Raw genomic sequence first — 115343 nt, forward strand, 5'->3', positions numbered from 1 at the left:
GGCAACAATCATCACGTCAGACTGACGTGGGGAGCCACGAGGAGCAAAACCGAAACGCTCTGCGTCATAACGCGGCATCGACATCTGCATCATTTCCACTGCACAACAGGCAAGACCAAACGTCATCCACATGAGTGAACCGGTACGTGCCCACTGAATCAGACTTTCACTGGAAGTAACCAGAAAACCCTTATCAGAAAGCTCGTTGTTCACATTCATGAAGAACGGATCATTTTCGCCCACCGGGCGGCCTGTGTTGGGATCAATGATCCCTTTTGGAGCTTCAGAGACAAAAGGCTTGGAGCCGTCAGAGATCAATCCCATTCCAGCGCTCCCTTCTTCCATTCATAGATGAACCCAATCGTGAGCACGCCCAGGAAGATCATCATGGAGACGAAGCCAAACCAGCCCAGTCCACCATAAGCAACAGCCCATGGGAAGAGGAAAGCAACTTCGAGATCAAAGATGATGAAGAGGATCGATACCAGATAAAACCGGATGTCGAATTTCATACGCGCGTCATCAAAGGCATTAAAGCCGCACTCGTAGGCGGAGAGCTTCTCAGAATCTGGATTCTTGAAAGCAACGATAAACGGGGCAATGAGAAGCGCGAGGCCAATAACGAGGGCAACACCGATAAAGACGACAATCGGGATGTACTCCCTGAGGAGGTCTTCCATTTGTATATCCGTCCCTGGACGTAACAGGTCATGCGACCAATAAAACTCTTGGTGCACTGCACACACGGCAGAAAGTAGGGCGTAAGATTTGGAAGGACACCCTAGGATCCGGTGTATCTAGTCGCACCGCAACGCACGATTAGCTTAGCCCCACCATCTGCGCAAGACCTTACAACGGAGTAAATCGGGTCGGAAAGAGTGCCTTACGCCGCGAGAAGATCACATTCTCGAGAGGCGGGCACTAAAAAGCCGCTAAAAACCTAGAGATATATATTATGAGTAAAATACTCATATTAAAATAGAAAAATGACGTTTTCTAACAATTGCTTGGGAAAACTACTCAAGACTTAAAATCGGACAATAAAATTGGTGCATTTTCCTGCGTAGTTCTGCGTAAATAGTCAAAATGTCTCAATTGAAGAGTCGCGGGACAATACCCATGGGCCTGCACTACTTGCTACACTTTAAGTCCCTGCCCGCAAAAACTTGTCCGCTAAATCCGCGATTTAAGACAGCTCCCCTACCCTAATTATAAGACAGCAAAGCTTTGGCAAAAGACATGGGCAGATAATGCAGTAAAGCTCAGAGAAGATGAGCCAGAATACACGAAAGCACGATGCGCTATTCAAAGCGAACATCGTGCTTTTCGTAGTAAATGAAAGTGGCGCGAGTGACGGGACTCGAACCCGCGACCTCCGGCGTGACAGGCCGGCACTCTAACCAACTGAGCTACACCCGCAACTCTCATTTATGTGTTTGTTATAGCAGCTACTTCTCAAAAAGAAGTGGCGCGAGTGACGGGACTCGAACCCGCGACCTCCGGCGTGACAGGCCGGCACTCTAACCAACTGAGCTACACCCGCTTGGGTCAGCAACGTTGTGTCGTTGTTGGTGGCGCTGATTTACGGCGGGGGCGGGTCCAAGTCAAGCGAAGTTGGATCGACTTTGCGAGTTTTTCCTGAATAACTTGTTTTCACTGTGAAAATTGGCCTCGAAATGCGTTCAGATGTGGAAAACAGGACTGCATATCACCCATTTTATCCCCTTCTGGACTCAAGGACTTTTTGGCTAGCCCTGAAAAATATCTTGTTCGCCATCAATGAAAATTTGAAAACCGCCTCAAAAAAGTCAAATCTCGTAATTCTACTTAGCTTGGGGCGGCTCCTGCGATAAACTCAGGAACAATCATCTCAATCAAAATACAAAAAAGTCGACAGTCCATTTCATTTCAAGGACCGGTTTTATGGGCACATTTTTCAAAGCGCTTGCTCTTGCAGCAACAGCAGCTGTCGCAATCCCCTCATCCACCCAGGCTGATACGGGGGACTTCATCATCGGGCTTGGTGTAAGAGCGATCGGAAACACGATCATTGATCACACCGCAGCTCAACAACCAACCCCGCATGTCGTCACCGCTCAATCGCAGCAGGCGCGCAGCATTCCCCGCATCCCAACTCAGCAAACAGTGGCTCTCAGTCGCATTCAGCTGAAAGACGTCCAGTATCGCCTCAATCTGCTTGGCTACAACGCCGGGTTTCCAGATGGTGTAGCTGGTAAACGCACCTTGCGCGCAATAGGTAGGTTTCAAAGCACCCTTGGTTATGTGGCAACCGGACGGCTCACACAGTCTCAACTGGAAGAGCTTTACACCCGCACGCAAAAGAAACGCTATCAGAAAACCCAGATCGATCAGGCGCAACCAACACCAACTCAACCGCCTCTGCCCCAATCCAATCCCGGCGGGTATTCGGAGGCGGAAAAAGCAACAGTCAGAATTCCAAAAGAAAACAAGCTTGCGCTGGATCCCAAAAACCCACCCAACATTTACGGTCTGATCACTGGCATGCGCAGTGACGAAACTGCGGGCTTTCTAAAGACAGAAGGCTATGAGGAGTGCGTAGAGACAACCGGACTGACCATCTGTAAGAAAGCCACCAAGAACCTTGATGAAACCGTCAGCGTCAGTAAGGTTGGAAACATCATCTACGGACTGAGCCGCACTGTGAGCTTCAAGACTGCCGCTCCAAGATCTGCAGTCCTAACCAAACTGGCAGAGGCCTACCCCAACCTCACCCGCTTCAAAAAGATGACAACGTCCAGCTCCAAAACCTGCCTGGAGCACCACACTGGCGATGGGGCTAGTTTATTAGCACCTGCAGAGGCCAATCCATCCGACCCTGAAACGCTTCTGACACTTACCGAAAACTGCCGCAACTTCTACGCCATTGAGCTAGAAGGCACCCGCAACCTCAAATCCATGCGCATCACCCTCTACGACGGCCACCCCATCCAACTTGCAGAAGAAGAGCAAACCGGTGTTTTCCAAACCAAATCCGAAGCCGCTGACGAGCTAAAGTTCTGATCAGCCTATGCCTTTGTATTGGCCTCAGATAATTTGGGGCCAATACAGCAGATGCCTCCAACCCCGTCAGGATTCACTCCCCACAAGTGAGAGATTATTCCTGCTACATACACAGTTAAAGTAGCCTCAAAAATTCATTTCTGCTCACCCGCAAATTTGTCCTTTTGGGAGCTCCAGAATGTTCAAAGCAAAAGCGCTCGCCCTGCTGGCTGCACTGTGTCTGTGCGCAACATCAGCCACTTCAGACTCACTGCATATACTCGAAGAATTCAAACCTCACGTCTCGTATGAAAAGACATCCTATACCTTTCCGTTTCTCGCCAATGAAATTGAGGCGGCAAGCTATGATGCTAACGGATCTCTTGGATATATCCTCGTCGCATCAGACTCAGCAGATAATCTCGTTATCTCTACATGGCAGTCCAATGTCACAACACCAGTAGATCTCGTCAATCGAGGCAAAGCGCGCAGTGTTTCCGTCGCAAAGATCGACGACACCCATTTCATCACGCCCGTCATTGATGGAGGCAACAAGCTCAGGGTCATTCTCTGGAAGATCACAGGAAACGGGGAAATCACATATCGTGGCTTTCGCTCCGGCCCGGAAGTTACAGAAGTAACCTCTGCAAGCTCTGGCTCAGCTGCCATGGTCGTCGCTCAACGAAAGAACGGCACCTTGTTTGCACAAGCCTTCAAAGTGAAGCAAGCAGAAGACATCCCGACTGAAAAAGCACTCGACCGTCGCGGTATATATAATTTTGCTGGCTCCGCCGACCAACTCACCATGAGTGACGGAACCGCAAATCTCCTCGCCTTCCGCGATGGTGATGGAAAACTGAGAGTTACCCGCCTTCGCAAACGCCAGAACGCATCTGTGATCGAACGCGGACCAACACTTGTAAGCATGGGCCAAATTCAGAAAGCCGCAATTACTGCTGCCGATGGCACTCCGAATGGCCGATGGATCACCCTATCAACAAGCAAAGGCCCCAGTGAGTTCAAAACAGGGCACAAATGTTTGGGCCAGACCATTCATAAAGAACCCCATGGGCGTGGCAAGCTAATCGAATGGGATATTGGAACCGACGGCACCCAGTACCTCCGTCGAAGGGCTGAGCGTGAGTTTCAGGGCAGCGGAGGCGTCGCAAAGGAAGTCGCCGTAGAAGTGATCGGCAATGGCAACTATCTGGTCAGCAGCCACCTGGGCTTTGACACCTTCTGCAAACGAAACCCGAAAAACCGTGGCAAGCAGCGAATGGAGGTCCACTTATGGGATCACGCTGGCACCACCTATGACAAAGACGTCTCAGGCCGCATCAACGGCAAATACTACGACGTCGCCATCGCTGAGTTTCGCCCCATTCAGAACTACAACGCAAACTTCGTCGTAGCCCTCATCGGCGAAAACCAACAAGTCAAACTGACCATCTGGGGTGTGAAGTAGCTCAATCCTGAACCATCAAGGCAAATCAAGAGCTACCAGACAAAGAAGGCAGCCTCCTCAGCGAAGCTGCTTTTTTTGTGCATCAACAAGTCTCCAGGGGTTTGCTTCAGTGCCTTTTCAGAGTGCCAACACCTTAAATCATTGCCTGAAACAAACCTTCTCGCATGAAGTACATTCATGGAAGACCTACAAGAAACATCAGATAGGCATCGAGCTTACCCGCATACCCAAAAATATCGGCATTTAAAAATCTCAACCTAGGAGTGAAATAATTAATTTATTTCAACTTACATTTTTTAGAGTTTGAGATAAATTTGCCGCAAGCGGATCTTTCCCGTCTTTCTTTTGATTTTATAAGTGTGCAAGGCAACAAAATGCGCAAAATGACTAAGCTTACTTCTGCTCTCTGCCTCTCTTTAGCAATCAGCACCACCGCCGCCCGTGCAGGCTCCGAGGATTTCATCTTCGGCCTCGGTGCAGGCATTATTGGTAGCGCTATTGTAAACGGTGCCAAAAAGAATGCGCCAGCTCAGACGCAGAAACGAACAACACGGAAAAGAAGTAGTTTTTCAGCAGAGACACAGGACATCCAGTTACGCCTGAACATGCTGGGCTTTGATGTGGGCACACCAGACGGCGTATCAGGCCGCCGCACACGCAACGCCATACGCCAATTCCAAATTTCCATCGGTGCTTATGCAAATGGTAAGCTCGATAACAGACAAATTGCCAAGCTCTATGAACTGACAACACCACAACAGCCAGCTGCACCAACACCTGTCGCAGCTTCCACACCAGCACCTGTTGCGGTCGTTGCCCCAGCGCCGGTGATAGCAGCACCAGTTGCAACAGCCGCGCCATCACAGCAAATCAACATCACTATACCCGTTACGCCCGGCACAAACACAGCCAACAACGCCCAGGTCGTGAATGTCACTCCGAACGTGTCATCAAAGAACGAAACACAAGTCGCAGTGACCTCCTCCAAACGCCTCGCTCTTGACCCAGCCAACCTTCCGTCAATTCACGGCCTGACCGTTGAACGCTTTGAGCATGACGTGCAAGGCCTGCTGGAAAAAGTCGGGTATCAGGGGTGCACAGTTGATGAAACGAAGACCGTGTGCTCACTTGAGAAAGACACTCTCTCTGAAACCGTAAGTGTGCTTACTCAGGATGAAAACATCTACGGCCTGCAACGTGAAGTCAGCTTCAAAAACCCGGCTCCCCGCGCTGCAATCATGGGCAAGCTGCTGGATGCCTATCCGGTGCTCACGCATTTTGAGAATATGACCGCCACACAGGATAAAACCTGTCGCATTACTTACGTCAACAACAGCGGCGAGCTCCTGAAGCAGGCTCTGGAGAAACCATCCAACGCAGAAGCGCTGCGCCAGCTGTCAGACAACTGTAATGACTACCACAGCCTGGAAGTCTTTGGAGAAGACACTGTGAGTGGCATACGCCTCGTGTTTTACAGCAGCAAGCCAATCAAGGATGCGATTGAAAACCGCAAGGGTGCGTTCCAGATTTCCTCAAAGCCAGCACAAGACCTGACCTTCTAATGCTCCATCTAAGCTGAGCACCAATACGACACAAGCCAAACAAAAAAGGCAGCTTCCTCAGGGAAGCAGCCTTTTATTTTGCATCAAAGCTTTAAGAAGCTCACCAGTCATGGCGAATGCGTACGATCAGGGCGGTCATGAAGCCAAAGAACGCTGGAAGACCAGCATGTTCCAAACCAAACCAGGAGCAGCCAACAAGCGTCTCCTTTTGTAGGCCTTTCAAAAGTTCCACAAACAGGAAACATCGGCCCTCTGCGCAACAGCATTAGAAACTCCTCAAGATCTGATTTCACAATTGCGTGTCAAATCAGCCCATCGGGGAGTTTCTTGCGTTTGGATTGCCCCTCCTCCTGCAGCACTCACTACGCATTCACTGCTCTGCCAATATTCGAGTCACTTGCGGCACACCCAACGCGGCCACGAACGCTTAAGACAAAAACTGAAAACCAAATCATGCAGCTGCAAAGCAAAGCATGCCTTACCAAGAACAATGAGGGATTCTGCGATGAAAACTGCCACAAAATTTCTACTGGCTACGACAACAAGCTTGTGTCTGCTGACCACGCAGTCAAGCGCCAGTGAGGAAGATTTTCTGCTAGGTCTTGGCCTCGGCGTTGCGGGCGCAATTGTGGCAGATGAAGCGATCAGCGATGACGTCTACGTGGAGGAAGTCTATATAGAAGAGGTCTATATAGACGAACCAGACCTCTATGTTGATGACAACGGAGATATCTATGTCGACGACTACGATGACTTCTATGAGGAGGATATCTACGTAGACGAAATCTATGTAGAGGACGTTTATATAGAAGTGCCGCACGTTGTAATCCCTCAGGTCACTCCCCGTCACCAACCCGCACAGACCCAAACACGCAAACCATCCCAAAACCAACGCAAGGTCGGTTCACCTCAAACTCGTGGTATTCAGGTTCGTTTGAATAGTCTTGGATATAACGCAGGGAAACCCGATGGCATTCCGGGCAAAAAAACACGCAATGCGATCTCCCGCTTCCAAACCTCCCTCAATCATCCCGCCACGGGAAAACTAACAAACGTAGAGATTGCTGCTCTGGTTGAAAAAACTTCGAACCTCAATTCGAAAAAACAGCCTCAGAAAACTGACCAGTCTGCGAAAGAAGCAAGAAAAAAAAATCCAGTGAAGACCGCTGGAAAAATGCCAAGCATTCACGGGATGACCACAGGCGCTCCTTTTGCCGGAACAGCAGAAAATCTGACAAAGAAAGGCTATTCCAACTGCCAGATTAAAACTGGCACTGTGAGCTGCACCCGCACAACAAAAAGTTTGAAAGATCAGATCACCGTCGGTTCAATTGACGGATCTGTCTATGCAATCCAGCGTTCCGTTCATTTTATTGAACCTGTTCCGCGGAAAGAAATTGAACATAGAATAGCCTCTGCTTATCCAAATCTCATCAATCAAAACAACATGATCCAGGCAAGCTCAGCCCACTGTCTCACAAACTACCAGCAAAGCCCTTCATCTCTGGCTCTGTCAACACTGAAGACACCACGGGAAGTGCAGCAACTTTTAGCCGCAGCGAAGTCATGCTCTTACCTCTATGCAATCGAGATTGACGATAAAGACCCGGCGAGTAGATTGGATATTGTGCTTTATTCAGCCAAACCAATCCAGTCCGCCCTCCATAAGAAGACAGATATCTTCGGTGCAACGACCGAGAAAACCAAAGACTTGACCTTCTGACAACATCCTTGAAGCCAAAACTGGCTTAGACACAAAAAAGGCTCTGATATTTTCATATCAGAGCCTTTTCGTAGTTCAGCTTAAAACTGCCGTTACCAACCGTGGCGAATACGCACGATCAGGGCGGTCATGAAGCCAAAGATCATGTGACCAACCAAAGACGCCCATGTCAGCTGAATGAAGCCGAGGAACGGTGGAAGACCAGCAAAGATGTGCGCCATGATGTAAAGCGCGAACACCCAAAGACCAACGCCATAGCAAAGACCAACAACCCACCATGGCAGCGGCGGAATGATCACACGTGCCAGCGGACGAGCAATATAGAGGTATCCGATAGGATAAAAGACGACGCCAACGACGGCGTGGATGACTTCAGCCCAGAAAAGGCTTCTGAAACCAAAGACCGACTGCACAAGTGCAGCTGGCTGTAGTGGACCACCAACCCAGAACGGCGTGATATAGCGCGCCCAGATCTCCCAGCTTACATCTGCAACGATGCCTGCCAGAAGGATGGTGACCAGAGTGTGCCACACAAGTGGCGGACAGATAGGGTGCTTATGACTTGAACCACTCATACGGCGCATGCCTCCACGTAGTTATACTTGATTGCCACGCGGAGTTAAAAACGATCTCAGTCATGCAAGCTGTTATCTACGGCACACTTAGCAGCGCAATAACGGCTCTTGAGCAGGTCCTACACGATTGTTTCCAACCGAACACCAGGATTTCACTCATTTAAGGGCAAAGCAGCTCTCAAAAAATTGACGAAACGAGAGCACGCTAAGCGAATAAGCTCCACAGGCTATTGCAGCAAGCTTAGCTATAAGATCCTGAGATCACCCTTTGGTTTTCGCTCAGATTAGCACCCTGCCCTACAGCCTTGAGAAACCAATTGCCGAAACGCCGCCTTAAGCTTAACAGCGCCGTCCTCGGTAATTTTCAGGAGAGTAAACAACAAAAAAGCCTCCGCGGATCTCCGGGAGACTTGAAATCCTCAAAGAGGAATGGTGGGCGATGAGAGACTCGAACTCCCGACATCTTCGGTGTAAACGAAGCGCTCTACCAACTGAGCTAATCGCCCCCGCAGGGTGGTACGCCGTGTGGCGTGGGGAGCTATTTAGCCGCCCTCCCTACCCTTGGCAAGGCCTGAGATTGAAAAAAACGACATTACCAGCAAAAAACTTGGAGCTGCCATCCATCCTGTGAATTACCTGATTAAACAAAGGCTTGTCGTCACAGTAAAAAACCGGCAACCCATCAGAAATGAGCGCATAAAAAAAGTCCCTGCCGCTCCAATGAACAACAGGGACTTTTAAACCCAAAACGAACAAGCCCAATTAGGCGTTGACCGCGTCCTTCAGGCCTTTACCAGCTTTAAATTTCGGCGTCTTGGAAGCCGGAATCTGAATGGTTTCGCCTGTGCGTGGATTACGGCCTTCAGTTGCCGCACGAGCGGAAACGGAAAAGTTGCCAAATCCGATGATCCGAACTTCATCGCCGCTCTTCAGGGTTTCAGTGATTGCTTCGAAAGATGCTTCTACTGCTTCGCCTGCCTGTGCTTTGGTCAAGCCAGTTTTTTCCGCAACGGCCCCGATCAGATCATTCTTGTTCATGACAGTCCCTTTCTAAAATAACGTGGGGAATGCTTTAGATTCGCGCTGCACTCCTGAATCGGACATTCGTGCGAAATTGCGTTCAAATCAAGCCGCGAACCGCAGAAAACGGCCATTTTCTGTGTAGTATCAACCAAAAAAAGCCCCGGAACTTGTCCGAGGCTTTTGTATCCACAAGCAGACGCTCTGGTTCAGTGTGCGACGACCCCTGAACCCTTGTCATCTTTGACCAGTGCTTCAGAGCTGGACTTTTCTTCCTCTTCGCTCCATTCGATGGCTTCAGGCATACGAACAAGAGCATGTTCAAGCACTTCGTCCATGCGAGCGACTGGAATAATTTCCAATTCATTCTTCACATTGTCAGGAATATCAGCCAGATCCTTCGCGTTATCCGCTGGGATCAGAACCTTCTTGATGCCACCACGAAGAGCAGCCAGAAGCTTCTCTTTCAGACCACCGATTGGCAGCACGCGGCCACGCAGTGTGATCTCACCTGTCATCGCCACATCACGACGAACCGGAATGCCGGTCATCACGGAGATAACAGTTGTCGCCATGGCGATACCAGCAGATGGACCATCCTTTGGAGTAGCTCCTTCTGGAACGTGAACATGCAGTTCACGCTTTTCGAAGAGCGGAGGTTCAATGCCGAAGTCCTCAGAACGGGAACGAACGTAAGAGGCAGCAGCAGAGATGGACTCTTTCATCACATCACGCAGGTTACCGGTTACGGTCATCTTGCCCTTACCTGGCATCATGACACCTTCAATGGTCAGCAACTCGCCGCCCACTTCAGTCCATGCCAGACCGGTGACAACACCAACCTGATCTTCGTCTTCAACCTGACCGAAGCGGAAGCGAGGCACGCCGAGGTATTCCTCAATCAGCTCTTCATCCACTTTGATGGTCTTCTTGTCGTTGACCAGAATGTCCTTCACAGCCTTACGGGCCAGAGTGCTCATCTCACGCTCAAGGTTACGCACACCAGCTTCACGGGTGTAAAGACGGATGGTCTTCTGCAAAGCGCCATCAGACACTTCGAACTCACCATCCTTCAGACCGTGGTTCTTCACAGCCTTTGGCAACAGGTGACGACGGCAGATCTCGATCTTCTCATCTTCAGTGTAACCAGCAATACGGATGACCTCCATACGGTCCATCAGTGGACCCGGAATGTTCAGCGTATTGGCTGTGGTCACAAACATGACGTCGGATAGGTCGTATTCCACTTCGAGGTAGTGATCCATGAAGCTACCGTTCTGCTCAGGGTCAAGAACCTCAAGCAGAGCAGAAGACGGATCGCCACGGAAATCCATGCCCATCTTGTCGATCTCATCGAGCAGGAACAGCGGGTTGGACTTCTTCGCTTTCTTCATGGACTGAATAACTTTACCCGGCATGGAGCCGATGTAAGTGCGGCGGTGACCGCGAATTTCAGCCTCATCACGCACGCCACCAAGAGACATGCGCACAAACTCACGTCCGGTTGCTTTCGCGATAGATTTACCAAGAGACGTTTTACCAACGCCTGGAGGGCCAACAAGACACAGGATAGGGCCGCGCAGCTTATTCGCGCGCTTCTGCACTGCAAGGTACTCCACAATGCGTTCCTTGACCTTCTCAAGGCCAAAGTGGTCGGTATCCAGAACCTTCTCGGCAAGCGTCAGGTCATGCTTAACCTTGGACTTCCTGCTCCACGGAATGCCGATCAGCCAGTCAAGGTAGTTGCGAACCACAGTCGCTTCCGCAGACATCGGGCTCATCTGCTTGAGCTTCTTCAGCTCAGCATTCGCCTTCTCGCGAGCTTCCTTGGACAGCTTCGTCTTCGCAACGCGCTCTTCCAGCTCAGCAAGTTCATCACGGCCATCTTCACCATCGCCGAGTTCTTTCTGAATGGCCTTCATCTGCTCATTCAAATAGTACTCGCGCTGGGTTTTCTCCATCTGGCGCTTCACGCGGGAGCGGATGCGCTTTTCCACCTGCAGAACGGAGATCTCGCTCTCCATCATGCCCAGCACCTTCTCAAGGCGGTCGGTGACAGCCACAGTGCCAAGCAGTTCCTGCTTGTCCTGGATCTTCACAGCAAGGTGGGATGCAATGGTATCAGCAAGCTTCGAGAAGTCGTCAATCTGATTAACAGCGCCGAGAACCTCAGGAGACACCTTTTTGTTCAGCTTCACGTAGTTCTCGAACTCGGAAATCACTGAACGGCCAAGAGCCTCGACCTCAACCTCGTCACCGCCAGCTTCATCAAGAATAACGGCTTCTGCTTCATAAAGGTCTTCGCGATCAGTGAACTTGCCGATTTCGGCACGTGCACCGCCTTCAACCAAAACCTTTACGGTGTTATCTGGCAGCTTCAGCAGCTGCAAAACTGTTGCAAGGGTACCGACTTTGTAAATCTGATCGGTATCTGGATCGTCATCCGCTTCGTTCATCTGGGTCGCAAGCAAAATCTGCTTGTCAGACTCCATCACCTCTTCCAGAGCACGGATCGATTTCTCGCGCCCTACAAACAGCGGCACGATCATATGAGGGAATACGACGATGTTGCGCAGTGGGAGAACAGGAAAAACAGAGTTTTCTGTCTCTTCTTCCGGGCGCATTTCATTGTCAGCCATCTCTATTCCTTTCAAATTGCAGCTTTCCAACGAAAGCTACGAAAAAGCGCAACATAAAAATCGACTAAGGCCCTTAGGGCACTCGTAGAATTTCGAGGGCCGAATTCACTCGCCCCAAAACGGGCACAAACAAATTCGCCAAGCTGCGAACTAGACCTATTAGGTGGAGACACCGCCTCCAAGTGTCAAGCACTCCGCTTCCAAGTCTTTCAGCGATCTGTTGATATTATAAGCTTTTTTCCTGTTATCAGGAGCGTATAACACCGTTTGATCGTCCTCACACTTAAGCTGGAACACCATCCTTCCCGGTCTTGGTTCGCGTTTACGCAGAACACTCATACGCATCATCATGCTAGACACATGAGACAAAAAATGGGCGGCACTTTTTTCAAGAAGTTACCGCCCAAATTAAACTCAATACCCGTGAGCGAAGCCTACTGGCTCATCAGTCCCCATCGCCTTACGCGCTGGTTGCTGAATTCTCCGCACGATCCTCGTAAATGTACAAAGGACGCGCATCGCCGTCGACCACCTCACCGGAAATCACAACTTCCTTCACACCCTTAAGGCCAGGAAGCTCGTACATGGTTTCCAGCAGAATTGCTTCCAGAATAGAACGCAGCCCGCGAGCACCGGTCTTACGTTCAATTGCACGTCGGGCAACTGCCTTCAGAGCGTCTTCATGGAAGATCAGCTCTACGTTTTCCATTTCGAACAAACGCTGGTACTGCGCAACAAGCGCATTCTTAGGTTCACTCAAGATGGACACCAGAGCGTCTTCATCCAGATCTTCAAGAGTTGCAATAACCGGCAAACGGCCAACAAACTCAGGAATAAGACCAAACTTCAGCAGATCTTCTGGCTCAAGCTCAGAGAACAACTCACCGGTCTTGCGATCTTCAGGTGCAAGCACAGAAGCAGCAAAGCCGATAGAGGTTTTGCGACCACGGTCAGAAATGATCTTGTCCAGACCAGCAAATGCACCACCGCAGATAAACAGAATGTTTGTTGTATCTACCTGCAGAAATTCCTGCTGCGGATGCTTACGACCACCTTGCGGCGGAACAGAGGCAACAGTCCCTTCCATGATCTTCAGCAGTGCCTGCTGAACACCTTCACCAGAAACGTCACGGGTGATGGATGGGTTTTCTGCCTTGCGGGTAATTTTGTCCACCTCATCGATGTAGACAATACCGCGCTGCGCACGCTCAACATTGTAGTCTGCGGACTGAAGTAGCTTCAGAATAATATTTTCAACGTCTTCACCAACGTAACCCGCTTCAGTCAGCGTGGTTGCGTCAGCCATCGTAAACGGAACATCCAGAATTCGGGCGAGCGTTTGTGCCAGATGGGTTTTACCACATCCGGTAGGACCAACCAGAAGGATGTTGGACTTAGCAAGTTCAACATCGTTGTTCTTGGAGGCGTGATTCAGGCGCTTGTAGTGGTTATGAACCGCTACAGACAGAACCTTTTTGGCTCGGCCCTGACCAATCACGTAATCATCAAGAACACCACGAATTTCCTGAGGTGTCGGAATCCCATCACGAGACTTCACAAGCGAGGATTTGTTTTCTTCGCGAATAATGTCCATGCAGAGTTCGACGCACTCATCGCAGATGAATACGGTCGGACCCGCAATCAGCTTACGGACCTCATGCTGGCTTTTTCCGCAAAACGAGCAGTAAAGCGTATTCTTGCTGTCGCTGCCGCTGGCTTTGCTCATGAGATATAACCCCGCATCGTTTCAAGGGACACAGCCCCTGTTAGAATTCTTAGTTCGACAGCGATACTTTCGCCGCGACGTTCTACTGACTTATCGCGTTTTGTGTTCCGCTTCCAGAGGGAAGCTTTGGAAATCACTAATAGCCATTCTCTTATGCGATATTTGGCTCGCAATAATCAACATTCCTTTAAGCCTCGCACGCAAAGTTCATTCCCTGTTAAAAAAACTTGCGCACGAGTTACTTTAAAAAACCGGCTTTAAGCTGGTTCGATAACGTTTAAGCTCTCGCGATTTTCGATAACGTTATCAATCAGACCGAACTCTTTCGCCGCATCTGCACTCATAAAGTTATCACGTTCAAGCGCTTCTTCAACAGCGTCAAGAGTCTGACCTGTATGAGAAACATAGATCTCATTGAGGCGACGCTTCAGCTTAAGAATTTCCTGTGCATGCAGCATAATGTCTGCCGCCTGCCCGCGGAAACCACCGGAAGGCTGGTGAACCATGACGCGGCTGTTTGGCAAAGAAAAGCGCATACCCTTTTCACCAGCAGCCAAAAGCAAGGAACCCATGCTTGCAGCCTGACCGATACAAAGAGTTGAAATCTTCGGACGGATAAACTGCATAGTGTCATAAATAGCAAGACCACTGGTCACAACACCACCCGGGGAATTGATATAAAGTGCAATTTCTTTGTTCGGGTTTTCCGCTTCCAGATAAAGCAACTGGGAACACACCAGTGTAGCCACAGTATCTTCCACAGGACCGGTCAGGAAGATAATGCGTTCCTTCAACAACCTTGAGAAGATATCATAGGCCCGCTCACCCCGGTTGGTTTGCTCTACAACCATTGGCACCAGGCTGTTCGTGAAATACTCAACAGGATCGGTCATGCGTCATCCATTTTAAATATGCAGAAAGCTTCGTAAAGCTCGGTAACTTATCCGGCATTCCGGTAAGCCTGCAAGAAACTTATGTCGAAAAAAGCGCCACGCCCACCCACGGGATGTCGCCCTTGTCTTAAAGGCACTTGCCAAAAGGTAAAGCCACAAGGTTTATGGAGTGTTTCCATAAGACCCGATACTCTTATCCCAATTATAAGGGAGCTTAAAGACCACATTGGGCCTATGCACTTAAGACGGCTTCAGATATTTCGGCTTTCCACCTCAAAATTCAAGATGTCAAAAAAGAAAAAGGGGGCACAAGGCCCCCTTTCCGAAATTCTTGGGTAATTCCAACAATTATGCTTCGTCTTCATCCTGAGCCATCAGCTCTTCTTTAGACACAACTTTGTCGGAAACTTTCGCGAGTTCCAGAATGTAGTCCACAACCTTCTCTTCGTAAATTGGGGCACGCAAGGAAGCGAGAGCCTGTTCGTTATTCTTGTAGAATTCGAACACCTGCTGTTCCTGACCTGGGAACTGACGAACGCGATCGAACAGAGCCTTCTGAACTTCTTCGTCGGTAACCTGAACTTTGTTCTGCTCACCAACTTCAGAAAGAACCAGACCAAGGCGTACGCGACGCTCAGAGATCTTACGGTATTCAGCTTTAGCGTCGTCTTCGGTTGTTTCTTCGTCTTCGAAGGTTTTACCGGACTGCTGCATGTCAGCTTCAACCTGCTTCCAGACACCATCAAATTCTGTTTCCAGAAGCTTCTCAGGCAGTTCGAAGGAGTACTCTTCGTCCAGCTTGTCCAGCAGAGCGCGCTTTACTTTCTGACGGGTAGCTGCACCGAACTGGCTTTCAATCTGGCCACGAACGATTTCTTTCAGCTTCTCAAGGGATTCAAGACCCAACTTGGTTGCCATTTCATCATCAATGGAAACTTCGCCAGCAGCTTCAATGCCTTTAACGTCGATGTCGAAGGTAACTGCGCGACCAGCAAGGTTTGCTGCGCCGTATTCTTCAGGGAAGGTCACGTCGATGACTTTTTTGTCACCGATTTTCATGCCAACGATCTGCTCTTCAAAGCCAGGAATGAACTGACCAGAACCCAGAACCAGCTGACCGTTCTCATCTTCACCACCTTCAAATGGCTCGCCGTCAAGCTTGCCGAGGTAATGCATGGTAACGCGGTCACCGTCTTCAGCAGCAGCACCTTCTTCGCGCGCTTCAAATGGACGGTTGCTTTCTGCGATCTGCTTAACCTGCTCGTCAACTTCGTCTTCGGAAATTTCAACGATTGGGCGTTCAAGTTCAATCGCAGAGAAATCTACGATGTCGAACTGTGGCAGAACTTCATAGGAGATGGTGTAAGCGAGATCTGCTTCACCAGCCAAAACTTTCTCAGCATCATCGTCAGAAAGATCGATTTCTGGCTGAAGAGCTGGCTTTTCTTTGCGCTCTTCAATGGTCTTAGCAGTGGTTTCGTTGATCAGGTTACCGATCAGCTCACCCATTGCCTGACGGCCATGAACTTTCTTGAGATGAGAAACTGGAACTTTACCCGGACGGAAGCCGTTAATGTTTACCTTTGACTTCATGTCATTAAGATATTCATCGAGGCGGGTCGCCAGATCCGTCGCCGGGATAACGACTTTGAGTTCGCGCTTTAGGCCCTCGGCCAGGGTTTCTGATACCTGCATGGTCTTTGCTTCGTCCTTGATTTAGGACGCGTACCGACAAACCAATATGGTTTGTCCCAGCACGGTAAACATAACACCAATTTCGAAGGGGGGAAAACGCTTCGGGAGAAAATCCCTCAGCTCTTATCCGCCTGACGAAAAGGTGAGCATAAACCGAACCTCGACAACGCCCTCAACTTTTCCGTTTCCGATAAGCTACGGTCGTTTATTTATGCACCGTATCACCGGGGATATGGTGCGGCTGGAGGGACTCGAACCCCCACGGTCTCCCGCTAGAACCTAAATCTAGTGCGTCTACCAATTTCGCCACAGCCGCGTTGGAGGGGTAGCTAAATGGGAACCTAAGAGAAGTCAACCACCTAATACGCTGTTTATGCCCAGTTCTCGGTTTTCCACGCCATTTCTACCTATGAAACTGTGCATTACGACAATCCGGGGCTTATTTCTCACGGAGGAGATCGCATCACATCCTTTTTCTTTTCTGGCTCGTGCATTGCCAGCCAGCAAGCCACTCCGCTCACTCACAAAGTGGCGTCAGAACCCGCTGCATAAAAGCCGCGCCTTTTTCGGTCAGATACAACTCCCGGCGGCGACCATCCGTTTTATCCGCCTCAACACGGGCATAGTTATGTCCGCCACGCACATCCTTGTGCCCTTCGCACCAGTAATAGATGTTGCGGGTCGCAGTTCCTGATTGGTAACCAATCTTCTTTTGAAGGCCATGAGGATGGATCGTCACCCCCTCCTCCTGATGAACGGCAATTTCAAGCAATGTCAAAACCGTCGAGACCTGCATTTTAGCATCATGGTCTTTAAACGGTGCCAGCGCCTCGATGATCTGGCGGAGTGCTGCAGAGTGCTGTGTCGTCTTGCTCATAAGAATATCCGTAATATCGTCCCGAAGGCGAAGACGATCACACGTTTTACGCGCAACCCTCCCCCTTCTCTCGTCTGCCTATCGCATTGCTTGTCTCACTAAATGATACGCATGACGTTTCGTAGATCAATTATCACAAATATTGATGATTCCCACCAGATATCTCAGCAGCTAAACCCATCCCTTGGGCGGGGAAGCTTTAAAAATCACCCAAAAATTGAACCAGCTCGGTGAGCACATCCGGAATATGCGAAACCAGATCTTCCGCAATAAGCCCGGCTCCGGCAATTTCAGCGGCCCGGCCATGCACCCAAACACCTTTCGCAGCGGCCTCATAGCCACCAAGTCCTTGCGCCAGATATCCGGCAATCACACCCGCCAGCACATCACCAGACCCAGCTGTTGCAAGCCAGGGTGTGCCACTGGCATTGATGGACACATGCCCCTCAGGGTCTGCAATCACCGTATCCGCCCCCTTCAGCACAACCACAGCACCAGCCTGTTTCGCGGCCTTCTTGGTGCGCTCCACTTTGCAATCTGTGGACGTGGGATCATACAAATCAGGAAACAAACGCCGGAACTCACCCTCATGAGGTGTGAGCACAACACGCCCAGCGCAGTCAGAATCCGCAATGTAGGCAAACAAGTGCTCCGGCTTTTCCTCAAAGGACGAAAGCGCATCCGCATCCAAAACCACACCGCGCGCTCCGGAAAGACACTCAGCAACCCGCTCCTGCGTCTCGCGGCCAATACCGGCTGCCGGTCCGATCACCACGGAGTTGAGCCGCTCATCTTCCAAAATACGTTCAAAGTCGGCAATACGCTCAGCCGGGCGGATCATGATACTCGTCAGATGCGCTGCATGGACCAGAGCCGCCTGCTCCCGCGCCACCACAGTCACAAGCCCGCTGCCCGCCCGCTGTGCGCCCAGCGCAGCAAGACGGCTCGCACCAGTGGCAAACTTGGGACCACTCACAACAACAGTGTGCCCCCTGTTATATTTATGCCCTGCCACAGCTGGCTGATCGGGAAGATCTCCCCAAATCTTGTCGCAGTTGTAAAAAGCGGTTGGCCCAATCTTCTCTAAGACAGCATCCTCCAGCCCGATCTGCTCAATAACGATCTCACCGCAATGTCCCCGGCCCGGATAAAGGTAGTGCCCCGGCTTGGCACGAAAGAACGTCACTGTCATATCTGCATGCACAGCCTCACCCAGCACAGCGCCGCTGCGGCCACTCACACCGGAGGGCAGATCAACTGCGACACATTGCGCCGGACTGTCATTGATGTGCTGCACCAGCGCCAGAACTTCATCATCTAAAGGTCGAGAGAGGCCCGCACCAAACAAGGCATCAACAACAACGTCGTCCTCACCCAGCTCTTCCAGCGCGGCCCGCATGTTATCCATTGAGGTTAAATCAAGATCCATCTCATCATAGGCAAGCTCCGCATCGCCTTCGAGAGTTTCCGGGTCACACACCAGCCCGACAGAAACATTAAAGCCCTCATTGTCCGCAAGCTGCGCAACAACAAAGCCGTCTCCGCCGTTGTTTCCCGGGCCGCAGAACACAAGAACCCGCGAATAGGGATGCAGAATCTGGCGCATCACCTCAAACACAGCCTTGCCCGCATTATGCATCAACTCAATACCGGGAAAGCCACCCTCGATGGTCAGGCGATCTGCCTTCTTCATCTGCAATGGTGTCAATAACTCATGCATAAAGCTCTCCATTTCCCTATTCGTCAGGCTCTGAGAAATTTATTACCCATTATCCCTAAGAAATTGGTTCATCATTACCCAGCTGCCGCGACGTTTTTTCGATCACGAAAAATCACAAAACATAAGCTAGTGCTAAAAGGCACAGATTTAAGAGGCACTTCCTGAGTAAATGTTGATACCAGCGCACCACTTTGGGAAAACTACGAAAACATGCACGAGAGACGAGCCCACTACGACCAGCTAATGACTGCTTTCGCACGACGTCTGGGTATGACCACCCAGCCTGATACTGGACTATTTCTTATTGAAGAAGCAAACGGAAGTCGTTGGTCGGTCGAACTCAATGAAAGCTCGGATCTCATTTATATAAGCACCAGCCTCCTTCTTGCAGAAGATAAAAACACACTGAAGGCGGCTTTGGAGCTCAATCAGGATGTGGACCTCCTTCGCGGAGCGTTCCTCGGACTGTCTCAATCTGGTGACTTGCAACTGAATGCTCAGGCCACACTCCGGTTCACAGATGACCTTGCACTGGAGAACACACTGGTCAACCTGATGCAAATTCGCGAGCAGGTATGCGCACGGCTTTCTGAAACGAAATCCACCCAAACCTCCAAAGCCGTAGAACCGGACTGGAGCACGACGTCTATTCGCCTGTAAAGGTCTCTCACCCATGCATTCCGTCAACTCTCCCAAGCATACTCCAGTTGATCAGAGCCAACTCCAGAACGACGTAAGTGCACAACAAAACTCTGCGCCAAAAAAATCAGAGAAGTTGGAAGCGCGCGGCGTGTCTGTTGAGACCCAAAAGGGCTCAACACCGCCAACAACAAGCAATACGAAGCCCCTCGACACCGCTTCAACTGAAACGCTCGCAAACCGGATAAAGCCACCGAGCCAAACCAGTTCAGAAAGTGTAACGCAGGAGGCGACCGCCCCTTTTGAAGCAGACCGCACCGCGCTTGAGCAAAACGCCAAGCGCCTTGGTGCTGGGGCCAATGGTGACGTTTATCTTGTCAATCAGGACGGCAAGTCCTTCGCGTTTAAAGTCGCAAGCACCGAAGCCGGTTGGCACGCCCTGCAGCAAGAAGCACAGGTCTACAGCAAACTTGCCCAGATCGGCCCTCACGATAATATCGTCAAAAGCATGGGCATCGTGGAAGTTCAGGGCGTACAGGGCCTCGCCCTTGAGCATGTGGAAGGCTACGAAGCAGGCAAGCTCTTTACCACTGCCGAAAAGCTTTACACAGACAACAAGCTCAGCCACTCCCAGTACTGGGGCACCGTGCAGTTCATTATGCGCGATGTTTTGAGCGGCGTGCACCATCTGGCACAGGCAGGCATCAGCCACAGCGACATAAAGGGTGGCAACCTCCTTTATGACAAGGAAAGTCAGGCGATTAAAATCGTCGACTTTGGCAGCGCTGCAAAAATCGGTATTGATCCTGTCACTATTGGCACTCCGGACCATTCAGCTCCGGAAGCTCTTTTGTCTCTTCCACACAAAGATGGAGACAAACCACGCGCCAATGAGAAGCAGGACACCTTCGCCGTTGGTCAGATGACCTACCGCGCAGGCGAACATGCCGAGAATTTATTTGGTGCACAAAATACTGGTGAACCAGCCGCACTTGGCTTTGCAATGCATTCCAAACTTCGAGATATCGAGCGCCGCGGTGAGACCATTGAGTATCAGGCGCTCAATCAGGCCGATGACCCAGCCGTTGCAGGCACACCGGGCCATTTCGGCAAGGGCGGCGAAACTGCTTATGTTGAGTTCATCAATATCTCAACCCTGCTGGACATCGATGTGCGTGGCACCGCAGAAGAGCTCCTGAAGACCAACTTCATCTCTGACCCTTTGTGTCAGCCAGACGAAGCCCGTCAGGTGATCTCAGGCCTCATGACCAAGATGGAAGAAGACCACAAGGCAGAACTCGCAGCTCTCATGCAACAAACCTGATCTGCTCCTTGCAATGATAACCATCAGAAAGCCGGCCTCGTGGTCGGCTTTTTTGCTGCACCCCTTCAGGGACATTTTAATCACATCTCTCCATTTCGATACACCTTAACAACATCGCCTCTGTTTACAGTGGAGTGAGCAAACGATCGCAAACAGCTCAAGACCTGTAACATGACAAAGTCGCCTCGCCCTCTTCAGAACCCGTCGAATGATCCATCAACTCAGGATGCCCAGATCAGCGCGTGGGCAGACAATGTCATCACCCTGCTGGGCCTGAGTGAAAGTTCGGCAGAGGACGGCCAGACAGAACCCGTTTTCGACCATCCACACATAGCCACCAGCAGCCGGTTCACCGTCAGCGACGTCGAAGAAATCAGCTCTTCAGAAGACGAGGAGAGCGATGACGAGTTGGAGCAATCACCTACCGCCACAGCCTCGCCCGCCAACAGGTTCACAGTCAGCAGCGTCAGCGAACCAAGATTCTCCGAGGATGAAGAGAGCGACACAGAGCCGGAACAACCTCAGCCCGCCGCAAGCCGGTTTGAAGTCAGCAATGTGGACGAGGACAGCCCCTCAGAAGATGAGTTGGAGCAATCACCAGCACCCACAGCTTCCCCCACCAACAGGTTCACAGTCAGCAGCGTCAACGAACCAAGCTTCTCAGGGGATGAAGAGAGCGACACAGAGCCGGAACAACCTCAGCCCGCAGCAAGCCGGTTTGAAGTCAGCAATGTGGACGAGGACAGCCCCTCAGAAGACGAGTTGGAGCAACCACCAGCACCCACAGCCTCGCCCGCCTACAGGTTCACAGTCAGCAGCGTCAGCGAACCAAGCTTCTCCGAGGATGAAGAGAGCACGGAAGCACCAACAACAATGGCTCTCCCCTCCGACAATCTCAAACGCGCCAAACGACTGGGCGCAGGATCTTTCGGGGAAGTGAGCTTGTACACGGACGAGAAAAGCGGAAAGTCCATTGCGTTCAAGACCGCACGGTCACAAAAAGGCAAAGACGCCCTGCAAAAAGAAGCCCAGATCTACGGGAAGCTGATGGCCGCAGGCCCGCACAAGAACGTTGTACAGTGCTACGGAATACACGAGATCGACGGTGAAACCGGCCTTGCTATGGAATACGTGGAAGGCTGTGAAGCAGGTGACCTTTTCGAAGGGGCCGAAGAACTCCTCCAAGAGAACAAGCTCAGCCACTCTCAATATTGGGGCGCCTTACAGTTCATGGCGAATGAAGCGATTGACGGTCTGAAGCATGTCAACGCGGCAGGCATCAGTCACAATGACATCAAAGGGGGCAACATCCTGTTCGACAAGAACAGCCAATCCCTCAAGATCGCTGATTTTGGCTTTGCAGGCACCATTGGAGAAGATCCACTGGACTTCGGCACCCCGGAATATTCCAGCCCGGAAGCCATCGCAGCCGCCTTCAAAGACGCAGAGGATCGTGACCGCCTGGACGATAAACAGGACGGCTATGCCGTTGGCCAGATGGTATATGGCGGAGGTGAAGGTGAAGCCAATCTTCTGGGCGCGCCGGATTGCGACAGCCCTTATGCATTCGCTCTCCATGTTGTGCGCAAATTGAGCAACTCAAAATCCCAAACCGGCGAAGAAAACAGCCCGGAGAAAGCCCTCACGCCAACAGATGATCCTGATCTGGCTGGAGAGCCTGGTTATTACAACGAGAGTTACGAGTCTGAGTACGCCCGCTTCGTCAACAATTCCATGCAGATAGATCCGAAGAAGAGAAGCAGTCTGGACGACATGCAGCAAAGCCAGTTTTTACAGGACCCGCTCCTGCAACCGGACGAAGCGAAAAAAGTCCTCGACTACATCATGCAGCAAACCAGCTCCAAATCTGCATAGGGTAAAAGCTAGCTTCATACGATCAGAGCTGGGCAACACGCCTAGCGATTGGACTTTGGCGGCTTCTTCTTCGCATTCCTGGCAGTCTCCCGCTCATCACTGGCAATCACCACATCCTGAGGCTGGGAAAGCTCAATCAGATTGCCGTCGGGGTCGCGAATGTAGACAGACAGGATCGGCGAACTGGCACCTGTGCGGAACACAGGCCCCTCCACAATCGTCACGGCGGCAGCACTCAACCGCGCAATGGCCGAATCCAAACTCTCAACCAAAAAGCAAAGATCTGCGGTCCCCGGCACCTGTTCCTGTGCGATCGGAGTATGATCCACATCGATGGGCTGAAGGTTGATCTTTTGCTGCCCAAAATGCAGGGCCCGCCGCCCGCCTCCGAATATGATCTCCTCCATACCCAGTACATCCTGATAAAAACGACTGGTACGTTCAACATCATGAACGGTAAGCACGACATGGTCGAGAGAAACCAACCTCATCACTCGCTCCTTCAAGCGCATGCCAAAAACTGACTGTCAGCTTCCATAGGAACACGCAAAATCTGCAACAGCTTTTTCACGACCAACCATAACCCTGCCTTGCATAAGGAACCAACTCCTAGTTTCAGGCGAGATGAACAAAAGGTACACTGCCTATTTTTTAACCATTATGCGCAGTGTTTGTGCACCAGATATATTTCAGATGCAGTTTCCCATTATTATTAAGGGAGCAAACTGCCCGCTTTCGCGGCTTTTTAAGAAAATTTCAAAACTGGCACGGTTTCTGCATTCATATTTCCGTAAGTTTTGAATCGCGAACTTTCTGCACACGCGCTGATCATTTTTAAGAGCATGCCAGATCAGCAGCGCACGCAGATACAAGACGAACTGAGAGTGTGAAGACCATGAAGAAAATTGAGGCGATCATTAAGCCGTTCAAACTGGATGAAGTGAAAGAAGCACTTCAGGAGGTTGGTCTTCAGGGGATCACCGTTACCGAAGCAAAAGGATTTGGCCGCCAGAAGGGTCATACAGAACTCTATCGTGGCGCCGAGTACGTGGTGGACTTTCTGCCAAAGGTTAAGGTGGAAATCGTTCTCAACGATGATCTTGTAGAAAAAGCTGTAGAAGCCATTCGCGACGCCGCACAGACCGGCCGCATTGGTGATGGCAAGATTTTTGTCTCCAGCATCGAAGAAGCAATCCGTATTCGTACGGGAGAGACGGGCGAAGACGCTGTTTAACCCAGAGTTTCACTAGGAAATCACGAGGACTGAATGAGTTAGGGGCGACGATCCCACACGCTTGGTCTTCCAGTTTACAACACTGCGCCACTGGCGATTTTAATAAGAGGAATAGGAAGTTATGACAACCTCCGCTGATGTCTTGAAAGAAATCCAGGAAAAAGACGTAAAGTTCGTAGATCTTCGTTTTTCTGATCCGCGCGGCAAGCTGCAGCACGTCACCATGGATATCTCCCAGGTGAACGAAGACATGTTCGCAGAGGGCGTCGCATTTGACGGTTCTTCTATCGGTGGTTGGAAAGCAATCAACGAATCCGACATGATGCTGATGCCAGATCCGGAAACAGCTCATATCGACCCATTCTTCGCGCAGTCCACCATGTCCATCTTCTGTGACGTTCTCGACCCACGCACAGGCGAAGGTTACAACCGTGACCCACGCATGACAGCCAAGCGCGCTGAAGCCTATGTGAAAGCATGTGGCGCTGGCGACACCGTATTCGTTGGTCCGGAAGCTGAATTCTTCATCTTCGACGACGTTCGCTTTGCAGCAGACCCGTACAACACCGGCTTCAAGCTGGATTGTTCCGAACTGCCATCCAACATGGACAGCGAATACGAGTCCGGTAACCTCGGTCACCGTCCACGCACAAAAGGCGGTTACTTCCCAGTACCACCAATTGACAGCGCGCAGGACATCCGCTCCGAAATGCTGACCGTCATGTCCGACATGGGCGTTAAAGTTGAAAAGCACCACCACGAAGTGGCAGCAGCTCAGCACGAACTCGGCATGCAGTTCCAGACCCTGACAACCTGTGCTGACCACATGCAGATCTACAAGTACGTGGTTCACCAAGTTGCACACGCTTATGGCAAGTCCGCAACCTTCATGCCTAAGCCAGTCTTCGGCGACAACGGCACCGGCATGCACTGCCACTTCTCCCTATGGGAAGACGGCAAGCCAACCTTTGCTGGCAGCCAGTATGCTGACCTTTCCGAGAATGCTCTGTACTTCATCGGCGGTATCCTGAAGCACGCGAAATCTCTGAACGCATTCACCAATGCGTCCACCAACTCCTACAAGCGTCTGGTACCGGGCTATGAGGCTCCAGTTCTTCTGGCATACTCTTCCCAGAACCGTTCCGCATCCTGCCGTATTCCATTCACATCTTCTCCAAAGGGCAAGCGCGTTGAAGTTCGCTTCCCGGATCCTTCCGCAAACCCATACCTGGCGTTCGCTGCACAGCTGATGGCTGGCCTTGATGGCATCAAGAACAAGATCCATCCTGGCGATGCAATGGATAAGAACCTGTATGATCTGCCAGCAGAAGAACTCTCCGAGATCCCAACTGTTGCAGCATCTCTGCGTGAAGCTCTGGAATGCCTCGATGCAGACCGTGAATACCTCAAAGCAGGCGGCGTATTCGATGACGACCAGATCGACGCATACATCGAACTGAAGATGGAAGAAGTCATGCGCACAGACATGACCCCTCACCCAGTTGAGTTCGACATGTACTACTCCGTCTAAGTTATGAAGGGACTGCTTTAACTCCAATGCACCTATGGCGTATCCATAAGACGAGCTTCGGCTCAAATCAGGATACGCCCTTCAAAAGCAGTCCTCTCATCTAGGCACAATAAAACCCCGGCTGGTCTCAGTCGGGGTTTTGCTTTTTCCATCACCCGGATCTCATCTGGCGATACAAACCTGCATCAGCAAAGCAGAGAGCTTACCAGCCGCCTTCTCTCATCTCCGCAGAGATCTCAAGACGCACCCGGTCACTGGTCAATGGCGCAAACTTGCCAACACCAAAGTCACTGCGCAAAATCGCTCCCTTACCCTCTACACCTATCCACTGCCCCTGATAGTAATCAAAGTAGCTTCCCAGCGGATGCGGGCCATTGTGTTTGAGCTGAAAGTCCAGTTCCACCGGATGCTTTTGGTCCCTGATGGTCAGATCCCCTACCAAGGTCACAGCTGTTGCTCCGGTTTGTTTGACGGATGTGGACACAAACGTGATCTCAGGAAATTTCTCCGCGTCAAAGAAGTCAGAGCCTTTCAGATGCTCATCCAGCGGCTCAACACCCGTATCCACGCTTGCCGGATCAATAGTCACACTGACTTTCGTTTCTTCAATCTTTGCCGGATCAAACTCCACTTCCCCGCCAACAACCTTCCACTCACCAGACTGCTCTGTCAGTCCCGCATGATTGTAGTAAAACCGAACCTCGGTATGGGTCGGATCAAATTTGTAGCTCGCGGCCTGCGCTGACGCTGTGAATGCAAGCGATGCCGCAACAACGGCGAATTTCGTGAAATGCCTCATGCTTTTCCTGCCTCATATCCCTGTTTGTCACATAAAAACTGCAGTTTCCTGCAAATACACACTCATTAACCTATTGATTTTTATTATGTTAATATATATGCATGTATATACATCTAAATGAATTAAAACCATTTTCAAGAGCGGAATGCGCAAATAACGAGGATGTGATGTCTGTCAGCAAAGAGTCAGTTTCTCTCTGGATCGCTCTCAACCGAGTGCAAAAGACCATCTACACCGATATCGAAGGCGCCTTCAAAGCAGAGCGTTTCCCCCCTCTCTCCTGGTATGACATCCTCTGGGAACTGGAGAACGCACCCGATGGCCTGAGGCAATTCGAGCTGGAGCAACGTGTCCTCTTTCAGCAGGCCAACCTCTCCCGTGTTATCCAGTCGCTTGCCAAGGCTCAGCTGGTCGAGAGCAAACCCGCCCTCAAGGACAAGCGCGGCAAGACCCTTTTCATCACCTCAAAGGGAAAAGATCTCCGCGCCCAGATGTGGCAAACCTATGAGCGCATGCTGGAAGAAAAACTCGATACAAAAATCAGCAAGGAAGGCGCGACCCAACTCGCAGCAGCCTTGAAGGCGCTAGTTTAGATTTTTTCATCGACCAGTGGGTCGCGACAGTAAACAATGGCTTTACGCGCAACACAGCGCCTCTACACAGCAACGCAAGAAAACACGAAAGAACGCAAACCAACGCACATTAGAGCGCAAAGAGGATATGTCATCACCACGTCACGAAACTGCGTTTAAGTGCAATGAGATTATCAGTATCTGACCGTGCTGATTAGACCCGCATACTCTTCAAAGGCGATCCTCTCGGATCGCCTTCTTTTTCGCGCTTTTTTGGAAAAATAGAGCGTCTTCACTAAGGCAGCACTAACTATTTTCTCCCCCATCCCTTGAAAGAAAACCCAAGCGTTCCTAAGTTAGGTACAGGTCAACAAAAGGAGAGCCAATGACTCCACCGGACCTGCATGTTGTACGGTTTTTATAAAGGCAATTCGGTACTTATGAAGACCCTCTGCAAGATGCTACAATATAGCAAGACTACAAAACGGCCTGAGCGACCGAGCGTCATCAGACGGTAAGCACGGATCGAACCCGGACGTACACGGGCGGAAATCATATCAAACGCCCCAGCATATAGCCTTGAAACGGTAAATCGCGGCGATCCGACTATAAAAGCAAAACCCCGTTTAGACCTTCGAGAAGGACGCGGGGTTTTCTTTTGGCCATTGCAAAGTATTTCGCACCCTCTAAAATATACCAATTACATTCATATTTTAGAGAAAACAATGACTGCAGCAGCCGACACAATTGAACTTCTCCCCACGCTCCCTTCCCTCAACATTCAGGAAACAAAAGCGTTTTACGCAGATAAGCTCGGCTTTTCCAACGTCGTTTACGAACAGGACGACTTTCTGATTCTGCGCAGGGACACTTTAGAAATCCACTTCTGGCTCACCACAGAAAAGCACCTGTGCAACAACAGCAGCGTTTATTTCCGTGGAGGGCCCATCGTCGATCTTCACGAAGAATATCGCAAACTCGGTCTTCCAGAGGACGGCAAGAGCGAACCTCGCTTCACGCAACTCACCAGACGCCCCTGGGATATGGAAGAGTTTTACATCCACGACCCTCACGGCAACCTATTGAAATTTGGCCGCATTCCGCTCTGAGCAGAACAGAGAGGAAACACACCTTCGTTGCCGAGAACTCACTCAACACACCTCAGCACCAAATTCGCCGCACAATCTCAAATCCCCAACACAGCTTTTAGGCCTTGCCAGAAAAAACGAGTGAATCCCGCTGAAAACTCAGGTATAGACCTTTCAACTTGGAAATACTCAGTAAATTGAACAGGCTTGACCAATGAGCTCATATAAATCCGAATTTATGCGGACAATGGAAGAACGCGGCTTCCTGCACCAACTCTCTAACGCCGAAGGTCTGGACGAACTTTGCGCGAAAGAGACCGTAACCGCATATATTGGCTTTGACTGTACAGCCTCCAGCCTGCACGTTGGCTCCCTTGTACAAATCATGATGCTGCATTGGTTCCAGAAGACCGGCCACCGTCCGATTACCCTCATGGGCAGCGGCACAACACGCGTTGGCGACCCGACTGGCAAAGACGAAAGTCGCAAAGTGCTGACCGATGAGGACATCGAAGGGAACAAAAACGGCATCAAACAAGTCTTTGAAAAGTTTTTGCAATTCGGTGACGGCCCATCTGATGCAATGATGATGGACAACGCCGACTGGCTGCTCAAACTCAATTACATGGACTTCCTGCGTGATGTTGGCCGCTATTTCTCCGTCAACCAGATGATCCAGCGCGACAGCGTGCGCCTGCGTCTGGAACGCGAGCAGCACCTGTCGTTCCTCGAGTTCAACTACATGCTCCTGCAGGGCTACGATTACCTCGAAATCCACCGCCGCACAGATTGCCGCCTGCAGATGGGTGGCTCTGATCAGTGGAGCAACATCCTCTCTGGCGTGGACCTTGGTCGCCGTCTTGCAGACAAAGAACTGTTCGCCCTCACCACCCCGCTGCTCACCACAGCATCCGGTGCCAAGATGGGCAAAACCGCAGCAGGCGCAGTATGGCTCAACGCAGACATACTCAGCCCCTACGATTACTGGCAGTTCTGGCGCAACACCGAAGATGCTGACGTTGAGAAGTTCCTGAAACTCTTCACTATTCTGCCAATGGACGAAATTAAGCGTCTGGCAGGTATGGAAGGTGCTGAGATCAACGAAGCTAAAAAGGTATTGGCAACCGAAGCAACCGCCCTGCTCCATGGCCGTATCGAGGCTGATAAAGCTGCTGAGACAGCTCGTAAAGCGTTTGAAGAAGGTGCGAATGCCGCTGGCCTGCCAACCATCGAGATCCCGTCAGCAGAGCTGAAAGAAGGCCTCGGCGTCCTCAACGCTTTCGTAACCGCTGGTCTATGTTCTTCCAACGGAGAAGTCCGCCGTAACATTAAAGGCGGCGCTGTACGCATCAACGATAAAGCAGAGCAGGATCACAACCGCTCTATCACTGACGCTGACCTGACCGATGATGGCGTGATCAAGCTTTCCCTTGGCAAGAAAAAACACGTTCTTGTAAAGCCAGTCTAACAGTCTGACTAAACACAATATCTTTGAAAAAGCCGGGTCTTGCTCCCGGCTTTTTCTTTGCCTGCAAAACACTGCAAGTTTATGCAATTGCAGCCAGTCAACTGCACCTTGAGCTAGCCCTGATAGCCTAAACTGCTGCCCTTGTATTCAGGAGCAGCCCCATGGCGATGCAGGATTGGAACGCACAGCAATACTTGAAGCACGCAGCCTATGTCGCAGACTTTGGGCAAGACGCACTTGAGTTGCTCGCTGTGCAGCCCGGAGAAAGCATTTTGGACCTGGGATGCGGCGAAGGCACGCTGGCCCAGGAAATCCAAAGCCGGGGGGCAATCGTAACTGGCGTTGACACAGCAGAAGACATGCTCCTGCAAGCGAATGAGAAAGGTATCAAGACCTGCCTCATACCTGCTGAAAACCTCAATTTTGACAAGGAGTTCAACGCAGTTTTCTCCAACGCAGCCCTACATTGGATGCAGGATTACAAGGGCGTCATCCGCGGTGTTGTGAAAGCTCTGAAGCCGGGAGGTCGGTTTGTTGGTGAAATGGGATGCGACCGGAACTGCCGCATCATCCGATCTGCAATGGAGAACGTGTTCGCCGAAAACCCTGCTTTCGGCCCCTACAAGAGCCCCTGGATTTTCCCACCACCCGAAACGTACATGCGCGCGTTGAAAGAAGCAGGCTTCTCAGTCACTTATCATACCGAAATCGAACGCAGGACACCGCTGGAGACAGGAATGAAGGGATGGCTGCAACTCTTTACCAGCAGCCTCACAGAGCAGCTGAGCGAGGCTAATAAGAAGCGATTTTACAAAGAGACAATCAAGCATCTCAAACCGCTACTTTATTCGAGAAGCAAAGGCTGGGAAGCAGACTACGTTTGCATGCGCTTTGCAGCCTACCTCCCTGTGACCTCTACTTAAATTCAAAGATACGGCGGAACACACCCGGCGCAATTGCAGAGACCGGGTTGACCTGGAACTTAGGCTTCTCAAAAGTACCATCCAGCTTATAGGTCACTCCAAACAGCCCTTCATCAGAAGAACCTCCACCCAGGATAAGTCCGATCACCGGCAGTTTCGCAAACAGGTTGTTCAAGGCATAGGCAGGAACAAACGTGCCAGCCATATCCAGCTGACGGCTCTTCAGATTGGCATTCCCGCTAAAGGTCCCACCAATGATAGCACCGCTCAACGTTCCCTTGGAAACATTCAGAATGTCTCCTCTGCGCGAAAACTGCATGCGCATCTTTTGGAAAGACGCCTCACCAGAATTCACTGCAGCAGAATACACTTCACTGTTCCGCGTTCCGCGGATTTCCTTCGGCTCGATCCCTTTCAGCGCTTTAATCGCAGGATCTTCGGTGATGGAAAAATCATTTACAGTCAGCTGACCAGCCCAGTTGGTATCAGTCGGCATCTGGATATCCAAACGCCCGTTACCACCGCGCATACGAGGGAACAGATCCATAAATCGCAGGAATTCACCGGCATTGTTCAGCTTGCCTTTTGCAAAGCGATGCTTCCCCTCACCGCCAACAGTGAAATTGAACTGACCACGGCTTGAAGTTGCGCCCGAAACAGCAAGATTAACAGCACTTACCCCACGAAAGAGCCCATCAATCCGCACATTCTGAGCCTGTACACCTCTAAAACCGATCAGGCGCCTGAATGTCAGGTCAACCGCAATCACATCTCTTTTGCGCTTTGCCGAAGCAGCTGCATTATCGGCCCCAAACGAATCCAACAGGGCACGGCCATCAAAACGGTCCGCATTCATGACAACCTGATACCCACCACCACGGCGTGGACGAATGGTCATCTTGGCTTTGTCAGTGGGGCGCAGATTGAACGCGGAGAAGTCTGCAAGCGCCAGCTTTCCATTGCCATCAATTTTCAGATTGCCACGAACTTCAACACCTTCAGACAGGAATGAGAAGTTATGGAGCGTCCTGGCATTGCCATTTTTTGTCACACGGAACCTTGCGGTTGCACGTACTCCAGATGCCTTGCTCCAGCCTACCTCACGAACGTTGATGACAGCTTTTGAAAGGTCCAGTTCAAACACCTGCGCGCCGCCACTGTCTTCATAGCTGACTTTCACAGAGCCTTTGACATAGCCCTGAAGATCAACACCGTAGTCTGTCAGATCTTTGGCATTGGCAACAAATGTCACGCCCTGACGGTCTTCAGCTCCACTGCCATCGCGGCTGGTACTCAAATCAATCTCAGACTGGAAGCCATTCAGCTTCCCCTTGCCGGAAATCTGGGTTTGCTTTGTATCCGCCTGAACGATCAGGTTTGCATTTTCGATGGTCTGGCCTGAGATTTTCGCTTTACTGCTGAAGTCCTTCAGATCCAGATTAGCCCGCCACTCAACATCTTTAACCTTGAGGTTCTTGAGGAGCGGGAACGAGGCTTCAACACGGACTTCACCCATGCCAGAAAGGTCTGCTGGCACGACACTGAAACCCTCTAACGCATTTATAGGTTCAGCGTCAGCTAGCACACCCAAATCATCGGCACGCCCCGTCAGCAGCACAGACAATTCAGCAGGCAGAGCGCCTGGTGTTGCGATATTCTTGATCGCAAACTGAACCTCTGGCACCTTAACGATGTTCCCGTCTTGCATACGGAAATGACCATTGCTGCCGGAGATCAAAAAATCTTCATTCTCGATCTTGCCAGTCCCGGTGAGATCGCGCACCACAGGCAGAGTTTTGAGCGCTTTGACTGAGCCGTCAATCACATCAAAGGATGCTGTAAGGCCGTCTCCCTGCCACGCAGGCGTACTCCGGTCGCCATCAAAGGCTTCTGGCCCAAGCGCCAGATCCAAGGCAATGTTATCAACCCGGCCAGGGCCGAGGTGATCAATCAACCAGTTTCGGGTTTTTGGTGCTGTAACTGTCGGCCAAACCTGCAACACTTCGCCAAAGCTCAGGCTTGGGCTGTAAACAGAAAGCGCAAGGGACGGTCCCGGTTTCCCGTAGTAGAATGATCCCGCAACATTGATGTCAGCATCAAGCCCGACAGCACGGGCCCGCTCAATAGAAATCAGGGAGTTCGTCGGATCAAACGTCCCTGATGCATATGCATCCGGAAACAGCAGAGGCGGCGATTTAACATCAGCAGGCGCCAATACGATCTCTCGGGAACCAAGCGAATAGTTCCATTCTGCACCTTCAGTTACCGGTGGCTGCACAACTCCGCCAAACACAACGCGCGTGTTTTTACGGCGCAGATAAGATCGCCCGATAATAATATCGGGATTATCGCGTTGCAAATTGAGATCCAGGAATGCTTCGTCGACGGTAATAGAATTATCTGGAGCAGTGCGGATGAAGATTGGAGAGGTACGAACATTCATATCCGCACCAACAAACTCACCGGTCGCCCAAAGTTCAGCATTCGCTTCAACAAACAGACGCGTATTCGCCAGCTTGTCATCACGAGCAAAACTGTGCGTTGGCAACAAATCTCGCAGCGAAGCATCACGCAGATTGACGGAAATGTTTCTCGCACCAGTTTCAGGTGTAACAGTGCGCTTCAGATCCCATGACCAGTCGCCTTCACGGCCCACGATCTTAGCATTTACTGCAAAGGAAAGATCATCCAGCAGCACGGCATTTGCATCAATACCATCAGCGACAAACTCTTCACCCTGCGCGTTGATCACCAGTCGACCGTACTCAATAGCAACTTTCTCAAGATGCCAGCGTTTGAGCTCCTCAACAGCAATCACACTAAACTTATCGATCGCTACCACGCGGTTTTGCACTCGCGGCAAAGGCTCCGATCCACTCGCCAGCTTGATCGTTGCAGAAGGCCGTTCCAGCGCGACACTGGTGATTTCCAGATCACCGGTCAGCAGCCCAGATAGATTGATGCCGATTTCGGCTCGTGGGAGCAACACAGTCGCAGCAGTACGACCTTTGACGCGAATAAGGGAGTCTTCCAGGAGAATACGACTGCCGTTTTCACCAAACAGATCAAACTGCGCACTACCAACGGTAACGTTTAGCGCTTTGCTCTCAAACTGTTTGATTGCCCAATCCACGAGGTAGGGAACAGAAAACGGGCCACTCATCACCCGGTAACCGCCAAAACCAAACGCTATAAAGAGAAAAACGCAAACAACACCCCATATTACGCATCGCTTAAAACGACGTGTAACAGGAGAGCTCTCAAGCTCTGCTGTATTCCCAACATCAACAGCCAGAATCTCATTCCCTGTTTTAGTGGTACGTTCGATTTTGACCGAATCGTAACCTGCGATAGCATCGCGTGATCACAGGTGCTCTGCAAGATTAATTGCTTATCTACACCATACTCAAAAAAACGGCGTCCCAAGAGACCAAATGGCACCCCAGGAGCAAATAAAGAATGCCTGATACGAAAGATGCGACACCTTCCTTACCGCAGGAAGGCATGCTGGCACCGGATTTTACCTTAGCCACAGATTCGCAAGGACAATTCACTCTATCAGAACAAACTGGCCAGTCGGTCGTCGTTTATTTTTATCCAAAAGATGACACACCAGGCTGCACAAAAGAAGCAATTGCCTTTACCGAAAATGCGGCTGAGTTTGAAAAACACAATGCTGTTATCATCGGCATTTCGCCCGATACACCACTAAAGCATGACAAGTTTAAGGCGAAACACGGACTTAACGTCACACTTGGGGCAGATATCGAGAAAGAAGTTTGTGAGGCCTACGGGGTTTGGGTGGAAAAAAACATGTACGGAAAGAAGTACATGGGCGTTGAACGCTCCACATTTCTCGTTGATAAAGAAGGCAAGATTGCCAAGATTTGGCGTAAGGTCCGCGTTCCCGGCCACGTCGAAAAGGTCTTGGAAGAATTACAAGGTCTGAGCCAGTAAAGAATGCCAAAACTTCCGGGCAACAATGATGCGGATGCGTTTGCAGGGCAAGCGCATCTCACCCTCCCTAAAAACACCAGCGTAAAGTCTCTTAGAGACGGCGCTCGCCAAATCCTCGAAACACCTGATTTGGATCTGAAAGTCGCGCTTGCGTATTACGTTGCAAATCAATGGTTCAAAGGCGCCCTGTCCATTTCCCGTGGCACAAGCGAAAGGCCCATGCCGGACCGCCCTGGTCGCCCGGCAAAACCCGAACTTCTTCCACCACGAGACATGCCCAAACGCGCAGTTGGAGGGAAAAACGGCAAGATCGCCCTGCTCCATTCTCTGGCACACATCGAGCTCAATGCCATAGATCTCACCTGGGACCTGATCGGCCGCTTCACCCATGTGCCCATGCCGCGCTCCTACTATGACGACTTCGTCCGCGTTGGATTGGAAGAGGCAAAACATTTCACACTCATTCAAGAACGCCTTGCAATGCTTGGGCACGCCTATGGCGATCTGCCAGCCCATGACGGTCTTTGGCAAGCTGCCCAGTCAACCGGCAAGGACCTGATAGCACGTTTGGCAATTATTCCACTCGTGCTCGAAGCCAGAGGCCTCGACATCACCCCATCCATGATCGAGAAGGCTAACGCAACTGGCGATAAAGACACTGCCAGCGTGTTGCAGGTGATCTATCACGATGAAAAAGGGCATGTTGCCTATGGAGCGAAATGGTTCCGCTTCATGTGTGACAGGCACCGTGTACGTCCTGAGCCACGTTTTCAACAGCTCGTAAAACAACATTTTAAAGGACCACTGAAGCCCCCGTTTAATGACAGAGCAAGATCTGAAGCAGGCCTTACTCCGGGCTTCTATCGACCGCTCATCAAATTGACCCAATGATACACTGCACTTAGACTTTATTAACCATAACTAACTTTAATTGAATTTAACAAATCATTTCCAGTAGGCAAACTGAGCAAGTGGTCATCCGATGAAGTTTTCCAAGTGCAGTGAGTTTTCTAACAATTACAACCAATTGAAATTGGATGGCCCAATGTGGCTTTCGCGCATCACATCTGAGCTGCGCGTAATTCCTCCGATGGCCTATTGGATTTCCGGTCTTGCAGCAACGGCGGTCGTCTCCGCAGTATTGGCAAGCAGCTTTCAACAGTCTCTCAGCGAGATGCGGCTTAATTCAACATTATCCAGAGAATTAGCGCTCCGTGAAAACTATGAAAGCGAAATTCGGGATCTCAAATTTCAGCTCGGTGAGATGCGCGGACGGTTGGATCAGGACACATCAGGTCTCAACGCTCCTGCTCGCAAACAGCAAGCGCAGCTATTGCGGCAGTTTCAGGAAATTGAAGCACTGGTTACGCTGGCGGAGCAATCAAACCTTGTCCTCTCCGCTATCCCGCCCTCTCCAAAGCGCAAACCTCTTCAAAGAGATGTCAGCGCAACCAATACCAACAAACTATCGTTTGCATCACAAAAAAGTGGTGCGCCATTTGATATTCTGAAAACACTGTCAGGCAAGCAGTCCACCGTCCCACAGCCAGCTGCCCCTCACAAAGGCTTCTATGCAAAGCAAGCACAAGGGCAACTCTTGCTCACCGCTTACACTCAAGCAGCTATGGATGACATTAAACGTGCAAACACGCTGCTTAAGAAAGCCGGCGTTGCACAGCCTGTCTTTGTCACCCCAAGTTCATCTGCTGGCGGCATCTATCAGGACATTGGGTCTGCTGATTTAGATAGCAGTATGATTGCTGCGCGCCGGATCATTGAACAACGCATTGAATTGAATACGAAAGTGGATGCTCTGCCATTTGGCCGCCCACTCTCCAGCTTCAACATCTCCAGTGCGTACGGAGCCCGAACAGACCCGTTCCTCGGCAAACCTGCGATCCACACTGGCCTGGATTTCAATGCACCTCGCGGAACCTCAGTCAAAGCAACCGGCACCGGCATTGTCTCACTCTCACGGTACAACGGCGGCTACGGCCTTTCCGTGGAAATCGTACACGACAACGGCCTAGTTACCCGCTACGCCCACATGCACAAGCTACTCGTTAGCGAAGGCCAGCGCATCAATATGGGCGATATTATAGGTACTGTCGGCAATACGGGTCGCTCAACAGGCCCTCACCTCCACTACGAGGTGCGCCTCAACGGCAAGCCAGTCAATCCAATGCGCTTCATCCGCACCGGCGACAGGCTAGCAGCAATTTTCAAGCCCAAAAAACAAACCAAAATCGCACTCAATCTGCCTTAATGCTCCAAAGCAACTCCTTAATGTCGCTTCACTTGCAATACACATGAGCTAACATAGGTTAGGTCCATACTTAGCCTATTTCTTCAACCGTTACCTTGAGTGTATTTTTCATGAGATTTAAGTTTGCACTTTACCTTGCCCCTCTCCTAATACTCGCATTACCAAACAATAGTGACGCCCGCGCAATGGTCACAACCTTTTCTAAAGCTTCTCTAAAAGACCTAAAACCTCTAATAGAAGATGGAGTGCTAAAAGCAGAAGATGTGGGGTTCATCAAAGTTCATACGACCTACTCCCTACAACTTTTTCGCATCGAGGATACAGAAAGATGCGATGGTTACTTATGCGAAGGCATTCTGGTCGTTCCGCATGGAAAAGGTAATTTCTATATCAATCTTCCGGTTTCAAACCAGATACTCAAAAGCGATCATCTGCAAGAGAACGCAAGTATCTCTGGTATAATAGACACCATATATCTGATCAGCGAAGATGGCTGCTATAAAACAACGGTTAGCTACGCACCTCGACAACCACTTAAAGTTAGGCAAAACCTTCCAGACAAACATTGCTTGCAACACAAAAAGCCCCGAAACTGAGTTCCGGGGCTTTTCTAATTCATTGCAGAAGATAAGGCTTAGTCGAGATCTTCAACCGCAGCAGGCGCGTTGCCGAATGCACGGTGCGCCAGCGTTGCTTCCATGAACTTATCCAGATCGCCATCCAGAACGTCAGAAGGCGCAGTGCTTTCCACGCCAGTCCGCAGGTCCTTCACAAGCTGATATGGCTGCAGAACATAAGAGCGGATCTGATGCCCCCAACCGATATCGGTCTTGGAAGCAGCATCCTTGCTCGCCTGATCTTCACGGCGCTGCAACTCAGCCTCATAAAGACGTGCACGAAGCATATCCCACGCAGTTGCGCGGTTTTTATGCTGTGAACGCTCACTCTGACACTGAACTACAATACCTGTTGGATTGTGCGTAATACGAACAGCAGAGTCAGTCGTGTTCACGTGCTGACCACCTGCACCAGAGGCACGATAGGTATCAATGCGGCAATCGCTTTCGTTGATCTCGATATTGATGCTGTCATCAATAACCGGATAAACCCAGACGGACGCAAAGGACGTATGTCGACGCGCATTGGAGTCATATGGCGAGATACGAACCAGACGGTGAACACCTGCTTCGGTCTTCATCCAGCCGTAAGCATTCTCACCTTTAACGAGCAAAGTTGCAGACTTGATGCCAGCCTCTTCGCCGTCATTGTATTCCATCAGCTCGACCTTATAGCCGTGCTGTTCACCCCAACGACGATACATGCGCAAAAGCATGCTGGCCCAATCCTGACTTTCAGTACCGCCCGCACCGGAATTGATCTCGATATACGTATCATTTCCGTCGGCTTCACCAGAAAGCAAGGACTGCAACTGCAGCTTATTGACCTGTTCCAGCATAGCTTTCAAAGCAGCTTCAGCCTCGTCAACAACGGACTGATCATCTTCCATCTCGCCCATCTCAATCAGTTCCTGATTGTCAACGAGATCCTGCTCAAGCTTGCGAACACCGCCAATGCTGTCATCCAGCTGCTGACGTTCACGCATCAGTTTTTGCGCATTCGTCGGGTCATTCCAAAGATTTGGATCTTCAGAAAGCGCATTGAGTTCATCTAGACGGACAAGTGCAGTGTCCCAGTCAAAGATGCCTCCTCAGCAGGCTTATGGCCTGCTTGATTTCGTCGACGATGGCCTCCATTTCGGCGCGCATCGGATACCTCACTTTTTTGAAAAACAACTGTGCAGTCAGTAACACTGCGTCGGGTGCGAACATAATCGCAGCAAACGATTTCCGCAATCAGCCAGACCACAGAAACTGTGGGCTGGTCATGCAGTTAGCAAGGCCAGCCCATGAAGTTTTTAGTAAAGTCCACCTGTGCCGGACATAACGGCGCGCCCGGCTTCCGGAGACAGATCCTGACGGATACCAATCTCATCCTGAAAGCCAATGACAGAGTAACTGTCTGGTGGCGATGTGCCTGGCTTGAAGGATTCCAGAATTGTACCCGGAGCCCCAGCACCAGCCCGCAGACCAGTACGGCGGTTGATAGATACCAGACGCAATCCGCTTGGAACACGGAACTCCAATGGAGGCGCATCCTTCAGAGCATCTTTCATGAAGGCCGTGAAGATTGGTGCCGCAACCTGACCACCAGTCGCACCGCGGCCCATTTTGCGCGGAGTATCATATCCAACGAACACACCTACAGTCAGTTCTGGCGTAAAGCCAACGAACCATGCATCACGCTCATCATTGGTGGTACCAGTTTTACCAGCAACAGGACGGCCAACAGCTTTAACACTTGTCGCCGTACCGCGCTTGACCACACCTTCCATCATGGAGGTGATCTGGTAGGCGGTCATAGGATCAAGCACCTGCTCACGAGTATCAATAAGCTCGGGCTCTCCCTGATTGCTCCAATACTCTTCGGAGCAATCTGTGCAAACAAGCTGATCGTTCTGATAGATAGTCTCACCATAACGGTTCTGGATACGGTCAATCAGAGTAGGCTGCACTCGGCGCCCGCCATTGGCCATCATGGAATAGGCCGCTGTCATGCGCATCACGGTGGTTTCGCCTGCACCAAGAGACATGGAGAGCACCGGCATCATATTGTCATCAATGCCAAAACTGCGTGCATATTCAGCAACTAGATCCATGCCCATGTCCTGAGCAAGTCGAACAGTCATCACGTTACGGGACAGTTCAATACCTGTACGCAGAGTAGACGGACCGTAGAACTTGCCGCCATAGTTCTGTGGCTTCCAGGGGTCCTGCCCCGGTCCTTGTTCAATCTCAACAGGCGCATCGAGCACCACTGAAGACGGCGTATAGCCATTATCCAGCGCAGCCGCATAGACGAACGGTTTGAACACAGAGCCCGGCTGACGCCAAGCCTGCGTCGCGCGGTTAAACTGGCTTTCGGCGTAGCTAAAACCACCAACCAACGCCACAACGCGGCCGGTATTCGGATCCATAGCAACAATGGCGCCTGAAACCTCAGGCACCTGCCGCAGCACATACTTGCCACTCGCCTGACGCTGAACGTAAATCACGTCGCCCGGGCTTAATACTTCTTGCACATTGCGAGGAGCACGTCCATTGACGCGAGCCCATTTCATATCACTCAGGGAGAGATCTGCACGGACACGCTCAGTAGAAAGTTTCCGGTTTGCCATGCGCTTTGGACGAAGACCTACAACGGCTTTCTGATTACTCACAGACAGAACCACCGCACTCGTCCACTCAGGGACATCGTTCAGCGTCTGAACTTTAGCTAGAGCCGCGCCCCAGTCGCTGGAGGTGATTTCAATCGTGCTGATCGGACCCCGCCATTTACCGCGCTTATGGTCAAAATCTACCAAACCGTCACGCAGCGCCTTACGCGCCTTCAGCTGCATGTCAGGATCAAGGGAAGTACGAACGGACAGACCGTCCTCATAAAGCTTCTCTTCACCGTACTGACCGGCCAACTGGCGTCGCACAGCCTCAGAGAAATACTCAGAGCCTTTCACGAGGTTACCGGTTGGACGCAGTTTAACGTCAAGAGGCTTGGCCTTAGCTTCAATACCTTCCTGAACTGTCACATAGCCGTTCTCAACCATACGGTCGATAACCCAGTTCCGGCGCTCAATCGCACGGTCCCGGTAGCGGTAAGGGTGATAGTTGGACGGGCCTTTAGGAACAGCAGCGAGATACGCAATCTCTTCAAGCTCAAGCTCGTGAACAGATTTATCAAAAAGGATCAGAGAAGCAGCACCAACACCGTAAGCGCCAACACCGAGATAAATCTCATTCAGATAGAGCTCAAGGATCTCTTCTTTTGTAAACGCTTGCTCGATACGCAGAGCAAGAAGCGCTTCTTTGATCTTGCGCTCATACTTCTGCTCACCAGTCAAAAGGAAATTCTTCGCAACCTGCTGCGTAATCGTGGACGCACCAACAAGGCGGCGACCAGACCCACTGTTACGAACGTTTGTGATCACCGCACGGCCAATGCCCCACGGGTCGATCCCGATGTGTTCATAAAAGTTCTTATCTTCAGCAGACAAGAAAGCTTGCTTCACACGGTCCGGAATAGCCTGAATCGGAATAAACAAACGCCGTTCACGCGCGAACTCATACATAAGATGACCATCAGCAGCATGCACACGTGTCATGACTGGCGGTTCATAATCCTTCAGCGCGGTGTAGTCCGGCAGATCCTTGGCTATGTCATTGAGATAAATCCACAATCCGGCAGCTGCAATCAGCCCCAGAACAACTGAAATCCCAAAGAGATATCCAATGAACTTTAAAAATAATCTCATATTCGGGCTCGTTTGCTTTCCCGCTAAGAATGTTCGTGTCGTGAAGCCAGCATTCCAGAGCCAGTTTCAAACGCCGTTCCTGATGCATTTCCCGTTAAGGGTCAAGAGGTCTCGTCCTGAATGAATGCAGCAGAATCGAATCCAGACTTCACTGTTACAGTTTGGCACCCAATCGCTTTTCATTATGGCAAAGCTGAGGCAGGAACTTAGTCTTTATCCCACTGCAGCAGCGACATATACGCACCCGAAAAACAATCACACCAAACAGCTATTGCTGCGCAATTCTAGCCCGAAAGAAACCGTTCGTCGCTTGAACAATCGCATCCGACACGCGTTCCCGCCACTCATCAGAACCTAACATTTTCTCATCCAGATTATTGGAAAGAAATCCAAGTTCAATCAAAACAGACGGAACATCGTGACTTTTCAGCACTTGAAACCCCGCAGAACGAAGCGGATTTTTAATAACTGTTGTGGCGCTTTTAAGTTCTTCAACCACCAACCGTGCAAAATGAATTGAAAAATTCTTGGTTTCACGGCGGGTGAGCTCGACCAAAATATCCGTAACCTCTTCAGGTTCATCAGAAAAATCGACCCCGCCAATCACATCCGAATAGTTTTCACGGCGCGCCAGCGCAGCCGCCATCCGGTCAGACGCCCGCTCTGAAAGAGTGTAGATTGAGGCCCCACGCGTCGTCTCTGCCCCATTTGTGATCGAATCCGCATGAATGGAGATGAACAGATCAGCCCCTTTCCCACGCGCCAGCTTGGTCCGGTTCCCCAAAGAGATGAATTTATCATCATCACGGGTTAGATAGACCTGATAGTAGCCAAGTTTATCCAGTTTCTCTTTCAAAAACCGGCCAAAATTCAGAACGATCGCCTTTTCAAGGGTACCATTACTGCCAACCGCACCAGAATCAACACCGCCGTGCCCCGGATCGATAATGATCACGGGCAGATCGTTTTCAGCCGTTACAGCTGGCTCTTGAGTTTCTTGCTTTGAAACAGATGCCGTCGCCCCTACAGGCTGCGCATGAGAGGTGGCCAGACCAACTGCAGCTTCAAACTCATCAGGAGAAGATTCGGTCAGATCAATAACCAGCCGTGTTGGTTGCTCTTGTACGCCGGGCAGCAAAAAGGTTTTATCTAGAGCGACTGGAGAATTGAGGTCCAGTACTACCCTGGAACGCCCTTTGGAGATGGAGCCATACCGCCAGGACCGAACCAGCCCCCGCCCTTTTGGCACGAAATCTCTTGGAAACTGGAAGGTGACAGACGGCAGGTCAATCACCAACCGATAAGGGTGAGACAAGAATGAAAGGTTATATCCAACCTCACCATCCATATCCAGAATGAAGCGCGTCCGTGCCAGATCTCCGGCAACACGTGCATCAGAAACGACCGAAACCGCATTTTGCGCCGATACAGCATTACTCATGGCAACTGTTGCAATGAGAGAAAACGCGACACAATAAAAGCTGAGAGCACAGAACCTGAATGCATGACTGATGCGGCTCACCTTTTCACTCCCCTATAGAAACACTGGCAATTTAGTTTAAATCAAGTTGAACGATTAAAACACGATTAAGCGAAAGTCACCCCGCCAAACCTATCATTAAGCATTGATTAACAACTGCAGCTTTCGTAGCAAGACATCGCCAGATCGATTTTCCCAAGCTTGCCAAGCGTCTCGAGGGATCGTAAAAGGTTTACTAGGACTTCGATTTGGAATTGTTCCGTAAAGTTGTGAGCCATATTTTTTGAAGCTGATATCCTGAGATTTTCGCAGTTTTCAAACTGATCGAAATGTTTCAAAAAGCCCATATGAGCCATTTGTGCCGTTTCCGGTTTGTTGATGAGGATACGGTATAAACCAACTGGAAGAGCAGTCTGCTCGAGAGCCAAGACAGAGTTTTGCCGTGACATTTTCGGTCATGGCGGGTTGTGAACAGATTTTCTGTCGCTTTGGATAAGTGCTTTATCCCCGAATTTTCGGAGAGATACGGCAGCTAGGCGCAGGAACAGACGTTTACAGATTGGAAGCCTGAAGAAGCGCTTCCATTTCAAGCATACCGCCTTATGGCGGTCAAAAGAGATCATTAAGGGCGAACGGTTTGTCAAAGCTACGCGCAAATACAAATGAACATGAGTTAAGAAGCAGTGCGCCGACGTGTCAGTCGGTCCCTTCTTGCCGTGGTCATGCGCGCCGCCGTCTCTCCTTTTCTACTAGCAACTTACATAACAAGTTGACCGACCTGACGATGTACAAATCTCAGCGCCACTCGCGCCGTCTTCAGTGTTTGGTCCTAAGGAACTCACTTCATGGCAAACAAGATGCTGATAGATGCGACCCACCCGGAGGAGACCCGGGTTACGGTCGTGCGCGGGAATCGGGTTGAGGAATTTGACTTTGAAGCCGCAAACAGAAAGCAGCTTCGCGGAAATATCTACCTAGCTAAAGTCACACGAGTAGAGCCATCACTTCAGGCCGCTTTTGTTGAATATGGTGGCAACAGACACGGGTTCCTCGCCTTCAGCGAAATCCATCCGGATTATTATCAGCTCCCGAAAGAAGATCGGGAGGCCCTTGAAGCTCAGCTTGCAGCCGAAGCAGCTGCAAACCAGCGTGAACGTGCCCGCAGAGAAAAAGAAGAAGCAAAGCGTGAAGCCGAAATTCAGAAGGTTGCTGCAGCGAAAGCCGCAGAAGCCTCTGAAGATGTTGTTGCTGAGCTGATCGAAGCTGAAACCAGTGCTCTGGAAGCAGAACACGAGGCCGAAGCTCTTGCCAGCATGGATGCTCCTTTCCAGGATGACAGCATCGAGGATATCGAGGCGGAAGCTGCGGAAGAAGACGAAGCTGGCAATTCTACAGCTCAAAAAGCAAGCGCTCGTGATGCAACGGCTGCCAAGCCTTCTTCAAAAGAGCCTGTAGCTGAGACTGATACTGCTGAAGACACAGAAGCTTCCGACAAAGCCGCATCAGAAGACGCGACTGAGGAAACTGCAGAAGAGACATCTGAAGCTGAAGAGCAGGATGATAACGAAGAGGAAGCGGAAGCGGAAGCGGAAGAAGAAGTTACCGCACGCCCTCGCCGTCTGCGCGACAACTATAAGATTCAAGAAGTCATCAAACGCCGCCAGCTGCTGCTGGTACAGGTCGTGAAGGAAGAGCGCGGAAATAAAGGCGCTGCTCTGACAACATACTTGTCCCTCGCTGGCCGTTACTCTGTTCTGATGCCAAACACCGACCGTGGCGGCGGGATTTCCCGCAAGATCACGAAGCCAACAGACCGCAAGCGCCTGAAGCAGGTTGCTGGTGATCTGGATGTGCCGAACGGCATGGGCGTTATCCTGCGTACAGCAGGCGCCAGCAGAACCAAAGCAGAAATCAAGCGTGACTTTGAATACCTCCTGCGTCTTTGGGAAAATGTCCGCGAACTGACCCTTGATTCAGCAGCCCCTACCCTCGTTTACGAGGAAGGCAGCCTGATCAAGCGCTCTATTCGCGACCTGTACAACAAAGACATTGATCAGGTTATGGTCTCTGGCGAAGAAGGCTACCGTGAAGCGAAAGACTTCATGCGCATGCTGATGCCAAGCCATTCCAAGAATGTTCAGCCTTATCGCGATGCAACGCCAATCTTCACCCGTTTCGGTGTAGAAGCCCAGCTCGACGCAATGTTCTCACCGCAGGTGACGCTGAAGTCCGGTGGCTACATTGTCATCAACCAGACAGAAGCGCTTGTTGCGATTGATGTGAACTCTGGGAAAGCAACCCGCGAACAGAACATTGAAGACACAGCTCAGGCAACCAACCTGGAAGCCGCAGAAGAAATTGCACGTCAACTTCGCCTGCGCGACCTCGCCGGTCTTGTGGTTATTGATTTCATTGATATGGAAGAGAACCGCAACAACCGCGCAGTTGAACGTCGCCTGAAAGAATGTCTGAAGTCTGACCGCGCCCGCATTCAGGTTGGCCGCATCTCACATTTCGGCTTGCTCGAAATGTCACGTCAGCGCATCCGCACCGGCGTACTCGAAAGCTCATCAGTTGTTTGCCCACACTGCCATGGTTCTGGCATCGTGCGCTCAGTAGAATCTGTTGCTCTGCACATCCTCCGCTCCCTGGAAGATCAGCTGCTGCGTGGCTCTACTCACAACTTGAATCTGAGCACGCCAAATGAAGTGGCGATGTACATTCTCAACCAGAAGCGCCATCACTTGATGGATCTGGAACGTCGTTTCGGTCTGGAAATCTCTATTCTCGGAGACGACACCGTCACCGAACAGCACTTCACTTTGGAGCGTGGCGAGCTTGCAACACCAAGCGAGCGTACGCAGCCTCTGCCAGCTACAGTTCAGCCGGACACCATCTTCCCCGTTGAGGAGGAAGAAGAAGAAGAAATTGTTGAAGAGACTATAGAGGAAGAGAAGCAAGAAGCAGCTGATGAGGACGGCAATGATCGTCGTCGTCGCCGTCGTCGCCGTCGTCGTCGCACTGGCAACGAGAAAGACGAAGCTGAGCAGCAGGAAACAACATCTGCGAGCGCTGAAGAGTCGTCTACTGAAGAGGACACATCCTCTGAAGAAAAGTCAGCTGACGCGGACTCTGCTGAGCTAACAGACGAAGAAGAAGATCGCCGCCGCAAGCGTCGCCGTGGTCGCCGTGGTGGCCGCCGCTCTCGTCGCAGAAGCGCATCTGATGAAAACGGCGAGAACGGTGAAAGCTCCGAGGAAGCAGAAGGCTCAAAAGAAAGCTCTGCGGACAGCGTTGAAGAGATCATCGCAGAAGCAAAATCTGAGACCGCAGATGAGGCAGTAGCTGTAGAAGACACTGCTACTCCTGCAGAGCCGGTAACAGAGGCTGTAGCTGAAGAAGAGCCGAAGAAAGAAACCCGCAAGCCTCGCCGTCGTCGCAGAGTAAAACCTGCACCTGAGGAAACAGCTGAAAAGGAAGCTTCTACAGAAGCAACCGAAGCCCCTGCCCCACAGGCAGAAGAAACTTCAGACGTCGCGGTGAAAGAAGCTCCGGCAGAAGTGGCAGTACAAGCAGAGCAACCTGCAGAAGCTCCGGCAGAACCAGTAAGCAAGTCTGCAGAACCAGTTGCTGAGCAGCCTAAAGAAGAAAAGCCTGCGGAAATCGCTAAGGTTGAAGTGAAGGAAGAAGCTCCGGCTGTCGAGGCCCCTAAAGCTGCAGAAGCAGAAGTTGAGGCCGAAGCACCAGCGAAACCGAAAGCGCCAACCAAACCGGTTGTGACATCGCATAAGGTTGTTGAAGGGGAAACTGTTGCCGTTGAAGGCGATGATGACTCGCCGCGCCGCACAGGTTGGTGGCAACGCCGCTCTTTCTTCTAAGAAGAAACAAGTTCAAAAAAAGCCCGCTCTACTGAGCGGGCTTTTTTATTGCCTGTTACTTGAGCCAGTCTTCCAACCGCTCCACCGCAAGCTTGATATCGGACTCCTTCCCCGCAAAGGAAAAGCGCATGTATTGATTCCCGCGCGTCAGATCGAAATCCACACCGGGCGTCGCTGCAATGTGTGTCTCTGCCAACATCTTCTGACAGAACTCCATGGAATCGTTGGTGAGCTTTGAAACACCGGCATACACATAGAACGCACCATCAACCGGCAGCACATCAAAACCAAGCTGAGGAAGATGATCAAGCAGCACCTGCCTGTTGGCAGCATACCCAGCCTTGATCTTCTCATAATCCTCCGTCGCATCAAAAGCAGCAGCTGCAGTCACTTGCGCCAGCTCTGGGGGCGAAATGTAAAGGCTCTGCGCAATCCGCTCAATCGGACGTACAAGCACCTCAGGCAACACCATCCAGCCAATACGCCAACCTGTCATGCAATAGTATTTGGAAAAGCTATTGACGATGATCGCCTTGTCCGTAAAGCGGAGCGCCGTCTCCTCCTCCATATCATAGGCAAGCCCATGGTAAATCTCATCAGAGATGAACCACAGATCCATCGCTTCACAAGCCTCAACCAATGCCTTGAGAGCATCAGGAGACATCATGGTCCCGGTTGGATTCGCCGGGCTGGCCACAAGCACGCCCTTTAGCGGCTTCTCCTTATGCACTGCCTCAAGAATCTCAGGGGTAAGCGACCAGCGCGTTTCCGGCCCAACCTCAATCTCCACACACTCCAGCCCTAACACCTCAATAATATTGCGGTAGGCCGGATAGCCCGGAGATGTAATTGCAATGCGGTCCCCTCTGTCAAACCCGGCAAGAAACGCAAGGTTAAAACCGGCAGAAGAACCCGTAGTTGCAAAAATGCGAGATTCTGGAACCTCTAATCCAAAGGTTTGCTTATAGTAGCGAGCAATGCTCTTCTTCAGCAACGGAATGCCTTGCGCTTCCGTGTATCCCAATCGGCCAGAAGACAGGTGGTCATGCGCAACCTTCAAAACCGAGTCAGGAACAGGCGCTCCCGGCTGCCCCACTTCCATGTGCAGCACATGTTCTCCGCTTTGCTCAAGGCGGTTAGCAGCATTCAGCACTTCCATAGCTTGAAAAGGCAGGACTTCACTACGTTTTGATCCCATTAATACTGACAAATGCATTCCCTCTTATTTCTTCTTCTCAGAGCCTGTGCTTTAATTTTTCGGGCTACCTAGCAATTTTGCCTAATAACTGCCTATCTTGGGTGGTTAAGGCTTATTTGAAAGTCTATGTAGTACTTTAAGTGCGAACCGCTCTGCGCCTGCCAAGCCAATTAAGGGGACTTGACGTGCAATTTAAGAACAATGCATTGAAACGTGTGATTGAACCAGTCAAATCACAAGCAACAAAGTTTGCGCGCAAAATTCTTATAACAGCAACCGCACTTTCACTGGTTGTACCTAATGTGGCAATCACCACAGCTCAAGCTCAACAAAAGAAGGGGCTCCCCCTCGTTCGCGATGCAGAAACTGAAGATCTGCTGCGCGAATACGCCAAACCGATCTTCCGAGCAGCTGGACTTCCTGCCAATCAGGTTGAGATCATTTTGGTCAACGACAAGAGCTTTAACGCCTTTGTTCCAGACAGCCGAAGGATGTTTATCAACCTCGGCGTCATCATGGATGCCAAAACGCCAAGCGAAGTGATCGGCGTGATCGCACACGAGACCGGCCATATTGCAGGCAACCATCTGGTTCGCATGCGCCAGGCAGCGTCAAACGCACAGATCATGTCTGTTATCGGCATGATCCTGGGTGCAGGCGCTATGGCAGCAGGTGCAACCACGGGCAACAGCTCTATCGCCCGCGGTGGTGCAGCAGCTGTCTCCGGTGGCGGAGCGCTCGCCCAACGAAGTTTCTTGTCCTATCGCAGATCTGAGGAATCATCAGCTGATCAGGCAGCCCTGCGCTACCTCGATCGCATCGGCGTTTCTGCCAAGGGCATGCTCACAACATTTGAACGCATGGCGGATCAGGCTCTGTTTTCAGCGCAGTATGTAGATCCATACGCGCTCAGCCACCCCATGCCGCGCGCCCGTTTCAACGCCCTTCAAAACAGGGCTCAAAAGGCGAAGCACTTTAACAAGAAAGACCCTGAGCGCCTTCAGCTGAAGCATGACATGGTCAAAGCCAAACTGCTGGCATTCACCAGTCACAGAAACTCAGTTTATCGTGCCTATCCGGAAAGAGACAAAAGCCTCCCTGCGCAGTATGCCCGTGCTATTGCCAGCATGAGGTCCGACAAAGCGTCAAAAGCTGTCAGAAAAATTGACGCCCTGATCTCAAAAGCGCCGGAATATCCGTATTTTTATGAAATCAAAGGACAGGCGCTGCTCGAAGGCGGCAAGCCGAAAGCCGCAATTGCGCCATTCCGTAAGGCGCTGGCGCTTTATCCTGGCAATCCGCATTTTGAAATTTGGCTGGGCTTCGCAATGGTCGCATCCGATGACAAGCGATACCTGAAAGAAGCAAAGAGCATTTTGACCAGAGCTCTGCGAAAAGACAGATATTCCATGAACGGCTATGCCCAGCTTGCAATTGCAAATGCCCGTCTGGGCGATATCGCTGGAGCAGATCTGGCAACCGCTCAAAGCCATATGACCCGCGGCGATGTCCGCAGCGCACAGCGCTACGCAAAACGCGCTCAGAAAAAATTGAAAGTCGGCTCACCCGCCTGGCAACAAGCTGACGATATACTGTCAGTCAAAGTGCCTCAGCTCAGACGCCGCTAACAAATCAGACTGATAAAAATCAAGCACCCGAACAGGGTTACAGGAGACGTCATGAACAAACTCATTCGCAGAGCTGCGATCACATGTGCAGCAACGTTCGCCCTGCTGCCAGCAACTTTTTCTGCACAAGCAGAAACAGTGAACCGCGCTGAAGTCGAAACAATCATCAAGGAATACCTTGTTGCAAATCCGGAAATCGTGCTGGAAGCACTTCAGGAACTTGATAAGCGCCGCCTCGCAGAAGAAGAAAGCGCACGCAAAGGTGCTATCTCCAGCCTCTCTGATGAGATCTACAACAGTGACTACCAGATTGTCCTCGGCAACCCGGATGGCGACGTCACGCTCGTAGAGCTGTTTGACTACAACTGCGGTTACTGTAAGCGCGCATTGTCTGACCTTGTTCGCCTCGTTGATGAGGACAAGAACCTCCGCGTTGTCTTGAAAGAGTTCCCTGTTCTGGGCAAAGCCTCTCAGGAAGCCGCACGCGTTGCGATCGCAGTTGCTGAAGTTGCACCTGATAAATACGAGGATTTCCACCTCGCACTTCTGGGTCAGCCTGGCCGCGCAAACCTCGCCAGCAGCCTGAAAGTTGCAAAGGACCTCGGGATCTCTGATGCAGATCTTGAAAAATCAATGAAGTCCAGCCGCGCAGCTGAAACCTTCCAGGAAGTATTCACGATTGCTGAACAGCTCGGCATCACCGGAACCCCTTCCTACATTTTGGGTGAAGAAGTGATCGTTGGAGCCGTCGGCTACGACACTTTGAAGGAAAAAATTGCAGCTGAACGCGAGTAGATTGATCCCAATCGCGCATATTAACGCATTTTCGCAGCTTTATCCTTAAGAACTCAACTCAGAGCGGACAAAGGTCTTTTCCTTGGTCCGCTCTGACCATATAAGAGGGCCAGTTATGTTTATTTGCCTGGCTACACTTTACCAATACGTCAAGTAAACCTAGCTTATTACACAGAGTTTTTGAGAACAGATTGGTTGCGTAGGCGCAACTACATTTGTGTACTTCTGAGTAAATCAAAGCGTTATGTGCCTTTCTGCGCTAATAAACATGATATTGCCTTATGCGCAGCCTAGGCACTCCGGATGCATACTTTTTAAAAGACAGCATCTCGCAAATAGAGAATTAATGGCTATCTAAGCAGTTAATAACCAACTGCTTGCGTAGTTCATTCAGTCAGAAAATCCATAGTTTGCTCTGAGCAATTGGATTTTCACAGATTATTAAAGGCCATCCTTGCTGCACAATCGCTTTGGGGGCCAAACCGAAGGCTCCTGGCATTAGTCAGGGCATTTCGAACTGGACGATGAAAACGATGACGAAAGAAACTAAGTTTGATCAGGAAATGATCCGCCAGCTTGCAAATGTGCTGGACGAAACCAACCTGACCGAAATCGAAGTGGAACAAAAAGATCTCCGCGTTCGTGTCGCTCGTCAGCTGACAGTGGGTGCAGTGGCACCAGTAGCAGCACCTGCTCCTGTTGCTGCGCCGGCACCAGCAGCGGCCGCACCTGTAGAGATTGCAGTTTCTGCAGATGCAGCAAACCATCCGGGCGCAGTTACTTCTCCAATGGTTGGCACAGCCTATCTGGCACCAGAGCCAGGCGCGTCAGTCTTTATTGAAGTAGGTAAGTCCATCAAGAAGGGCGAAACAATTCTGATCATTGAAGCTATGAAGACCATGAATCAGATCCCTTCACCAAAGTCAGGCACTGTGACTGCAATTCTGGTTGAAGATGGTCAGCCAGTTGAATTCGGCGAACCACTTATCATCATCGAATAACAGGCGAAGTCTCTATGTTCTCAAAGATCCTCATCGCAAACCGCGGCGAGATCGCACTCCGCATCCTTCGGGCATGTAAAGAGCTTGGCATTCGCACTGTAGCGGTCCACTCTACTGCCGACGAAGATGCAATGCATGTGCGCCTTGCTGACGAAAGTGTTTGTATTGGTCCGCCGGTAGCGCGCGACAGCTACCTCAACATCCCGCAGATTCTGGCAGCCTGTGAAATCACTGGCGCCGACGCTGTGCATCCCGGTTATGGTTTCCTTTCCGAAAATGCACGCTTTGCGGAGATTCTTGAGGCGCACGGCATCACCTTTATCGGCCCTACCTCAGAGCACATCCGTGTGATGGGCGATAAGATTCAGGCGAAAACCACGGCAAAAGAACTGGGCATTCCAGTTGTGCCTGGTTCTGATGGTGGCATCACTCCTGAAGACGACGTCCATGCAATCGCTAAGGAAATCGGTTATCCGGTTCTCGTAAAAGCAGCAGCAGGCGGCGGTGGCCGCGGCATGAAAGTCGCCCTGACAGCTGAAGATCTGGATACTGCGATCTCAACCGCACGTTCCGAATCCAAAGCAGCCTTTGGCGATGATGCTCTGTACATGGAAAAGTACCTCGGCAAACCACGCCACATTGAGGTACAGGTACTGGGTGACGGTCAGGGCAACGCGATCCACCTTGGCGAGCGCGACTGTTCTTTGCAGCGCCGCCACCAGAAGGTATTCGAAGAGTGCCCATCCCCTGCGCTCAATGAAGAACAACGGATGGAAATCGGCGAAGTTTGTGCAGACGCTATGCGTAAGCTCAAGTATCGCGGTGCGGGCACAATCGAATTCCTTTATGAAAACGGTGAGTTCTACTTCATTGAAATGAACACCCGTTTGCAGGTGGAACATCCTGTAACCGAGATGGTTACCGGCATTGATCTTGTGATCGAACAGATCCGCATCGCTGGTGGTTCTACTCTGTCAATCAATCAGGAAGAAGTTCGCTTCTCTGGTCATGCGATTGAGTGCCGTATCAACGCAGAGCATCCTCTGACCTTCGCACCATCTCCGGGCACAATCACCTATTACCACCCACCGGGCGGTCTGGGTGTGCGCGTAGATTCAGGCGTTTATCAGGGCTACAAAATTCCTCCACATTATGACAGCCTGATCGGTAAGTTGATCGTTCATGGCCGGACCCGTGTGGAATGTATGATGCGCCTGCGTCGTGCTCTGAGCGAGTTTGTGGTTGATGGCATCAACACAACTGTTCCGCTCTTCACAGAGCTTCTGGACAATCAGGATATCGCCAACGGCGCCTATGATATCCATTGGCTTGAGAAGTTCCTGGAAGCGCACATCGCAGCACAGAACTCCGAAGAAAACTGAGGAGATTTAGGGAGGTCAAAAGCAGGCCAGCATGGAATTTAAGATTACCCTACAAATTCTGCTTAAAGCATACGCTTGTGGCATCTTTCCAATGGCTGAGACTGCTGACTCTCCTGATCTTTTCTGGATTGATCCCGAGCGGCGAGGTATCTTGCCGCTCGATTCATTTCACATCCCCAAACGGCTCGCCAGAACCGTCCGCTCCGACAAGTTTGTCGTTCGAGCCTCCCGTGATTTCAAAGCAGTAATCTCTCACTGCGCGACAACCACCTCAGAGCGCAAAGAGACATGGATCAACACCGAGATCCGCAAGCTCTACACTGCACTTTTTGCCATGGGGTATTGCCACACAATCGAGGTCTATAACGCCGCTGACGAGCTCGTTGGCGGCCTTTACGGTGTATCACTGGGCGGTGCCTTCTTTGGGGAGAGCATGTTCTCACTGGAGCGGGACGCCTCCAAGGTTGCCCTTGTGCATCTGTATGGCCGTCTGCTCTATGGAGGCTACAGGTTACTGGACGCTCAGTTCGTAACAGAACATCTGGAACAGTTCGGGGCGACAGAAGTTCCCAAAGAGCAGTATGGCAAGCTGCTGGAAAATGCGCTGATGGTACTCGGAGATTTTCACGCGCTACCGCAGGAAAGCTCTGGCAAGCTGGTGCTGCAGATCATCAAGGACATGCGCCCTGCTCCACCTAAAACCAAAAACGGCCTCATCTGAGAGGCCGCATCATTTACCGCAGTGTTGCAACAACCTTCGGTCGTGGCACCGGAATTTCGCCTGAAGAAACAAAGTCTTTCCCAGCAAGATCATCCTCTTCGGAGACAAGATCAACAGCTGGTCCAGCATATCCTTCTGGCGGTGGCACAGAAGTCGTTTTCTTACAGTTGATCAGCCAGATGTCATAGACACTGTGCTCAACAGCGTGCACACCAGGGTTACTTGCAAACATCCAGCCACTGAAAATCCGACGAACTTTACTGTCAAGCGTAAGCTCATCAACCTCAATAAACGCAGTGGTTTGAGAGGCTTCTGTCCGAGGGCGGGAATTACAAACGCGCGGCGTTACCTGAAGCGCACCAAACTGAACTGTCTCATCAATATAGACATCAAACGTGGTAATGCGGCCGGTGATTTTATCCAGCCCTTTGAACACTGCAACCGGGTTTTTAATTGGTGTCTGAGCTTGTGCAGGCAATGCAAATGCTGCCCCACCGATCAACGCAGCAAGTGCGCAGGATGCAGCGCGCCCAAGATATTTACGCATTGTAAAACCCATAAAACTTTCCAGCAGCTAGTGATTCAAACGCCCAAGCTGTAAAGGGCTTAGCACTGGAATGCTACGGGGAAAAGGCCAGAACGAGGCAAACACGCGGCAATCGCTGAGGAATCTCAGCTAACCCACAGGCGTTGCGCGAAAGCCACGATAACCCACCGGCAAATTTTACTTAAATAACAAGGCGTGGATTGTCCAAATGGTCTTGAGTGGCTGGTTTCATAGAGCAGGAAGCAGGCAACAACCGAGACCTCAATGCAACCAGAGCAACCGCCCTCAATAACCCAGCAACAACAGCCACACCGGGCCTCCAGTGTGCTTTGCGTTGGTTTGCGTTATTTGTGCATTGCACGCGTTTTTTCTGCGTTTCTTTGCGTTCTTTTGTTTCTGGCACTCTCGAGCCAGGCTCCCGCCCAGTCTCTCTACCAGAAGTACATCAAACAGCAGCAAAAGGAGATCCTGAAAGCTCCCTCAGAAAAGCCTGAGATGCCATCTGACGAAAACGGCATGCCTGAGACACTGCGCATGCCGGCAATGCCTTTGATGGAGTTTCGCGCAAAAGACATTATCGGCATGTTCCCTCTTGCACCTGCCGACACCAGCTCACCAAGAGCGACGCTGGACAGCTTCCTCGATATCATGGAGGAAACAAACCACCTTATTCAGGAAGCTTACGAAGAAAACACAGGTATGGGTGCGTTCTCCATGGAAACGCTCGGCATGAGCAAAAACCATGAGCACATTCAGAACCAGATCCATCTCGCCGAGATTCTTCTGGAGCGTGCTAGAGGCTGCTTTGATCTTTCCGGCCTCCCCAGCGCAACACGCCAGCAAACGTCACTGGAACTGGTTTTGCAGCTTAAAGAGATACTGGATCGCATCCCGCTTCCCCCCTTCCCGGATATCCCCGGAACAGCAGCAGGCACCTACGACTTCAATCAGGCCGATTTGGAAAGCTCCTGGACGATCCCATTCACCCAAATCGTTATCACCAGGATGACTGAGGGGCCGCAGCAAGGAGACTATGTCTTCTCAGCAGAAACAGTGGACCGGATTCCAGAGTTTTATGAGGAAGTCAAAGCGCTCCCGTCCCGCTCCTCCATTCCGCAAGACCTTTACCACTTCTTTGCCAGCAGTCCCGGGCACCTGCTTCCGCCAGCCTGGTTCTCGCTGATTGAAAGCCAACCTCCATGGCTACTGGAGCTGTATTATGGACAGGCCGTCTGGCAATGGTTCGCGCTGATCCTGATCACAGCAATCGCCGCAGTCATTCTTTTCTTCTTCGTCACCACCATGCGACGCTTACCAGACCGCAAGAAGCCGGTCCGGCGACAAGTGCTCAGCATCATCACTTCTGGCGTTATTGTCGGCTCGCTCATCTTTCTGCGTTATCTGGCTGATTATCAAATCAACATCGGTGGCCCGGTTCTGCAAGTCTATGACCTGACCATCGAAACACTCGTCTGGATTGGCGGCGCAGTCATCATATACAAGGTCCTCCGCCTCCTGAGCGAGCTGGTGCTGCTCAAGAACCGCGGCGTTGCCTCCATCGACCGCAGCATCATCCGCACAGCAACGCAGTTCTTCGCCATCCTGTGCGCTCTCATTCTGCTCACTTATGGCGCAACCCGCCTGAACATCCCGCTCTACGGCATCATTGCAGGTATCAGTGTTGGCGGCCTCGCAATCGCCCTGGCCGCTCAACCCACGCTCGAAAACCTCCTCGGCGGCCTGATCCTCTATGCAGACGGCATTGTCCGTGTCGGAGATTATTGCGAGTTCAACAAGGTCCGCGGTCACGTAACATCCATCGGCATGCGCTCAACCCGCATCAGAACAACGGACAGAACGCTGGTCACCATCCCCAACGCCGACCTTGCCAAGATGAACTTCATGAACTTCACACTGAAGGACCACTTCCGCGTCGTTCTCAGATTTGCATTGAAGTACGACACCAGCGCTGAGCAACTGGAAAAGCTCATTTCCAAGATCAAACGGATGCTAGCCAAACATCCGCTGTCTCAACCGGACGCAGCAAAAGTGAGGCTGGAGAACATTGATGAAAACGGCATTGTAATCCAGATCGAAGACAGCGTTCAGGCAGCAACCCGGGATGAGTATCTCGCTATTCAGGAGAGCATCATCATCCGCACTCTGAAACTCATTTCAGTTCAGAACATTGAAGTCGCCCACCCCTTCGTCACCAATTACGGTGAAAGCAGCAGCCTCCAACCGCCCGAAACTCCAGTTGCCCCGGCTGTGAAACCTAAGCAAGAAACCAGCCCGAAAACTGAGGCCAAACCCAAAACCAAAGCCGGGAAAGCAAAGAAGAAGAAGGCTTAAGCAAAAAACGCGGCCCCGAAGAGCCGCGTTTTGCAAAATTCAAAGGATGAAAGAGCCTTAGCCCAAAGCTGCGAGGCGCTCCAAAGCGGCATCCATCTTTTCCTTGCGCTCAGCAAGTTCAGCCACTTTTTCTTTTTCAGCAGCAACAACGTCTTCTGGAGCTTTTGCAAGGAAACGTTCGTTTTCAAGCTTCTTGGAGATCTTGGTGAGTTCACCAACGATCTTGTCCAAAGACTTGCCAAGACGTGCCTTTTCAGCATCCAGATCGATAACACCTGCCAGAGGCAGACAAACGGTCGCTTCGCCAACAACAATCTGAGCAGAGCCCTGTGGGATCTCATCAGCAGTGGTGACTGTTTCAGCACGCGCGTTCTTCATGATCGCCGCTTCGTGGATTTCCAGACGGGCTTTGGTCTGCTCGGAAGCACCACACAGAACAACAGGAACCTTCGCCCCAGCCGGAACGTTCATTTCAGAACGAACCGAGCGAATCTGGACAATCATGTCGATCAGCCAGTTGATCTCAGCAGCAGCCTCGCCGTCTTCACCAATGGAAGTCGGCCAGGCAGAAAGCGCCAGAAGCTTCTCACGCTTGTTCTCGCCATCTTCAACCGTACGCATCCAAAGCTCTTCCGTGATGAACGGCATGAACGGGTGCAGAAGCTTCAGGATCTCATCACGAGCCCAGGCTGTTGTGGCACGAACTTCTTCCTTGGCCGCTTCATCATCGCTGTAGAAGATCGGCTTGGTCAGCTCAACATACCAGTCACAGAATGTGTTCCAGACAAAGCGGTATGCACCACCAGCAGCATCGTTGAAGCGGTATGTATCAATCGCCTCAGAAACTTCGCGAATAGCGCGGCTGGTTTCAGTCACGATCCAGCGGTTCACGGTCTGCTTAACAAGTGCAGGGTCAAAGCCGTCTACAGCATGACACTCGTTCATTTCCGCAAAGCGGCAAACGTTCCAGAGCTTGGTGGTAAAGTTGCGATAACCAGCAACGCGAGACGTCGCCAGCTTGATATCGCGGCCCTGTGCAGCCATGGCTGCCAGAGTGAAGCGCAGAGCATCTGCACTGTATTCTTCAATCAGCGCCAGCGGATCAATCACATTGCCCTTGGACTTGGACATCTTCGCGCCCTTCTCGTCACGGACGAGGGCGTGAATGTAAACCGTGTCGAATGGCTCAGTCTTCATATAGTGCTTGCCCATCATCATCATGCGGGCAACCCAGAAGAAGATGATGTCGAAGCCGGTCACAAGAACAGACGTCGGGTAGTAGCGTGCAAGCTCAGCGGTTTTATCCGGCCAGCCCATAGTCGAGAACGGCCACAACGCAGAAGAGAACCAGGTATCCAGAACGTCTTCATCGCGGTACATGGCAACAAAGTCAGCTTCACCGGCATCATGCGCAGCAAGAGCATCGTTCTGCTCCATCAGCTTAACAGGCTTGCCGTAAAATTCTGCAGCAGCAGCCAAAGCTTCTTCTTCGCTCTTTTCAACGAAGAACTTACCTTCCGGGCCATACCACGCAGGGATACGGTGTCCCCACCACAACTGACGGGAAATACACCACGGCTGGATGTTTTCCATCCACTCGTAATAGGTCTTGTCCCAGTTGGCAGGAACGAACTTGGTGCGACCTTCACGGACGGATGCAATAGCAGGCTGTGCCATGGTCTTGGCATCAACATACCACTGGTCAGTCAGCATAGGCTCAATCGGAACGCCGCCACGGTCGCCATGTGGAACCATGTTGACGTGATCAACAACCTCATCCAGCAGACCGCGCTCTTCCAGCATGGAAACAATCAGCTTGCGTGCCGCAAAGCGCTCAACACCTTCAAGTGTTTCCAGTGTTTTGCTCAGCTCATCGGTCAGTTCCAGACCATCCATAAAGCCTTCTGCTTCACGCAGAACAATATTGGCTTCACGGTCCATGATGGAAATCTGACGCAGAGAATGACGCTTACCAATGTCAAAGTCATTGAAATCATGCGCAGGCGTAACCTTCATCGCGCCTGTACCGGTTTCAAGATCAACATAATCGTCAGCAAGGATTGGAATACGGCGGCCAACCAGCGGCAGGATAATGTCTTTGCCCTGCAGCTCCTTAAAGCGCTCATCATCAGGATGAACGATAACAGCCGTATCACCCAACATAGTTTCCGGGCGAGTGGTCGCAATCACGATGTAATCACGCGCCTCAAACTCGGTCGCCTTGCCGTCTTCATCAAACGCAACAGGGTGCTGGTACGTCACACCATCCGCCAGCGGATAGCGGAAATGCCACATGTTGCCCTGCATCTCCTTCTGCTCAACTTCCAGATCGGAAATCGCAGTCAAAAGTTTAGGATCCCAGTTCACAAGGCGCTTGTCCTTGTAAATCAGGTCCTCTTTGTAAAGAGAAACAAACACTTCCAGAACGGCTTTGGAGAGGCCTTCGTCCATGGTGAAACGCTCACGGGACCAGTCACAAGACGCACCAAGGCGCTTGAGCTGGTTAAAGATCATCCCGCCGGACTCACCTTTCCATTTCCACACACGTTCAATAAACGCTTCACGGCCAAGGTCACGACGCGTGACATTGCCGCCGTCAGCAGCCATCTGGCGCTCAACGACCATTTGTGTCGCAATACCTGCGTGGTCCATACCTGGCTGCCACAAAACGTCGCGACCACGCATACGCTGGTAGCGAACCATAATGTCCTGCAAAGTGTTGTTGAGAGCATGCCCCATATGCAGAGAGCCTGTCACATTCGGCGGCGGAATCACGATTGAGTAGGTCGCAGCTCCATCTTCTGCGCCCGCACCTGCCTTAAAGGCCCCTGCCTGTTCCCAAGCGTCGTAAATCCGCGGCTCAACAGAGGCCGCCTCATATGTTTTATCCAGCATACCTAAAAGCTCTTCCACTTATGGAGTTTGTCTGGTGTAAATCGGATGCACTCGCCTAAGTCAACCTTTCATGCAGTTACAGAGCATATTTGAGCGACAAATACCCAAACAGCCCACACCACAGATCAGTTTTGACACGGTTTTCTTAGAAAGAGTAGCAGAGAGCGGATGTGCGAAGGGGAGAGCTTCTCCCCTCACATCCAGAGGATTATTTGCGTGAGATGCGATCGATCTCTTGGCGCACAAGCCGCTCCACCACGCTTGGCAGATGCTGGTCGAGCCAGCCTTTCAGCATTGGGCGCAGCATCTCAGCCACGAGGTCTTCCAGTGTACGGGCGTTCTTGGACAGCACCGTGTTGGCAAGACCGTTAAAGGCGCTGGACACAACTTCGTCCGTCGCGCTTGAGATAAGTGTTTCCGCCGGACTTTTTGCAGCAGATGGCTCAAGAATGTCATCTTGCCCCATACTGCCCAGCCCAAACGCTTCAGGTCCCGGCTGATCAAGAAAAGCGATGTCTCCATCCTCTTCTTTGTTTTCATCAGCAAGACCTTCAATAATTTTCAATGAGGAGGATTGCTCGTCGATCTGCTCTTTTTGCGTCAGCTCCAGAACGTCTGGTTCCGCATCCTTCACCACTTCTGGCTCAGGAGTTGGAGCAGGTTCCATTTCCGCTGGCGCATCATCAAAGAGTTTATCTAGATCGTCCTGTGATAATTCGCGACCCGCGTCCGCGTCACTCAATGCAGCATCTGTCATCTGTTCTGCGCCACTTGCTTCGTCATCCGAAATAATCTTGCGGATCGAGCTCAGGATATCCTCCATGGAAGGCTCGTTACCCTGTGAGACAGCTCCCATGTATGTGCTCCACTTCTAATCGCGTCTAATCCGCCGGCTTTCCGACTCAGTTCATTAATAAATACTTACTTAAATATAGGAGAAAAGCGCCCCCGCCTGACAGCCGCATATCCAGCAAAAAGCCAATTCCCACAAGGAAAACGAGCAAATTTGAAAATACGGCAACAAAAAAGGGAGCCGACAAGGCTCCCTTCTCCAAAATTTCATTATATCAGAGGAGCTTAACGCCCATCTGGAGTCCGCAACCCAATCCACTTATCACGTACCAGACGGTAGTGTTCAGTTGGATCATAACGCGCACCGGACAATGCCAGACTGTCAAAGTCCAGACGACCAACAGAGGAAAGAACCGCATAAGCAGCAACCACACGGTCACGCTGTGCAGTCACCAATGTTACGCGCGCATCCACCAGATCACTCTGCGTATCCAGAACATCAAGCGTGGTCCGCTGACCAACACGCTGCTCTTCAATCACGCCTTCCAAAGCAAGACGAGCCGCAGCAACCTGTGCTTCAGCTGCCGTAATGGAAGCGATCGATGCATTCAGCTGCCCCCAAGAGGAGATCGCCTGCGCACGAATGCTATCACGGGACACATCGACCAGAATCTCGGTACGGCCCAGATCTTCTTTAGACTGGCGCACAACAGAGTATTCGCTACCATTCTGGTAGATAGGAACAGTCACACGACCAAAAATAGAAGCTGTTCTGGTCGGATTTCCAGACACGCCAGGAAGGTTGTTGTCGCTATAGGACAATGTTCCCTGAAGATCAGCAGTCGGAAGCAAGACACCTTGCGCAGTTTTAACTGCAAATTGAGCAGCATCAACCAGAAACTGGGAGGACTGGATCGCAGGATGTTCATCCTGACCAATAGAGATTGCGGAAGCAACAGTCTTCGGCAGCAAGCTTGTCACATTGGTGCGAGCACTCAGGTTTTTCGGATCAATCCCGATAACCTGACGGAAAATCGCACGACTTGTGTTCAGATTTGCCAGCGCAGTGTTCAGTGTGGACTGCGCACGTGCACGACCTGATTCAGCCTGAGAAACATCAGTCCGCGTACCTTCGCCCACATTGAAGCGATCTTTAGAAGCACGAACCTGCTCTTCCTGGAATTTCAAGTCACTCCGACGCAAAGACACAAGCGCAGTATCGCGAATGACATCCATATATGCGGTCGCAGCCTGGAAAAGCGCAGTCTGCTCTGCTGTACGCAAATCTTCACGCTGAGCACGAACAATAGCTTCAGCCTGACGGGTAGAGTTCACAGTCCGGAAACCGCGGAACAACGGCTGAGTAACCTGCAAGGATGCCGTATACTCATTACGATTTCGGTTAGTGCCCTGGCTCTCCTGCCATTGGTAACCATAGTTACCGCTGGCAATAATGCTTGGACGCCATCCAGCCAGAGCCTGTGGCACACCTTCATCTGTCACGCGAAGTTGAGCGCGTGATGCGTTTAATGTCGGGTTATTCTGATAGGTAGCAGCCAATGCCTCTTTAATTGAAAGAGCATTCGCGCCTTGAGCACTTACAAGCAAGCCGACTACTGCAACTGCACCCGCTAACGTTTTCCGAGAAACCACTTCATATGCCTCAAACAGGGTCAATCTTACGAACCGCAAACCCAACACACTCGCCGAAATGTATATCTTATTCGGCGTTTTCCGAAACCGACGATCAAGCCGATTTTGGAAAAAAATAAATACTGCGACGAACAAGCAACATCTTATCGATATAATTGCTTAGGCTAATCGCAGAATATCATTCCCCGGAGGCACACTAATAGAACCATTAAGTTTTTACTACCGTTTTTTCACCCAATGATTGAAACGTGGATATCTCTACATCATTGATAGAAAAGACAGCAGCAGCGTCCAGTTCTTATTTTACCCCACCAGAGTTTGAAGTGCTTTAAACCAGCATTGAGACAAATCTGTAATTCACATCACGAAAACGGAAATTCATCACAACACTTCACAGAAAAACAAAAAAAGGCGAAGGTTGCCCCTCGCCTCACATCTCTATACCTGCATCGCAAGCGTTTAGAATTCAAAGACTTCCGGCTTCTCAAAACCTGGAAGTGCACATGCATGCGCATTAAACGCAAACACAGAACTCACATTGCCGCCAGACTTGGTGTAAAGCCGCGCAACACCTGCATTGCTCTCCCCCTCAACCACAACAAGACGACCCTCGTCTTTCAGCTGAGCAGTCAAGGCTTCCGGCAGCTCTTCAACGGATCCATTGACCAGAATAACATCATAAGGCGCGTCAGCCGCATAACCCTTGGCCAGATCGCCATCAATTACAGCAGCATTTTCAATGCCCAGCTGCTCAAGATTCGTTGAGGCCGCTTCAGACAGCGCCACATCAACTTCCAGACCAACAACAGCTTCTGCCAGGTAGGAAACAATCGCCACGCCATATCCAGAGGCAGCGCCAACCACAAGCACAACATCCTTGGCAGTGATATCAGCCAGCTGAACAAGACGACCAAAGATGTGCGGCTTGAGCATTTTGCGCTCGCCTTTTTCATCAACGGCTACATCTTCATCAATATAGGCCAACTCCTGCAGGTTTTCCGGAACGAACTTTTCGCGAGGCACCTTGCCCATAGCACCAATAATGCGCAGATCTATAATATCATTGGTCCGCAGCTGATTGTCGACCATCAGTGTTCTTTGTTCCGCGAAGTTGACCATCTTGTCCTCACTGTCTCGCAAGATTCTTTGGCTGAGAAATATCGCTCATGCACCACAAACACAAGCTGCCATATCCGTAAAAATAAACAGTTCCCTCTGTTGTTTTTCTATTTTTGAACTTTGTGGTGCAAATACGAGCTTTTTCACCATGCAGGAAGAAAAGCCGTGTCTCATCCAGAAAGCTACTCACCTAGGTAAACCCCATAGATTTCGGTGTTTTACACAAGAGTGATCGTGGAAAGTGAATTTGCCCGCTTGACTATCCGCCCCAAATATCAGAAAAGCCCCTCACACCACAGCGGGGCCTCTTGGCGGAGTGGTGACGCAGCGGATTGCAAATCCAGCTCAAGAACCTCCCAAACAATTCAAATACATACTCTTTTTGAGTTACATCGCGTGTCTAAAGATGCATGAAATTTGTGCTTTTCAGAGTCTATTTGCCTAACTTTTATCACTCTCAATTTTCCAAGATATTCACCGCTTTCATGCCCATCATGGCCGGTAAACAGACACCACGCACAATGAACCTGTTTCTATTTACATTCTAAAGCTGAAAAACATCGCCCTACATAGGGACGCGCAAATATCAACGCGGCATCACAACAATCCCATTGTTTTGTTGGTTTCCAATTTCATCACCTGCTCCTCCGAATATTTGGCAATTCAATCTTGAGGAGAACAACCTAACAATGGAATCTTTGCATACTCACCTGTAGCCTTTCCAGATTTTTAAAATCATCCCAGCCGATTTGAATGGATCTCGAGAAAGGCGCAACACAAACGCAGTGATATTGCGCCCACTCATCGCCAACACTCCGGCTGTTGCATCGCTAAAGGCAGCCTTCAACTCAAAGAAGTCCAGGAGCGGCTGAGTAAATGTCACGGCCGCAGCAATTCCGATGAAGAATGTGAGCACACGCTGCCAGAAGCCAGCCTCTTGAAGCAAAGCTCCAATAAGTGCAAAAGCGACAATGACGGCCGTTTTCCAGAACGGTAAATGATAGAAAATCTCTAAGATAAAATCTGTCATTTCCAGCAGCCCTGCCTTTGTCCGTTCCTGTCATTTGCTGCAACTCTATTCGCCCCTGCCCTGTCCACTTGAACCAGCACCACAAAGCCTTGGGGGCTTAAGTTATTCTTTGTGAACCCGCTGCAACTGCTCGCACTCTGCAACGTTTCGCAGCCCGGAATCATCAAAGTACTCAAGACACAAGCGGTAATCTTCAAGACCTTGCAAAAAGGCATCGTCCTGCTTCCTTTGCTGTTCCGCTTTCACAGTCCCTTGCAAAGCATCATGCTCTGCCTCGATAAACGCCCCCTGCCGGATCTGGTCATAGGCAACGGCCGCAAACGCACAAAGAAGAAGGGCGGCCACCAATGCCCGCCCCGTCTTCGTCTTAATCAGGATTGAGAGAACCGCCCCCATCTCAGGCGGCCCGCTCTTTATTAATCAGCAGCCAGCCTGCAACGCCCACACTGAGAACCAGAGCTATTGCAAAGCCCCACTGCACCGGCCCGGAGCCCGCCAGAATGCCGGAGAACCCAGAAGCAGCCATAGCGCCCTTGGTGATCCCATCCGGGCTAAGCCACGCGCTGAGTGCACTGGTTTCCTCATCAACCGCCTTGGAGCCTTCCTCATTTTCATGAGGTTCCAGTTTTGGAGTTGGAGCACGTTTAATAATGGCATTGCCCACCAGCTCTAAGGATCGCTCCTGCACATGCCGCACGCGCCGCGTCCAGCCGGTCTTGTTGTAGGGCCAGTTTCTCAGCCGCTTCATGAATTTCAGGCGAGCGACTGAGAACAAATTGATTAAGGTTGTGGCAGAATGCGCCTTCACTGCACCCAACGTAATCAGGCCCAACACGCCATCTACTTTGACTTTGAGGATCTTCTGCAGGATCTTCACGGCCCGCGCCGGGCCGGAGTTTACGGCACAATCAAAAACGGCATAGTCCAACCCACGCGGCAGCTTATCGCCTTTCACAGCATCCCAGTATTGCGCCCGGTAGATATCAATTGCCTCTTCACGGCTCAAACGCTTCACCTCTTCCACGCTCACCGCACGGCCACGCCAAGCAGACAAAGTCCTTTGAGTGACGCCAAGATTTGTTGGGCCGCCCGGATCTGCTTTGCGAGACCGGTTTGCAAACCCGCCCTCAGTTCCAAGCAGGTCTACAATAATCAGTCGGAACGTATCTTTCATGCTCTGCCCCTAACAAAAAACGGGAGCCTAAGGCCCCCGTGCAGGTATAAAAAAAGCCGCAATTGCGGCGCGAAAAATTAACATGATGCTCTAGGCTAGCTCTGCTTTGCTTCTTCAGCTTTCAAAGCATCTGCCTCTTTCAAACGTTGAGCTTTAATGTATGCGGGAGTTTGCCGAACAAAGGCTCTGATTTCATCAGTCACACAAAACCCGGTAACAGGTTCATTTAGCCCATCTTCTCCTGCATCTCTGCAAAGATACCGGACCCCATCTGTCTCAACAGACAAGTACCAATGTTGCACATTGATATCTAAGCCCTGCGGCCAATACTCAGTATCAACAAATGAACCAACCAAATAGATTAAGGCCAACTGAGAAAACTCATGCATTAAGCCTAAGTCACCTAGATTTTTGTGTCCCTGACACACAATAAATAGAATTTCCTTGTTCTCAAAAAACAGCTCCATATCATGAGACATAACGCCCCTCCTAGCTTTGCGGAACAACCGGCAGGAAGTAATGCAGTGCAATGCGCACCTTGCCGCCGGTGAAGTCGCCACCATTGGCAGTAAGCCTCACGGCCGTATCTCCATAAAACGCAGTCGGACCGATCACCCCTGCATTGTTCGAGCCAACAGCCGCTCCCAGCGATCCGCCAAACTTGGATTGCTCACCGGCAAGGCCGCAGTCATAGGAGGCTGCCCCTGTCACAGCCTCCACCGTGCGGGTAGACACGCAGAACACGATTGCCCGGTTTGGGATTAAAACCGAGCTGTCAACACTGCTACCCGCGAGGCTTAGCTCTTCATCCACGGTTACAAACTGGCTTTGTGCTTTGCTGTCCGTTTCACTTAAAACGGTTTTCTCTTGCTGCAAGGCAAGGCCGCCTGTTCCCGGATCTGTGCCCAGACCAGCCACAGAAGAAAAACTGCCCCATGCCCCGCCGGAATAAACCTGCATGGTTTCTGCGCTTTCAATCCAAGCTGCCCACCCGGTGCCAGGTGTAAGAAACTCCCACGCCCCGGCGCTAAAGGCCGCAATCTGGCTTTCATGCCCGGCAAAGGCACCAGTCGCTCCTGCAGGCACGATATAACGTGCTCCCTCATCAGGATCTGCAGGCGGATTGGTAATGCTGTTTGAGATGACAGAAAGCTGCACCACCACATCAAGCAAGGCTAACGCCTCATTGTGGGTCACATGCTTTTGCGATTGCGCAGCCGCAATCATCGGCAGGTTTAAGTGTGCCGTTGTGCTCATACTTCCCCCTTTACGCTTCATAATGAGCAACAGCAGGAACGCCGCGCCCGTAGACCTCAGATAGTTGATAGACCCACACGTCAAAGCTGGATGCAGGCCCGCTAAAGTCTTCCGCTTGCATGGCGGCCGTGTAGGATGCAAACGCCCCGGAAGCAGAAAGGGAGCGCTTTAAAACGCCCCCTTCCCGGATCTCAACACTGTAACTTTCTACAGTCTCACCAAGAGGCACCTCTGCCACCTCCCAGCTATCCCCACCCGTTCGTGTGCGCCTAATCCAGCTTATTGCAATGCTGCCATCAGCTTGCGCACGGGCGTTTAAATGCACGGGCGACAGCGGCCGCTCTCCACGGCCGGTAAAGGTCTTCTGGTAACTGGTGTAATCCTGCGATCCCACACCAGCCCCGGCCCGGCCTGTTTGCCAGTTGAGCGGCAAACCCAGCTCAGAGCGCGACAGGCCGTTTTGTGTCATGCCGCCATCCAGCACCACCACACGCGCCCCTGCAGGTGCACCCATGCCCGGCTCACTGCCCCGCTGCCCGCGTAGCAGCTTGCTTAAGGTATAGGTGCGCTCAGCAATCAGCTCAGCATTGGCAAACTGCAACAGCTCCCATTCCCCGGCAGTGCCTTCAATCAGCAAGGCATTGCCCCCGGAGAACACAAGATCCTCTCCAAGAGAAGCCAGCGCCCCATTGTAAAGCTTGACCTTGACCCGGTTGCCATTATCCCAGCGGTGCAGCGGCCCTGCAGGCAACGGTGCCTGCAGCTCCCCGAGCACACCTTGCTGATTAAGGGCAGCCCGTAGCTCATAGCCACTTGTCACCGGGCTGGATAAGAACGCCATGCCCTTTGAGAACGGCAACTGATAGCCGGTCAGATAGCCTTGCCATGGCGTGTCCTGATCGCGCAAAAGCGGCCCGTCGATAAACACTCCTAAGGCGGCCGCCTGCAGCACCTGCCCTTTTGAGACAAAGGCCCGTGTTGCCCCCTTGGTGGCTTCATACACCGGTGCATCATAAGTCACCGCTTCAATCATGCGGGCATCCCCATCCTTGACGGATAGCACCCGCACCGCGAACACACGGCCGGAAACGGTCAGTTTAAGATAGTCACCCGGTTCTATGTGCAGATCCGTTGGAGGCAGCACATAGCTTAAGCGCTCCCGCGAGGCCCACGCCTCCTGCAACAGACTTTCAGCCATGCCCTGCAGGCGTTCATAGTTGGTCACGACAGGCAGATCAGAAGTCACAACCCTTTCAGTTGAAACAGCGCCTTTCAGCGCCTCTGCAGTCGCTGTGTTAAAATCTTTTGAGCTGTCATAGGCCGTTACCCGCACCACTGCAGGCAGCTCGGTTTCTTGCGCTCTTGTAATGGAAACCCGCTCTTTGTCCTTACCCTGATCAACCAGTTGCTCTGCTTCAATCTCAGCTAAGGGATAGCGGGAACGACGCGGGCGAAACGCCACCCGGCCGCCAGATTCCACCGCATCAAAGAAGAAAGCAGCCCCAAGGGTTTCCAAGACGCTGCGGGCACTGGTGATAGAAGAGATAAGGAAGCCATCGGCAACCCCATCTGCCCCGGCCGTTTCAAAGTCTATGCCTTCATGCAGGCCAGCCCGCTCCATCAAGAGCCGGGCAATGCCATCAACTGAGACACCGCCCACACGGCCGGAAAGCCAATGCCCGGTGGTGAAGTTGCCCCAATCCGCCCAGGTATCGGATTCCACCGGAAACGATGGAAACGGCCGCACATCCCAGGCCCATGCAAACATGTTCACCGGGTCCACCATTGGCCCGCCATAAACCGGGCTAACTGGATTGTTGCCAGCCTCTACAGCCCAATATTCCAGCATGGCTCTAAGGTAACGCCGCTGTATCAGATCATCACGCACCCCGGAGGAAAAATAGGGCACCTGACTTTCTGAGGATTTGGGATCATAAAACACGTTTGGCTGATTGGTGCCTTTGTCGATCGCAGGGCAGCCAAACTCTGTAAACCAGATGGGCTTTGATTTTGGCACCCAGTTAGTTGAGGTATTGGAACGCACCCCGCCCGGCCGGTTGTGGTGCGGATTTTCCCACCAGCCCCGCAAATCCTTTTGACGAAACACCCAATGTTCGCCATGGTCCTGATCTGCAATCAAGGTGCGGTTCTGGGTGATCCGGTCATTCTGCGAGGCATAGAAATAATCATAGTATTCCCGGCCCTCGATGCCAGCTTTCAGATAGTCCAGATCATGGATGGACTGTGCGTCCTGCCCGTGATCCGCATGGTCCTCAAAATCGCGCCAATCGGTCAGCGGCAGATAATTATCTATGCCAATAAAGTCGATATCGTCATGAGCCCAAAGATAATCGAGATGAAAGAACACATCGCCGCTAACATCATCCGGCCGGTAACTGTGAAACTCGGACCAATCCGCCGCATAGCTTAGCTTTGTACCAGCCCCGACCAGCGTGCGCACTTCACCCGCTAGTGTGGCCATGCCCTCCACAAACGCAAAAGCATTGCCAGCCCCGCGCACGAAAGAAACACCGGGCATTTCTGTTCCAATCACAAAGGCATCCACACCGCCTGCAAGCTCTGCCAGTTTGGCAAGGTGCAAAACAAACCGCCTGTAAGACCATTCCCCCGGCCCGCTATAGCTTATCGCAGCGCCAGTGCTGCCAAAGTCTGCAGCCGTTGCCGTGCCCAGAAAGCTTGCGATCTGATCAGCAGCCACCGCTGTTTTATCCGGGCTGCCCGGCTGCCCCGGTGCCGGGTGGCAGGTGATCCGGCCGCGCCAGGGATATCTATCTTGCTCTGCCTCTCCGTAAGGATCTGGAAGGCCGTTGCCTTCTGGAACATCCATCATGACAAACGGATAAAGCATCACCTTAAAGCCACGCTCTTTCAGATCCTTGATTGCTTCAATCACAACACTGTCAGAGGGCGAACCACCATAGGCAGGCTTTCCATCCACATATGACACAAGCCGCGCTTCATCCCGGCTTAGCCCGGCAACGCGCCATTCAATTGGGCTGGTGGTTTTACGCGCTTCCACACGCGGTGCAATCGTGCACTCTCCCGCCCTCAGATCATCACCAAACCAAGCCACCACCAGAGATACGGTTTTGCACTCCGGGCAGGTGCTCTGCAAAAGGTCTATGGAGTGCTCCCAGTCAGTTGCTGCGGAAAGTGTGTGCCGGTTGTTATAGGCCGTGGTCGGGCCGTCCTTGCCATCCTTTACGGGTGTTTTGGAATAACCAAATTCAGTAGAGCCGGGAATAAGAGAAACAGCCGTTAGCTTTTCTTCCTCATAGCCAACGGAGCGCACCACTTCAAAAGTCAGCTGCGGCAAGCGGTTGCCGAAGTCTGCAAGCAGCAGCTCTTCAAACACCACATAGGCAAGGCCGCGATAAGCTGGCACATCCGGGCTGCCTTGCTTAGCAGCAATCAGCGGATCAGCTTCCTGTGTCTCGCTGCCCTTATAGATGCGCATGGTGATTTTGCTAGTATCCAACTCCTTGCCATCCGCCCACACCCGCAAAATGGAAGAGATTGGCCCTTCACAGATCCCAACCGCAAAGTTGGCATAGTAGCTGTAGGTTGTTTGTGTGACGGTTGATGACGAGCCGCCAGCTTTGCCGCCGTGTTTTTCCGTCGTTGTTGAAACGACTTCATGCAGATTTGTTGCCCAGATCACCTGCCCGGAAACACGCGCCCGCCCGGCCACAAGAGGAACCACCGCCCCCTCACTGGACCCCATCACCTGCAGGCTGTCCAGCCGCTGCCCGTCCACATGGCTTTTACTGCCCGGTGTGAACGCTGAGATAAGCATATTATCAAGATAAGTACCGGCAACCGTTGCCGCTGCAGTCAGCGCAAACGTTGCAACAGTACCTGCACCGGTTGCCCCTGCAATCGCAGTTGCCACCGCTGTTAAAACAAGCGTTGCCATTGTTTTACCCTGTAGCTTGTGTCAATTACCGATGAAAATCGAAAGAAAAATGGAGATAAATTTGGAGTTGTTGAGCATCGCAATCGGCACCCTTGCGCTCTTCAGCGGCGCTCTTTGGTACTTTGAAAGGAAGAAGAGAAGAGATCTCTCGATTGTACTCGTGATGGCCTATTGGCCCGCTGTACTTCTTTCAATTGAGATCTTGTTTTTGGGATTTGCGACTGTCTATTGCGAACCAGTCTACTCAACCAAGCCTTCTCCTGCTTGCAACATTCTGGGAATTGATGCGACAGCGCATCTCACTATGGGGTCCCAAATGTCCCTAATGATCATCTATGCAATTTTGTATTGTCTTCTCAGCTCATTCATCTGGGCTATCGCGGCTCTGGTTGTGTTCATCCGCCGCCGCCTGAGCAGATAGTTGCAGGGTTCTTTCAAGGAAACCCAAACGCAGCTACTGCCCGGCGCTGCCACCACCCTGAATAGGACACCTCAACAACTCCCGCGCCCTCTTGCGCATGGATCATCACACCCGGCCTGCTGATCAGGCCCGCGTGTTTTGCAATCGCCCCGGATCGTACCCGGAACACCACTACAGCCCCAAGGTCGGGCGGGTCCAGCGCTGCCCGCTGGAAGTACTTCTGCCCGGCTTCCAAAAGCGTTTCACGTGTTCCAACCTCGCCCCAATCCGGGGAATACGCCGGAACCGTTTGCGGCTCAGATCCGTAAAGCTCCCGCCAGATCCCGCGCACCAATCCCAGACAATCACAGCCTGCGCCTTTGACACTGGCTTGGTGGTGGTAAGGCGTTCCAAGCCAACCACGAGCAAGCGCAACAACCTTATTTGACATAGGAGGAACCGTCATTTTTCTGCTCATCCTGTTCTGCGTAGGACAAAATAAAATCAGGGCCGGGCATGTGCGGAAAGCCGCGATAGTTCACCGCGTTTGCAAACTTTGATTTACAGGCCGCAAAGGTATGAGCACACCCGGCAAACACGTCAAAGGAATCCCCGGCAGCAATGGGCTGCACAGGCGCTTGCCAAAGGGTCAGCTCTGCAGCCCCGCCCTCTGTCAGCTTGTGCACTTTGATTTTGACGCGGGCACCTTTGTTTGCCCCGGTGGTCCAGTGAAGCTGCCCCCATGAGAACCGGTCGGCCGGAAAGCCACCCAAGCCGGCACACGTAAACACCCGGTCTTTCACCGCTGTTACACTGCCCGCCCCATTGTTCTCCGGTGCCTGTAGATCCACACCACAGCGACTATCCCCCAACTCAGCATCGCAGCCATACTGATATGTGCGGCCGGTGTTCTGGTTGAGCCGGTGGGCAAGGCTGCGCATCTCTGCGTTAAAAGCAAGCTCGCCTCTGCTCACCTCGCCAATGTTGCCGCGCTGCATAACTTCCCGCTGAGAGGTATCCTGCCAGTTCACCCGGTAAAGCACGATTTCCGCATCATCATAAAGCCCGGCTGCAATGTCTGCTTCCGTGATCTTGTCAGAAGAAAACGCGCCTTCCACATCCATGTTGTTCACGGCAAGGCCAAGGTTTGCCTCTACATCTGTTCCAGTGAAACCAGCCGCCGCCTCAAACACAACACCTAAGAAAACCAATTGCCGGTCATGGTCTGTAAAGCCCTGCTTCACGCCATCGCGCCGCGTGACCCGCCAACACCAACACAAGGTGGTGCAGTTGCCCTGCAGGTGTTGCAAGAATTGTTCAGATAACCGCCGCATAATGTATCAACCCTCATCACTAATTAAGGTAAGTTTTTTCAATTCGTAAATTGGATCTTCGGTTCTGAGGAGGCATTTTCATGTCAGAAAGTATAATAAAAACAAAGATCAAAATTGAGCATGACATACAGGAAGCTCTTTATCTCGATTGCTTAAATTGCCGCACGAGAACACGACACAACATCCTTGCACAAGTCAATCAAAGCGGGGCTGAGATTGTTGAGCAAAAGTTCTCAGTAGAATGGTCCAGCAAAAACCAGACAATTATGTGTGCCGGATGCGAGACAATTTCGTTTAGACAACTCAGCTCACATAGCGAAGACTGTGATATTGATCAAAACGGCAACTACACGCCAATTGAAGAGGAAACTCGTTTCCCGCGCATCATTAATGATCTTGAGAATGAGCGTTTTTCTCCATTACACGAACACTACATCCCGCAACGTGTTTTCCTGATTTATAAAGAAACAGTCGGAGCACAAGCTGCAAAGCACTATGTTCTTGCCGGTGTGGGCATACGAGCAATCACAGAGACAATCTGCCAAGATCAAAAGGCAAAAGGGCGAAATTTGCAGCTAAAAATTGACGATCTTGTCACCAAGCAGTTGCTCACCGCAAATGATGCAAAAACTCTTCAGGCCATACGTGAGATTGGAAACAAATCAGCCCATCAAATGACGCCGCCGACCGCTCAGCAGATTTCAGTTGCATTAGAAGTTATCAAGCACCAAATGCTAAGTTTGTATGTTCACCCGAAAGTGTCTCAAATACTACACGAAAAACAGGCTAGAAAGCCTGTTTCCAGTTCATAACAGCACCTCAACAATTGGAATATTGGTCACGCTGCCCTGTACATGGGCGTTTAGCGTCAGTTCCAGCATATCGGTGTCAAAGCGGGCTGGAACATCGAACTCAAAACCCGCTGTAACGTCCTCACCTGCAGGTGGGGCAGAAGCAAAGGTGATCAGGCCGGAAGTCTCATCAAGCACAAACCCCACGGCCGGAGCACCGCCCACGGCCACCACAACCGGTGCAGTGTCTGCAGGCAAAAGGATCTTGCGTGTATAGGGCTGGAAGGTCGCGCCGTAGGTCTTCACAAGCTGGAATTCCTTTTGCACGCCATCACCAACACCTAACACCTGATCAGTGGTACTGATTGCATCACCGGGCGGGCAGCTCTTAAAATCTGCCCAATCCTTCCAGCGAAACGCAAACATACGCCCGCGCCGCTCTTCAAAGAACTCCACCACCTTATGCAGATCATTGACAGAGCGAACACCCTTAGCCGCGTTGTAACGACGCCGCGAATCTGCCCATTGCTGGTTGCGCGTCTCCCGGCCGTTGGCACGCACCACAACTTGCGTTTTACGTTCCGGCCCACCGCGTGCCCCTAAAGAGATATCTGGCGGAAACCGTGTGTCATGAAATTCTTCCATCTTATCTCCTTGTTCAAATCTGAGCCGAACCTGGAGCTAAAAATCAATTATTAGTAGAACCAAAACACAATCCGGTCGGCGTTACACTCATTGAGGATACGCAATTCAGGAAAGAAGGCAGGGTCCAGGTATTTTCGATATGTCGTTAGCAAGCCATGTCCTATCGGAACCGTATTACGCCCATCTCTTCGGTCCTCGATTTGCTGGTCATACTCAAACTCATTTAGCTCTCTGATCGAGATCCAGGAGGGCTCGCGTCCATCGGGTAACCATTCATTGTAGTTTTCTCGAATTTCGTTACTCACATCATCAGGGAGGCCACGAGGTTCTGAGATTGGCTTAATCTCTGAATAATTCGGAACTCCTGCAAGAAAGCTAAAAATGCGATAGCTCTTCCAACCGAACGGCGCATGATCTTCGAATAATTCGTCTCCATCAATGGGCTCGTACCCTGATGAAGTCTTTCTTTCAGCCCAAGAAATGATGTCTATGCCCATATTGATCTTGTCTACCTTAGGTTGCCGTATCACCACACACATCAATAACCAACAACCTGCCGGTTTCCAAATAACAAACGTTTTCTCTTATCTGTTGCGCCGCCCACGGCTCAAAGCATCAACCAGCATTCCAGAGAGTTGCCCCTGTGACTGGCGGAAGCTCTCAACATCAGGGGTTTGGATGTACTGATTGACCACCACACCGCGCTCAGAACCTCCAAAGGCGTCCTTGTTGGAAATGATCTTGGCAGGCCCCAGAACCGGCTCAGGGCCGTTTTCTCCTGCAATGCCCCACTGCCCGGCACCAAGCACACCACCACCTGCGAAGAAGCCCTGAAACGTGCTCATGAGCGCCGTTGATAGGTTCGATTGCTGCGATGTTCCAAACATCCCGGCAAGTGGCCCTTGTCCCATAAAGGCAGCTTGTGCAGCCGCCTCTGCCAGCGTTGCCACCAGCCGCCCGGCTGCTGTGTCTGCGATCCCCAGAGCCTCAATAAATTGCGACATGGAATCCTGTGCCATCCCTCCAAGCAAACTCACAACTTCATTGTGCTGCTTCTGCGCTTGGGTTTGCGCGTAGATCTCATCTGTAACTTTAATCAGCTCACGCCCCTGCTTGCTGGCAGCCTCCACCCCGGCAAGGCGCAGCGCATTGGCCCGCTTTTGTTCCTGTGCGTTCATGCTCAGCAGATCGCGCTCAAACTTAAGCTGCTCTAAAACACGGGCGTAAGGGTCCACCTTTGTCTTGGAAGACCCACCGCCCCCGCTGCTATCCGTTTTCTTGTCGGGAATGATTGTTGGTTTCTCAGTTTTCCGCCCACGACGACCACCACGCCGGGTTGGTCCTCCTGTAAAACCAGTGTGGCGTAACTGACGTTCGCTCTGAATACCTGCAAGGCGGGCGTTTACCGCATCAATTTGCTCTTGAATTTCAGCAATACGGGCTTCATCACCAAGCGTTTGTGCAAGCGACAACTCACGGTTAAGCCCCGGCAACTTACGCGAAAATTCGACCTGCAAATCTTTTAGGGTTGGCTCTGCAACCGGTGTATTAAATGCAACGTCCATTGCATTGGCAGCGGCCAGAGTTGCCCGCTTTGCACCAATTTCAAAGGTGCGCCACATCTTGGCAAACTCATCATCAATCTCTTCCGCCTTGCGCAGAAGCTTCTCTTCCAGAACCCCGCCCGCTTCATCCGCCTTGCCCATCAACTCATCAAGGCCCTTGGAACCGTTTTTGAGTGCCAGAACCAGCCCGGCCCCTTCCCGGTCAAACGCTTTAAAGCTCAGCAAAAGCCGCTCTTGTTCCGAGCTGGCGTTTTTGATCAGGTCTGCATATTCGCCCAATATCTGACTTTGGGTTTTCATCTTGCCGCTGGAATCGCGAAGCTGAACACCATTTGCTTTCAGGATCTCATAAAGAACGCCTGACCCGTTGGCAGCCTCACCAACACGCCGGGAAAAGCGTTGCAACGCTGTATCAGTCGTGCCAGCCGCAACACCAGTCAGCTCAAATCCATAGCGCATACGCTGCAGCTCATCGGTCGTTACGCCCACTTTATCGGCAACCTTGGCAAGCTTGGAGCCTTCTGAAACGGCGCTTTTTATTGCAGCTGTCAACTTGGCAACCGTAGCTGCCGCAGCTGCTGCCGGGAGAAACCGAATTGCCCCCATAGATTTACCAAGTGATCCCATATCCATGTTGAGCAACTTGGTTTCCCGGCGCGTCTTTTGTAACTCGCGCCGGTTCCGTTCAAAGGTTGCACGGGATTTATCATTGGCCCGCACGTTGTAGACAAGATCCGGCACGGTCATGAGTTAGGCTCCCCGGCAATTTTTAGATAAATAGACCATTCTAAAATCTCAGGTTCCGGCCAGTCTTCAAGATCCGCAACCCGCATGTGTAAGCGATCCGCAAGCCGAAATAAGAACATGCGCCACGGATCGCCTCTTAGTTTTTTTCAATTTCCCTGGCATCGCATGGGCCAAGCATCTGCACCGCAATCCGGCCAATAATCGCGCCATCGGCTTCCGTTAAAAGCTTGTGTTTGTCATCGGCATTAAAGAGCTTTTCGCCGTTTTCATCTTGTGCTTTCATCACAAGCACATCCACAAAGGCTTCCGGGTCCAGCCCCTCATTTTCGTCATTCACGCGCTTACGCTGGTTTGGGGTCATCGGGTCATAAAAGAGTTTAAAAGCCTCGCCTTTTTCACCCCATTCCGGCACCTCGATAATCTGGTTTTTCGCCCGCTTGTAATGGCTCTTCACACGTTCAATCGCACGCATCTTTTTAAGGTCCTTGTCTCTGCGCTAAACAAAAAGGCAGCCTGCACAAACAGACTGCCCCTCTCACTTCACTGGAAGAGGCGGAGTTAAGCCACGGCCTCTTCTGTCAATGGGCCGTTGCCGGTAAACTCAAAGGTCATATCAATGGTTTCCGCACGGCCCTGCGCATGCTGCACGCTGGTAACCGTTGCCGTGCCGGAGGCGTAGGTTTCACCGCTCTCATTGCCGCTGTAATAAAGGTGCAACACCACAGAAGCCCCGGCGCTAAGCTCAGCCTGCCCCGTGTCGCCTTTCACCCGCTTGGCGCTGATAGAACCAGACCAGCGTTTTGGTGCGCCTTCCAAGTGGGTTTCCCACTCTTCACCCATCGCCGTTGCATCTGAGATTGGCGCTTCTACCGAAAGGTTGAAGCTTTGAACCTTGGCGACATCCTCACCGCCAGCAGTCACACTGCCCTTATTGCCGTGAATTAAAGGCATGCTCTGTTCTCCTGAATTGTTGGAAAGTTAGTTCTTCAGCCGCACGCTTAAGCGCGGCTACCGTGTATCGCCGAAAAGTGGGTACCGGTTTTCAGATGAAGATACGCAAGCAACTTTAGTGCGGGATTTCCGGGTCATTCTCCGGGGCAATGGCTAGCGCCATATACCGCAATGTCAAAATCCCTTGGCGCTTCTCGCCCCGGTCCCGGCGCGTTGCTATATCCAGATTGGTTGACTGCAGGTATAGCTCTTTCACCAAGCCACCTAAGAAGCCGCTGCCCGCGAGTGCGGTTTCAACTTCCACCGCAATTTGGTCCAGCTCATCATCAAAGCCTTTGCCATCGGCCGTGGCTTCAACAGTGACGCTCATTTGCCGTTCAATGTCGCGGTCTGCACCCATTTCCGCAGGCTGGCTTTGTTCATCCAGCACATAGACAAGCAGCGCAGGCAGCCGCTTGTGATCCAGCGGAAAGGTGCGCGTGACAAAGCAGCGATCTTCTGTAGAAGGAAGCCCTTTTAAAGCCGCCTCTACAGCATCGCGCACCTGCGTTCTTATGTGTGCCATGGCTGCCCCTATTCGCGCTCTAGCAGGATCTGGCTTAAGCCTGCCCCGTCACTCATGGGGCTGCTTGCCGCCGTGAAGCGTTGCCCGTCAATCAGCAGCTCTGCACCCTCGCCAAACTCTGCCGGAATATCTGAGCCCTTCACCGCAAACACTGGTTTGGAAGTGAGCATGCCAACTTCACCAAAGGAGGTTTCCTCCCCCTCATTGGTAAAGATCCCGGTGAGGTGCCCGGTGTCCCCGTTCTGCAGCGCGTAGGTTGCCGTTGTTGCAAACTCATCAGTGCGCAGCATCTCATTCAGATCATCGTCAAAATCAATCATTGCCGCTTCACCATTGTTTGCCCGCCCGGCACACCAACCGCCCGGTTAACACGGGCACTGCCCATCACCCGCGCAAGCTCTTTGGGTGTGAGTGGTTTGGGTGGTTTCAAGCTGGTGGTGCTCTGTAGTTCTTTTTTCACTGGTAAATCCTCGTCTCCAAGGGCCAACGAAAAACGGGAGGCTCAGCCCCCCGTTTTCTTCTCATATGAGCCGGGGTTTTAGTCCCCGGCTGGTTCGTCTTCTTCTTTTGGCTTTTCTCCCACCTTAGCCTTGCCAACCCGCCTTGTGGTTGTTTCCGCTTTTTTCATATTGATCAGGAATTTTGCATCCTTTTCAGAAGCGTTCACCACATCACCCGGCGCAACCGGTTCACCACCGCAAACCGTGCGTTTTAAAATTTCAATCTTCATCTTTGCAGCCATGATCTGCCCTCTTGAGAGTTGATAAGAATATGAGAAGTCCAAATAAAAACAGCCGGGCGAACCGGCTGCTTAACTGGCGTAAAGCTTAAGCTTTGAAGGAGTGACAGAAGCTCTGCGGGTGACGCACTGCAAAATCTACATCCTGCATGGCAACCACGCGCACGGTCCCGCTGGTGGATTGGGTAAACGGATCAACCGTCAGGTCTACGCCCGTCCAAAGCGCAATCAGAAGATCCGCCCAGTTGCCAAAGAAGCCGTTGTGATCCAGCACCTGATTAGAAATACCGGTGTTGTAACCGTTCACCGTGTTGCCCTGTTCCCAGATAAACTGCGCAGTCCCTGCAGCTTTTTCCGTGGTCTTGAACGATCCACGCATCGCAGCATTGAGGACATAGCCCAAGGCTCCAATGTCTGCATCATCCGTTGCAACAGCCGTTTCCATTGCAACCACTTCTTCAAATGTTGGAGCATTCGCCGCAAAGGTTGTGGAGTTAATGCCAGTGGTGGCAGCGATCCCCTTTGGAGTTTCACCTGAGCCATCACTGTGCAGCGCCGCCCGGCTGATCTCCAAACCAATCACCCGCGCCAGATCATCACGCACCATGGCTTCCACATCCAGCGAGGATTGAATGAGAAGTCTGCGGGAATAGTCGGTAAACGCACCCAGAGTATGCGGGCTTAGTTCGATCTGATCAAAAGCCTCTGCGCTTTTGGTTACATCATCGCTTTCACCTACCCAATAGGCGGTGGCTCCACCTACCATACGTGGGATCTTAAAGTTGCCCTCTAGGTCATGCAGCATGCGGGCGCCCATGCCCATCACAACTGCACGCTTGCGCAGCAACTCAACAAAGCTGCTTGCAAGCAGGTTATCAGAAACCAGAGCACCACCTGCCCCGATTGTGCCCGTTGACAGGTTGCGGGTTTGCCCGCTCATATCCGCCCGCATTACATCAGAAGGAACAAGAATACCTTCCCCCTGCTTGCCGCGTTTCTTGCCAGCCTCTTCCGAGCATTCAAACTCGAACTTAGCAGCTTCACGGTACTGCGCATTAGTCGGATTTCCCAAAGCATTCAAAGCACGCACAAATGAGAATTGCTTGCGTTCTTTTTGGCTCAAACCAATATCCGCAGCACCGGAGATTTTCTCCTGCCCGCGCTCGCCTTGAAGCATCAGGACTTTGGTTGAAAAGTCACCTGCAGACATACCGGAGCGGATCGCTTCCGCCGCAATGTCCCGGCAATTCCATTCGGCCGCAGTCGCCTCAATTTCGCGAATGCGTTTGGCCTCATCCTCCGCCGTTTTACTGCGGATCTGTGCCAGCTCTTCTTCAGAAGGGCCGGTCTTTGGATTTTCAATATCAAGTGGTGCGGGCATTGCTGCAGCCTTTCTTTCAAGTGCAATGGAAACAACAGCCCCCTCAGGCTTTGACCGACCAACACCAACAGACGGATCTGCCGGGACTGAGACGATTGAGATTTCATGAGGGGTCCAACGGGTGATGCGATAGACGTTTAAGTCATCGTCATGCTCTTCTTCCAAACGGGCTTTGTGGATCTGATAACCAACAGAAACATTGGTTAGCTCTCCATCTAAAACGCGCTGTTTGATCTCTTGAGCCCGCTCTGATTTGCCAAAGCGAACCCAAGCCCGGCCTTTGCCGTTCTTGATCTCCACGCGTTCAATCACGCCCACCTGATTTTCTACCGTTGCGCGGTGATCAATCAGCAGGGGCGCACGCCCGCTTCCAATGAAATCAAGGTCAATCTCTGCTTCATCGTGACCAAGAATTTCAACGCCCCAATAGGTGCGAATGGGTGCATCACTGGAAAACGAAAGCTCTAAAAGGTCTTCTTCCGCGCCCTCGCTAGCGCGCACGAAAACACCCTGCCGGAACAACCGCTCCGGCAGCTTCAATTCATGTGTTGGCATGGTGTGTTTAGTCCTCGATGGGTGGCTGTTTTTCAGCAGGCGGAACCGCTTTCATGAAGGCAGAAAGCACCGCCTCAAGATCTATGCCGCGATCTCTGGCAAGTGCCCTTGCTTCTTCAAAATCGTCATAGATATCTTCAAGAGTGCGCCCACGCTCTGCAGCCACTTCCTGCGGGCTTTTAATGCGCGATTCCATGTTGGTTCTGTTGGCCGCCGCATCGTCTTTTGGATTAACTGACTGCCAGCCCCGGCCAGTCCATTCCACCGCCTCAAACCGTGAAAGATCTGTCATAGGCAAACGCACTTGCCCGCTCAGCATCGCCATGCGCAACCAGTCGGGAAAGAGAGAACCGCAGTAATGATCTGCAAGCCAGCCCTGCAGCACGCCCCATTGTTCGCGCTCTTCACCAAGCCCGGCCCGCAAGGAAGAAAAGTTGGCTTTCTCCAAGTCGCTGGACAAAGACGAATAAGCCACATCAAGCCCCGCACACACACCGCGCAGCATGATCTTGATGAAAGGTTCCATCTCCCCACTTGGATAGGCCGGGTCAAAAGCTTTGAAGTCATAGCCCTGTGGCAGCTCTTCCAAAACACCAGCTTCCATTTCTTCAAGCCGGGGCCGTTCCTGCTCATCAAAGAACTCTTCTTCTTCTACGTCTTCCGCCTCACCATTGGTCCCGGCCGCCTGACCACCGCCTAACTCTTCATCCGGGTCGGCATCTGCAGAGCGGGTGTAAAAGCCCATCTTCTGCGCACCATAAACAGCGTTCGCAAGGGCTGCGTCTTCAAAGCTGTTCATTTGCGCCAAGCGCCGCAAAGCCGTGTGCGCCCATGGAACACCAATCACCGGGGCAGTTTGATCAAAGGGCAGATAAAGGTGCACGATCTCTTCTGCAGGAATGCGAATGCGCTCCCCACGGCCACCGTAATAAGAGCGGTTGTGTTTAAACATGTGATAGGCAACCGGGCGATCCACCGCGTTACATTCCACCCCGGCAAGGATGTAATGCCCGTGGTCCAGCTCTTTGTTTAACTCCACATCCAGCATGGTGATATCAAGGTGCTGGATCTGGAAACCAAACGGACCGAACTCCGGGCCAATGTATTTGCGGGCAAGAAAGTTCCCATCACGGGCAGCGGCTGTAAGTGCAATACGCTGGCTATCAGCAAAAGAGAACTTACCGCAGGTGGTGCAGATCCCCTTGCGGCTCCATTCAAGGAAACCGTCGCGGATAAGCTTGTTGCTGTCCCGGTCCAGATTGCCATCCCCAAGCCGGGCAACCGGCTTAATCTGCAAGCCATTGCGGCCCACAACATTGCGCCGCAAATGAGAGTAAAAGCCTTTCAGGTAATCGTTGTTCTGGCTTTGCTCCCTGCTATGGGAAACCAGCCCCAACAAGTCTTCCTGGGCATCGCGCATCAAGGATGAATTGAGCCCCATCAACTTGAACTTTACAAGACGATCCGGGCGGGCCGCTTTGTATTTTCGCACCGCCCCGCCCGGCTGTTTAACAGGCAGCTCTGCAGGCTTGTTATGTCTGCCAAAAAATCTTGCAAATGCACCCATTATTTAAACTCCACCTTCCTCAAACGGTGACTGCCCCGGCCCGTGCGCTTGCGGTCTTCTATTCTGACCAGCTTGCGGTAGTGGGTGTGCCAGTCGGCAAGCTCTTTTGGGGTGAGCTTTGTCAGCTTACGGCCCGCAATTTCATAGGAAGCAACACCAGACTTTGCGCGGCCTTCCAGCAGCGCTTCAATCTGTTCCAGCATGCGCCGGTTATGGCTGCGCAGGTCTATGGCGTCCCCGCTTGCCAGATCCGGCAAAACCTCAAACCGGCCGCTGCCCACGGTCTTCCGCGCCCCATCACTCTTGCGCGTAATAAACGCCGCCCACTGGTAAGCCCCGGAGGTCCATGTTGAGCTATCATCACCTGAGATAGATACTAAAAAACCGCCATTTTCGGCGGTTGCTGTAAACTCGATTTTTTCCGGGGCTTCCCCTTCCAATGTTCCCACATAGGAAAGCGTGAGATCATCAGGCGGGAAGTCTCGCGCCAGATCATCCCGCCGCCAAGAGACAAAGTCGCCTGCCCGTAGCCTCGACGGTTCGCAGCTTAAAGGCTCTTCAAATCCACTTACTGCCATGCATCACCCTCGCCGCTGTTTTATACAAAGCGTTATGCTAAGTTCTTGAAACCTATTCATCTTGACCTCCGCACATTTCCCTCAAAAGATCGTCATATTTCATGCAGCCAGAAAACTTAAACGAACTAGAGAAAGAGCTAACGATCCTTGACCTCGTTTGGTCGATGATCAATGAGACAGTTAATTGGTCGATTTTCGAAAAGGGGCTAAACTATCAGAATGATAAGTTGACGATCAGAAGCTGGAATGAGCAACGATTATTTGCAATCTTGTTTCGAGATTTTCTTAGCATTGCGAGAGTGGATAGCAAGAACAACCTCTTTAATCTTCCTCACCTCCCAGCACAAAATGGCTCCTACCTCGATTATCTCGAACATGTGTGCAAGGCCCCTCAAATTGGCAACGCAACAAATTTGCTGAATATCACGATGAAGTTCAAAAGCTGGCTTTCTGCCGAACTCAATTATCCCAAGGATTTACTTCATCACATGCAAGCAAAAAATGATCTAAAAATAAGCAGATACAGATTGTTCCGCATGATAGGAGATGGGCAGAAACATGGTATAGCAGGACTATCAATTTCGGTTTCACAGTTCGAGAAAGCACTTAAGAACAGCAATATTGAAAGCGACCACCCATATTACGACTTCCAAGAGTTTACTGACATGGCATTTGACGACTTTTTCAATTACCATTGTCAATCAACAGTTCCTCATTTCTTAATTTCAGTTCGCAGAGAAATTTATCTATACTTGAGAGCATTCGTCCTCTCTCACAAATACAGCGATGGCGCTGGTCAATGGCGCTGGCCCTATAAATTTCCCAAAGAAGTAACCTCGCAGATAGGAAAAGGCGTATTTCACTCCATCACCTATAAGTTCACATCAGCTCCTGATCCATTTTCATTTAGTCCTCATCCTGTTTTCTGGAAACGCAAATAACTTAGGATCTCACCCTCGCAGCCCGGCCACCAAACTGTTGCCTCTGCGCCTTGGTTTCCGGCGCACCTTTTTAGGTGGTGCTCGTTTCGGCTTCACCGTTGTTTGCACTGCCTGTTCCTTGTCTTCCGCTTGCGTCTCCGGCGCTTCCGTTTGCACCGGTACTGGGAGACTTTCAGACACACTTTCCCCGGCAAGATCCTTTGAACCCGCATCACGGATTGTCTCTTGCTTTGGCCGCAGTGCTGCAAAACTATTGGTTTCCATAGATCGCGCCCAAATAGGCGGGCGCTTCCAGTTGATTTTTTCCGCCCTAAGAACCAGCACCAACGCCAGTCCATAAACGCCCAAATCAAGCGCCTCGTTTCGCTTACGCCCCTTGCGAAGCACCCAGCCTTTCGGGGTGCGCCGCTCTGCGCAAAACTCTTCAAACACGTGCGCAGGTAGGTTACGGGTCAGGTGATAGGCATCTGCGCCCGGATCTTCACGGGCAAGGCTGGCGGTAATTTCGGACTTCAGCCGCCATGTGCCCACACGAACAATTCTCAAATCAGAGCGCTTTTTAACGCGCTTGCCTTCTTCCTTTTCTGGTGTGACTTCCTTTGCCCGGTCCCGGTCCCAGCGGTCCAGCCCCTTGGCAAGAAACACCCGCCTGCGCAGGCCAAGCTTGCGCGATTTACGAAAGAAGGCATAAGCATTCTTTGTCACCCCATCCGCGCCGCCACTGTCCACGATCAGCGCAGCCGGTTTGATCTGGTAGGCACTGCCCGCAACCGGATAGTACTTTTCCAGCAAGGGCAAAAGCGCGTCCCAATCTTCCTTGTACTTTGCCGGATCTATCGCCCTGCTATCAGCGCTTGGAGCACCTGCAGGCGGGGCGTGAACGTCAAAGCGATCAATCAGCCAGCGTTCCAACCCCGGCCCCCATGCATCCACCTGGCACACAAAGCGGCCCTTTTGCACGTCAACGGCAATGGTAAGAAAGCGGGTTTCCGGTGGTGCGACCTTAAGCAGATACTGCTCTGCCTTGTCCTTCAGTTGCTTCACCGTCAAGTCATCTTCATCTTCCACCATGCGCGATGAATAAGGCTTGCCCTGATCAACGTTCACAGTGGTCTTTAATGAGGTTTCATCTCCGGTTTGCTGGAACTCCTGCCAGGCAGTCTCATATCTGGAAACCAGGGACGCCCACGGCTGAAAGGCAGCGGCCGCCCCTTTCAGCCAGTAAGTGACAAGATCCGTTTCCCGCAAAGCCTCATCATGAACACTCACCAGCTCCCCGGTTTTGCTTTCATGCAACCAGCTGCCCGCACGGTTTAGCTCCACCTTGTGCCGTGGTTCAAAGATCGCACCGCAATGCGGGCACACCATCACAGCAGCAAGGCCGCGCTCTTTCGGGCTGCCGTCCTCTGGAAAATGCAGCAACTCATAATCTGGTTCAAAAACTTCAGCGCAATCCGGGCAAGTCCAGTAATAACGCCCACGGGTGCCCCTGTTGTAAAGCGCTAAAATGCCAGTTGCCGGTGGTGCCATATGGGGCGCACCCTCAGGCGGCAAGAAGTCATTATCTTCAATCAGACGACCCGGAGAACTCTCTGCAATCGCCATCCCACGAGAACCGAAAGTTTCCGTACGCTTCAAGGCAAGGTCAAACAAGTTGCCTTCCCCTTCAATGTCTTCCGGCGCACGGTCATAGTCAGTCAGCAGCATTAAAGGCAGGTCAGAAGCAGACACTTTGGAGACCACCGGCCAACCGATATCCAGCGTCATGCCGCCCTGAAAACGCTTGTCTAATATGTTGTTGTCAAACCGGCCCCGGCCTAAGCGCCGCTTGATTGAAGGCGTGTAGTTGATCAGCGCCCCTACTTTTTTCAAAGCAAATTCACGCGCCGCGTTTCTGTCCATATGAATGACACGCATGTCGCAAGGCTCACAGCAGATCGCCTGCCCTATGCGGTTGATTATCAAAGCATCCGTTTTGCCAGTCCGCGCAGGCCCGGCAAACACCGTCCCCCGGAAGCGCCGCGATGCACTCATGTCCATAGGCTCCACCATGTAAGGTGTTACCTTGTTATCCCACGCGATGATTGCCCCGTTGTCCCGCAGCTTGCGCTCACCACCTGCCCAGGAAGAAACCGACATACGCCGCACCGGCGCAAGAATAGGCAGCGCATCAGCAAGGCACCCGGCAGCACTCGCATACGCAGGCGGCCGCCACCCGTGCGCACGGGGCGGAAGTTCAAATGTGGGCATATCTTGAAACCTGAGCTATAGAATTGAATAGTCGATTGGAGAAATTGATATTCTCTATTCTCGGCTGAACAAAAGTAGGTACATCTATGCCCCGACTGATACGGTATTTTGATAAGGCAACCGAAGAAGAACGAGGATCACTCTTTCTCATCAATCCAGATTTGAAAGAACTTCAAACCATTTTCGCTGAACCAGAAACACAGCCAATGTATGATTGTTGGCCCATCGATTCTGAAAAGGCGCGTTTGTTGAGGAAGTTCGTAAGCGAAGACTTCGTTTTTGATTTCTCAAGGCATGAGTACTTCCTTGAGTATGACACAGACTAAATGTCGACTCTTTGCACCTCAGCTATTCCGCAGCTTCCATCACTTCAGCCTGCCCGGCGTTTTCTTCCGCGCTCATTGCCTGCATGAATTCAGAAAGCTCCCGGTGAAGTTCTGCCAGCAGATCATCTGCAACCACAACTGCCGCCTCTGACTGGCGACCATCCAAACCGACATCCCGAGACAGCCTGTCAGGCATGCCGTTCACCGCATTGCGAACCGCTGAGAACGTCCGTTCCAGCAACGCCACAACATCGGCACGGGCGATCAGCTCACCACGCGATTGTGCAAGCTTGTTATAGGCTGCCTCAGTTTCATAAAGTTCCTTACGCTGCCTTGGTGTCAGCGCCATTTCAGAATTGCCAGACCCACCACCCAACAAAGCCATCTGCATTTGCCGGATATTGCTTTGGATCTTCTCTTCTTCCGCAGCCTCTGAAGCTTCCCTTTCCTTCTGCCATGCATAGCAAACCGAAAGCCGGAACTCATAAGCTTGCCCGTTGGTGCCCTTGCTCTCACAAGGCATCCCCTCGCAAATCCACTGATCAATGGTGGGCAGGCTTTTCTTAAAAGCTTCTGCAAGGTGGCGCTTGTTCACCACCACATCTTCCACACCATCAGGGAGCGGATAGCGTTCAACATTCTCCATGCACGCCCCCCTTCAATCTGGAACAACAACAGAAACGAAAACACCAAGTGCTTCCGCACACCACACAAACCAATGTCCCGCAGTTCCGAACTACCCGCAGGCCGGCGCGTGCCCAGGAAGGACCCAAAGCTTCAGCTAAGCGCTTTGACTGATCATCTCTTTCAGTTGTTCAATACTCAACGCCTGATCACGCTTGCGATGCACCACAGAATGGCAATTGGAGCAAAGTGGAACCAAGTCTTTCCGCGGATCAATCTCAATAGGACCACCACGCATTGAGAGCGGTTCGATATGGTGCACCTCGATAAAGCCCTCAGCATAGCTCCCGTAGAATGAGCCGAAGTCGAAGCCGCAAGCCTTGCAGACACGCCCATGAAACTCGATCGCCTGCGCTCTCAGTTTTGGATCACGCTCATAAGTCGAAACAGTCCGATAACTCTGCTCGCCTTCCATTGAAGCAGTATAGCTGCTTTGCGTGTCATCCTCTTCAAAACCATAGGTCATGTTATCAGGAACAGGCACTTGCCCTAAGATACGATAGTAGACAGCGATTGTAATTTCCCGAACGCCATCACGCCAATAATTGCTGCGCTTGCTCTCTGGAATATCCTCGAGATAGTCGCCATCTTTCTTTGCCAGGATCGCCTCATCGAAAGGACGGTAGTTTACGATATCGGCATAAAGATCGCCTTTTTTGCTCTCAGGGTCAGGTTTAACTGTCCCAATCTCGGCAACAGCGAAATAGTGAGGCTCTTTCGTCAAACGCTGATCGGCAAACTTGGCCTGTTTCAACTTACCTTTGTAATAAATAACTTTTGTGCCGCTTGGCAGCAGTTTCGCATAGCGTTTGGGAAAGTGATAAAGCTGACCTGTCTTATCATCCCATGGAGAGACATCATTCTCAGTAATTACGGCAAATTTCATAGGTGCTACTCAAATAATATTGGAAAAAATTACATTCCAATATTTTAAGGTTTAGCGCCATACGCCTTACAACAAAAAATTGTAGATCCTATCTAGCTGTTGCTAATGCTCTCTGCATCGCACGCCGGAAGTTACGTTTCATCCGGGCGTCTGCAGTCTTTCGCGCACCCTCTTCAAAGCGCAGGCGCGGTTGATAGTCTGCGCTCTTCTCATAGGCAACCAGCAGCTTTAAACCCGTGCGGCCCTTAGTGCCCCGTGAGCTATCCCGGAGCTTGCCGCGCCTAGGGCGCTGCCAGATTCCCTCAACCCCGTTGATCTCACCTTGAAACACATCCGGGCGTTTCAACAGCCGGTCAATACTGCGCCGTGGGAGGTTACCGTATTTATTGAGCCGCTGAGAGAACGGAACTGCCAACGCTTTCCGCTTTGGCCTTCTGGTTCCTCCTTTCTCCTGCAGCTCCAAATAGTCAGCCTGCCTATCCTTAAAGAAAACAACGGCCGAAAGGTTGCGCTTACTTGCCCGTCTCAGTGCAAGGCCGCGTTTGGTGAAGGGTGTGGGACGGTCCAGCCGCCTGCTTAATGCTTTCTCGCTATTGGTCTTGATATCCTGCACTGTCTCATTCAGCGCTAAGCTGATCGCATAGGGCACTTGCCGTTGTTCCACTTTGGTCAGCCCATTTGCGACTTCATCAAAGTTTGCAATGTAGCGGATCATAGCCCCCCCAACGAAAAAGCGCTCTCAGGCGGCAACCTGAAAGCGCAATTTTTCATCATAATTGAATCATGCCTATTAGTGCTGCAGGTGTCAAGTATCCTGAAAGTCTACCTCTCGATAAACTCGAACGCTAACTCAACCAAACTCCCAGAGGCTTTAGCGTCTAACAATGAATTAGGTTCATCACTTGCGACTGTGGAATGGCGCCACACCATAATAGCAGGATGCCAAATCAACGCGATCAAGATAGAAATAGCTGCGAAAATCTTCGGCCCCAATGGTAGCAGCAAGACATTTCGTTCTCGCGCCTCAAACTCAACAACACGTCTCAGCTCGAAGTAAAGTTTCTCCGGCTTTAGGAGGTTGTAGCTTTGAAGCAGTTCTGGTTGCTCTAAAAAGCTAAAATCAAGATTGTTCTTTTGAATTTCTTCTTCAAATCTTTTGTCTGTACCTATCGGTGAAAAGCAATAGATACGCTCTGGCTCAAGCACATCAATTGCACCGATTATTCTTCCAAACTCATAACCAGCTCCAGCAATGAGGGTTAGATGTTCTCGAAATAGACTCGCCTCACCTAAGAAAGCAGCAGATATTGGCCCGAAATCTTTCACATGATCCAAAGTTGCTTTAGGTAAAACGAATGATTGAGGATGATAGGTAATCAGTATTTGACCAAACTTATCAAAATTCAGAAATAGAAACTCAAACATCGCCGAAATTTTTTTTCGATCTAATGATGTTACATCAATCTCTAGGTTCACTTGGCCTACCATTGGTAGGTTCATCTCCAAGTCACTCAAGAGATGTGAGAAATCGTTCCTTCGCACACAATTTAGATCTGATATTACAGATGAATTTTCATCATAAGAATGTATCCCATGACTTTGGTAATCAAATAAAAAAATTTGCGTACCAGATAGCTCATCTTCTCTATTACGCAATCGTTCAATCGATCGATGTTCATAACCAACACAGCCAAGAAAAACATTCGGCTGAACTGATTTAGGGTCAACTAAAATAACATCAAGCATCTGTTGTAGCCCAGTTTAATAGATCTGGTTGCTCATCTTGCTTTTTACTGTTTTGTGGCATTGCAGAAAGAACTCGTTCTTGCCCGGTAATAGTAGGCAATTTGTAAAACGGTGCTAAGCGATGAGAGATACGAAGACGACAGCCTTCGAGATCAAATATTAACTGTTTTCCATCTGATCGTTGATCTACTACGAGCGCCCCGGAATTGATTCCAATAATCAAAGCATCTCTAATTTTTGTAGATACGCCCTTGAGACGATAAGAAAGCGCTGGCTCTGGTTGAAATTTACTATCAAACAAGTTTTCTGACAGTGTCTCTCCCAACCGATCGACGACTGCAAGTGTAGGGTACACCTCATTTGCGCTTTTCTCGGACGGATTATAGGATGCTATCAAAGCCCGAAAACGATCTACATTGCGAGGTATTGCGCGGTTCTGTGCTATTTTCGAATCCACCCTGTCGTTAAAGCTAACGAATAATTCATTAAGCAAATACTTAACAGCTCTCGGATTCCCCTCCGTAAGACTTAATAACTGATCGAAGCCGTGATAGTAGCCATAACCTTTAGCAGAGCGACGTCTTGTCGAAGATTGATGAGTTTTACTTTTACCAGCCTTCGAGAAATAATAACTTCTTATCTCAGCTATCGGCGCAACTTTTCTTAGATAAGATGCTCTCTGATTTTCACTTCTCAGACCATCTATATCTGACACGCTCTTAAAATCATTACTAGCCATGTGCTCAATGAAAGACCTATCTCCGGCAGATTTTGCCGCTGTATAGATGGCACTAACTTGACGCTCAAAACCTTTTGACACGAACTTGCGAGTGTCTTTCTTTATTGCACTTGAGCTATTGAGGTAATGAACGAACTCACTAAACACGATCCCTCTATTCTCACACTCCTTTTGAATAAGCTCTTTTGAGAATTTATGATCGGCATCTGCGAACTTATTTGCAAGAATGATTGAATGAAAGTCTTGGCCGTCAACAGGTCCTGTTTCACTCGTCCTAAGTCGTTCCTCCAAGTCATAAAAATCAATATACGGAAACAAGGAAAACTTCAAAACAGCTCTCTGATCAAAGGAGCGTAAGTTTTCATATAAGCGAGTTAAAACCCTTTTTGGTGCAATCTCCATTTCATCAAAACTTACGCTCCATCGATGCACACCAATTTGACTTTCAACAGCATCAAAAAAACCTTTTAGCATAACCAAAAAGTCGAGATGCCCTACAAGCCGAATGGCATCTAGATCTGCGCTTGAGTTGAAAGGGCTTACCGCTGATCGAAACATGTTGATCCGCTTCAAGAGAGCAAGCTTGAGCCCGATAAACGAAAACTGCTTTGTGGGTAACGACCAGAGTTCAGAGCACATTTCACAGATAAGAGATTCCTGAACATCATTTAGGTGCGCAGCCCATGGTACCGCCTCTCCATGAATGGTGAGGTCACTAACAATCCTGGCATCTTCAAAGGAAGCGATCAGTTGATACAAACAATGATCAGTAAACAGACCATTTAGAATTAAATCCATATCACTTTTCGAGATATCCAAATTCGAAACAAGCTGTGCTGTGCCCTTCCAAATCGATTCTGCAGGGATGTAGACTGGAATATACTCAAAATTTACTCTTCTGAGGCGATCTGCAAACTCTTCTCTTTGGTGTAGGTAATACAAACCAGTAGCCGTCAGTGCCTTCATTATAGTGGTTTTACCTAACCCTCTAGGTCCAACTAAAACTAAATTCTGATAGGCTGCGGCCTGCTCAAAATACTCAGGCATCACGAAGGAAGAAGCGATATCTTTCGGACTGGCATTTCGCGCATTGAACTGTGTTGAAATCATAATCACTGCACTCCGCGCATAAGAGCCTGAATATCTGACCGCGCAGATACAATCGACAAATCGTGTTCAATCAATTTTTGATTGATTACTTCAACTTCGTCCATACTTACATACGCAAGCTCTGGCACAGATTCGAAGAGAGCATTTTTAGCAACCATCGAAGTACAATCTATCGCACAAATTTTTGTAACAATGTCATCGATCGCGTAGTCTTTTCCAAACGGACGCGTAAAAGGCATATTAGGCGTTCTACTTCGCTCCCATTTTCCTCCACCCCAATCCCAAGAATAGATTGTACCTTCAGGCCGTGGAGCGTCTAGCTTAATGTCCAGGATATGGAACTGATTTGCAAAGTAACGTTCATGGTTCTTGTATGGATATGCGGCAAAACTAGATGCTGAAAAGACGACCGGCTTAACATGTCCCAACTCCGCACACCTTAACTTAACCATATGCTTATGGCCGTGTACGACAATACAGGACTTCCCGGTGTCTCCAAGCGATTGCAAAAGCTTCGCCCCATCAGACATCTGATCATAATCAGGGTCTACAATTTCGTCGACCCGCAGCGGGTGGTGATGCATCATTACAATAAAGTGACTATTTTCAGATTGTTCGATTATCTCAACAATCTTCGCAATCATGGCTTCGCTAAGATGACCTATCGCCCATATCGATCTTGAAGCATTCGCATCTCCACCTAATCCATGAAGTCTACAGGTATCAACCGCGATAACATCGCATCCTAAAAGTGAAAGAACTGCAACACCGTCAGCAAAATAGTCTTTCTGTTGCTGACGGTCGTTAAAAGGGAATGGAGGGGCAATTTGCTTCAGGAAATCTATTCTTTTCTGAGCTTGATCTATGTCTTCGATACGAGAAAGCAAATCATGATTTCCGGTCACACCCATTACATGCTGAATATTCAGTTTTCTCGCAACAAGGTGTAAGTCGTTCCAAGCTTGCATAAGTGGTAATTGCTTGGATTGGTGGGCAAAATCACCCAAACAAAGTATTGCGTCAACTTGCAACTCTTCATCGGAAAGACACTTGGTAAGCGCAAGTATTGGATTTTTGGAAGGACATCTTTCTTCGATGTTAAACGAGCTTCCCTCGTTTCCAAAATAGACATTTGCACCTTCCAAATCAGATGACATGCAATGAATATCACTTACAACAAGAAATCTCATATTATTCTTCGCAAATTACAGCTAGCAACTCAGTTTCAGTCTTTCTACGCCCGACAAACCCACCCACATTTCTAGTGACCGGCACCGTGCCCAAAATGTATGGTTCAAATAAATCTCTAAACTCGCCGCAATCTCTATAAGAGATCACAATTCTATTGTTAGTCGCGTACTTCTTTGAAATCTTCAACAAGCGCGCTAGGTCGTCTCCGCGAAATTGCTTAGAGTTGTATTCACTAAATACTCGCGCTTCGTTTGTAAAATACGGAGGATCCATGTAAATGCAACTACCTTCAGGCTTAACGGTATCAATAAATGCCTCGAAATCATCACTTGAAATAATAGCTCTTCTCAAAACAGATGAAATATTCTGAAAGTCATTCAAAGAAAGCTTTTGCTTTACCTTCTTTTTGGCGCCAAAAGGTGTGTTAAATTCACCTTTTTTGTTTGTTCTGTAAATTCCATTAAAGCAATAATGATTCAAGTAGACGAATCTTGCCGCCTTCTCAACTCCTAGCTGAAGCTCGTTAAACTCCTCGCGAACCTCATAGTATCGCTCCTCTGAAATCTCAATTTTATCATAGATCTTCCACACATCATCAGCACTATCTCTGACATGTCGAAAGCAATCCATCAAATTCTCATTGACATCATTCAAAAATGCTACTTGAGGTTCGAACTTAAAAAAGAACGCTGCTGATCCGCAAAAAGGCTCGATGTATGGGCGAGAGAAATCTAAATAGGATTTGATTTTCTCTGAAACATTGGATTTGCTACCCGCCCACTTTAGCAGTTTTAACGTTTCGGACATAATAGCTTCCATTATCCAAGCATAAAGTGAGGCTATCCAAGTTTTACCCCCTTGAAGATGAAGTGATTCACATCGTCGTTAGTAATAGCTAGTTATCGAAATTGCAGACGAAATACAATTGATAGAGACTGCTAGATAACCTGTTATACTCATCGGTCATCAGGTTAGAATCCACTTTCATGTATTATCTTCAAGCTAGGAGCCTTACAAAGTACCAAAAATTTGTGCGCCAACACTTCGAGTGCTCCATACACAGGTAGGCGTCCCAGTTTGCTTGGCACCCGATATCTAAGAGACATGTTTCTATGCAGGTCGCTAATAACCGCCAATAATCGTATTTCCTTTTCATTCAAAACAAGCATCTTGTCAGCACCATAAGCATTGCACTCGTCCCACAATCTAGCCAAGTTATGTCCCAGCTTTTTAACTTTTTTATTGTTACAGCCATTTTCAAGCAAAAACGATTTTAGAGATAGTTCAATAGAGAATGCCATCAAAAGCATAACCGGGCGTGGAGCTGACATTGCGTATGCGGGAAACTTCCCAACATTCTTGTCTGCATCATTCGCGCATGCAAAGTACAATCTCGCCTCCGCCGCAAATTCTTCGTGTTTTTTCAATTAATTTACTCCTTGCAAATGAACAGCAATAAAACCTGTTTATGATGCCTGATAGTATCTCACTACTCAATCTCCCCCACCACATGCCCCAATCCATTGCGCATCAGCCTCGAAACATAATCGCGGGTAGCCCTACTTGGCGTCCCAGCCTCTCTCTTCGCCTGGTTCTCCTCAAACCCAATCGCCGCTTCTGTGATAGATAGGCCCTGCCCGGCTATAGCGAACACTGCCTGCGATTGATCAGGCCCCAAGAGGGTTGCGATCCGTTCCAGTGTTCGGTTTGCGTCTGTGGTGGAGACAAGAAGCCAGTCGCGCACTTTGCGGCTGCAATCAACGCGGGGCTGGGTGAAGTCGATGGAGCTAGCTTGCCCCTCGCATTCAGCATACAGCGCCCGGATCTTGCAGCCTGCCAGGTATTGCTGCTTGGTGATGTGTTTGTTGTTGTAAAGCCATTCCAGCGCCTGCCCGCGTTGGTACTTTGCCCGGCGCAGCGCTTCCTGCTTTTGCTCTTTCTTGGTGCCGCGCAAGCGGAGTGGATCTGTATTCTTAGAGCTCAACATCCTGCATCTCCCCATGTCGTAAAACTTCTTTAGCGATCAGGCCTGCCAGCCGCTCACGCCGCCGCTCAAAAGTATCTGCCATCAACTGAATTGGATGGTTTGGCGGGAGCGCTGCGAGCTCCCGTGTGGTTTCCCCGCGCAGCACATCCAGAGCAGTTTTCACCTGCCCGGCCACGCGCCGGTTGCGCTCCATTGTGGCCACCACAAGAATCTCAGTTTCCGCCATATCCGGCATGCGCTTTTCCCGGCGCACAAAGTCCACCAGATCCGCTTGCCAGCCAGCAAGGCAGGCGGAAAGCGCAGTGTCTGCATTCGCTCCCACCATTATCTTGATGGCCACATGCTCAGGCCATGGATAGCCGCCCACCTGCAGGCTGGGCTCAGGTGTGCCTTCCAACTGCCGTTGCGCCTCAGTGCAGGCTTTCACGCACTCTCCAACAAACGGCCAAACAGTGCTTTTTGCAGCCAGCACCAACGCATCCGCTCCGGCTTTCAGCACCTCCTCTGAAAACCCGCTAAGCTTCTCTCGCAAAGAGGTGAAATAGGCTTCCTCGTTGCTGCCTGGCACCTTTTTGAAAGTGCCGCCCAGCGTACTCAAAAAGTGCTGCGCTATGAGGTCATTGGCTGATTTTGTCTGTGCGGCCGCGCTCATGCATACCCCTCACCAAACACTTTGGTAATCGCCGCCCGGCAGCGCTCTGCTGATCTGTCCAGATCTCGCGCCCTCGCTGCTTTGGCCTTGCTGCCATCAGGGATAAACCGGCCTTCAATCTTGCCCAGCTCTTCGCGGCTGCGTTTGGCCGCAAGAATGGCGCGGGTGAAGTAGTTGAGGCTGCGCGGTTGCTCCGGCGCACGCCCCAAAACATGGGTAATTGTGGGTTTTACATCCATTTCAAGATCGCACCCATGGATCAACCAGCCCCAAACCGGGTTTAGGCCGCCCCGCACCTGCGCTGTGGTGGCATCAAGCCCTAGTGATTTCAAAAACCGACTACAGCCCTCAACAAACCTCTGCCCGGCCTTATCTGCGGGTGGTGAGCTGGAAGGTTGAGTGGAAGCATTTTCGCATAAAGACCCACTCGCAGCCGCTTTGTCTTCTTCTTCTTTAGGTTTTAAGGACTCGTTCTTATAGGTGCCGATCTGGGGTGGCAGGGGCTGCCGCTTATTGGATGGCACCCCCTGCCTGTCATTCACATGGGTATCCGGGGGAGCCTCTTCTAAAAGATCCCCCTGCCCGTCCTGGCGCTTTCGCTTGTTCTCCACCCGATAAGTATGGGAGCAGTCACCACCATCAGCACGCACACCTCGCATCACTTTAAGCCAGCCATAGCGCACAAGGTTGCCAATGGATTTTTGCACTGTAGAGCGTGCAATCTCCAACTGCCGGGCAATCTTCACCTGACTGCGATAGGTCACCCCATTGCCATCGGTAGAACAGCACAACACGCCCAGAACCTGAATATCCCTTGGTTTCAGGCGCGTATCTTCAAAAACACCAGCAGGAATAATAGACAAACGGGGACGGTTAACAGGCTTAGGCATTTTACGACCTCCTGAGCAGTGCGGATAATTGGAAAAGTAAGAACTAGAAAATCAGTGGCGGAATACGCGCTCTGATTACAAAGGGATTGAAGCTAACAAGGTGACTTGTAACTATACCCTCAGAACAGCCCTAACGGCTTGTGGCGGTCACGGACCCATAGCTTTCCGTCTCCCGTTGCCACGTCTCCAATTGAAGAGATGACGTGGCATTTCCATATTGGCGGCATGCGCCAACTGTTCCATCTCATGAAACCACGAAGCAGGAAATTGCCCTCGCACAACGGCAGCGCTTACAGCGCCCGATTTAACCCCGAGAGCATTTTGAATATTCTTCCTGCCAAGCGTTTGAGCAACTTCGCGTGCGTTAATCATGCGACAAAAATCAACGTTTCGTAGATTATAGTCAACACCATAAATACAACATAGTCTACATTTATTGGATTATGATAGAATGCAATCCATGACTAGAAGAGTGATTTCAGGACGTTACGCGGATTCCGCAATACGACTTAGAGCTGTGAGAAAATACTTCGGTATGAACCAGAAGGATTTCGCGGCAAATGCCGACATTCAATACAAGTCCTACAATCAATGGGAAACCGGAGACTTTCGCGTCTCAATACCCGGCGCAATAAAGCTGCGTGAGCGATATGGGATCTCAATGGACTTCATATATTTAGGCAACATTGATGCATTGCCCACCAAAATGGCCAATGAACTCATGTCCATATTACGCGACAATGCCTCTAATAAATCGAACGATAGTGGGGACGATTGAGCCCCTTTTAACAACAACTGGAAGCGTTCTTCTTGGTCCAAAACGACCTCCCACATCCCCTAAGTATCCGATATTTAACAACGATGATTCGTTTACTTCGCGTTAATAAACCAATTAGAATTGCAAAGCACACAAGACCCTCGTTGAGCAATTCCAACGCATTAGTGAACTCTTTTCACCCTTCATCAGAACACTCTGAATTTTCTCAGCACTAAAGATTCTTTCCATACAAAGAGCAGCTATTTAAGTGCGCAGCTCTATACCCCTGAGTGCGTCAAATATTTGCATCAATCAAAAGAAGGTCAACTAATAAATCTACGTTTCGTGGATTACATTGATTGACAATCCACAATTCGTAGATTTATGATTTCTGTATGTTCTGCTTTTTGTGGATAGTTTGTTTCGCAAGGCAAGAACCTGATTACGAGATTAATCTCTGCCATCAATGACAGGAGTAGTCATGCGTACTTTTGATTTGACGAATACCCAGTGCACCCATAGTGAACACAGCCTTTCAAGCTATTATGGCTTACTGCAGCCAGAAATATTCAGCCTCGAACGCCTGGTAGAGGCTGCGCCCCTCTCTTTGAGTGAACGCGGCGAACTTGCGCAAATCATCGCAATCCGCTTTTCCAGCGGAGCAAGCCGCGCCCTTTCCCTAGCTCCAACTCAGTGAGGTTCAACATGGCACCTCGGAAGAAGAAACAGGACGAAGCTCTGCAGCCCAACTCTAATGCTGGCGGTATTGCAGCTGATCAACTGCGCAGCTTTGTAGATCGCATTGAACGCCTGGAAACTGAGAAAAAGGGCATTGCAGACGATATCAAGGACGTCTTCACAGAAGCCAAGAGCAACGGATTTGATACTCCAACCATGCGCCTGCTTCTCAAACTTCGAAAGCAGAAGCCGCATGAACGTGAAGAGCAGCAATCCATGCTGGATCTTTACTTGCACGCCATGGGCATGGCTGGTGAGTACACGATTGCAGAACAGCAAGGCATCGACGACGCCAGCGCGGGCAAGGCAGTCACAGACAACCCTTTCCTCACAGATGACCCAAGACACGCCCAATGGGCCACCGGTTGGCAAATGCAAACCACCCTCCTCGCAACTCAGGACAGCTAAGCCCCAAAACAGCGGGAGCAACTCAGCATGCCTAACCAACTCATTTTGGTAAATCAAAAGACAGCAGCAGAAATGCTTGGGGTTTCTGTAACCCTCTTCAAACGTCTACGGTCAACCGATCACAGGCTCACGCCTGCTGTCATCCCAGAGACAAAGGGCGAAGAGCGCTATTATGTGCCAGATCTTCAGCAGTGGGCGCATTCACTAAAGTATCCTCACACGGATCCTTTAACCTCAAGCGGTGGAATGTGGGATGACCAAAGTGCGGCTTAAAGGCTTATCGACATATGCACGCAATGGCAGATGGTATGTTTATATTCGCAGCAACCGGAAAGCACTTGTAAAAGGCTTTGAAGGGTCCAGAGAAGCCCTTCAAAGCCACCTCTCAACACCAGAGATCCTGCAGCGCTATACAAAGCTGGTAGACGCTCCAAAGGACAAAGGCTTCGGCACCCTTGGCGGGTTGATAGAGTATTATCAAACCAAAGACCGCTGGACCAAACTCTCCCCACGCACGCAATCAGACTACCAGAGGGTCATAGACTGGCTGAGAGCAAAGAATGTTCTCAAAGCCCCTCTGATAACGGTTGCCCCCTCAGACATGGCAATCACCCGCGACAAAGCCGCCGAAGACAAATACCCCAAATTCTCAAACGATGTACTCGCCATGCTGTCAGCCGCCTTTTCCGTGGGCGTCGAGTATGGCTATGCAGGCTTGAAGCTAAACCCGGTCAGGGGTATCAGCCGAAAATACAAAAACTCAGCAAACGCCAACCGAAGATGGAAAGAAGCAGAGTTCGAAGCAATCTTTGAGATCATCCCCAAACACCTGAAGCCAGTCCTGGCATTGGCAAGGTGGACAGGAGCCAGAGGGCAAGACATAGCCTCACTTAGATGGGACAATCTGCAAGGATCGCAGGCAGAAGGCTACTCCATCACCTACACCGCCAAAAAGAACAAGGTTGATTGCCTCTTCTACGTCTTGCCACCCCTGCAGGACGTGCTGAACGCAGAAGATAAATCAACCCTCACCATCTGTAAGAATTCCCGAGGCAAGCCCTACCCGTCAGAGAACGCCATGCGCAAGGCCTGGCAGGACTTCAAAGCAAAGCCGGTCTTCAAAGACACCTGCCCCACTGGATCAGATCTCACATTGCACGGTTTGCGCGTGACCTATGCCAGCGAGCTGAAAGACCATGGATTTTCAGATGAAGATGTTGCCCAAGCCATTGGCGACAAATCAACATCAATGGGTAAGCACTATGGCAGAGGCAAGAGTGTTGAAAAATTCGCTTCAAGGGTACGTAGAACTCTCTCCTAGAGAACGGTTTATGAACAGCTTTTGCCTAACACATCTGAGAAAGTTGCCTAACTGGCTTGACTATCCGCCCCAAATATCAGAAAAGCCGTTCCACACCATACTGTTGGCCTCTTGGCGGAGTGGTGACGCAGCGGATTGCAAATCCGTGTACGCCGGTTCGATTCCGGCAGAGGCCTCCACTTTCTTTTCCTGACATTGTTATTGTTTATCTTATTGGGGTTTTTCCCTCACGTTTTTCGTGATGGAACCAAGGTGAGGGATTCTTGCCCCCAAAATTGCGCCCTGCTACCCTCCCAAACTTCCTGTCAGGAGAGATCATTTGGAGCACGAGCAATGGAAAACCGTCCAGTCACTTTGACAGACCTGAAAGAACTCGACGCGCCAGTTCGCGCTCACTGCAATAACTGCCAGAACGCTGATTACGTTTCCACTGAGAGAATGCCCGAGGATACAATCGTAATTCATATTGCTCGGAAGCTGCGTTGCTCGCACTGCGGATCCAAGGACGTCACATCCCGTCCTTGCTACCAGCACATGGTGCCACAACATCCCCAAGAGACCTCTCAACAGTAATCAGCCGTAACTAACATTCGTAAACTGTTATCTGCTTACGGCTCTCGATTACCTGTTCCTCATTAATTGTCGCGGATTGCCTGTTATCTGGCGGTTAAATACCGTTGTCCAGCAACTATCTTTTGTTGAGGGGCACAATATGGCGCATACGATTTCAGCTATTCAGCAGAAAGGTGGCTGCGGCAAGTCCACCTTGATAATTTCTCTTGCGAGCATTCTCGCTGGAGAAGGCCACAACATCATCATTCCAGACACTGACACACTCCGCTCTTCCTCACTTTGGGCAGAGCAAGAAATCTTAGATCGCGGCAATATTGATTTCCTCCGCGAGACAAACGACAACGCGATCACCGGACTGCTGCAAGAGCTTAAGGGTGAGTACGATTACACTCTTGTAGACACCGCAGGCTTTAACTCACGTATCGCAGCGTACATCGCAGCTGCTAGTGACCTGGTCTTAATCCCCTGCTCTACAACCGTTGCCGATATTGAGGGAGCAGTAAACACCCAGCGTTTCCTCTCAAAACTGAGTGCAAAGACAGGCAAGCCAATCACAAGCGCAGTGGTAAGGACGGACTTTGACCGCAACACCCGCAATGTTGACGACATCACAAACGAGCTATCTGAAGAATCGGCTCTCGACGTTCTGAACACCATCCTCTGGCACACCACAACATTCAAGACTGCAATGAACACGGGAGACTCCATCAAAGGCCGAGCCAAGGTCTACACTCGGGAACTCGTAGGAGAGTTACGGGCAAAGCACCTCATTCCTCCTGCAATCGTTCGGAAAGCAGCAGCGTGAGGTTGAGCTATGGCAGACTATAAAGCGAAGCGACAGCTCATTAATCGAGACACGAGCACAGTTGAGCAAGCTCCAGAAGCCGCTGTAAAGCCCACTGAGAGCTCATCCATCCAAGACATTATCGCACAGCTAGTGAATGACCGGCCAAGCGAGCATGAGGCCATGCTGAGCGCCTTGCGCAAATCTGAGAGGGGCAACGTCGCTTACTCTCTCGTTCCAATCCCTATCATTGAGATGATTGAAGCTCGCCGCAAAGAACTGAAACTGGGCAAGAAGGAATATTTCTACCACTTGCTGCGAGAAGACGGCTTACCCGTTCCCACCCTAGAAGAACTTGACGCCCGCAATCGGCGATGATTGCGAGCGTCAAAGTTTCTCATATTGGATTGTTAAGCTAATTGGAGATGATCAGCTCAGAGACCTGCTTACCCGCACCTTTCGCAATGGAATAGTTCAGGCTGACAACATCCTGCTGAAAGCCGTCAAAGGTCTGTCGCGTTTCGTCTCTATCATTCAGCGAGAGAATGAACCGACCTGCGATTTTGGAAAGCCGTTCTGCCATCTCCGCAAAGTCGGAGCGCTCAAATACCCCCTTGCCGTAATCTGTCTCACCACCCCAGTAAGGCGGATCGATATAGAACAACGTCTGCTCTCCATCATAACGCTCTATGCAAGCACGCCAGTCCAAGTTTTCTATGGTCACTGCAGACAGCCTGTCTGCAACCTTCTCTATGTTACTCAGAACACGCTTTACGTTAAAGCGAGATGGCCGCTCTATCGCAGTCCCAAACGACTGTCCCACAGACTTACCACCAAATGCGAGCCGTTGGAGGTAATAGAAGCGAACAGCCCTTTGAATGTCAGTCAGATAATCCAGTCCACTATCTTTGAGCGCTTCAAATTCCTCACGTGAGGCAAACATGTATTCCAGGCTTCGCAAGAACTCAGCCTTGTGTGAGCGCAAAACACGAAAGAACGTGACAAGCTCACTATTTATATCGTTAATCACTTCGCATTTGGTGACAGAGCTTCTCTTGAAAAACACCCCGCCCATTCCGCAGAACACATCCACATAACTCTGGTGCGGGGTCTGATTGATCTTACCGACAATACGAGCAGCAAGCTGGCTTTTGCCGCCAAGATAGGGTGCCACCGGTTCAGCGTTGACCGGAGCGACTTCTCCAAACAAGTTCATATTGAAGTTTACTCTCAAGCTATGGCAAGATTTCCCAACCATACAATTAACAATGTATGGCTTGGTGGGAATGAGCCTTTCAGCTTGCTTAACGCTCTCACGGACTGATTTGACAAGGCCCGTGGATTGACGTGTTCACGCACGTCGTTCTTCCCACCAATACTCTGGTGGGTATCGAGAAGAGAGGGATCATGGGAAAGAGGCGTTTGACCATAAGCTGACGCTCGCGCACCTTTGCACCATCCTTAGTCAGAGCTTGCCCTCAACCTCCAGTGCCTCTGATCCAGCTTACTGGTGAAAGCAGAGGGCCGCACTTTGTAGCGGCGCAAGAAGCGTCTCGCGGCCAAAATCCGACATTCGCTGCTATGCGAAGGTAAGCGCATGCAATGGAGCTCTAGTGGACGTAGAGCATATTCGGCCTAGTATCGGTAATGTTTAACTGTCAATTTCCGGCCTGAGGTTGATTGAATTTTTGAGGGGGTAGTAGCTTTCACCCTAGCAAACAAGATGAAACTCAATTTTTACGAGGCATCCAAATTTTAAACATTCCCAAATTATTAAATGGAAGATTTATTGTTTGAAAAACAGTATTTCTTCCACTAATATAAATTGCATTATTTATTCAGCGCCATAGGCTAGATCTAGATGGAAGATTCCGACTTACGTCCTCACTTTATTCAGCTTCTTAGATTCGCTGTTGTTGGAGACAAAAGAGGTGCAACGAATTTTGCACGTAAAACAGCTCGTGCTCTTAGGATGAGCAATAGCGACTTCGCAAGTGAAATTTCTGATGTAATTGAAACACTTAAGACAAGCGAGGCAAGGGCATTCAGAGGCACTCCGAAACACATAGTGCCGGTTGATAGTGAAAGCCGCCATGAGTTGCTGCGCGTCGAGTACCCCGGAAAGCAACCAAAACCGTTTTTGCCCTCGAATATAGAAAGAGAAATTCTCCAAATTGTACACGAAAGACAGAAAATCGATCAACTGCATGAGGCGGGCTTAACACCAGCAAAAACCCTGTTACTTTCCGGTGCTCCAGGCGTTGGTAAAACGATGTCGGCGAGATGGTTAGCTCAGCAACTGAATAAACCATTGTTTGTACTCGACCTTGCAAGCGTAATGTCTTCTTTCCTAGGGAAAACAGGGACTAACCTTAAGCAGGTCTTAGATTTTGCAAAGAGGGAAGATGGGATTCTTCTTCTAGATGAATTTGATGCAATCGCAAAAAAAAGAGATGATGAAGGAGAGATCGGTGAATTGAAACGCCTCGTTACAGTACTCTTGCAAGAGATTGATTTATGGCCAGAAAATCAACTGCTTATTGCTGCAACGAACCATTCCGAGTTACTTGATCCGGCTGTGTGGCGTCGATTTGATGTAGCCATTCTGTTCCCTCATCTCGACAGAAACATTATGGCACATGTGATTGAAAGAGAGATAAACAACCGAGCGGATGTAAGCTGGGCCAATGTTTTAGCGTATATCACCGATTGCAACTCATATGATGAAGCAGCATCTCTCGTAAGGAGAACTTTACGAAATGCTATTGTAAACGACATTGATACTGATTCCGCATTTCGTCTGTTAACTCAGGAGTACCAAGCAAATTTGACTTCTGAGAAGAAAAAAATATTGGCCAGTAATCTTAGCAAGCTGGGTTATTCTCAAAGAAAAACCAGTGAGCTTACAGGGTTAGCCAGAGAGACTTTAAGAAAATTGGATATTACGTGGTGAGGCAATTGTGGCAAGCAATACGAATTGGATTATTGGGCAAGGTGAAAACTTAATCGAGAAAATTAGCCTAAAAACTGGCGGAGGTGACAAGGCATACCCCTACGAGTACGAGGATGCCGTAGAGCGATTAGAAGATGAGATTGAATATTCAGTATCCCAAATAAACCAGCTTCCTAGCCTTGCATGCCCAAATGATGAGGCAGTACTGGCACTTACTCTTCATCCTAGCTTCCTTGCGAAGACCTACCATCCAACCTCATTACTCAAAACACTCGGTCTACGACAAGTCGGAAGCCGTGAAACCAGAATTAGACCTGGGAGACACCCGTCAGCTAAAAAGGCAAATAAGAAATTAGTCGCTGCTGAGTTATTCATTGCAGGCCCACGATCAAATATTGAACTGCTTTGTCCTGATAAACATCCCACTCAAACACAAGCCTTTCAGGATGATTTCAGGAAAATTGAAGCTATTCGATCACTAGGCTCGGAGCGACTAAAATCACACCAACTATCTGGAAGAAATATACCGCTGGAAGTTGTGTTGCACTTTGGGCAACACACTTCAAATACCAATCTAGACACCATTGCAGCCTTCGAAAGGTGGTGCGATTCAATACTACCGAAATTTTCTATTGAGCATACTCAAATCGTGGGAGGACTTGCATTTTTAGGCCTGCGTGCAAATGCAGAATACTTAGAACATCTAACAAAATTTTCCTTCCTGCGCTTGATCCGCCGCATGCCACGCTTAACATTTCGTGATTTTCCCAGTGAAGAAGCAACTTCAGAAAATCTAATTGACCTCTCTAAGATAAACCCAACAGGCTCCTCTCAGCGCGTTGCAATTTTAGATGGAGGTCTGGATGAGAAACACCCTTTTAACAACCTAGTGACGGTGAGAGAGCCAAGCGGGATAGGAAGCCCCTCTCCTTTCGCTCTAGCTCATGGTGCAAAGGTAACTTCAGCAGCTTTATTTGGAAGCATTGATAACCCTACTAGCCTACCCACCTGCTTCAGCAATATAGACCATTGGCGAGTTTATGATGAAGGTGACAAGGACTTTGATCTGATGAAAGTGCTTGACAGAGTTACGACAGTACTCACACAGAATAGGTATGACATAGCATGCCTTTCAATAGGGCCTGACGAAGCACTGTTGGATGATGATGTACATGCTTGGACTTCCAGACTAGACCAAATATCAGCAAATGGCCAAACGCTAATTATAGCCGCAGCTGGCAATAACGGCGAAGAAGATGCTAGTTTAGGATTGAACCGTATCCAGCCTTCTGCCGATGGTGTAAACGTATTGGCAGTGGGCTCAAAGGATAGTGTCGATAACAATTGGAGAAGGTGTTCCTACAGCGCTGTCGGACCAGGACGTAGCCCAGGCCTTGTAAAGCCCGATATTCTTGCTTTTGGAGGCACCAAAAACCAACCGTTTATAGTAATCAATGGTCAAAGCCAGCTGTCATCTACCGCTGGAACCAGTTATTCAGCTCCTAGTGCGGCCCGTATAGCTGCTGGGTTAGCATCCACGTTCAGCGACCAAATAACCCCTACAGCCTTGAAAGCGCTACTTATCCATCACGCATCCGAGAATGGCCATAACCAAATTGAAGTAGGATGGGGAAGCATCCCTAATGACATTACCGCCCTAATGACCTGCAAGGATAATGAAGCCACGGTTATATATCAGGGTTTTCTCGAACCCACGCGTCATATGCGTTTCCCGTTGCCGATGCCTAACGATGGTTTCAGAAACAAGGTTTCTATCAAAGCTACCTTTGTAGTATCGACCCCTGTAGATCCCGAAGATGCAATAAATTATACAAGAACTGGCGTGGGTATTAGCTTCCGCCCCTCTACAGTCGGTCACCCAGGCTTTCATTCAAACGGCAACGAACGAAGCACACATGAACCAAGGACATTCTTCGGAAAGTCGCAAATTTTTAAAACGGAACAAGAACTGAGGGATGATGCGGCTAGATGGGAGACGGTTCGTAAGCGTATTCAAAATTTTCGAGCTAAAACTCTTAACCGGCCTGTTTTCGATATTGAGCATTTAGCTAGGCAAAATGGTCGCTCTGCTACACGCAGCAATTCTATTCCTTACGCATTAATTGCGACAATCCAAGAAATAAAAAACAACGACTTATACAACAGTATTATTAGGACTTATGGAAACAGACTCAAAGCATTAGAACCGCGCATAGAAATTACTGCAAAAATTTAACTTCTTTACTTTTATCGCAATGCAATTGATGGCCAAAATGAATAATGAAAATCTAACTCAACAAGCTAAAGAACTATCTGACGCAATTACCAAACGCATCAACCGAGCTGACTTTACCAATCTCACAATAAGAATTTCATTTATTTTAGGAGGAGGCCTTGCTGCAACAATTGGTGGACTAATGCCTGCTCCAGCAGTTGGTGAGATCCCCTGGAAGTCAATTATTGGTATCGGCGGTGCAGTACTTACTCTCTTAGGCGGCCTAGCATTACTATTTCTCGAACAAGACCAAACTTCCGATATGGATAAAGCTAGACGTGCAATCGAAACAGCCCGTGTTTATTTGAGCAATCGAGAAGAAATTCAAAGGCAGTTCGATGATATGCGTAAGCTAGACTCCAAACGACGAAGTCTTATATCTGCACTGCAGGCAATGCGAGAAGTTTCAGAACAATCAGCCTACACAGGAGAAGTGGACACAGCTAAGTCACTGAAGGATCTATTCGACGTTTCACTCAATCAATTGTTACCTGCAATGGGTTATCAATCTGGGGAGTTTCATTCAATAAGCGTCTACAAAGTTAGATCTGTTTCTGGTGAAGATGAACTTCTTGAAGGTTTAGTAGATCGACGCTCAAATCGCATCGAAGAAGTCGCACCAGGCCGAACTTGGGCAATGGGCGAAGGCTTCACTGGTGCTGCTTGGCAGCGCAATTCAGAGCTAATAATAGACGACTCCGCTCACCACACAATTAAGTCAGCTTTTTATGTTCCTGATGGCAAGATTAGAGAAGATGATCATGAAAGGTATCGCTCCATAGCTTCTTTTCCTATTCGTGTAGGTACAGAGGGGAAAGTTTGGGGAATTGTAACGATTTCAAGCGATATGGTAGGTAGGTTCAGCACTAATGGGGCTGCAGGTGCAACACAAAATGTGGAAGCTGCGCGGACTGTAGCTGGAATGGTAGCTTTACTCGTAGGGATCACCTATATAAACTCTAAGAAGTTAGGAATCGAGGAAAAGGAGACTTCTGATGATCAAGAGCAGCCAGAAAGCGCTTAACGATCTTGCCTCGATTGATCGTGAGGTTGAAACTCTAACGGTATCAGTAACAAAGCTAAATGACACTCAGAAGGAGCAACGTAACGAGCTCCGCATGCGCATTGATGAACTTCAGCGCCGTCGTATTGAACTTTCTGAGCCGAGGGCATTTAGGGAAGTTTCTGCAATGTTCGGTTGAAATCTCGACAGCAACATAAATCTAGTTCTGATAGTTCGGCGGCGGTGAAGTTATTCTCTCATCGCCGTTTTTATGCAATCGATTAATTAAAGGAAATGGAATTTCCATTCCGACATCTCTCCGTTGTCTTTACAGAGTTATTTGAGGTTAGTAGCCTCATACTGAACGTTGTTGCACTGCAAGCGATCACTATTTTCTGTATTCCGATGAATGGCAGCTTTGGGCTCGAAGCCTTCTAACGCCTACGGCGTATAGAGCTATGAATTCCTGGCCAACAAGGTCTTCTGAAAGTTCACTACAGACAGCAGCAACTCTTGATAGAATCTCTCCAATGGCAGTTCATGGCCCTGAATTTCTAAACTTTCCTGCCACGTAGCAGCGTGACCATGTGCGGACATTCACCTTAGCTTAAGGCAGCACTTGCTGCAGTGAGGCATCAATTTATGATTGATCCCACTCACCTTGTCTCTATGGGTGGAATGGAGACCTTCGCTGCGATGCAGCTGGATTGGCCTCCTAAAGTCAGAAGCTGACCTTAGCTCCATCCGATTTGCGAATGATAGCGTTAGTTCTAAAGAATTTCTGCTTCCCTATAGAGAACATTTCTTCAGAAACGCAATGGCTTCTCTTCGATAGTAATTGGCAACGTACTCAAGCTGTCGCTTTTCCTCTATGGTGCCAAGGTCAGCACGGTGCGCATGTTCCGATATGCCCTGAGACAGGCGACGCATAATGTGCTTTGGCACATCTTCTCTCTTAGCGCGTAGCTTTTGAGTATAGACACCAGTTATTACGTATGGCCGGCGCTGATCCTCCGGTCCGTAGGTTTCGATTTGAGCAAGGCAAAGCGCTTCAGGCAAGTATTTACCCCAGTGCCCATCGAACAATTGGCTCACTACGCTTTCAGCCTCGAAGGGCAGTACCGGATAAAGCGTTCCGACATATGCGCGAGCATTACCAAATGTGAAACGCCCTGCGAGTTCATGCCATGAAACGCACGCATTGTTGATGACGATAGGCGACCCACCGCCGGCGAGGCTGGCAAGCACTGGCATGTAATTGTTATCGTGCATTGCCATCGCTGCCGATAGTTTAACTCGAGCTAAAGGCTCTTTGGATACGGGCTTAAAATCGTCGGTTCTAATCCGCTCCCCATAGTCGTTGATAGCCGTTCCGATATAATGATTTTCCTTCGCAACGGGATCACTCCAATCGACACCGTCAAGCGATTGAAAGTAGTTAAACCGAGTCACTTGAAGTTTATCAGGATCATCAGATCGGCTGACGCCAATTGCCTCGTCCACAACAAGGTTACGATCGATACCCTCACTATCTCTATATTCATAGGTGCAACGCCATCCGGGAGCATCACCGCAATGCGTTGCGAATAAAAGAAGATCGTAAGGAAAATGGTCAACCATATCCGTGATGCTTCTTACGTCTGCGGCCCTTCCGCGATACGCTCGCACTAACATTGATCGTTTGGGCAATTCTTTTAATGCGGCATCGATTTCGGGAGCCGTCGTTTTCTGTGGATCGACCAGAACGGCAACATTTACACCACGGGATGCTTTTTGTTCTGCGGCAAAACCATTTGCTACAGAAACCCCACAATCGGGATAAGTGAAGATATGTGTCGAGGGCTGGGTTGGAAAACCAACGCCAAATGGCAGTTTCTTAGTAAAAAATGTTAGAGAGGAAACTCCAGACGTCTTGATCTCGCCACATAACTCGCGGAGCTGCGTTTGTAGCTGTTGGCGCTCCTCACCGTTTTCAGACTGATAAAAATCCTCGAGTAGTCTTCGGGCAATTTCATTGGCTACCTTCGGGATGATTGTAAGCCCAGCCCCTAGGGAATATGCGTAATTGGCCGCAATGATTTCTGACATTGGCTCGCCCGCCTCGCACACCACATGATGCCTGCTTGGCCCTGCAATAGAAGGTATCGTAGAAGAAACGTCATCGAACTCGATAAGACGCCCTTCATAAAGGGCTCGAAGAAGCCCTACACCAATATTGTTTCTACCCCATCTGAGACGGTCATTGTTGAGCAGCCACTTCGAGGCTAATGCCTCAACCTCATTGTCAGCGCAACGTCCTACGACATTTTGCGGCAATTGGGTGGCCATTGCGCTTTCTTGGGATGTAGAAAGGCCCGATAAGATGACCTTGTTGGCATTGATCCGCGCAAGCGCATTGTTTCGGCGTATCACCTCAGCCTGTGCATCATCTCGTGCCAACCTTGGACCATCTAATACTGCCAAATAGTGGTGCCGACGCGCAAGTGCCGAAGTTAGGCGCGCAGCCAAAACCGCGTCATCAGAAACGATGGCAGTACCGAGGAGTTTGGGAGAACGCATTACCATATATGGATGGCCTTATAAAATTTTTGTGCCAATATGTGTCGCTCAGATCAGCACTGTCAGGTCAGAAAAGGGCGATTTATCGGCGTTATTACTTGAGTATTCGCGCCACATTCAGTTTCGCATGTAGCCTAGGGCTTTCGAACAGCTCATGCGCCGCATTAGATTGTTCATTCACAGATTAGGCCAATTTCCCGACATTCTTGAAATAATCATCAATCTCCAAAACCTAATTCCTTATAGTACAACCCTGAGAGTACCATGTATCAACAACGGTCATTTCGTTCGAAGTGTTGAACGAATTAATCTAATCCGCTTCAAAGTAGCCATTCAAGTGGCGGGGGCGAAAGGTAGTAATGCGAAAGCTGCACCTCAGCACCAGATCCACTAGCGAAAGGCAGCAATTGGGCCGGAAGAAGTTATTGAGGCGTACTCGCCTCAATAATCGGCTTGTGTTTTGGAGCCCAACTGTTCAACCTTTGATGGAACCGCTCGAAGGTCAGCAATTGGCCTACGTTACGTGATACCTGCGGACATTCGCTCTAGATTTAGTCACTCAACATCTCGCTACGCCCACAAAGTTCAACACAACGTTGGTTGACTACTATAGCCTTGTGGCTCGCCGTTATTGTTTTTGAGTTACGCCGCAGATGCCACAAATTAATCTCTATCTGCCCAAATGGAACTAGCTAGACGCGAGGCACGTCGCACCCGAAGAGCTGCCCATAACGAGACTTGGCAGCCAATGAAGCCAGTCCAGGCAATCAAGAACTGGGCTCCATTCGGTTCAGTCGCCGCTTCATACGCGAAAAGAAGAGAACAGATGGAGCCCGCAGTCACCAAAACAACAAAGCCGAACCAAGCATGCCTTGTTACACCATGAAACCGATTAGATAGATGAGGAGCAAAAACACTGGTGTTTCGAAAGAATGAGTTTTGCATAGTAACCCCCTAATAAGTACCTCTATCGGTTACCGTGAGATGCACTACTCAAAAAATAAACCCATAGATCTTATAAAAATAAAAGTTACCTACATATTTAATATTATTTAGATTTCAACAATATTCACAATTACGTTATTTGAAGAACAAACAAATACACAAATATTACTAAACCATAACTGACCACCAATTATCAGATAAGCTTAATCAGCTTAGGTTTCTGCATGAATTAATGCTATCCCCGCCGCTGGATAGCGCTTTATTTAAATAACTACAATTGCACCATTTCTTAAATTCAGGGCACGACTTTCTTTGTAGATGATTTGATCACATGCTTGCTCTGTTATCGGCTTGACCTCCAAATTATTGCAAACATGCACACTCTCCTCATAAGACAATTCTCTCAGAATGACCAAGGCATGATTGATTGCCTCTTCTTCATTTGCCCCAAGTCCCAGAATAGACGTTCTATAAACCGCAACAAACATGAAAAACTCCTATAAATAACGTGTAAAAAATTTCACACGTATGCATTAGGAACTGATCGCAGCCATTAAGTTACTGGTGAGAATAAGAGGCGAGATAGGGCGGATTCATTTGCTCTCTATTTTGATAGACACTAATCCGTTTCCTCAAATCACGTCATGCGAGTTATTCAATACATCACAACCTATGAGATTAATTGCCCTTAGCTATTATTTAGCGAAAAAGAGCAGCTTGCGATAATTGGTTCAGACCAACATTGTCCGATCAAACGTCATCACCTTTGAGGTCAATTATGTATAACTTCACCAGACCAACTTGTGCGGCGACTGCAATCATTTATCTGGTTGAATTACATCAAGCAGACTTGATGTTTCATGCTGATGATAGCCCTCAAGAGTGCGTATTTGGCAGAGAAATCTCATCAGAAACACTAGAAGTGATGGACCAGTATATGCAGAGAACCCATACATATTTGGAAGATCCGCACGTAATCATCTATGAGCTAAGTAGATCGCCGGACGATTACTGAGACACGATCCAATTCACCTCTGGCTCTTTAAGCAAACATGCGATTTTAATCTTTTTTGTCAATCCTCCAGCCGCATATCACAGCGCCAGCCAAATGGAATTGTCTCATCTCTTTTTTAGAACTCTCGGATCTCCAGTAAGGACGATCAGTACCGCTCGGTCAATCAGCACACGACTTATCGCGTTCATAGTCTTGCAGTTGCTTTCGTTTCATGCGGTTGTCCAAAACTCGGTTCCACACCATGAAGAACGCAGCAACCACAGTCAGGATAATGAGCAGTGCCTGAAAGAACGGCTCTAGGAAGTTGGCCCAGTTTTGGGCTATCCAAGCTGCTAGAAAGGTCAGTGCTGTGCCTGTCTCTGATTTCTGCATCTTAGCCTCATTCAAGGATATGGATCTTCTGGTGAGTAAACTGTGGTCACAACTCCAAACTAGAACGCCTTAAGCTTCGTTAGTCGAGACAGCGCCCTCACGCTGCACAAACGCCTGTTCTCCCTGCACGGGATAGCTGTTCGGCCACCGGATATCCAAGAGCCGCCGCTTTGAGACTTTCGTGATTGTGACTGCGTTGGACTGGTTCCCACCAAGCACGTGATAGTGACCTGCACTTTCGGAGACATAAAACCCGACATGCCCTTTCCAGCCGCGAGGACTTCCACGCCAGAACACGAGGATGGAACCTGGTACTGGTTTATCTAAACGCCTGCCGTATTTAGCCCATTGGCGAGATCCTAAAGGGTTGGTGGGCTGGGTATCAGATACAAGGCTCATGCAATGGGCAACGAACAGGCCGCACCATGGGGTTTCATCGGTTTGGTAGGAGATACCTAATTTGCTCGCCCAGCCCATGATCCTTGGATTGTGCGTTGGTCCCGAGATCTCCTTGGTTCCCAGCAGTCGACGCGCCTCAACCAACCATGGTGGCTCACTGCTTTTGATCGCCTTGATTTTGGAGCTAAGCCAATCCTGATAAGCAGCTTCAGATAGCCTGCCCCAATCTCCATCGGGCTTGCCGGGATTGAACCCGAGATCCTGCAGCATTTCCTGAGATTCAAAGTCTGGTATCCGTCCCATGATCACCTCACAAAAAAGGCTCCCTATGGGAGCCGTAGCTGCGCATATCGCGCTGTTTCAGAAAGAGATTTTTTGATTAATTGGCTACGCGATAAACAATCACATCAAACCCACCAGACAGACCGCTTATGCTTCCCGCGCTGTTCAGCCTCAAACCGTTGAGCGAAAAGCTCGCCTTGGATTTGACGTTCATCCCAACAATGTTGATGTAACTCAAGTTACCTTGTGTGGTTCTTTGACCGACCACCTGAACGACATAACTTGTATCTGGCTGAGGTGTTCCGAAGGTGTAGGTAGCTCCAGAGCGAGTAAGATTAAAGGACGCATCGTCCCCGATGTTGGAGTACAGCGCCACGACCTGAGGCTTACCTACCAGCGTATTCAATTTCGCAGAGTTTAGTTTGGGATCTGTGACAGCCTTGCTCTTTAGCTTGCCAGTACTCACTGAGCTGTCAGTCAAGTCATTCATGCCAACTTTTGATGAGGTTGCAAGCGCTCCCAAACCTAGATTGGATCGAGCTGCTGACTTACTCGCAACATCACCAAGGTTATTTGCCTTATTGAGAAAATCGCTTGTGTCTGGTGTCGCCAAGATCCAATCACTGTCATCCTCTGAATAGACCTTCATCTTCTTCTCGACAGAGTGAAAGCAAAGCATACCGTCTTTGAGTGGACCACCTTGATTGTCGGTAGATGGATTCACATTGAACGAACCAAGATAGAGCTTGTTGAACCGCTGGAACGCTAACTCGGAAGCCTGCTCGACTGCGGCCTCAAGGTTGCTCAATGCCTCCTCAGCAGCTTGCTTTGCTGTTTGAGCCTGATTACGAGCAGCTATTGCAGCTTGCTTTGCTGCCAGCACCACCGCCTCGACATTAGCCGGGTTGAGAAGCACGTATCCATCCTGCCCCGGAAACACCGCGACCATTGCTGGGTAACCAGCTTGCAGATCATCTTCGCTCAGCTCATTACCAAGGCCGTTGCGAACTGACTTTTCGACGCCCTCAACCGTGATTGTTACAGCGCTAGTATTATTGTGTGCAGGCACAAAGAACGCCAACTCAACCGCTGACAAACTGACGCCCAAACGAAGCTCAGCGGTAATCGCGTTACCGGTCCCCCCGATATTGACCAGTCTCGTGATACTGTCGGCAAGGTCGCGCACATAGTTCCAAGTGTTACCGAGCCACTGGTAGTAACCACTCAAAGCTTGGTTTGGATCTCCACCCACAATAGCCGGGGTGTAATCCGGCTTATTAGTGACCGTATCCAACTCAGCTTTGGTTTTTACAATCACTGCACCAAGCGCTGCGGCGATTTCCATTTGCCCCAGGTAAGCAATGATTTCTTCTTTTTTGGGCTTGTGCGGATCTGTGCTTTCAAGTCCGAGAGTCTCACGCGCACGCCAGACGAATTCCTTGGTAAGGAAGTTCATTGCCAACTCCATTTTGAGAGGAAATTAAACCGCAGCTATAAGAACAGTTGAGCTAGACCAATCGCTATTTTGCCCAAAAACAGAGCGTGTGCGCATGCGGAAGCGATATTCAACACCCGATGTGAGGCTGTCGGTTTCAATGGTCTCTTCACCATCATTGGCCTGCGCATACTTGGCAGCACCACCGCTGGTTTTCACATATTCCAGCTCATAGGTGAGCGCCTCGGAGAGCCGTGTAAAACTTGCTTCCGCGATAGTACTTTGCCCCTGCTGCTGCATTTGAATTGAGAAGCTATCAACACTCGGGATTGCCTCAGATGCAATACGCTTGGGAGGATCACCTTTTTCGCCCTCATCTTCAGGCTCATAGGCAAACGGGTCTCGCGGAATAACCATCGCCTCGAACACATGCTGGAACGTATCCAGATCCAGAGTGGGAGTACCGTCTAACTCAAGATAAGCATCGATAAGATGTGGTGGATCACTGATCTTGATGAACCTTCTTAAAGGCACCTCTTGGGATGCGAAGTAGTCGCATTTCACACGCACACGAGGTGAATTCACCCGAATAGCTTTAAGCGCTTGCAAGCGCCGCATGTGATTATGGCGCTGCACGCAATCATTATCGACAGTACGCGACTTGGGATCGTCTTCCTGAACATATGGATCGCCTTCAATGACTGCATCATCTTCAACATAGTGAAGCTCAGGATTGACCCAGAGACCACGCACCGCCTTGACGCTGGAGGCTGCATTGCGGTTTGGCAAGAACTCAATATCAACGATATCATCTGTTTTCAGGTGAATATCAGGCTCGACCCATTCCCCAGCATGAACGGCAACCTTTCCATCTGCATCGGTATATAGAAGCAGCTCGCCTGCCTCATCAAGCATCCGGCCAACCTGAGTTGGATCGTTGTTTTCGCGGCCACGGAAACCGCCATGATAACGCGGCTCCATATCACCTTTGATGTTCTCAACCTGCTGATCGCAAACGTCCGCAGCATAAGCCCAACTATCAAGATTGATCTGCGAGATCTTCAAAGCATTTCCATAAGGGGCAAGAAGATAGTCAAGCCGTATGAGAGCAAGGTTTTCGCTAAATCTGACCTGCCCATCTCTGGGATCGAAAATCTTCTTTCCGCGAATGGTAGAGGATAGTGTTGGGTAGCCATGCGGGTAAACCGTTCGATGACGCCGGGCACTCACGCTCTTACACACCATCAAAACACTGGCGATATTGTCGCCGCGATGATCATCACTCCAGATATCATCGAACTTGTCCACCAGCTGCGAATAAGGAACACCGACCTGCGTCCCAACGCGCTCAATAAGCATCACCTTGGCATCACCACCAAGACGATAATACTTGGATGCCTCCTCATCATTACTCAGCGACTTGGTGACATTGCCATCTGCATCAATCTCTACAGGATCATCACTCAGGAAGTGCGCGACAAAGCCATCAATCTCATGGGACGCATAGGCAATCACCATATAAGCCGTACCGCTGCGCTCTTCCAAAAACGTCATGTCGCCTGCAATACGCACAGTGCCATATTGATAGGACCGCGATGGCACATTTTGCTTTTGCACCACCTTGCCATCAGCTGCACTTGGAATAGGTGCAGCATTGTCTTTTCTCTGCTGACTGCCAAGCAGGGCATTCACACCCAGCCCAATACCAGCGGAAAGGCCAACTCCAATAATCCCAACACCAATTGAGGACACCGCAGCCCCCGCAAGGATCGCTTGCGTTGCAACAGAGGCCCCAACGAAGGCCGCGCCATTTGACAGAACAAACGCAACAGCAAAAGCAGCAGTAGCAGGCATCAGACACTCCAGATTTTAAGAGCAGGCGCGTGAATAGCTTCAAAGCCCGAGTTCCAGTGAACTTGCCAGTGCTCACCATCCCAGATCGCACCCCACTGCCTGAGAGGGGAATGAAGGCTGCCGATCACGCCAATATCGCCAGTCTTTCTGGTTTGAACCTCATTCAGGCCCGCAATATCTGCACACCTGCCAACCAGCTCTAAAGCACCGCCAGCTTCAATAATCAGCTGTTTCATCTGCTTTTCTGTTGAGTAAGTGCCGCGCAAATGAACGGCCCCATCAGGGTATCCATTGGCACTCACCCAATCAGCAAGAACGAGGCAACAGTCAGCCGTGCCCGGATCAAAAGACAAGCTTTGCCGATCTGCCAGCCAAGCCTCCAAAAGACTTATGATCGCGGCCATGGGATTGTCTGCTCACTCATCAAGGTAATGCGCTCACACGACAAGTCAGGCGGTAGATCTGGATTGACCTTGAGCGAATAAGCTCGTTGATCAGAATCCGACAGCACTGCGTTGCGCCGTGATTTACGAGCATGAAAAGCATTGCCCACGACCAAGGTCACATTATGCAGAATTTGAGGCTTGTCTCGATCATTCACCGCCCGCTTGCGGAACTTCAGGTCGATCACCTCGCCCGTGAACTTGACGATT

General features: G+C 50.4%; 102 protein-coding genes, 5 tRNA genes and 1 pseudogene (2 of these 108 running past the window's edge). 39 read left to right on the forward strand and 69 right to left on the reverse strand.

The genetic code is table 11. From position 1 onward, the window contains the following. The 4 genes from PsW74_RS13670 to PsW74_RS13685 all read right to left on the reverse strand — a co-directional run. Positions 1 to 324 carry the 5' portion of an NADH-quinone oxidoreductase subunit B gene (locus PsW74_RS13670; RefSeq protein WP_063289025.1) on the reverse strand. 261 nt of this gene lie to the left of the window's left edge, so 324 of the gene's 585 nt are visible here — the first part of the coding sequence; the start codon lies at positions 322 to 324; the stop codon falls past the left edge of the window. Then, positions 315 to 680 (reverse strand): NADH-quinone oxidoreductase subunit A, encoded by a 366-nt coding sequence (locus PsW74_RS13675; RefSeq protein WP_057465615.1) that lies wholly within the window; start codon positions 678 to 680, stop codon positions 315 to 317. The genes PsW74_RS13670 and PsW74_RS13675 overlap by 10 nt, the downstream gene beginning before the upstream one ends. A gap of 662 nt (positions 681 to 1342) precedes the next feature. Next, positions 1343 to 1419, reverse strand: a tRNA-Asp gene (locus tag PsW74_RS13680). A gap of 47 nt (positions 1420 to 1466) precedes the next feature. Continuing rightward, a tRNA-Asp gene (locus tag PsW74_RS13685) sits at positions 1467 to 1543 on the reverse strand. A gap of 380 nt (positions 1544 to 1923) precedes the next feature. Here PsW74_RS13685 and PsW74_RS13690 point away from each other — a divergent pair. The 3 genes from PsW74_RS13690 to PsW74_RS13700 all read left to right on the forward strand — a co-directional run bounded on the left by PsW74_RS13690 (position 1924) and on the right by PsW74_RS13700 (position 6048). Then, positions 1924 to 3042 carry a peptidoglycan-binding domain-containing protein gene (locus PsW74_RS13690; RefSeq protein ID WP_063289026.1) on the forward strand — a complete coding sequence of 373 codons (1119 nt, stop codon included), beginning with the start codon at positions 1924 to 1926 and terminating at the stop codon, positions 3040 to 3042. Between the two features lie 178 nt (positions 3043 to 3220). Further along, the gene (locus tag PsW74_RS13695) at positions 3221 to 4486 is read left to right on the forward strand and encodes a hypothetical protein (protein WP_063289027.1); all 1266 of its coding nucleotides are present in this window, start codon (positions 3221 to 3223) and stop codon (positions 4484 to 4486) included. Positions 4487 to 4869: 383 nt separating this feature from the next. After that, complete coding sequence (locus tag PsW74_RS13700; protein ID WP_193775963.1) at positions 4870 to 6048, forward strand: peptidoglycan-binding domain-containing protein; 1179 nt, start codon at positions 4870 to 4872, stop codon at positions 6046 to 6048. Positions 6049 to 6148: 100 nt separating this feature from the next. On the opposite strand, the gene PsW74_RS30110 is transcribed toward PsW74_RS13700, so the two are convergent. Further along, a complete protein-coding gene (locus PsW74_RS30110; RefSeq protein WP_275484633.1) occupies positions 6149 to 6271 on the reverse strand; it encodes a hypothetical protein in 123 nt (40 codons plus the stop codon). Positions 6272 to 6553: 282 nt separating this feature from the next. On the opposite strand from PsW74_RS30110, the gene PsW74_RS13705 reads away from it, so the two are divergent. After that, positions 6554 to 7771, forward strand: coding sequence for a peptidoglycan-binding domain-containing protein (locus PsW74_RS13705; protein ID WP_063289029.1), 1218 nt, complete (start codon positions 6554 to 6556; stop codon positions 7769 to 7771). A gap of 92 nt (positions 7772 to 7863) precedes the next feature. On the opposite strand, the gene PsW74_RS13710 is transcribed toward PsW74_RS13705, so the two are convergent. The 10 genes from PsW74_RS13710 to PsW74_RS13765 all read right to left on the reverse strand — a co-directional run bounded on the left by PsW74_RS13710 (position 7864) and on the right by PsW74_RS13765 (position 18916). Beyond that, complete coding sequence (locus PsW74_RS13710) at positions 7864 to 8346, reverse strand: hypothetical protein (RefSeq protein ID WP_057461782.1); 483 nt, start codon at positions 8344 to 8346, stop codon at positions 7864 to 7866. A gap of 430 nt (positions 8347 to 8776) precedes the next feature. Further along, a tRNA-Val gene (locus tag PsW74_RS13715) sits at positions 8777 to 8852 on the reverse strand. Between the two features lie 256 nt (positions 8853 to 9108). Next, a complete protein-coding gene (locus PsW74_RS13725) occupies positions 9109 to 9384 on the reverse strand; it encodes an HU family DNA-binding protein (RefSeq protein WP_008546789.1) in 276 nt (91 codons plus the stop codon). Positions 9385 to 9575: 191 nt separating this feature from the next. Beyond that, entirely contained in the window at positions 9576 to 12005 is a 2430-nt protein-coding gene (gene lon, locus PsW74_RS13730; RefSeq protein ID WP_063289030.1) for an endopeptidase La, read from the reverse strand. Positions 12006 to 12465: 460 nt separating this feature from the next. After that, positions 12466 to 13731 carry an ATP-dependent Clp protease ATP-binding subunit ClpX gene (gene clpX / locus PsW74_RS13740; RefSeq protein WP_063289032.1) on the reverse strand — a complete coding sequence of 422 codons (1266 nt, stop codon included), beginning with the start codon at positions 13729 to 13731 and terminating at the stop codon, positions 12466 to 12468. A gap of 257 nt (positions 13732 to 13988) precedes the next feature. Then, complete coding sequence (clpP, locus tag PsW74_RS13745) at positions 13989 to 14624, reverse strand: ATP-dependent Clp endopeptidase proteolytic subunit ClpP (protein ID WP_063289033.1); 636 nt, start codon at positions 14622 to 14624, stop codon at positions 13989 to 13991. A 348-nt stretch (positions 14625 to 14972) separates the two neighbouring features. Then, positions 14973 to 16319 (reverse strand): trigger factor, encoded by a 1347-nt coding sequence (tig, locus tag PsW74_RS13750; protein ID WP_063289034.1) that lies wholly within the window; start codon positions 16317 to 16319, stop codon positions 14973 to 14975. A gap of 233 nt (positions 16320 to 16552) precedes the next feature. After that, positions 16553 to 16635, reverse strand: a tRNA-Leu gene (locus PsW74_RS13755). A gap of 201 nt (positions 16636 to 16836) precedes the next feature. After that, positions 16837 to 17196, reverse strand: a complete 360-nt coding sequence (locus tag PsW74_RS13760; RefSeq protein WP_063289035.1) for a hypothetical protein — start codon at positions 17194 to 17196, stop codon at positions 16837 to 16839. A 199-nt stretch (positions 17197 to 17395) separates the two neighbouring features. Next, entirely contained in the window at positions 17396 to 18916 is a 1521-nt protein-coding gene (locus PsW74_RS13765; RefSeq protein ID WP_244271762.1) for an NAD(P)H-hydrate dehydratase, read from the reverse strand. A gap of 210 nt (positions 18917 to 19126) precedes the next feature. On the opposite strand from PsW74_RS13765, the gene PsW74_RS13770 reads away from it, so the two are divergent. The 3 genes from PsW74_RS13770 to PsW74_RS13780 all read left to right on the forward strand — a co-directional run bounded on the left by PsW74_RS13770 (position 19127) and on the right by PsW74_RS13780 (position 22754). Beyond that, positions 19127 to 19576, forward strand: coding sequence for a type III secretion system chaperone (locus PsW74_RS13770; RefSeq protein WP_208860435.1), 450 nt, complete (start codon positions 19127 to 19129; stop codon positions 19574 to 19576). Positions 19577 to 19589: 13 nt separating this feature from the next. Continuing rightward, on the forward strand, positions 19590 to 20879 hold the full coding sequence (locus PsW74_RS13775; protein WP_063289037.1) for a protein kinase: 1290 nt from the start codon (positions 19590 to 19592) through the stop codon (positions 20877 to 20879). 171 nt (positions 20880 to 21050) lie between these two features. Beyond that, entirely contained in the window at positions 21051 to 22754 is a 1704-nt protein-coding gene (locus tag PsW74_RS13780) for a protein kinase (protein WP_063289038.1), read from the forward strand. Positions 22755 to 22795: 41 nt separating this feature from the next. Here the strand turns inward: PsW74_RS13780 and PsW74_RS13785 are convergent, their stop codons facing one another. After that, positions 22796 to 23245 (reverse strand): VOC family protein, encoded by a 450-nt coding sequence (locus PsW74_RS13785; RefSeq protein WP_063289039.1) that lies wholly within the window; start codon positions 23243 to 23245, stop codon positions 22796 to 22798. A gap of 404 nt (positions 23246 to 23649) precedes the next feature. On the opposite strand from PsW74_RS13785, the gene PsW74_RS13790 reads away from it, so the two are divergent. Together PsW74_RS13790 and glnA are read left to right on the forward strand one after the other, a co-directional pair. Then, entirely contained in the window at positions 23650 to 23988 is a 339-nt protein-coding gene (locus PsW74_RS13790; RefSeq protein WP_057461792.1) for a P-II family nitrogen regulator, read from the forward strand. A gap of 121 nt (positions 23989 to 24109) precedes the next feature. After that, entirely contained in the window at positions 24110 to 25519 is a 1410-nt protein-coding gene (glnA, locus tag PsW74_RS13795; RefSeq protein ID WP_057461793.1) for a type I glutamate--ammonia ligase, read from the forward strand. Between the two features lie 202 nt (positions 25520 to 25721). Here the strand turns inward: glnA and PsW74_RS13800 are convergent, their stop codons facing one another. After that, on the reverse strand, positions 25722 to 26318 hold the full coding sequence (locus PsW74_RS13800) for a YceI family protein (RefSeq protein WP_063289040.1): 597 nt from the start codon (positions 26316 to 26318) through the stop codon (positions 25722 to 25724). Positions 26319 to 26485: 167 nt separating this feature from the next. Between PsW74_RS13800 and PsW74_RS13805 the strand changes: the two genes are divergently transcribed. From PsW74_RS13805 to PsW74_RS13820, 4 genes are all read left to right on the forward strand, one after another. Then, positions 26486 to 26911: a MarR family winged helix-turn-helix transcriptional regulator gene (locus PsW74_RS13805; RefSeq protein ID WP_063289041.1), complete on the forward strand. Its 426-nt coding sequence runs from the start codon at positions 26486 to 26488 to the stop codon at positions 26909 to 26911. Between the two features lie 704 nt (positions 26912 to 27615). Further along, a complete protein-coding gene (locus PsW74_RS13810) occupies positions 27616 to 27999 on the forward strand; it encodes a VOC family protein (protein WP_063289042.1) in 384 nt (127 codons plus the stop codon). A gap of 193 nt (positions 28000 to 28192) precedes the next feature. Further along, the gene (gene tyrS, locus PsW74_RS13815) at positions 28193 to 29446 is read left to right on the forward strand and encodes a tyrosine--tRNA ligase (protein ID WP_063289043.1); all 1254 of its coding nucleotides are present in this window, start codon (positions 28193 to 28195) and stop codon (positions 29444 to 29446) included. Positions 29447 to 29607: 161 nt separating this feature from the next. Beyond that, a complete protein-coding gene (locus tag PsW74_RS13820) occupies positions 29608 to 30369 on the forward strand; it encodes a methyltransferase domain-containing protein (RefSeq protein ID WP_063289044.1) in 762 nt (253 codons plus the stop codon). Here PsW74_RS13820 and PsW74_RS13825 read toward each other — a convergent pair. Next, positions 30362 to 33532, reverse strand: a complete 3171-nt coding sequence (locus tag PsW74_RS13825) for an AsmA-like C-terminal domain-containing protein (protein ID WP_063289045.1) — start codon at positions 33530 to 33532, stop codon at positions 30362 to 30364. The two genes, PsW74_RS13820 and PsW74_RS13825, sit on opposite strands and share 8 nt — an antisense overlap. Before the next feature lie 296 nt (positions 33533 to 33828). Between PsW74_RS13825 and bcp the strand changes: the two genes are divergently transcribed. The 4 genes from bcp to PsW74_RS13845 all read left to right on the forward strand — a co-directional run bounded on the left by bcp (position 33829) and on the right by PsW74_RS13845 (position 37188). Continuing rightward, the gene (gene bcp, locus PsW74_RS13830; protein ID WP_063289046.1) at positions 33829 to 34326 is read left to right on the forward strand and encodes a thioredoxin-dependent thiol peroxidase; all 498 of its coding nucleotides are present in this window, start codon (positions 33829 to 33831) and stop codon (positions 34324 to 34326) included. 3 nt (positions 34327 to 34329) lie between these two features. Then, positions 34330 to 35217 carry a ferritin-like domain-containing protein gene (locus tag PsW74_RS13835; protein WP_063289047.1) on the forward strand — a complete coding sequence of 296 codons (888 nt, stop codon included), beginning with the start codon at positions 34330 to 34332 and terminating at the stop codon, positions 35215 to 35217. Between the two features lie 154 nt (positions 35218 to 35371). Then, positions 35372 to 36592, forward strand: a complete 1221-nt coding sequence (locus tag PsW74_RS13840) for a M23 family metallopeptidase (RefSeq protein WP_063289364.1) — start codon at positions 35372 to 35374, stop codon at positions 36590 to 36592. A 110-nt stretch (positions 36593 to 36702) separates the two neighbouring features. Next, complete coding sequence (locus tag PsW74_RS13845; RefSeq protein ID WP_063289048.1) at positions 36703 to 37188, forward strand: hypothetical protein; 486 nt, start codon at positions 36703 to 36705, stop codon at positions 37186 to 37188. A 38-nt stretch (positions 37189 to 37226) separates the two neighbouring features. Here PsW74_RS13845 and prfB read toward each other — a convergent pair. The 3 genes from prfB to PsW74_RS13860 all read right to left on the reverse strand — a co-directional run bounded on the left by prfB (position 37227) and on the right by PsW74_RS13860 (position 42480). Next, positions 37227 to 38358 (reverse strand): peptide chain release factor 2 gene (gene prfB / locus PsW74_RS13850; protein WP_152986604.1). Its coding sequence is split into 2 segments (ribosomal slippage): positions 37227 to 38288 and positions 38290 to 38358, totalling 1131 coding nucleotides; the frame shifts between segments, so codons are not numbered across the junction. Between the two features lie 149 nt (positions 38359 to 38507). After that, on the reverse strand, positions 38508 to 40958 hold the full coding sequence (locus PsW74_RS13855) for a penicillin-binding protein 1A (RefSeq protein WP_063289049.1): 2451 nt from the start codon (positions 40956 to 40958) through the stop codon (positions 38508 to 38510). A gap of 268 nt (positions 40959 to 41226) precedes the next feature. Then, the gene (locus PsW74_RS13860) at positions 41227 to 42480 is read right to left on the reverse strand and encodes an N-acetylmuramoyl-L-alanine amidase (protein WP_063289050.1); all 1254 of its coding nucleotides are present in this window, start codon (positions 42478 to 42480) and stop codon (positions 41227 to 41229) included. Between the two features lie 803 nt (positions 42481 to 43283). Here PsW74_RS13860 and PsW74_RS13870 point away from each other — a divergent pair. Further along, positions 43284 to 46316 (forward strand): ribonuclease E/G, encoded by a 3033-nt coding sequence (locus tag PsW74_RS13870; RefSeq protein WP_063289052.1) that lies wholly within the window; start codon positions 43284 to 43286, stop codon positions 46314 to 46316. Between the two features lie 55 nt (positions 46317 to 46371). On the opposite strand, the gene PsW74_RS13875 is transcribed toward PsW74_RS13870, so the two are convergent. Continuing rightward, the gene (locus PsW74_RS13875) at positions 46372 to 47514 is read right to left on the reverse strand and encodes an aminotransferase class I/II-fold pyridoxal phosphate-dependent enzyme (RefSeq protein ID WP_063289053.1); all 1143 of its coding nucleotides are present in this window, start codon (positions 47512 to 47514) and stop codon (positions 46372 to 46374) included. A gap of 185 nt (positions 47515 to 47699) precedes the next feature. On the opposite strand from PsW74_RS13875, the gene PsW74_RS13880 reads away from it, so the two are divergent. From PsW74_RS13880 to aat, 5 genes are all read left to right on the forward strand, one after another. Then, positions 47700 to 49142, forward strand: coding sequence for a M48 family metalloprotease (locus PsW74_RS13880; RefSeq protein ID WP_057464437.1), 1443 nt, complete (start codon positions 47700 to 47702; stop codon positions 49140 to 49142). Between the two features lie 51 nt (positions 49143 to 49193). Further along, positions 49194 to 49937, forward strand: coding sequence for a DsbA family protein (locus PsW74_RS13885; protein WP_057464436.1), 744 nt, complete (start codon positions 49194 to 49196; stop codon positions 49935 to 49937). A 524-nt stretch (positions 49938 to 50461) separates the two neighbouring features. After that, the gene (gene accB, locus PsW74_RS13890) at positions 50462 to 50938 is read left to right on the forward strand and encodes an acetyl-CoA carboxylase biotin carboxyl carrier protein (protein ID WP_057464435.1); all 477 of its coding nucleotides are present in this window, start codon (positions 50462 to 50464) and stop codon (positions 50936 to 50938) included. A gap of 14 nt (positions 50939 to 50952) precedes the next feature. After that, the gene (gene accC / locus PsW74_RS13895; protein WP_063289054.1) at positions 50953 to 52320 is read left to right on the forward strand and encodes an acetyl-CoA carboxylase biotin carboxylase subunit; all 1368 of its coding nucleotides are present in this window, start codon (positions 50953 to 50955) and stop codon (positions 52318 to 52320) included. A 31-nt stretch (positions 52321 to 52351) separates the two neighbouring features. Continuing rightward, positions 52352 to 53041: a leucyl/phenylalanyl-tRNA--protein transferase gene (aat, locus tag PsW74_RS13900; protein WP_063289055.1), complete on the forward strand. Its 690-nt coding sequence runs from the start codon at positions 52352 to 52354 to the stop codon at positions 53039 to 53041. A 13-nt stretch (positions 53042 to 53054) separates the two neighbouring features. On the opposite strand, the gene PsW74_RS13905 is transcribed toward aat, so the two are convergent. Beyond that, positions 53055 to 53588 (reverse strand): DUF2155 domain-containing protein, encoded by a 534-nt coding sequence (locus PsW74_RS13905; protein WP_306418677.1) that lies wholly within the window; start codon positions 53586 to 53588, stop codon positions 53055 to 53057. A 264-nt stretch (positions 53589 to 53852) separates the two neighbouring features. Between PsW74_RS13905 and PsW74_RS13910 the strand changes: the two genes are divergently transcribed. Further along, on the forward strand, positions 53853 to 55940 hold the full coding sequence (locus PsW74_RS13910) for a mechanosensitive ion channel family protein (protein ID WP_208987977.1): 2088 nt from the start codon (positions 53853 to 53855) through the stop codon (positions 55938 to 55940). Positions 55941 to 55997: 57 nt separating this feature from the next. On the opposite strand, the gene PsW74_RS13915 is transcribed toward PsW74_RS13910, so the two are convergent. The 10 genes from PsW74_RS13915 to PsW74_RS13960 all read right to left on the reverse strand — a co-directional run bounded on the left by PsW74_RS13915 (position 55998) and on the right by PsW74_RS13960 (position 69797). Beyond that, complete coding sequence (locus PsW74_RS13915; protein WP_063289057.1) at positions 55998 to 58835, reverse strand: valine--tRNA ligase; 2838 nt, start codon at positions 58833 to 58835, stop codon at positions 55998 to 56000. Between the two features lie 208 nt (positions 58836 to 59043). Next, positions 59044 to 59691, reverse strand: coding sequence for a DUF2497 domain-containing protein (locus PsW74_RS13920; RefSeq protein WP_063289058.1), 648 nt, complete (start codon positions 59689 to 59691; stop codon positions 59044 to 59046). A gap of 221 nt (positions 59692 to 59912) precedes the next feature. Next, the gene (locus PsW74_RS13925; RefSeq protein WP_063289366.1) at positions 59913 to 61280 is read right to left on the reverse strand and encodes a TolC family outer membrane protein; all 1368 of its coding nucleotides are present in this window, start codon (positions 61278 to 61280) and stop codon (positions 59913 to 59915) included. Positions 61281 to 61739: 459 nt separating this feature from the next. Continuing rightward, positions 61740 to 62399: a protein-L-isoaspartate O-methyltransferase gene (locus PsW74_RS13930; RefSeq protein ID WP_063289059.1), complete on the reverse strand. Its 660-nt coding sequence runs from the start codon at positions 62397 to 62399 to the stop codon at positions 61740 to 61742. Positions 62400 to 63105: 706 nt separating this feature from the next. After that, the gene (locus tag PsW74_RS13935; protein WP_063289060.1) at positions 63106 to 63429 is read right to left on the reverse strand and encodes a hypothetical protein; all 324 of its coding nucleotides are present in this window, start codon (positions 63427 to 63429) and stop codon (positions 63106 to 63108) included. Positions 63430 to 63531: 102 nt separating this feature from the next. Further along, a complete protein-coding gene (locus PsW74_RS13940; protein WP_063289061.1) occupies positions 63532 to 63825 on the reverse strand; it encodes a hypothetical protein in 294 nt (97 codons plus the stop codon). A 1-nt stretch (position 63826) separates the two neighbouring features. Beyond that, positions 63827 to 64603 (reverse strand): glycoside hydrolase family 108 protein, encoded by a 777-nt coding sequence (locus PsW74_RS13945; protein WP_063289062.1) that lies wholly within the window; start codon positions 64601 to 64603, stop codon positions 63827 to 63829. A gap of 95 nt (positions 64604 to 64698) precedes the next feature. Continuing rightward, positions 64699 to 65082 carry a hypothetical protein gene (locus PsW74_RS13950; RefSeq protein WP_063289063.1) on the reverse strand — a complete coding sequence of 128 codons (384 nt, stop codon included), beginning with the start codon at positions 65080 to 65082 and terminating at the stop codon, positions 64699 to 64701. Between the two features lie 10 nt (positions 65083 to 65092). Continuing rightward, positions 65093 to 65860 (reverse strand): DUF2793 domain-containing protein, encoded by a 768-nt coding sequence (locus tag PsW74_RS13955; protein WP_063289367.1) that lies wholly within the window; start codon positions 65858 to 65860, stop codon positions 65093 to 65095. Between the two features lie 10 nt (positions 65861 to 65870). Beyond that, entirely contained in the window at positions 65871 to 69797 is a 3927-nt protein-coding gene (locus PsW74_RS13960) for a glycoside hydrolase/phage tail family protein (protein ID WP_063289064.1), read from the reverse strand. 61 nt (positions 69798 to 69858) lie between these two features. On the opposite strand from PsW74_RS13960, the gene PsW74_RS13965 reads away from it, so the two are divergent. Further along, positions 69859 to 70218, forward strand: coding sequence for a hypothetical protein (locus PsW74_RS13965; RefSeq protein WP_153041720.1), 360 nt, complete (start codon positions 69859 to 69861; stop codon positions 70216 to 70218). A 13-nt stretch (positions 70219 to 70231) separates the two neighbouring features. Here the strand turns inward: PsW74_RS13965 and PsW74_RS13970 are convergent, their stop codons facing one another. Further along, on the reverse strand, positions 70232 to 70663 hold the full coding sequence (locus tag PsW74_RS13970; RefSeq protein WP_063289066.1) for an NlpC/P60 family protein: 432 nt from the start codon (positions 70661 to 70663) through the stop codon (positions 70232 to 70234). Continuing rightward, positions 70638 to 71531, reverse strand: coding sequence for a DUF2163 domain-containing protein (locus PsW74_RS13975; protein ID WP_063289067.1), 894 nt, complete (start codon positions 71529 to 71531; stop codon positions 70638 to 70640). The genes PsW74_RS13970 and PsW74_RS13975 overlap by 26 nt, the downstream gene beginning before the upstream one ends. A gap of 80 nt (positions 71532 to 71611) precedes the next feature. Here PsW74_RS13975 and PsW74_RS13980 point away from each other — a divergent pair, with 80 nt between their 5' ends. Next, entirely contained in the window at positions 71612 to 72343 is a 732-nt protein-coding gene (locus tag PsW74_RS13980) for a DUF4145 domain-containing protein (protein WP_063289068.1), read from the forward strand. Here the strand turns inward: PsW74_RS13980 and PsW74_RS13985 are convergent. From PsW74_RS13985 to PsW74_RS14035, 12 genes are all read right to left on the reverse strand, one after another. Beyond that, positions 72338 to 72967 (reverse strand): DUF2460 domain-containing protein, encoded by a 630-nt coding sequence (locus PsW74_RS13985; RefSeq protein ID WP_063289069.1) that lies wholly within the window; start codon positions 72965 to 72967, stop codon positions 72338 to 72340. The genes PsW74_RS13980 and PsW74_RS13985 overlap by 6 nt on opposite strands. Before the next feature lie 50 nt (positions 72968 to 73017). Beyond that, complete coding sequence (locus PsW74_RS13990) at positions 73018 to 73464, reverse strand: hypothetical protein (protein ID WP_153041721.1); 447 nt, start codon at positions 73462 to 73464, stop codon at positions 73018 to 73020. A gap of 87 nt (positions 73465 to 73551) precedes the next feature. Beyond that, entirely contained in the window at positions 73552 to 75279 is a 1728-nt protein-coding gene (locus tag PsW74_RS13995; RefSeq protein WP_063289071.1) for a hypothetical protein, read from the reverse strand. Between the two features lie 136 nt (positions 75280 to 75415). Further along, positions 75416 to 75751, reverse strand: coding sequence for a hypothetical protein (locus tag PsW74_RS14000; protein ID WP_063289072.1), 336 nt, complete (start codon positions 75749 to 75751; stop codon positions 75416 to 75418). Between the two features lie 86 nt (positions 75752 to 75837). Further along, positions 75838 to 76230: a hypothetical protein gene (locus tag PsW74_RS14005; protein ID WP_063289073.1), complete on the reverse strand. Its 393-nt coding sequence runs from the start codon at positions 76228 to 76230 to the stop codon at positions 75838 to 75840. A gap of 115 nt (positions 76231 to 76345) precedes the next feature. Next, the gene (locus PsW74_RS14010) at positions 76346 to 76795 is read right to left on the reverse strand and encodes a hypothetical protein (protein WP_063289074.1); all 450 of its coding nucleotides are present in this window, start codon (positions 76793 to 76795) and stop codon (positions 76346 to 76348) included. Between the two features lie 8 nt (positions 76796 to 76803). Continuing rightward, entirely contained in the window at positions 76804 to 77115 is a 312-nt protein-coding gene (locus PsW74_RS14015; RefSeq protein WP_063289075.1) for a hypothetical protein, read from the reverse strand. Next, complete coding sequence (locus tag PsW74_RS28880; RefSeq protein WP_193775964.1) at positions 77112 to 77255, reverse strand: hypothetical protein; 144 nt, start codon at positions 77253 to 77255, stop codon at positions 77112 to 77114. The genes PsW74_RS14015 and PsW74_RS28880 overlap by 4 nt, the downstream gene beginning before the upstream one ends. Before the next feature lie 78 nt (positions 77256 to 77333). Continuing rightward, positions 77334 to 77537, reverse strand: coding sequence for a hypothetical protein (locus PsW74_RS14020; protein WP_063289076.1), 204 nt, complete (start codon positions 77535 to 77537; stop codon positions 77334 to 77336). Between the two features lie 85 nt (positions 77538 to 77622). Next, positions 77623 to 79470, reverse strand: coding sequence for a phage major capsid protein (locus tag PsW74_RS14025; protein WP_063289077.1), 1848 nt, complete (start codon positions 79468 to 79470; stop codon positions 77623 to 77625). A 7-nt stretch (positions 79471 to 79477) separates the two neighbouring features. Next, positions 79478 to 81037 (reverse strand): phage portal protein, encoded by a 1560-nt coding sequence (locus PsW74_RS14030; protein ID WP_063289078.1) that lies wholly within the window; start codon positions 81035 to 81037, stop codon positions 79478 to 79480. Next, a complete protein-coding gene (locus PsW74_RS14035; RefSeq protein ID WP_063289079.1) occupies positions 81037 to 81615 on the reverse strand; it encodes a hypothetical protein in 579 nt (192 codons plus the stop codon). The genes PsW74_RS14030 and PsW74_RS14035 overlap by 1 nt, the downstream gene beginning before the upstream one ends. Positions 81616 to 81716: 101 nt before the next feature. Between PsW74_RS14035 and PsW74_RS14040 the strand changes: the two genes are divergently transcribed. Continuing rightward, positions 81717 to 82556: a hypothetical protein gene (locus tag PsW74_RS14040; RefSeq protein WP_063289080.1), complete on the forward strand. Its 840-nt coding sequence runs from the start codon at positions 81717 to 81719 to the stop codon at positions 82554 to 82556. Positions 82557 to 82565: 9 nt separating this feature from the next. On the opposite strand, the gene PsW74_RS14045 is transcribed toward PsW74_RS14040, so the two are convergent. Further along, positions 82566 to 84695, reverse strand: coding sequence for a terminase gpA endonuclease subunit (locus tag PsW74_RS14045; RefSeq protein ID WP_193777956.1), 2130 nt, complete (start codon positions 84693 to 84695; stop codon positions 82566 to 82568). 197 nt (positions 84696 to 84892) lie between these two features. On the opposite strand from PsW74_RS14045, the gene PsW74_RS14050 reads away from it, so the two are divergent. Beyond that, the gene (locus tag PsW74_RS14050) at positions 84893 to 85132 is read left to right on the forward strand and encodes a hypothetical protein (protein WP_063289082.1); all 240 of its coding nucleotides are present in this window, start codon (positions 84893 to 84895) and stop codon (positions 85130 to 85132) included. Positions 85133 to 85154: 22 nt separating this feature from the next. On the opposite strand, the gene PsW74_RS14055 is transcribed toward PsW74_RS14050, so the two are convergent. The 12 genes from PsW74_RS14055 to PsW74_RS29735 all read right to left on the reverse strand — a co-directional run bounded on the left by PsW74_RS14055 (position 85155) and on the right by PsW74_RS29735 (position 95836). Beyond that, positions 85155 to 85778, reverse strand: coding sequence for a DUF1441 family protein (locus PsW74_RS14055; RefSeq protein WP_063289083.1), 624 nt, complete (start codon positions 85776 to 85778; stop codon positions 85155 to 85157). A gap of 135 nt (positions 85779 to 85913) precedes the next feature. After that, positions 85914 to 86702 carry an HNH endonuclease gene (locus PsW74_RS14060; protein WP_063289084.1) on the reverse strand — a complete coding sequence of 263 codons (789 nt, stop codon included), beginning with the start codon at positions 86700 to 86702 and terminating at the stop codon, positions 85914 to 85916. A gap of 88 nt (positions 86703 to 86790) precedes the next feature. Beyond that, the gene (locus tag PsW74_RS14065) at positions 86791 to 87417 is read right to left on the reverse strand and encodes a hypothetical protein (protein ID WP_063289085.1); all 627 of its coding nucleotides are present in this window, start codon (positions 87415 to 87417) and stop codon (positions 86791 to 86793) included. A gap of 107 nt (positions 87418 to 87524) precedes the next feature. Further along, positions 87525 to 88448: a hypothetical protein gene (locus PsW74_RS14070; protein WP_153041722.1), complete on the reverse strand. Its 924-nt coding sequence runs from the start codon at positions 88446 to 88448 to the stop codon at positions 87525 to 87527. Further along, positions 88441 to 90297 (reverse strand): hypothetical protein, encoded by a 1857-nt coding sequence (locus PsW74_RS14075; RefSeq protein WP_063289087.1) that lies wholly within the window; start codon positions 90295 to 90297, stop codon positions 88441 to 88443. Before PsW74_RS14075 ends, PsW74_RS14070 begins: the two co-directional genes overlap by 8 nt. A gap of 2 nt (positions 90298 to 90299) precedes the next feature. Next, a complete protein-coding gene (locus PsW74_RS14080) occupies positions 90300 to 91487 on the reverse strand; it encodes a metallophosphoesterase (RefSeq protein ID WP_063289088.1) in 1188 nt (395 codons plus the stop codon). A 1-nt stretch (position 91488) separates the two neighbouring features. Next, on the reverse strand, positions 91489 to 92295 hold the full coding sequence (locus PsW74_RS14085; protein WP_063289089.1) for a Dam family site-specific DNA-(adenine-N6)-methyltransferase: 807 nt from the start codon (positions 92293 to 92295) through the stop codon (positions 91489 to 91491). Positions 92296 to 92459: 164 nt separating this feature from the next. Beyond that, positions 92460 to 92915, reverse strand: a complete 456-nt coding sequence (locus PsW74_RS14090) for a hypothetical protein (protein WP_063289090.1) — start codon at positions 92913 to 92915, stop codon at positions 92460 to 92462. A 62-nt stretch (positions 92916 to 92977) separates the two neighbouring features. Continuing rightward, positions 92978 to 93475 (reverse strand): hypothetical protein, encoded by a 498-nt coding sequence (locus PsW74_RS14095; protein WP_063289091.1) that lies wholly within the window; start codon positions 93473 to 93475, stop codon positions 92978 to 92980. Next, a complete protein-coding gene (locus PsW74_RS14100; protein WP_063289092.1) occupies positions 93462 to 94127 on the reverse strand; it encodes a hypothetical protein in 666 nt (221 codons plus the stop codon). Before PsW74_RS14100 ends, PsW74_RS14095 begins: the two co-directional genes overlap by 14 nt. After that, positions 94124 to 95017: a helix-turn-helix domain-containing protein gene (locus PsW74_RS14105; RefSeq protein ID WP_063289093.1), complete on the reverse strand. Its 894-nt coding sequence runs from the start codon at positions 95015 to 95017 to the stop codon at positions 94124 to 94126. The genes PsW74_RS14100 and PsW74_RS14105 overlap by 4 nt, the downstream gene beginning before the upstream one ends. A gap of 588 nt (positions 95018 to 95605) precedes the next feature. Then, on the reverse strand, positions 95606 to 95836 hold the full coding sequence (locus PsW74_RS29735; RefSeq protein WP_244271763.1) for a hypothetical protein: 231 nt from the start codon (positions 95834 to 95836) through the stop codon (positions 95606 to 95608). Between the two features lie 419 nt (positions 95837 to 96255). Between PsW74_RS29735 and PsW74_RS14120 the strand changes: the two genes are divergently transcribed. The 7 genes and pseudogenes from PsW74_RS14120 to PsW74_RS14150 all read left to right on the forward strand — a co-directional run bounded on the left by PsW74_RS14120 (position 96256) and on the right by PsW74_RS14150 (position 99976). Then, entirely contained in the window at positions 96256 to 96471 is a 216-nt protein-coding gene (locus tag PsW74_RS14120; protein ID WP_063289096.1) for a hypothetical protein, read from the forward strand. 8 nt (positions 96472 to 96479) lie between these two features. Next, a pseudogene (locus tag PsW74_RS14125) lies at positions 96480 to 96767 on the forward strand (DUF2312 domain-containing protein); the annotation flags it as partial. A 180-nt stretch (positions 96768 to 96947) separates the two neighbouring features. After that, the gene (locus tag PsW74_RS14130) at positions 96948 to 97193 is read left to right on the forward strand and encodes a hypothetical protein (protein ID WP_063289097.1); all 246 of its coding nucleotides are present in this window, start codon (positions 96948 to 96950) and stop codon (positions 97191 to 97193) included. Further along, positions 97174 to 98241, forward strand: a complete 1068-nt coding sequence (locus PsW74_RS14135) for a tyrosine-type recombinase/integrase (RefSeq protein ID WP_063289098.1) — start codon at positions 97174 to 97176, stop codon at positions 98239 to 98241. The genes PsW74_RS14130 and PsW74_RS14135 overlap by 20 nt, the downstream gene beginning before the upstream one ends. A 105-nt stretch (positions 98242 to 98346) precedes the next feature. Then, positions 98347 to 98420: transfer RNA gene (locus PsW74_RS14140), tRNA-Cys, on the forward strand. A gap of 533 nt (positions 98421 to 98953) precedes the next feature. Further along, positions 98954 to 99619, forward strand: coding sequence for a ParA family protein (locus PsW74_RS14145; protein WP_063289099.1), 666 nt, complete (start codon positions 98954 to 98956; stop codon positions 99617 to 99619). A gap of 9 nt (positions 99620 to 99628) precedes the next feature. Continuing rightward, positions 99629 to 99976, forward strand: coding sequence for a hypothetical protein (locus PsW74_RS14150; RefSeq protein WP_063289100.1), 348 nt, complete (start codon positions 99629 to 99631; stop codon positions 99974 to 99976). A 37-nt stretch (positions 99977 to 100013) separates the two neighbouring features. On the opposite strand, the gene PsW74_RS14155 is transcribed toward PsW74_RS14150, so the two are convergent. Further along, complete coding sequence (locus PsW74_RS14155; RefSeq protein ID WP_063289101.1) at positions 100014 to 100814, reverse strand: DNA adenine methylase; 801 nt, start codon at positions 100812 to 100814, stop codon at positions 100014 to 100016. A 645-nt stretch (positions 100815 to 101459) separates the two neighbouring features. On the opposite strand from PsW74_RS14155, the gene PsW74_RS14160 reads away from it, so the two are divergent. Genes PsW74_RS14160 through PsW74_RS14175 form a run of 4 tightly spaced genes read left to right on the forward strand, consistent with a single transcriptional unit; the run spans position 101460 to position 106028 of the window. Then, positions 101460 to 102551: an ATP-binding protein gene (locus PsW74_RS14160; protein ID WP_063289102.1), complete on the forward strand. Its 1092-nt coding sequence runs from the start codon at positions 101460 to 101462 to the stop codon at positions 102549 to 102551. Positions 102552 to 102558: 7 nt separating this feature from the next. Continuing rightward, positions 102559 to 104787, forward strand: coding sequence for a S8 family peptidase (locus PsW74_RS14165; RefSeq protein WP_063289103.1), 2229 nt, complete (start codon positions 102559 to 102561; stop codon positions 104785 to 104787). Positions 104788 to 104824: 37 nt separating this feature from the next. Further along, complete coding sequence (locus PsW74_RS14170; protein WP_193775965.1) at positions 104825 to 105850, forward strand: GAF domain-containing protein; 1026 nt, start codon at positions 104825 to 104827, stop codon at positions 105848 to 105850. Then, positions 105822 to 106028, forward strand: a complete 207-nt coding sequence (locus PsW74_RS14175; RefSeq protein WP_063289105.1) for a hypothetical protein — start codon at positions 105822 to 105824, stop codon at positions 106026 to 106028. Before PsW74_RS14170 ends, PsW74_RS14175 begins: the two co-directional genes overlap by 29 nt. Positions 106029 to 106618: 590 nt before the next feature. Here PsW74_RS14175 and PsW74_RS14180 read toward each other — a convergent pair. The 8 genes from PsW74_RS14180 to PsW74_RS14220 form a co-directional block, all read right to left on the reverse strand. Next, positions 106619 to 108394: a hypothetical protein gene (locus PsW74_RS14180; RefSeq protein WP_063289106.1), complete on the reverse strand. Its 1776-nt coding sequence runs from the start codon at positions 108392 to 108394 to the stop codon at positions 106619 to 106621. A 1202-nt stretch (positions 108395 to 109596) separates the two neighbouring features. Further along, a complete protein-coding gene (locus PsW74_RS14185; RefSeq protein ID WP_063289107.1) occupies positions 109597 to 109821 on the reverse strand; it encodes a hypothetical protein in 225 nt (74 codons plus the stop codon). A gap of 686 nt (positions 109822 to 110507) precedes the next feature. Continuing rightward, positions 110508 to 110720: a hypothetical protein gene (locus PsW74_RS14195; protein ID WP_063289109.1), complete on the reverse strand. Its 213-nt coding sequence runs from the start codon at positions 110718 to 110720 to the stop codon at positions 110508 to 110510. 69 nt (positions 110721 to 110789) lie between these two features. Next, positions 110790 to 111422, reverse strand: a complete 633-nt coding sequence (locus tag PsW74_RS14200) for a TIGR02594 family protein (RefSeq protein WP_063289110.1) — start codon at positions 111420 to 111422, stop codon at positions 110790 to 110792. A gap of 76 nt (positions 111423 to 111498) precedes the next feature. After that, positions 111499 to 112857: a hypothetical protein gene (locus PsW74_RS14205; protein ID WP_063289111.1), complete on the reverse strand. Its 1359-nt coding sequence runs from the start codon at positions 112855 to 112857 to the stop codon at positions 111499 to 111501. 24 nt (positions 112858 to 112881) lie between these two features. Beyond that, positions 112882 to 114690, reverse strand: a complete 1809-nt coding sequence (locus tag PsW74_RS14210; protein ID WP_063289112.1) for a fibronectin type III domain-containing protein — start codon at positions 114688 to 114690, stop codon at positions 112882 to 112884. Then, positions 114690 to 115094, reverse strand: coding sequence for a hypothetical protein (locus tag PsW74_RS14215; RefSeq protein ID WP_063289113.1), 405 nt, complete (start codon positions 115092 to 115094; stop codon positions 114690 to 114692). Before PsW74_RS14215 ends, PsW74_RS14210 begins: the two co-directional genes overlap by 1 nt. Next, positions 115079 to 115343, reverse strand: the 3' end of a protein-coding gene (locus PsW74_RS14220; RefSeq protein WP_063289114.1) for a hypothetical protein. It continues 323 nt past the right edge of the window; 265 of the gene's 588 nt are visible here — the last part of the coding sequence; the start codon falls outside the window, past its right edge — the gene reads right to left on this strand; the stop codon is at positions 115079 to 115081. The genes PsW74_RS14215 and PsW74_RS14220 overlap by 16 nt, the downstream gene beginning before the upstream one ends.

The sequence above is a fragment of the Pseudovibrio sp. W74 genome (assembly GCF_001623085.1).
GTDB lineage: Bacteria > Pseudomonadota > Alphaproteobacteria > Rhizobiales > Stappiaceae > Pseudovibrio.

What these genes read in the sequence shown, in the direction of transcription:
- PsW74_RS13675 (WP_057465615.1), bottom strand. Translation starts at nt 680, where the DNA reads ATGGAAGACCTCCTCAGGGAGTACATCCCGATTGTCGTCTTTATCGGT.
- PsW74_RS13690 (WP_063289026.1), top strand. Translation starts at nt 1,924, where the DNA reads ATGGGCACATTTTTCAAAGCGCTTGCTCTTGCAGCAACAGCAGCTGTC.
- PsW74_RS13695 (WP_063289027.1), top strand. Translation starts at nt 3,221, where the DNA reads ATGTTCAAAGCAAAAGCGCTCGCCCTGCTGGCTGCACTGTGTCTGTGC.
- PsW74_RS13700 (WP_193775963.1), top strand. Translation starts at nt 4,870, where the DNA reads ATGACTAAGCTTACTTCTGCTCTCTGCCTCTCTTTAGCAATCAGCACC.
- PsW74_RS13705 (WP_063289029.1), top strand. Translation starts at nt 6,554, where the DNA reads ATGAAAACTGCCACAAAATTTCTACTGGCTACGACAACAAGCTTGTGT.
- PsW74_RS13710 (WP_057461782.1), bottom strand. Translation starts at nt 8,346, where the DNA reads ATGAGTGGTTCAAGTCATAAGCACCCTATCTGTCCGCCACTTGTGTGG.
- PsW74_RS13725 (WP_008546789.1), bottom strand. Translation starts at nt 9,384, where the DNA reads ATGAACAAGAATGATCTGATCGGGGCCGTTGCGGAAAAAACTGGCTTG.
- lon (WP_063289030.1), bottom strand. Translation starts at nt 12,005, where the DNA reads ATGGCTGACAATGAAATGCGCCCGGAAGAAGAGACAGAAAACTCTGTT.
- clpX (WP_063289032.1), bottom strand. Translation starts at nt 13,731, where the DNA reads ATGAGCAAAGCCAGCGGCAGCGACAGCAAGAATACGCTTTACTGCTCG.
- clpP (WP_063289033.1), bottom strand. Translation starts at nt 14,624, where the DNA reads ATGACCGATCCTGTTGAGTATTTCACGAACAGCCTGGTGCCAATGGTT.
- tig (WP_063289034.1), bottom strand. Translation starts at nt 16,319, where the DNA reads ATGCAGGTATCAGAAACCCTGGCCGAGGGCCTAAAGCGCGAACTCAAA.
- PsW74_RS13760 (WP_063289035.1), bottom strand. Translation starts at nt 17,196, where the DNA reads ATGAGCAAGACGACACAGCACTCTGCAGCACTCCGCCAGATCATCGAG.
- PsW74_RS13765 (WP_244271762.1), bottom strand. Translation starts at nt 18,916, where the DNA reads ATGCATGAGTTATTGACACCATTGCAGATGAAGAAGGCAGATCGCCTG.
- PsW74_RS13770 (WP_208860435.1), top strand. Translation starts at nt 19,127, where the DNA reads ATGCACGAGAGACGAGCCCACTACGACCAGCTAATGACTGCTTTCGCA.
- PsW74_RS13775 (WP_063289037.1), top strand. Translation starts at nt 19,590, where the DNA reads ATGCATTCCGTCAACTCTCCCAAGCATACTCCAGTTGATCAGAGCCAA.
- PsW74_RS13780 (WP_063289038.1), top strand. Translation starts at nt 21,051, where the DNA reads ATGACAAAGTCGCCTCGCCCTCTTCAGAACCCGTCGAATGATCCATCA.
- PsW74_RS13785 (WP_063289039.1), bottom strand. Translation starts at nt 23,245, where the DNA reads ATGAGGTTGGTTTCTCTCGACCATGTCGTGCTTACCGTTCATGATGTT.
- PsW74_RS13790 (WP_057461792.1), top strand. Translation starts at nt 23,650, where the DNA reads ATGAAGAAAATTGAGGCGATCATTAAGCCGTTCAAACTGGATGAAGTG.
- glnA (WP_057461793.1), top strand. Translation starts at nt 24,110, where the DNA reads ATGACAACCTCCGCTGATGTCTTGAAAGAAATCCAGGAAAAAGACGTA.
- PsW74_RS13800 (WP_063289040.1), bottom strand. Translation starts at nt 26,318, where the DNA reads ATGAGGCATTTCACGAAATTCGCCGTTGTTGCGGCATCGCTTGCATTC.
- PsW74_RS13805 (WP_063289041.1), top strand. Translation starts at nt 26,486, where the DNA reads ATGTCTGTCAGCAAAGAGTCAGTTTCTCTCTGGATCGCTCTCAACCGA.
- PsW74_RS13810 (WP_063289042.1), top strand. Translation starts at nt 27,616, where the DNA reads ATGACTGCAGCAGCCGACACAATTGAACTTCTCCCCACGCTCCCTTCC.
- tyrS (WP_063289043.1), top strand. Translation starts at nt 28,193, where the DNA reads ATGAGCTCATATAAATCCGAATTTATGCGGACAATGGAAGAACGCGGC.
- PsW74_RS13820 (WP_063289044.1), top strand. Translation starts at nt 29,608, where the DNA reads ATGGCGATGCAGGATTGGAACGCACAGCAATACTTGAAGCACGCAGCC.
- PsW74_RS13825 (WP_063289045.1), bottom strand. Translation starts at nt 33,532, where the DNA reads ATGAGTGGCCCGTTTTCTGTTCCCTACCTCGTGGATTGGGCAATCAAA.
- bcp (WP_063289046.1), top strand. Translation starts at nt 33,829, where the DNA reads ATGCCTGATACGAAAGATGCGACACCTTCCTTACCGCAGGAAGGCATG.
- PsW74_RS13835 (WP_063289047.1), top strand. Translation starts at nt 34,330, where the DNA reads ATGCCAAAACTTCCGGGCAACAATGATGCGGATGCGTTTGCAGGGCAA.
- PsW74_RS13840 (WP_063289364.1), top strand. Translation starts at nt 35,372, where the DNA reads ATGTGGCTTTCGCGCATCACATCTGAGCTGCGCGTAATTCCTCCGATG.
- PsW74_RS13845 (WP_063289048.1), top strand. Translation starts at nt 36,703, where the DNA reads ATGAGATTTAAGTTTGCACTTTACCTTGCCCCTCTCCTAATACTCGCA.
- PsW74_RS13855 (WP_063289049.1), bottom strand. Translation starts at nt 40,958, where the DNA reads ATGAGATTATTTTTAAAGTTCATTGGATATCTCTTTGGGATTTCAGTT.
- PsW74_RS13870 (WP_063289052.1), top strand. Translation starts at nt 43,284, where the DNA reads ATGGCAAACAAGATGCTGATAGATGCGACCCACCCGGAGGAGACCCGG.
- PsW74_RS13875 (WP_063289053.1), bottom strand. Translation starts at nt 47,514, where the DNA reads ATGGGATCAAAACGTAGTGAAGTCCTGCCTTTTCAAGCTATGGAAGTG.
- PsW74_RS13885 (WP_057464436.1), top strand. Translation starts at nt 49,194, where the DNA reads ATGAACAAACTCATTCGCAGAGCTGCGATCACATGTGCAGCAACGTTC.
- accB (WP_057464435.1), top strand. Translation starts at nt 50,462, where the DNA reads ATGAAAACGATGACGAAAGAAACTAAGTTTGATCAGGAAATGATCCGC.
- accC (WP_063289054.1), top strand. Translation starts at nt 50,953, where the DNA reads ATGTTCTCAAAGATCCTCATCGCAAACCGCGGCGAGATCGCACTCCGC.
- aat (WP_063289055.1), top strand. Translation starts at nt 52,352, where the DNA reads ATGGAATTTAAGATTACCCTACAAATTCTGCTTAAAGCATACGCTTGT.
- PsW74_RS13905 (WP_306418677.1), bottom strand. Translation starts at nt 53,588, where the DNA reads ATGCGTAAATATCTTGGGCGCGCTGCATCCTGCGCACTTGCTGCGTTG.
- PsW74_RS13910 (WP_208987977.1), top strand. Translation starts at nt 53,853, where the DNA reads ATGCAACCAGAGCAACCGCCCTCAATAACCCAGCAACAACAGCCACAC.
- PsW74_RS13915 (WP_063289057.1), bottom strand. Translation starts at nt 58,835, where the DNA reads ATGCTGGATAAAACATATGAGGCGGCCTCTGTTGAGCCGCGGATTTAC.
- PsW74_RS13920 (WP_063289058.1), bottom strand. Translation starts at nt 59,691, where the DNA reads ATGGGAGCTGTCTCACAGGGTAACGAGCCTTCCATGGAGGATATCCTG.
- PsW74_RS13930 (WP_063289059.1), bottom strand. Translation starts at nt 62,399, where the DNA reads ATGGTCAACTTCGCGGAACAAAGAACACTGATGGTCGACAATCAGCTG.
- PsW74_RS13935 (WP_063289060.1), bottom strand. Translation starts at nt 63,429, where the DNA reads ATGACAGATTTTATCTTAGAGATTTTCTATCATTTACCGTTCTGGAAA.
- PsW74_RS13940 (WP_063289061.1), bottom strand. Translation starts at nt 63,825, where the DNA reads ATGGGGGCGGTTCTCTCAATCCTGATTAAGACGAAGACGGGGCGGGCA.
- PsW74_RS13945 (WP_063289062.1), bottom strand. Translation starts at nt 64,603, where the DNA reads ATGAAAGATACGTTCCGACTGATTATTGTAGACCTGCTTGGAACTGAG.
- PsW74_RS13950 (WP_063289063.1), bottom strand. Translation starts at nt 65,082, where the DNA reads ATGTCTCATGATATGGAGCTGTTTTTTGAGAACAAGGAAATTCTATTT.
- PsW74_RS13955 (WP_063289367.1), bottom strand. Translation starts at nt 65,860, where the DNA reads ATGAGCACAACGGCACACTTAAACCTGCCGATGATTGCGGCTGCGCAA.
- PsW74_RS13960 (WP_063289064.1), bottom strand. Translation starts at nt 69,797, where the DNA reads ATGGCAACGCTTGTTTTAACAGCGGTGGCAACTGCGATTGCAGGGGCA.
- PsW74_RS13970 (WP_063289066.1), bottom strand. Translation starts at nt 70,663, where the DNA reads ATGACGGTTCCTCCTATGTCAAATAAGGTTGTTGCGCTTGCTCGTGGT.
- PsW74_RS13975 (WP_063289067.1), bottom strand. Translation starts at nt 71,531, where the DNA reads ATGCGGCGGTTATCTGAACAATTCTTGCAACACCTGCAGGGCAACTGC.
- PsW74_RS13980 (WP_063289068.1), top strand. Translation starts at nt 71,612, where the DNA reads ATGTCAGAAAGTATAATAAAAACAAAGATCAAAATTGAGCATGACATA.
- PsW74_RS13985 (WP_063289069.1), bottom strand. Translation starts at nt 72,967, where the DNA reads ATGGAAGAATTTCATGACACACGGTTTCCGCCAGATATCTCTTTAGGG.
- PsW74_RS13990 (WP_153041721.1), bottom strand. Translation starts at nt 73,464, where the DNA reads ATGGGCATAGACATCATTTCTTGGGCTGAAAGAAAGACTTCATCAGGG.
- PsW74_RS13995 (WP_063289071.1), bottom strand. Translation starts at nt 75,279, where the DNA reads ATGACCGTGCCGGATCTTGTCTACAACGTGCGGGCCAATGATAAATCC.
- PsW74_RS14000 (WP_063289072.1), bottom strand. Translation starts at nt 75,751, where the DNA reads ATGCGTGCGATTGAACGTGTGAAGAGCCATTACAAGCGGGCGAAAAAC.
- PsW74_RS14005 (WP_063289073.1), bottom strand. Translation starts at nt 76,230, where the DNA reads ATGCCTTTAATTCACGGCAATAAGGGCAGTGTGACTGCTGGCGGTGAG.
- PsW74_RS14010 (WP_063289074.1), bottom strand. Translation starts at nt 76,795, where the DNA reads ATGGCACACATAAGAACGCAGGTGCGCGATGCTGTAGAGGCGGCTTTA.
- PsW74_RS14015 (WP_063289075.1), bottom strand. Translation starts at nt 77,115, where the DNA reads ATGATTGATTTTGACGATGATCTGAATGAGATGCTGCGCACTGATGAG.
- PsW74_RS14020 (WP_063289076.1), bottom strand. Translation starts at nt 77,537, where the DNA reads ATGGCTGCAAAGATGAAGATTGAAATTTTAAAACGCACGGTTTGCGGT.
- PsW74_RS14025 (WP_063289077.1), bottom strand. Translation starts at nt 79,470, where the DNA reads ATGCCAACACATGAATTGAAGCTGCCGGAGCGGTTGTTCCGGCAGGGT.
- PsW74_RS14030 (WP_063289078.1), bottom strand. Translation starts at nt 81,037, where the DNA reads ATGGGTGCATTTGCAAGATTTTTTGGCAGACATAACAAGCCTGCAGAG.
- PsW74_RS14035 (WP_063289079.1), bottom strand. Translation starts at nt 81,615, where the DNA reads ATGGCAGTAAGTGGATTTGAAGAGCCTTTAAGCTGCGAACCGTCGAGG.
- PsW74_RS14040 (WP_063289080.1), top strand. Translation starts at nt 81,717, where the DNA reads ATGCAGCCAGAAAACTTAAACGAACTAGAGAAAGAGCTAACGATCCTT.
- PsW74_RS14045 (WP_193777956.1), bottom strand. Translation starts at nt 84,695, where the DNA reads ATGTCGGTTTCTTCCTGGGCAGGTGGTGAGCGCAAGCTGCGGGACAAC.
- PsW74_RS14050 (WP_063289082.1), top strand. Translation starts at nt 84,893, where the DNA reads ATGCCCCGACTGATACGGTATTTTGATAAGGCAACCGAAGAAGAACGA.
- PsW74_RS14055 (WP_063289083.1), bottom strand. Translation starts at nt 85,778, where the DNA reads ATGGAGAATGTTGAACGCTATCCGCTCCCTGATGGTGTGGAAGATGTG.
- PsW74_RS14060 (WP_063289084.1), bottom strand. Translation starts at nt 86,702, where the DNA reads ATGAAATTTGCCGTAATTACTGAGAATGATGTCTCTCCATGGGATGAT.
- PsW74_RS14065 (WP_063289085.1), bottom strand. Translation starts at nt 87,417, where the DNA reads ATGATCCGCTACATTGCAAACTTTGATGAAGTCGCAAATGGGCTGACC.
- PsW74_RS14070 (WP_153041722.1), bottom strand. Translation starts at nt 88,448, where the DNA reads ATGCTTGATGTTATTTTAGTTGACCCTAAATCAGTTCAGCCGAATGTT.
- PsW74_RS14075 (WP_063289087.1), bottom strand. Translation starts at nt 90,297, where the DNA reads ATGATTTCAACACAGTTCAATGCGCGAAATGCCAGTCCGAAAGATATC.
- PsW74_RS14080 (WP_063289088.1), bottom strand. Translation starts at nt 91,487, where the DNA reads ATGAGATTTCTTGTTGTAAGTGATATTCATTGCATGTCATCTGATTTG.
- PsW74_RS14085 (WP_063289089.1), bottom strand. Translation starts at nt 92,295, where the DNA reads ATGTCCGAAACGTTAAAACTGCTAAAGTGGGCGGGTAGCAAATCCAAT.
- PsW74_RS14095 (WP_063289091.1), bottom strand. Translation starts at nt 93,475, where the DNA reads ATGTTGAGCTCTAAGAATACAGATCCACTCCGCTTGCGCGGCACCAAG.
- PsW74_RS14100 (WP_063289092.1), bottom strand. Translation starts at nt 94,127, where the DNA reads ATGAGCGCGGCCGCACAGACAAAATCAGCCAATGACCTCATAGCGCAG.
- PsW74_RS14105 (WP_063289093.1), bottom strand. Translation starts at nt 95,017, where the DNA reads ATGCCTAAGCCTGTTAACCGTCCCCGTTTGTCTATTATTCCTGCTGGT.
- PsW74_RS14120 (WP_063289096.1), top strand. Translation starts at nt 96,256, where the DNA reads ATGCGTACTTTTGATTTGACGAATACCCAGTGCACCCATAGTGAACAC.
- PsW74_RS14130 (WP_063289097.1), top strand. Translation starts at nt 96,948, where the DNA reads ATGCCTAACCAACTCATTTTGGTAAATCAAAAGACAGCAGCAGAAATG.
- PsW74_RS14135 (WP_063289098.1), top strand. Translation starts at nt 97,174, where the DNA reads ATGACCAAAGTGCGGCTTAAAGGCTTATCGACATATGCACGCAATGGC.
- PsW74_RS14145 (WP_063289099.1), top strand. Translation starts at nt 98,954, where the DNA reads ATGGCGCATACGATTTCAGCTATTCAGCAGAAAGGTGGCTGCGGCAAG.
- PsW74_RS14150 (WP_063289100.1), top strand. Translation starts at nt 99,629, where the DNA reads ATGGCAGACTATAAAGCGAAGCGACAGCTCATTAATCGAGACACGAGC.
- PsW74_RS14155 (WP_063289101.1), bottom strand. Translation starts at nt 100,814, where the DNA reads ATGAACTTGTTTGGAGAAGTCGCTCCGGTCAACGCTGAACCGGTGGCA.
- PsW74_RS14160 (WP_063289102.1), top strand. Translation starts at nt 101,460, where the DNA reads ATGGAAGATTCCGACTTACGTCCTCACTTTATTCAGCTTCTTAGATTC.
- PsW74_RS14170 (WP_193775965.1), top strand. Translation starts at nt 104,825, where the DNA reads ATGAATAATGAAAATCTAACTCAACAAGCTAAAGAACTATCTGACGCA.
- PsW74_RS14175 (WP_063289105.1), top strand. Translation starts at nt 105,822, where the DNA reads ATGATCAAGAGCAGCCAGAAAGCGCTTAACGATCTTGCCTCGATTGAT.
- PsW74_RS14180 (WP_063289106.1), bottom strand. Translation starts at nt 108,394, where the DNA reads ATGGTAATGCGTTCTCCCAAACTCCTCGGTACTGCCATCGTTTCTGAT.
- PsW74_RS14185 (WP_063289107.1), bottom strand. Translation starts at nt 109,821, where the DNA reads ATGTTTGTTGCGGTTTATAGAACGTCTATTCTGGGACTTGGGGCAAAT.
- PsW74_RS14195 (WP_063289109.1), bottom strand. Translation starts at nt 110,720, where the DNA reads ATGCAGAAATCAGAGACAGGCACAGCACTGACCTTTCTAGCAGCTTGG.
- PsW74_RS14200 (WP_063289110.1), bottom strand. Translation starts at nt 111,422, where the DNA reads ATGGGACGGATACCAGACTTTGAATCTCAGGAAATGCTGCAGGATCTC.
- PsW74_RS14205 (WP_063289111.1), bottom strand. Translation starts at nt 112,857, where the DNA reads ATGAACTTCCTTACCAAGGAATTCGTCTGGCGTGCGCGTGAGACTCTC.
- PsW74_RS14210 (WP_063289112.1), bottom strand. Translation starts at nt 114,690, where the DNA reads ATGCCTGCTACTGCTGCTTTTGCTGTTGCGTTTGTTCTGTCAAATGGC.
- PsW74_RS14215 (WP_063289113.1), bottom strand. Translation starts at nt 115,094, where the DNA reads ATGGCCGCGATCATAAGTCTTTTGGAGGCTTGGCTGGCAGATCGGCAA.